The 112613-nt window shown below is 69.0% G+C and carries 111 protein-coding genes (1 of these 111 running past the window's edge); 44 read left to right on the top strand and 67 right to left on the bottom strand.

Annotated features, from left to right (window positions below; translation table 11 throughout):
* The 3 genes from BLU81_RS15035 to BLU81_RS15045 form a co-directional block, all read right to left on the bottom strand.
* Positions 1–111, bottom strand: the start of a protein-coding gene (locus tag BLU81_RS15035; protein WP_092545240.1) for an RNA polymerase sigma factor. Its footprint begins 468 nt before the window's first position; 111 of the gene's 579 nt are visible here — the first part of the coding sequence; the start codon lies at positions 109–111; its stop codon lies beyond the left edge, outside the window.
* 95 nt (positions 112–206) lie between these two features.
* On the bottom strand, positions 207–1172 hold the full coding sequence (locus BLU81_RS15040; protein WP_092545241.1) for an acetylxylan esterase: 966 nt from the start codon (positions 1170–1172) through the stop codon (positions 207–209).
* A gap of 37 nt (positions 1173–1209) precedes the next feature.
* Positions 1210–2217: a LacI family DNA-binding transcriptional regulator gene (locus BLU81_RS15045; protein WP_231954548.1), complete on the bottom strand. Its 1008-nt coding sequence runs from the start codon at positions 2215–2217 to the stop codon at positions 1210–1212.
* A 191-nt stretch (positions 2218–2408) separates the two neighbouring features.
* Between BLU81_RS15045 and BLU81_RS15050 the strand changes: the two genes are divergently transcribed.
* From BLU81_RS15050 to BLU81_RS15090, 9 genes are read left to right on the top strand one after another with little or no spacing between them, the layout of a single operon-like run.
* On the top strand, positions 2409–3299 hold the full coding sequence (locus BLU81_RS15050; RefSeq protein ID WP_092545243.1) for an ABC transporter permease: 891 nt from the start codon (positions 2409–2411) through the stop codon (positions 3297–3299).
* Positions 3296–4165 (top strand): carbohydrate ABC transporter permease, encoded by an 870-nt coding sequence (locus BLU81_RS15055; protein ID WP_231954549.1) that lies wholly within the window; start codon positions 3296–3298, stop codon positions 4163–4165. The genes BLU81_RS15050 and BLU81_RS15055 overlap by 4 nt, the downstream gene beginning before the upstream one ends.
* A gap of 12 nt (positions 4166–4177) precedes the next feature.
* A complete protein-coding gene (locus BLU81_RS15060; protein ID WP_092545245.1) occupies positions 4178–5824 on the top strand; it encodes an ABC transporter substrate-binding protein in 1647 nt (548 codons plus the stop codon).
* A complete protein-coding gene (locus BLU81_RS15065) occupies positions 5821–7266 on the top strand; it encodes a GH39 family glycosyl hydrolase (protein WP_092545246.1) in 1446 nt (481 codons plus the stop codon). The genes BLU81_RS15060 and BLU81_RS15065 overlap by 4 nt, the downstream gene beginning before the upstream one ends.
* Entirely contained in the window at positions 7227–7907 is a 681-nt protein-coding gene (locus tag BLU81_RS15070; protein ID WP_231954550.1) for a hypothetical protein, read from the top strand. The genes BLU81_RS15065 and BLU81_RS15070 overlap by 40 nt, the downstream gene beginning before the upstream one ends.
* Complete coding sequence (locus BLU81_RS15075; protein ID WP_092545248.1) at positions 7904–9889, top strand: beta-galactosidase; 1986 nt, start codon at positions 7904–7906, stop codon at positions 9887–9889. Before BLU81_RS15070 ends, BLU81_RS15075 begins: the two co-directional genes overlap by 4 nt.
* The gene (locus BLU81_RS15080; protein ID WP_092545249.1) at positions 9886–11808 is read left to right on the top strand and encodes an alpha-glucuronidase; all 1923 of its coding nucleotides are present in this window, start codon (positions 9886–9888) and stop codon (positions 11806–11808) included. Before BLU81_RS15075 ends, BLU81_RS15080 begins: the two co-directional genes overlap by 4 nt.
* Positions 11809–11868: 60 nt before the next feature.
* Complete coding sequence (locus tag BLU81_RS15085) at positions 11869–13443, top strand: sensor histidine kinase (RefSeq protein ID WP_231954778.1); 1575 nt, start codon at positions 11869–11871, stop codon at positions 13441–13443.
* A 9-nt stretch (positions 13444–13452) separates the two neighbouring features.
* On the top strand, positions 13453–14115 hold the full coding sequence (locus tag BLU81_RS15090; RefSeq protein ID WP_231954552.1) for a response regulator: 663 nt from the start codon (positions 13453–13455) through the stop codon (positions 14113–14115).
* A 25-nt stretch (positions 14116–14140) separates the two neighbouring features.
* Here the strand turns inward: BLU81_RS15090 and BLU81_RS15095 are convergent, their stop codons facing one another.
* The gene (locus tag BLU81_RS15095) at positions 14141–14743 is read right to left on the bottom strand and encodes a GPP34 family phosphoprotein (RefSeq protein ID WP_092545251.1); all 603 of its coding nucleotides are present in this window, start codon (positions 14741–14743) and stop codon (positions 14141–14143) included.
* Positions 14740–15162, bottom strand: coding sequence for an RDD family protein (locus BLU81_RS15100; RefSeq protein ID WP_157751584.1), 423 nt, complete (start codon positions 15160–15162; stop codon positions 14740–14742). Before BLU81_RS15100 ends, BLU81_RS15095 begins: the two co-directional genes overlap by 4 nt.
* Before the next feature lie 225 nt (positions 15163–15387).
* Here BLU81_RS15100 and BLU81_RS15105 point away from each other — a divergent pair, with 225 nt between their 5' ends.
* Positions 15388–15912 carry a GNAT family N-acetyltransferase gene (locus tag BLU81_RS15105; RefSeq protein ID WP_092545253.1) on the top strand — a complete coding sequence of 175 codons (525 nt, stop codon included), beginning with the start codon at positions 15388–15390 and terminating at the stop codon, positions 15910–15912.
* On the opposite strand, the gene BLU81_RS48275 is transcribed toward BLU81_RS15105, so the two are convergent.
* Positions 15882–16352: a GNAT family N-acetyltransferase gene (locus BLU81_RS48275; RefSeq protein WP_157751585.1), complete on the bottom strand. Its 471-nt coding sequence runs from the start codon at positions 16350–16352 to the stop codon at positions 15882–15884. The two genes, BLU81_RS15105 and BLU81_RS48275, sit on opposite strands and share 31 nt — an antisense overlap.
* A 54-nt stretch (positions 16353–16406) precedes the next feature.
* Here BLU81_RS48275 and BLU81_RS15115 point away from each other — a divergent pair, with 54 nt between their 5' ends.
* The gene (locus tag BLU81_RS15115; protein WP_157751586.1) at positions 16407–17288 is read left to right on the top strand and encodes a hypothetical protein; all 882 of its coding nucleotides are present in this window, start codon (positions 16407–16409) and stop codon (positions 17286–17288) included.
* Here BLU81_RS15115 and BLU81_RS15120 read toward each other — a convergent pair.
* From BLU81_RS15120 to BLU81_RS15130, 3 genes are read right to left on the bottom strand one after another with little or no spacing between them, the layout of a single operon-like run.
* Positions 17275–18249, bottom strand: coding sequence for an NAD(P)-dependent alcohol dehydrogenase (locus tag BLU81_RS15120; protein ID WP_092545256.1), 975 nt, complete (start codon positions 18247–18249; stop codon positions 17275–17277). The genes BLU81_RS15115 and BLU81_RS15120 overlap by 14 nt on opposite strands.
* Positions 18246–18479, bottom strand: a complete 234-nt coding sequence (locus tag BLU81_RS15125) for a helix-turn-helix transcriptional regulator (protein ID WP_092545257.1) — start codon at positions 18477–18479, stop codon at positions 18246–18248. Before BLU81_RS15125 ends, BLU81_RS15120 begins: the two co-directional genes overlap by 4 nt.
* Positions 18473–18868, bottom strand: a complete 396-nt coding sequence (locus BLU81_RS15130; RefSeq protein WP_092545258.1) for a hypothetical protein — start codon at positions 18866–18868, stop codon at positions 18473–18475. The genes BLU81_RS15125 and BLU81_RS15130 overlap by 7 nt, the downstream gene beginning before the upstream one ends.
* A gap of 205 nt (positions 18869–19073) precedes the next feature.
* Between BLU81_RS15130 and BLU81_RS15135 the strand changes: the two genes are divergently transcribed.
* A complete protein-coding gene (locus BLU81_RS15135; protein ID WP_092545259.1) occupies positions 19074–19310 on the top strand; it encodes a hypothetical protein in 237 nt (78 codons plus the stop codon).
* A gap of 9 nt (positions 19311–19319) precedes the next feature.
* Here BLU81_RS15135 and BLU81_RS48280 read toward each other — a convergent pair whose 3' ends face one another.
* From BLU81_RS48280 to BLU81_RS48285, 4 genes are all read right to left on the bottom strand, one after another.
* Positions 19320–19490, bottom strand: coding sequence for a hypothetical protein (locus BLU81_RS48280; protein WP_157751587.1), 171 nt, complete (start codon positions 19488–19490; stop codon positions 19320–19322).
* A gap of 110 nt (positions 19491–19600) precedes the next feature.
* Positions 19601–21343 (bottom strand): glycoside hydrolase family 35 protein, encoded by a 1743-nt coding sequence (locus BLU81_RS15140; protein WP_231954553.1) that lies wholly within the window; start codon positions 21341–21343, stop codon positions 19601–19603.
* Between the two features lie 25 nt (positions 21344–21368).
* Complete coding sequence (locus BLU81_RS15145; RefSeq protein WP_092545260.1) at positions 21369–22568, bottom strand: sensor histidine kinase; 1200 nt, start codon at positions 22566–22568, stop codon at positions 21369–21371.
* The gene (locus tag BLU81_RS48285; protein ID WP_157751588.1) at positions 22565–22933 is read right to left on the bottom strand and encodes a response regulator; all 369 of its coding nucleotides are present in this window, start codon (positions 22931–22933) and stop codon (positions 22565–22567) included. Before BLU81_RS48285 ends, BLU81_RS15145 begins: the two co-directional genes overlap by 4 nt.
* Before the next feature lie 285 nt (positions 22934–23218).
* Here BLU81_RS48285 and BLU81_RS48290 point away from each other — a divergent pair, with 285 nt between their 5' ends.
* Positions 23219–24055, top strand: coding sequence for an SGNH/GDSL hydrolase family protein (locus BLU81_RS48290; RefSeq protein WP_157751589.1), 837 nt, complete (start codon positions 23219–23221; stop codon positions 24053–24055).
* Positions 24056–24119: 64 nt separating this feature from the next.
* On the top strand, positions 24120–24893 hold the full coding sequence (locus BLU81_RS15155) for a PHP-associated domain-containing protein (RefSeq protein WP_172890556.1): 774 nt from the start codon (positions 24120–24122) through the stop codon (positions 24891–24893).
* Here the strand turns inward: BLU81_RS15155 and BLU81_RS15160 are convergent.
* On the bottom strand, positions 24890–25516 hold the full coding sequence (locus tag BLU81_RS15160) for a TetR/AcrR family transcriptional regulator (RefSeq protein ID WP_092545263.1): 627 nt from the start codon (positions 25514–25516) through the stop codon (positions 24890–24892). The genes BLU81_RS15155 and BLU81_RS15160 overlap by 4 nt on opposite strands.
* A 77-nt stretch (positions 25517–25593) precedes the next feature.
* Here BLU81_RS15160 and BLU81_RS15165 point away from each other — a divergent pair, with 77 nt between their 5' ends.
* The gene (locus BLU81_RS15165) at positions 25594–26361 is read left to right on the top strand and encodes an SDR family oxidoreductase (protein ID WP_092545264.1); all 768 of its coding nucleotides are present in this window, start codon (positions 25594–25596) and stop codon (positions 26359–26361) included.
* Positions 26362–26366: 5 nt separating this feature from the next.
* On the opposite strand, the gene BLU81_RS15170 is transcribed toward BLU81_RS15165, so the two are convergent.
* The gene (locus BLU81_RS15170; RefSeq protein WP_157751590.1) at positions 26367–27101 is read right to left on the bottom strand and encodes a hypothetical protein; all 735 of its coding nucleotides are present in this window, start codon (positions 27099–27101) and stop codon (positions 26367–26369) included.
* A gap of 43 nt (positions 27102–27144) precedes the next feature.
* Positions 27145–27513, bottom strand: a complete 369-nt coding sequence (locus BLU81_RS15175; RefSeq protein WP_092545266.1) for a hypothetical protein — start codon at positions 27511–27513, stop codon at positions 27145–27147.
* 152 nt (positions 27514–27665) lie between these two features.
* On the opposite strand from BLU81_RS15175, the gene BLU81_RS15180 reads away from it, so the two are divergent.
* Entirely contained in the window at positions 27666–28817 is a 1152-nt protein-coding gene (locus BLU81_RS15180) for a GDSL-type esterase/lipase family protein (protein WP_157751591.1), read from the top strand.
* Between the two features lie 802 nt (positions 28818–29619).
* Here BLU81_RS15180 and BLU81_RS15185 read toward each other — a convergent pair.
* The 5 genes from BLU81_RS15185 to BLU81_RS15205 all read right to left on the bottom strand — a co-directional run bounded on the left by BLU81_RS15185 (position 29620) and on the right by BLU81_RS15205 (position 34002).
* The gene (locus BLU81_RS15185; RefSeq protein ID WP_092545268.1) at positions 29620–30441 is read right to left on the bottom strand and encodes an SDR family oxidoreductase; all 822 of its coding nucleotides are present in this window, start codon (positions 30439–30441) and stop codon (positions 29620–29622) included.
* Positions 30438–31769, bottom strand: coding sequence for an NAD(P)/FAD-dependent oxidoreductase (locus BLU81_RS15190; protein ID WP_092545269.1), 1332 nt, complete (start codon positions 31767–31769; stop codon positions 30438–30440). Before BLU81_RS15190 ends, BLU81_RS15185 begins: the two co-directional genes overlap by 4 nt.
* 59 nt (positions 31770–31828) lie before the next feature.
* Positions 31829–32026, bottom strand: a complete 198-nt coding sequence (locus BLU81_RS15195; protein WP_092557110.1) for a ferredoxin — start codon at positions 32024–32026, stop codon at positions 31829–31831.
* 11 nt (positions 32027–32037) lie between these two features.
* The gene (locus tag BLU81_RS15200; RefSeq protein ID WP_231954554.1) at positions 32038–33237 is read right to left on the bottom strand and encodes a cytochrome P450; all 1200 of its coding nucleotides are present in this window, start codon (positions 33235–33237) and stop codon (positions 32038–32040) included.
* Positions 33238–33315: 78 nt separating this feature from the next.
* Positions 33316–34002: a response regulator transcription factor gene (locus tag BLU81_RS15205; RefSeq protein ID WP_092545271.1), complete on the bottom strand. Its 687-nt coding sequence runs from the start codon at positions 34000–34002 to the stop codon at positions 33316–33318.
* Positions 34003–34038: 36 nt separating this feature from the next.
* Here BLU81_RS15205 and BLU81_RS15210 point away from each other — a divergent pair, with 36 nt between their 5' ends.
* Genes BLU81_RS15210 through BLU81_RS15220 form a run of 3 tightly spaced genes read left to right on the top strand, consistent with a single transcriptional unit; the run spans position 34039 to position 36823 of the window.
* Positions 34039–34710, top strand: coding sequence for a DNA alkylation repair protein (locus BLU81_RS15210; protein WP_231954556.1), 672 nt, complete (start codon positions 34039–34041; stop codon positions 34708–34710).
* Positions 34711–34755: 45 nt separating this feature from the next.
* Positions 34756–35982 carry an MFS transporter gene (locus BLU81_RS15215; protein ID WP_092545272.1) on the top strand — a complete coding sequence of 409 codons (1227 nt, stop codon included), beginning with the start codon at positions 34756–34758 and terminating at the stop codon, positions 35980–35982.
* 34 nt (positions 35983–36016) lie between these two features.
* Positions 36017–36823, top strand: a complete 807-nt coding sequence (locus BLU81_RS15220) for a hypothetical protein (RefSeq protein ID WP_092545273.1) — start codon at positions 36017–36019, stop codon at positions 36821–36823.
* 101 nt (positions 36824–36924) lie between these two features.
* Here the strand turns inward: BLU81_RS15220 and BLU81_RS48295 are convergent, their stop codons facing one another.
* From BLU81_RS48295 to BLU81_RS15240, 4 genes are all read right to left on the bottom strand, one after another.
* Positions 36925–40425: a DUF4132 domain-containing protein gene (locus BLU81_RS48295; protein ID WP_197686230.1), complete on the bottom strand. Its 3501-nt coding sequence runs from the start codon at positions 40423–40425 to the stop codon at positions 36925–36927.
* 121 nt (positions 40426–40546) lie between these two features.
* A complete protein-coding gene (locus BLU81_RS15230; protein WP_092545274.1) occupies positions 40547–40837 on the bottom strand; it encodes a hypothetical protein in 291 nt (96 codons plus the stop codon).
* A gap of 37 nt (positions 40838–40874) precedes the next feature.
* A complete protein-coding gene (locus BLU81_RS15235; protein ID WP_092545275.1) occupies positions 40875–41198 on the bottom strand; it encodes a hypothetical protein in 324 nt (107 codons plus the stop codon).
* On the bottom strand, positions 41195–41470 hold the full coding sequence (locus tag BLU81_RS15240; RefSeq protein WP_092545276.1) for a hypothetical protein: 276 nt from the start codon (positions 41468–41470) through the stop codon (positions 41195–41197). The genes BLU81_RS15235 and BLU81_RS15240 overlap by 4 nt, the downstream gene beginning before the upstream one ends.
* Positions 41471–41546: 76 nt before the next feature.
* Between BLU81_RS15240 and BLU81_RS15245 the strand changes: the two genes are divergently transcribed.
* Positions 41547–42200 (top strand): DUF402 domain-containing protein, encoded by a 654-nt coding sequence (locus BLU81_RS15245; RefSeq protein ID WP_092545277.1) that lies wholly within the window; start codon positions 41547–41549, stop codon positions 42198–42200.
* A gap of 33 nt (positions 42201–42233) precedes the next feature.
* On the opposite strand, the gene BLU81_RS15250 is transcribed toward BLU81_RS15245, so the two are convergent.
* Both BLU81_RS15250 and BLU81_RS15255 read right to left on the bottom strand, forming a co-directional pair.
* Entirely contained in the window at positions 42234–43343 is a 1110-nt protein-coding gene (locus tag BLU81_RS15250; protein WP_092545278.1) for a sensor histidine kinase, read from the bottom strand.
* Between the two features lie 95 nt (positions 43344–43438).
* Positions 43439–43900, bottom strand: coding sequence for an NUDIX hydrolase (locus tag BLU81_RS15255; protein WP_092545279.1), 462 nt, complete (start codon positions 43898–43900; stop codon positions 43439–43441).
* A gap of 31 nt (positions 43901–43931) precedes the next feature.
* Here BLU81_RS15255 and BLU81_RS15260 point away from each other — a divergent pair, with 31 nt between their 5' ends.
* Complete coding sequence (locus tag BLU81_RS15260; protein WP_157751592.1) at positions 43932–44552, top strand: NAD(P)-binding protein; 621 nt, start codon at positions 43932–43934, stop codon at positions 44550–44552.
* On the opposite strand, the gene BLU81_RS15265 is transcribed toward BLU81_RS15260, so the two are convergent.
* The 6 genes from BLU81_RS15265 to BLU81_RS15290 all read right to left on the bottom strand — a co-directional run bounded on the left by BLU81_RS15265 (position 44459) and on the right by BLU81_RS15290 (position 52766).
* Positions 44459–45271, bottom strand: a complete 813-nt coding sequence (locus BLU81_RS15265; RefSeq protein WP_092545281.1) for a carbohydrate ABC transporter permease — start codon at positions 45269–45271, stop codon at positions 44459–44461. The two genes, BLU81_RS15260 and BLU81_RS15265, sit on opposite strands and share 94 nt — an antisense overlap.
* On the bottom strand, positions 45268–46116 hold the full coding sequence (locus tag BLU81_RS15270) for a carbohydrate ABC transporter permease (RefSeq protein WP_197686231.1): 849 nt from the start codon (positions 46114–46116) through the stop codon (positions 45268–45270). The genes BLU81_RS15265 and BLU81_RS15270 overlap by 4 nt, the downstream gene beginning before the upstream one ends.
* Positions 46113–47417, bottom strand: a complete 1305-nt coding sequence (locus BLU81_RS15275) for an ABC transporter substrate-binding protein (RefSeq protein ID WP_092545282.1) — start codon at positions 47415–47417, stop codon at positions 46113–46115. The genes BLU81_RS15270 and BLU81_RS15275 overlap by 4 nt, the downstream gene beginning before the upstream one ends.
* An 11-nt stretch (positions 47418–47428) precedes the next feature.
* Positions 47429–49447: a glycoside hydrolase family 36 protein gene (locus BLU81_RS15280; RefSeq protein WP_092545283.1), complete on the bottom strand. Its 2019-nt coding sequence runs from the start codon at positions 49445–49447 to the stop codon at positions 47429–47431.
* Positions 49448–49487: 40 nt separating this feature from the next.
* Complete coding sequence (locus BLU81_RS15285) at positions 49488–51632, bottom strand: carbohydrate-binding protein (protein WP_092545284.1); 2145 nt, start codon at positions 51630–51632, stop codon at positions 49488–49490.
* 123 nt (positions 51633–51755) lie between these two features.
* Positions 51756–52766, bottom strand: coding sequence for a LacI family DNA-binding transcriptional regulator (locus tag BLU81_RS15290; RefSeq protein WP_231954558.1), 1011 nt, complete (start codon positions 52764–52766; stop codon positions 51756–51758).
* A gap of 136 nt (positions 52767–52902) precedes the next feature.
* Here BLU81_RS15290 and BLU81_RS15295 point away from each other — a divergent pair, with 136 nt between their 5' ends.
* Positions 52903–53490 (top strand): hypothetical protein, encoded by a 588-nt coding sequence (locus BLU81_RS15295; RefSeq protein ID WP_092545286.1) that lies wholly within the window; start codon positions 52903–52905, stop codon positions 53488–53490.
* 25 nt (positions 53491–53515) lie between these two features.
* Here the strand turns inward: BLU81_RS15295 and BLU81_RS15300 are convergent, their stop codons facing one another.
* The 5 genes from BLU81_RS15300 to BLU81_RS15320 all read right to left on the bottom strand — a co-directional run bounded on the left by BLU81_RS15300 (position 53516) and on the right by BLU81_RS15320 (position 56756).
* Positions 53516–53746 (bottom strand): hypothetical protein, encoded by a 231-nt coding sequence (locus BLU81_RS15300; protein WP_231954560.1) that lies wholly within the window; start codon positions 53744–53746, stop codon positions 53516–53518.
* A 38-nt stretch (positions 53747–53784) separates the two neighbouring features.
* Positions 53785–54048 carry a DUF3040 domain-containing protein gene (locus tag BLU81_RS15305; protein WP_092545287.1) on the bottom strand — a complete coding sequence of 88 codons (264 nt, stop codon included), beginning with the start codon at positions 54046–54048 and terminating at the stop codon, positions 53785–53787.
* Between the two features lie 109 nt (positions 54049–54157).
* Positions 54158–54727 (bottom strand): GerMN domain-containing protein, encoded by a 570-nt coding sequence (locus BLU81_RS15310; RefSeq protein WP_092545288.1) that lies wholly within the window; start codon positions 54725–54727, stop codon positions 54158–54160.
* The gene (locus BLU81_RS15315; RefSeq protein WP_092545289.1) at positions 54724–56070 is read right to left on the bottom strand and encodes a sensor histidine kinase; all 1347 of its coding nucleotides are present in this window, start codon (positions 56068–56070) and stop codon (positions 54724–54726) included. The genes BLU81_RS15310 and BLU81_RS15315 overlap by 4 nt, the downstream gene beginning before the upstream one ends.
* Positions 56067–56756 carry a response regulator transcription factor gene (locus BLU81_RS15320; protein ID WP_092545290.1) on the bottom strand — a complete coding sequence of 230 codons (690 nt, stop codon included), beginning with the start codon at positions 56754–56756 and terminating at the stop codon, positions 56067–56069. The genes BLU81_RS15315 and BLU81_RS15320 overlap by 4 nt, the downstream gene beginning before the upstream one ends.
* Before the next feature lie 153 nt (positions 56757–56909).
* Here BLU81_RS15320 and BLU81_RS50660 point away from each other — a divergent pair, with 153 nt between their 5' ends.
* The 3 genes from BLU81_RS50660 to BLU81_RS15330 are packed head-to-tail and all read left to right on the top strand — an operon-like array spanning position 56910 to position 58281.
* Positions 56910–57215 (top strand): GlsB/YeaQ/YmgE family stress response membrane protein, encoded by a 306-nt coding sequence (locus BLU81_RS50660; protein ID WP_172890557.1) that lies wholly within the window; start codon positions 56910–56912, stop codon positions 57213–57215.
* Positions 57212–57856: an STAS domain-containing protein gene (locus BLU81_RS15325; protein ID WP_231954561.1), complete on the top strand. Its 645-nt coding sequence runs from the start codon at positions 57212–57214 to the stop codon at positions 57854–57856. Before BLU81_RS50660 ends, BLU81_RS15325 begins: the two co-directional genes overlap by 4 nt.
* A 23-nt stretch (positions 57857–57879) precedes the next feature.
* Entirely contained in the window at positions 57880–58281 is a 402-nt protein-coding gene (locus tag BLU81_RS15330) for an SPW repeat domain-containing protein (protein WP_157751593.1), read from the top strand.
* 55 nt (positions 58282–58336) lie between these two features.
* Here the strand turns inward: BLU81_RS15330 and BLU81_RS15335 are convergent, their stop codons facing one another.
* Positions 58337–58717 carry an STAS domain-containing protein gene (locus BLU81_RS15335; protein WP_092545293.1) on the bottom strand — a complete coding sequence of 127 codons (381 nt, stop codon included), beginning with the start codon at positions 58715–58717 and terminating at the stop codon, positions 58337–58339.
* Positions 58718–59156: 439 nt separating this feature from the next.
* Between BLU81_RS15335 and BLU81_RS15340 the strand changes: the two genes are divergently transcribed.
* Positions 59157–59945, top strand: coding sequence for a DivIVA domain-containing protein (locus tag BLU81_RS15340; protein ID WP_231954562.1), 789 nt, complete (start codon positions 59157–59159; stop codon positions 59943–59945).
* Here BLU81_RS15340 and bfr read toward each other — a convergent pair.
* Both bfr and BLU81_RS15350 read right to left on the bottom strand, forming a co-directional pair.
* Positions 59920–60402, bottom strand: coding sequence for a bacterioferritin (bfr, locus tag BLU81_RS15345; protein WP_092545295.1), 483 nt, complete (start codon positions 60400–60402; stop codon positions 59920–59922). The genes BLU81_RS15340 and bfr overlap by 26 nt on opposite strands.
* Before the next feature lie 55 nt (positions 60403–60457).
* Positions 60458–60646, bottom strand: a complete 189-nt coding sequence (locus BLU81_RS15350) for a (2Fe-2S)-binding protein (protein ID WP_092545296.1) — start codon at positions 60644–60646, stop codon at positions 60458–60460.
* A gap of 230 nt (positions 60647–60876) precedes the next feature.
* Here BLU81_RS15350 and BLU81_RS15355 point away from each other — a divergent pair, with 230 nt between their 5' ends.
* Both BLU81_RS15355 and BLU81_RS15360 read left to right on the top strand, forming a co-directional pair.
* Positions 60877–61059 (top strand): hypothetical protein, encoded by a 183-nt coding sequence (locus tag BLU81_RS15355; protein WP_092545297.1) that lies wholly within the window; start codon positions 60877–60879, stop codon positions 61057–61059.
* A gap of 93 nt (positions 61060–61152) precedes the next feature.
* Complete coding sequence (locus BLU81_RS15360; RefSeq protein WP_092545298.1) at positions 61153–62040, top strand: hypothetical protein; 888 nt, start codon at positions 61153–61155, stop codon at positions 62038–62040.
* A gap of 33 nt (positions 62041–62073) precedes the next feature.
* Here BLU81_RS15360 and BLU81_RS15365 read toward each other — a convergent pair whose 3' ends face one another.
* Positions 62074–62967 carry an alpha/beta fold hydrolase gene (locus BLU81_RS15365; protein ID WP_172890558.1) on the bottom strand — a complete coding sequence of 298 codons (894 nt, stop codon included), beginning with the start codon at positions 62965–62967 and terminating at the stop codon, positions 62074–62076.
* 38 nt (positions 62968–63005) lie between these two features.
* On the opposite strand from BLU81_RS15365, the gene BLU81_RS15370 reads away from it, so the two are divergent.
* On the top strand, positions 63006–63593 hold the full coding sequence (locus tag BLU81_RS15370) for a TetR/AcrR family transcriptional regulator (RefSeq protein WP_231954563.1): 588 nt from the start codon (positions 63006–63008) through the stop codon (positions 63591–63593).
* A 48-nt stretch (positions 63594–63641) separates the two neighbouring features.
* Positions 63642–68219 (top strand): HEAT repeat domain-containing protein, encoded by a 4578-nt coding sequence (locus tag BLU81_RS15375; protein ID WP_092545299.1) that lies wholly within the window; start codon positions 63642–63644, stop codon positions 68217–68219.
* A gap of 6 nt (positions 68220–68225) precedes the next feature.
* On the opposite strand, the gene BLU81_RS15380 is transcribed toward BLU81_RS15375, so the two are convergent.
* Both BLU81_RS15380 and BLU81_RS15385 read right to left on the bottom strand, forming a co-directional pair.
* The gene (locus BLU81_RS15380; RefSeq protein ID WP_197686232.1) at positions 68226–69644 is read right to left on the bottom strand and encodes an ATPase domain-containing protein; all 1419 of its coding nucleotides are present in this window, start codon (positions 69642–69644) and stop codon (positions 68226–68228) included.
* 10 nt (positions 69645–69654) lie between these two features.
* Positions 69655–71634, bottom strand: coding sequence for a SpoIIE family protein phosphatase (locus tag BLU81_RS15385; RefSeq protein WP_092545300.1), 1980 nt, complete (start codon positions 71632–71634; stop codon positions 69655–69657).
* A gap of 215 nt (positions 71635–71849) precedes the next feature.
* On the opposite strand from BLU81_RS15385, the gene BLU81_RS15390 reads away from it, so the two are divergent.
* Genes BLU81_RS15390 through BLU81_RS15405 form a run of 4 tightly spaced genes read left to right on the top strand, consistent with a single transcriptional unit; the run spans position 71850 to position 77520 of the window.
* Complete coding sequence (locus BLU81_RS15390) at positions 71850–73121, top strand: ABC transporter substrate-binding protein (RefSeq protein WP_157751594.1); 1272 nt, start codon at positions 71850–71852, stop codon at positions 73119–73121.
* A complete protein-coding gene (locus BLU81_RS15395) occupies positions 73118–73969 on the top strand; it encodes a carbohydrate ABC transporter permease (protein WP_092545302.1) in 852 nt (283 codons plus the stop codon). Before BLU81_RS15390 ends, BLU81_RS15395 begins: the two co-directional genes overlap by 4 nt.
* Positions 73966–74802, top strand: a complete 837-nt coding sequence (locus tag BLU81_RS15400; protein ID WP_172890559.1) for a carbohydrate ABC transporter permease — start codon at positions 73966–73968, stop codon at positions 74800–74802. The genes BLU81_RS15395 and BLU81_RS15400 overlap by 4 nt, the downstream gene beginning before the upstream one ends.
* Positions 74803–74808: 6 nt before the next feature.
* Complete coding sequence (locus tag BLU81_RS15405) at positions 74809–77520, top strand: exo-rhamnogalacturonan lyase family protein (protein ID WP_092545304.1); 2712 nt, start codon at positions 74809–74811, stop codon at positions 77518–77520.
* On the opposite strand, the gene BLU81_RS15410 is transcribed toward BLU81_RS15405, so the two are convergent.
* Positions 77510–78814, bottom strand: coding sequence for an aspartate aminotransferase family protein (locus BLU81_RS15410; protein ID WP_092545305.1), 1305 nt, complete (start codon positions 78812–78814; stop codon positions 77510–77512). The genes BLU81_RS15405 and BLU81_RS15410 overlap by 11 nt on opposite strands.
* Positions 78815–78897: 83 nt before the next feature.
* On the opposite strand from BLU81_RS15410, the gene BLU81_RS15415 reads away from it, so the two are divergent.
* A complete protein-coding gene (locus BLU81_RS15415) occupies positions 78898–79782 on the top strand; it encodes a LysR family transcriptional regulator (RefSeq protein WP_092545306.1) in 885 nt (294 codons plus the stop codon).
* On the opposite strand, the gene BLU81_RS15420 is transcribed toward BLU81_RS15415, so the two are convergent.
* From BLU81_RS15420 to BLU81_RS15430, 3 genes are read right to left on the bottom strand one after another with little or no spacing between them, the layout of a single operon-like run.
* Complete coding sequence (locus BLU81_RS15420) at positions 79763–80635, bottom strand: alpha/beta fold hydrolase (protein ID WP_092545307.1); 873 nt, start codon at positions 80633–80635, stop codon at positions 79763–79765. The two genes, BLU81_RS15415 and BLU81_RS15420, sit on opposite strands and share 20 nt — an antisense overlap.
* Positions 80636–80667: 32 nt before the next feature.
* Positions 80668–81666 (bottom strand): isopenicillin N synthase family dioxygenase, encoded by a 999-nt coding sequence (locus BLU81_RS15425; protein WP_197686233.1) that lies wholly within the window; start codon positions 81664–81666, stop codon positions 80668–80670.
* A gap of 4 nt (positions 81667–81670) precedes the next feature.
* The gene (locus BLU81_RS15430) at positions 81671–82084 is read right to left on the bottom strand and encodes a winged helix-turn-helix transcriptional regulator (protein ID WP_092545309.1); all 414 of its coding nucleotides are present in this window, start codon (positions 82082–82084) and stop codon (positions 81671–81673) included.
* Positions 82085–82188: 104 nt separating this feature from the next.
* Between BLU81_RS15430 and BLU81_RS15435 the strand changes: the two genes are divergently transcribed.
* Together BLU81_RS15435 and BLU81_RS15440 are read left to right on the top strand one after the other, a co-directional pair.
* A complete protein-coding gene (locus BLU81_RS15435) occupies positions 82189–83046 on the top strand; it encodes an alpha/beta hydrolase (RefSeq protein ID WP_092545310.1) in 858 nt (285 codons plus the stop codon).
* A gap of 47 nt (positions 83047–83093) precedes the next feature.
* Positions 83094–84794, top strand: a complete 1701-nt coding sequence (locus tag BLU81_RS15440) for a DEAD/DEAH box helicase (RefSeq protein ID WP_092545311.1) — start codon at positions 83094–83096, stop codon at positions 84792–84794.
* A 176-nt stretch (positions 84795–84970) separates the two neighbouring features.
* Here BLU81_RS15440 and BLU81_RS15445 read toward each other — a convergent pair whose 3' ends face one another.
* Positions 84971–85720 carry an SDR family NAD(P)-dependent oxidoreductase gene (locus BLU81_RS15445; RefSeq protein WP_157751595.1) on the bottom strand — a complete coding sequence of 250 codons (750 nt, stop codon included), beginning with the start codon at positions 85718–85720 and terminating at the stop codon, positions 84971–84973.
* 138 nt (positions 85721–85858) lie between these two features.
* On the opposite strand from BLU81_RS15445, the gene BLU81_RS15450 reads away from it, so the two are divergent.
* The 3 genes from BLU81_RS15450 (at position 85859) to BLU81_RS15460 (ending at position 88448) form a co-directional block, all read left to right on the top strand.
* On the top strand, positions 85859–86716 hold the full coding sequence (locus tag BLU81_RS15450; protein WP_092545313.1) for a helix-turn-helix transcriptional regulator: 858 nt from the start codon (positions 85859–85861) through the stop codon (positions 86714–86716).
* A 71-nt stretch (positions 86717–86787) separates the two neighbouring features.
* Positions 86788–87357 (top strand): RNA polymerase sigma factor, encoded by a 570-nt coding sequence (locus BLU81_RS15455; RefSeq protein WP_092545314.1) that lies wholly within the window; start codon positions 86788–86790, stop codon positions 87355–87357.
* A complete protein-coding gene (locus BLU81_RS15460) occupies positions 87354–88448 on the top strand; it encodes a hypothetical protein (RefSeq protein ID WP_092545315.1) in 1095 nt (364 codons plus the stop codon). Before BLU81_RS15455 ends, BLU81_RS15460 begins: the two co-directional genes overlap by 4 nt.
* Before the next feature lie 185 nt (positions 88449–88633).
* Here BLU81_RS15460 and BLU81_RS15465 read toward each other — a convergent pair whose 3' ends face one another.
* The 12 genes from BLU81_RS15465 to BLU81_RS15520 form a co-directional block, all read right to left on the bottom strand.
* Positions 88634–89272, bottom strand: a complete 639-nt coding sequence (locus tag BLU81_RS15465) for a GPP34 family phosphoprotein (RefSeq protein ID WP_092545316.1) — start codon at positions 89270–89272, stop codon at positions 88634–88636.
* Positions 89273–89474: 202 nt separating this feature from the next.
* Positions 89475–91901, bottom strand: coding sequence for an MMPL family transporter (locus BLU81_RS15470; protein ID WP_092545317.1), 2427 nt, complete (start codon positions 91899–91901; stop codon positions 89475–89477).
* Positions 91902–91925: 24 nt separating this feature from the next.
* Positions 91926–92531, bottom strand: coding sequence for a TetR family transcriptional regulator (locus tag BLU81_RS15475; RefSeq protein WP_092545318.1), 606 nt, complete (start codon positions 92529–92531; stop codon positions 91926–91928).
* A gap of 48 nt (positions 92532–92579) precedes the next feature.
* A complete protein-coding gene (locus BLU81_RS15480) occupies positions 92580–93737 on the bottom strand; it encodes a trans-sulfuration enzyme family protein (RefSeq protein ID WP_092545319.1) in 1158 nt (385 codons plus the stop codon).
* A gap of 71 nt (positions 93738–93808) precedes the next feature.
* A complete protein-coding gene (locus BLU81_RS15485; RefSeq protein WP_092545320.1) occupies positions 93809–94489 on the bottom strand; it encodes an SDR family oxidoreductase in 681 nt (226 codons plus the stop codon).
* On the bottom strand, positions 94489–95313 hold the full coding sequence (iolB, locus tag BLU81_RS15490) for a 5-deoxy-glucuronate isomerase (RefSeq protein ID WP_092545321.1): 825 nt from the start codon (positions 95311–95313) through the stop codon (positions 94489–94491). Before iolB ends, BLU81_RS15485 begins: the two co-directional genes overlap by 1 nt.
* 12 nt (positions 95314–95325) lie before the next feature.
* Positions 95326–96465 (bottom strand): glycoside hydrolase family 88 protein, encoded by a 1140-nt coding sequence (locus tag BLU81_RS15495; protein ID WP_092545322.1) that lies wholly within the window; start codon positions 96463–96465, stop codon positions 95326–95328.
* On the bottom strand, positions 96462–97085 hold the full coding sequence (locus BLU81_RS15500; RefSeq protein WP_092545323.1) for a hypothetical protein: 624 nt from the start codon (positions 97083–97085) through the stop codon (positions 96462–96464). Before BLU81_RS15500 ends, BLU81_RS15495 begins: the two co-directional genes overlap by 4 nt.
* Positions 97082–97903 (bottom strand): carbohydrate ABC transporter permease, encoded by an 822-nt coding sequence (locus tag BLU81_RS15505; protein ID WP_092545324.1) that lies wholly within the window; start codon positions 97901–97903, stop codon positions 97082–97084. Before BLU81_RS15505 ends, BLU81_RS15500 begins: the two co-directional genes overlap by 4 nt.
* Positions 97900–98808 (bottom strand): carbohydrate ABC transporter permease, encoded by a 909-nt coding sequence (locus tag BLU81_RS15510; protein WP_092545325.1) that lies wholly within the window; start codon positions 98806–98808, stop codon positions 97900–97902. The genes BLU81_RS15505 and BLU81_RS15510 overlap by 4 nt, the downstream gene beginning before the upstream one ends.
* A 56-nt stretch (positions 98809–98864) precedes the next feature.
* Positions 98865–100148 (bottom strand): ABC transporter substrate-binding protein, encoded by a 1284-nt coding sequence (locus tag BLU81_RS15515; protein ID WP_092545326.1) that lies wholly within the window; start codon positions 100146–100148, stop codon positions 98865–98867.
* Entirely contained in the window at positions 100145–102004 is a 1860-nt protein-coding gene (locus tag BLU81_RS15520; protein WP_373873245.1) for a DUF2264 domain-containing protein, read from the bottom strand. The genes BLU81_RS15515 and BLU81_RS15520 overlap by 4 nt, the downstream gene beginning before the upstream one ends.
* Before the next feature lie 227 nt (positions 102005–102231).
* On the opposite strand from BLU81_RS15520, the gene BLU81_RS15525 reads away from it, so the two are divergent.
* Complete coding sequence (locus tag BLU81_RS15525; RefSeq protein WP_092545328.1) at positions 102232–103950, top strand: heparinase II/III domain-containing protein; 1719 nt, start codon at positions 102232–102234, stop codon at positions 103948–103950.
* Complete coding sequence (locus tag BLU81_RS15530; RefSeq protein ID WP_092545329.1) at positions 103947–105026, top strand: substrate-binding domain-containing protein; 1080 nt, start codon at positions 103947–103949, stop codon at positions 105024–105026. Before BLU81_RS15525 ends, BLU81_RS15530 begins: the two co-directional genes overlap by 4 nt.
* On the opposite strand, the gene BLU81_RS15535 is transcribed toward BLU81_RS15530, so the two are convergent.
* From BLU81_RS15535 to BLU81_RS15550, 4 genes are read right to left on the bottom strand one after another with little or no spacing between them, the layout of a single operon-like run.
* The gene (locus BLU81_RS15535; RefSeq protein ID WP_092545330.1) at positions 104980–105645 is read right to left on the bottom strand and encodes a flavin reductase family protein; all 666 of its coding nucleotides are present in this window, start codon (positions 105643–105645) and stop codon (positions 104980–104982) included. The two genes, BLU81_RS15530 and BLU81_RS15535, sit on opposite strands and share 47 nt — an antisense overlap.
* A gap of 60 nt (positions 105646–105705) precedes the next feature.
* Positions 105706–107142: a nitroreductase family protein gene (locus BLU81_RS15540; RefSeq protein WP_231954565.1), complete on the bottom strand. Its 1437-nt coding sequence runs from the start codon at positions 107140–107142 to the stop codon at positions 105706–105708.
* A gap of 31 nt (positions 107143–107173) precedes the next feature.
* Positions 107174–107878 (bottom strand): phosphotransferase, encoded by a 705-nt coding sequence (locus tag BLU81_RS15545; protein WP_092545331.1) that lies wholly within the window; start codon positions 107876–107878, stop codon positions 107174–107176.
* A gap of 23 nt (positions 107879–107901) precedes the next feature.
* Positions 107902–108678 carry a hypothetical protein gene (locus tag BLU81_RS15550; protein ID WP_092545332.1) on the bottom strand — a complete coding sequence of 259 codons (777 nt, stop codon included), beginning with the start codon at positions 108676–108678 and terminating at the stop codon, positions 107902–107904.
* Between the two features lie 60 nt (positions 108679–108738).
* Here BLU81_RS15550 and BLU81_RS15555 point away from each other — a divergent pair, with 60 nt between their 5' ends.
* Positions 108739–109233, top strand: a complete 495-nt coding sequence (locus BLU81_RS15555; protein WP_092545333.1) for a MarR family winged helix-turn-helix transcriptional regulator — start codon at positions 108739–108741, stop codon at positions 109231–109233.
* Here BLU81_RS15555 and BLU81_RS15560 read toward each other — a convergent pair.
* Both BLU81_RS15560 and BLU81_RS15565 read right to left on the bottom strand, forming a co-directional pair.
* Positions 109224–109796 carry a hypothetical protein gene (locus BLU81_RS15560; RefSeq protein ID WP_157751596.1) on the bottom strand — a complete coding sequence of 191 codons (573 nt, stop codon included), beginning with the start codon at positions 109794–109796 and terminating at the stop codon, positions 109224–109226. The two genes, BLU81_RS15555 and BLU81_RS15560, sit on opposite strands and share 10 nt — an antisense overlap.
* A 281-nt stretch (positions 109797–110077) precedes the next feature.
* Positions 110078–111490 carry an RICIN domain-containing protein gene (locus BLU81_RS15565; protein WP_092545335.1) on the bottom strand — a complete coding sequence of 471 codons (1413 nt, stop codon included), beginning with the start codon at positions 111488–111490 and terminating at the stop codon, positions 110078–110080.
* Positions 111491–111604: 114 nt separating this feature from the next.
* Between BLU81_RS15565 and BLU81_RS15570 the strand changes: the two genes are divergently transcribed.
* Positions 111605–112597 carry a substrate-binding domain-containing protein gene (locus tag BLU81_RS15570; protein WP_172890560.1) on the top strand — a complete coding sequence of 331 codons (993 nt, stop codon included), beginning with the start codon at positions 111605–111607 and terminating at the stop codon, positions 112595–112597.
* Positions 112598–112613 lie beyond the last annotated feature (16 nt).

Here is a 112613-nt window from a genome sequence, read left to right on the forward strand (position 1 = left end):
CAGCCGTTGGGCGAGGTAGAGCACCGCGGCACCGTGCCGGTCGTACGCCGTGCGCAATGCCTTCTCGTCCCCGGCCCGTAACCGCTCGGCGAGTTCGTCGTCAGAACTCATCGACCCTCCTTCCTTCTCAGGGCATCTCGGTATTCGTCGCGGGACCCCGCCGTGGATGCACCACGCAGGTCACGATCACCGATCATCCGGGGTGTTCAGCCGAGCCGCTCCGCGAGCCACCGGAGCTGGGCGCGGCTGTGGAAGGCGTCGCCGTGTTCGTGACCGTTGAACGGGTAGACCTCCAGCGAACGCGACGGGCGGGCCAGGCGTGACACGCCATAGTGGTTGTAAGCGGCGAATCCGGTGCTCGGCGGGCAGACCGTGTCCCGTAAGCCGATGCCGAAGTGGGCGGGTGCGGTGGCGCGGCGGGCGAAGTGAACGCCGTCGAAGTAGCTGAGGGTGGTCCAGACGGCCGGGCCCTGGTCCCGGTGAACGGACAGATAGTCGGTGATCTCCCCGTACGGCGCGTTGTCGGTCAGGTCGACGGCCCGCCGGATGTGACACAGGAACGGCGCCGACACCAGGACCGCCGTCAGATCCGGGACCAGGCCGGCGACAGCCAGGGCCAGCCCGCCGCCCTGGCTGTTGCCGGCCACCGCGACGCGTGCCGGGTCGGCGCCGGGCAGGGTCCGGGACGCGGCGACGGCACGGACGGCGTCGGTGATGAGCCGACGGTAGTAGTAGTCGTACGGCGAAAGGATACCCCGGGTGATCCCGGCGCCCGCCGGATCCGGGGTGTCGCCGCCGCAGCCGTAGCGATCGCCCTGTCCCCGGTTGTCCATCAGCAGGTGAGCGTACCCGGCCGAGACCCAGGTCAGGCGTTCGTGCGGCAGTCCGCGGCCGCGTCCGTAACCGGCGAACTCGACGACGGCGGGCAGTGGCTCGTCGATCTCGGCGGGACGCGAGTACCAGGCCCGGATCGGCTGGCCGCCGAAACCGGCGAACGTGACGTCCCAGCAATCGATCCACCGCAGATCGTTCTCCACGGGCTGGACGTCCAGGAGCGCGGGCGCGGGCGGCGCGGCGAGGGTCGACTTCCAGAAGGTGTCGAAGTCGTCCGGTTCACCGACCACCGGCACGTAGCGTTCCAGCTGGTCGAGCGGCAGATCGAAAGCGGCCATGGCGGGACCTCACAGAGCAGGCGATCGGTGCGGGCGATCAGTGCGGTGGAGCGGTGCTCTCGCGGACGATCAGTTCGGTGACCAGGTCGACACGGGTCATCGGGACGGGCACGCCGCGTGCCAGGTCGAGCAGCATCCGGACGGCGGTGCCGGCCATCTCTCGCACGTGCTGGTCGACGGTGGTGAGCGGGGTCGCCGACCAGGCGGTCATCTCCACGTTGTCGTAGCCGACGACGGACAGGTCGGCGGGCACCTGCAACCCGAGCTTGCGGGCGGCCCGGATGACACCCATGGCCTGCATGTCGGAACCGGCGAACACCGCGGTCGGCCGGTCGGCCACGCCGAGCAGGTCGAGTCCGTGCTGGTAGCCGGTCTCGCCGGTGAAGTGCCCGTACCGCACGAGCGCCGGGTCGGCGGGGAGGCCGTGCTCGTCGTGGGCGGAACGGTAACCGGCGACGCGGGCCCGGCTGCACAGCACGTCGGCCGGGCCGGAGACGACGGCGATCCGGCGGTGGCCGAGGTCGAGCAGGTGGCGGGTGGCGAGCAGACCGCCGTTGAAGTTGTTGGAACCGACGGTCGGTACCGAGGCTGCGGTGGCGCTGTCGGTGTCCAGGACCACGAACGGGATCCGCTGCCGGTGCAGTTGCCGCTGCTGGGACTCGGTGGGGTGGCAGAGCACCAGGAGCACACCGAGCGGGTTGCGGGCCAGCACGTCGTCGGCCCAGTGCCGGGGTGGCCGGTGGCTGCCGTCGAGCTGGGAGATCAGCAGTTCGACGCGGGCGGCGGTGGTGACCGCTTCGACACCGCGGATGACCTCCATCGCCCAGGCGGAGTCGAACTCGTGGAACACCAGGTCGATGTGGCCGGTGACGGCGGGTGGGCGGCGGCTGCGCCGGCGGTATCCGTGTGCCTGCAGGCTCGCCTCGACGCGGGCCCGGGTCTGGGCGGCGACGTCGGAGCGGCCGTTGAGGACCTTGGACACGGTCGTCACCGAGACGCCGACCTCACCCGCGATGACGGCGATGGTCGTGCGGGGTTCAGTCATCGAAACATCACGCACCACCATCGGTAGTTGCGAGCCGAATTTCGCTGCACCATACCGGCCATCCATCGACGTAGTCCACTGCTGATCACCATCAGAACAGCGCGTTGATGTGCCTTGACACATCCTCGTAACAGACTTACGTTCGCCGCCAGACATACCGATCGTTCGATGAAACTTTCGGATGAGGTGGCATGAAACATCTGCGCCGGGATTGGCAGCTGTACTCGCTCGCCGTACTCCCGCTGTTGTTCCTGGTGATCTTCCGGTATCTCCCGATGCTCGGGAACGTCATCGCTTTCCGGCGGTACGAACCCGGCGGTGCCCTGTTCGGGGAGTACTGGGTGGGCCTTCGGTATTTCCGGATGTTCCTCGGCGACCCGACGTTCTGGCAGGTCTTCACCAACACGATCGTGATGGGCGGTCTGACGCTGCTGTTCTGTTTCCCGCTGCCGATCGTGCTCGCGCTGCTGCTCAACGAGGTGCGCACGCGCTGGCTGAAAGGTTTCGTGCAGACGATCTCTTACCTGCCGCACTTCCTGTCGATCGTGGTGATCGCCGGCCTGATCCTGCAGACGGTCTCGATCGACGGCGTGATCAACCAGGGCTTGCGGGCGTTCGGGCAGGATCCGGTCGGCTTCATCCAGGATCCGGCCTGGTTCCGGACGCTCTACGTGTCGTCGGAGGTGTGGCAGACCGCCGGCTGGGGCACCATCCTCTACCTCGCGGCGCTCACCACCGTCGACGCCGACCTGTACGACCAGGCCAAGGTCGACGGCGCGAACCGCTGGCGGCAGACCTGGCACGTGACGCTGCCCGGCATCCGCCCCACGATGATCACGCTGCTGATCCTCAACATCGGGACGTTCCTGGCCGTCGGTTTCGAGAAGATCCTGCTGCTCTACAACCCGCTGACGTACGAGACCGCGGACGTCGTCTCGACCTATCTCTACCGGGTCGGCATCGTCTCCGGCAGCTTCAGTTACGCCGCCGCGATCGGCCTGTTCGAGTCGCTGATCGGGCTGGCGCTGGTGCTCGGCGCGAACACCCTGTCCCGTCGCGTGGCCGGAACCAGCCTGTGGTGACGGTGACCCGGGGATACCGGGTCTTCCAAGCCGTGAACGCGGTCGTGCTGGCCACCGTGGTGCTGGTGACGCTGTTTCCGTTCGTGAACATCGTGGCCCGTTCGTTCAGCGGCGAGCAGGAGATCAGATCCGGTCAGGTGACGTTCTGGCCGAAAGGCTTCAACCTGACCACGTACGAACGGGTCATGTCCGACGCCCTGTTCTGGACCAACTACCGCAACACCGTGGTCTACACGGTCGTCGCCACGGTCATCGCCCTGTTCCTGACCACCTGTTACGCCTACGTCCTCTCGAAGAGGAATCTTCGGCTGAGGGGCCTTCTCGTCGGCATCGCGGTCTTCACCATGTTCTTCAACGGCGGCCTGATCCCCAACTATGTGCTGATCAGCGCCCTCGGCCTGCGCAACACGCTGTGGGCGATCGTGCTGCCGAACGCGATAAGCGTCTTCAACCTGCTCGTGATGAAGGCGTTCTTCGAAAGCCTGCCGACCGAGTTGGAGGAGGCGGCTGCGGTCGACGGCTGCGGCACCTACGGCACCCTGCTGCGGATCGTGCTGCCGCTGTCGAAGGCGGTGCTGGCCACGATGCTGCTGTTCTACGCGGTGGCGTTCTGGAACTCGTGGTTCGCCGGCTTCCTCTACATGGACCGGCAGGAACTGTTCCCGGTCACGGTCTACCTGCGCAACCTCATCGCCGGTGCCACCTCCGGCACCGACAACACCGCGTCCAGCGAGGCGGCACTACAGATCGCGGCCAGTATCCAGGCGGTCACGATCGTCCTCACCATGCTGCCGATCATGCTCGTCTACCCGTTCATCCAGCGGTTCTTCGTCTCCGGCGTCATGCTCGGCGCCGTCAAAGGTTAGGAGCGCTCCCCCATGGTTCAGCTCACCAGACGTCACCTGTTGACCGCCGCGGGTGCCGCCGCCGTGGCCGCCGGGCTCAGCGCCTGCGACTCCGCTTCGTCGTCGTCCTCGGACGTCGACGACAAGCGGGCCGGGGCGATGGACGGGTTCAAGGCCGGTGACCAGTTCAAGGCCACCGAACCCCTGACGTTCCCGATCATGATGCTCAGCAACCAGGGATACCCGTACAAGGCGGACTGGCCCTTCTTCAAGGAACTGACCGCGCGGACCAACGTGACCCTGGAGTCGACGGCGGTGCCGGGCAGTGACTACAACCAGAAACGCAGCGTGATGGTGAGCGCCGGGGACGCGCCGTTCATCATCCCGAAGACCTACCATCCGGACGAGGAGGCGTTCATCGCCGGAGGCGCCATCCTGGCGGTCAGTGATTACGCCGCGTTGATGCCGCACTTCACCGAGAAGGTCGCGCGCTGGAATCTGCAGCCCAACCTGGACCAGTTCAAGGCCGAGGACGGCAAGTATTACCTGCTGCCCGGCCTGCACGAGAACGCCTGGCAGGACTATTCGCTGGCGGTTCGCACCGACGTGATGACAAGACTCGGCCTGACCGCGCCCCGGACTTTCGACGACCTGACGGCCGTGCTGCGCGAGATGAAGAAGGCGCACCCGGACGTCTACCCGATCTCCGACCGCTGGAGCACTCCCCCGCAGCCGGGCGCGAACAACCTTCTCAACCTGATCGCCACTGCCCACGACGCGCACGCCGGCTGGGGCTGGACCCCGACCCACTGGGATCCGGCCGCCGCGAGATTCACCTACTCCGGATCGACAGATCAGTACCGGCAGACCTTGGAGTACGTCTACCAGCTGGTCAAGGAGGGTCTGCTCGACCCGGAGAGCTTCACGCAGACCGATGACATCGCCCGGCAGAAGTTCGCCAACGGCAAATCGTTCGTGATCAGTGCCAACGCGCAGACCCTGGTGAACGAGGCTCGCAAGGACATCGTCAAGATCCCCGGCGCCGCGGTGGCCAAGATGATCCTGCCGATCGGCCCGGCCGGTGCCACTCTGCCCGGCACCTCACGGCTGGAGAACGGCATCATGATCTCCAAGAAGGCGCTGGAATCGAAGAACTTCGTGGCCATGATGCAGTTCATCGACTGGCTCTGGTACTCCGACGCGGGCCTGATGTTCAGCAAGTGGGGCATCGAGGGCCAGACCTATTCCGGCAAGGTCGACGACGGCTCCTTCAAACTCGACCCGGGCATCAAATGGGGCGGCATCAACCCCGGCGCGGCGAAGGATCTGCAAGTCGACTACGGATTCTCCAACGGCGTCTTCGCGTACGGCGGCAGCACCGCCATGCTCAACTCGCAGTTCTCCGACGAGGAGAAGACCTTCCAGGCCGAGATGAACAAACGGCAGGTCCGGCCGGTGTCGCCGCCCGCACCGCTGAGCATCGAGGAGCGCGAACAGGTCACCCTCTGGGACTCGGCCCTCAAGGACCACGTCTTCCAGAACACCCTCAAGTTCGCGCTCGGGCAGCGGCCGCTCAGCGAATGGGACGCCTACGTCAAGGAACTGGAGGGTAAGAACTCCACCAAGTACCTGGACATCGTGAACAAGGCGTACGAGCGCTACAAGAAGGCGCACGGATGAGTGCCTGGCGCGCGTGTGTCGGGACCGGGCGGATGGAACTCGCGCTGCGCCGGGACTATCAGGAATCCCTGGCCCTGGTGCAGCGGGAGATCGGGTTCCGGCACATTCGCGGACACGGAATCTTCGCCGACGGCATGGGCATTCACCGGCCACCGAGGACCTCGTTCACCTACCTCGACCAGGTTGTCGACGCCTACCTGGAACTGGGGATCCGGCCCTTTCTCGAACTGGGATTCATGCCGTCCGAGCTGGCCTCCGGTGATCAGACGGTGTTCTGGTGGCGCGGCAACGTCACTCCCCCGCGTTCTTACCAGGAATGGGCCGAGCTCGTACGAGCGACCATCACGCACCTGATCGACCGTTACGGGCTCGACGAGGTGCGTGGCTGGCCGATCGAAGTGTGGAACGAACCGAACCTGCCGCAGTTCTGGCAGAACGCGGACGCCGGCGCCTATCACCGGCTCTATCAGGTGACGGCGTCGACCATCAAGGAAGTGGACGCGGAACTGCAGGTCGGGGGCCCGGCGATCTCCCCGGGATCGGACGAGTGGCTGGAGACGTTCGCCGAATTCGTGATCAGCCGGGGTGTGCCGATCGATTTCGTGAGCCGGCACGCCTACAGTTCCGGACCGGCCCAGCACGTGCCGTTCGGCACCTATCAGACCCTCGATCCGGCGTCGCGGCTGCTCGACCAGTTCGGCCTGCCCCGTAAGCAACTCGCCGGGACTCCGCTGGCCGGGCTGCCGGTGCACATCACCGAATTCAACTCGTCCTACCGGCCCGACAACCCGATTCACGACACGGCGTTCCACGCTGCCTATCTGGCGCCGGTCGTCGCGTTCGGCGGCGATTTCGCGGACTCCTTCGCCTACTGGACGTTCTGCGACATGTTCGAGGAGGAGGGCGTGCCGACGGCGCTCTTCCACGGCGGGTTCGGCCTGCTCACCCACCGGCAGATCAAAAAGCCGACCTTTCATCTGTACGCGTTTCTCGCTCGCATGGGAGACCGGCCCCTCTCCCGCGCCGATGATCACCTGGCCACCACCGATTCGACCGGCCGCGTAACCGTGCTCGCGTGGGCCCCGGTCGATCACGTCGACATGCGGCGATCTCCGCAACGGCACACGATCCGCCTGTCGCTGCCGGTCAGCGGCCCGGAAGTGTTCCTGCTGCGATCGTCCGTGGACGACGAACGGGGCAACGCGTGGACCGCGTGGCGGGAGATGGGACAACCCGTGTCGCCGCTCCCCCGGCAGCTCGACATGCTGCGGGAATGTGCCGAACCGGCGCGAAGCCACGCCCGCCTGCCGGTGATGAACGGGCAGGTCACCCTCGACGTGCCGCTCGCCCGGCACGAGGTGACGTTGCTGGAGATCACGCCGGTGGTCTCCGAGGTGCCGCCGTGGTGGGACGAGTCGCGTCTGCTCGGGGCCACGTCGTGAACTCGCCGGCCGCCGCGTTCGGGACGGGGCTGCTGTCGCAGGTGACGGCGCTCGTCTACCACCTGCTCGTCGTCGAGCTGTTGTTGCTGGTCACGGCCGGTCCCGGGCTGGCCGTGACGTGGCTGCTCGATCGGGACGTGTCCAATCTGCCGCTGGCCGTGCTGTGTCTGCTGCCGGTCGGGCCGGCGTTGTCAGCCGCCCTCTACACGTTGCATCACCGTCAGCTTGACCTTACTGAGCTACGGCTAGCCGTAGCTTTTTGGCGTGGCTACCGGCTCAACGTGGGGCAAAACCTCCAGATCTGGGGCCTGTGGCTGACAGTGGCCGCGTTCAACCTGATCTCGCTGAGCGTCATCGGCGCGGTGGTACTGCTCGGGGTCACACTGTGGATGCTCAACGCGCTGGTGATCACGGCACTGTTCGCGTTTCGTACCCGCGACGTGTTGCGCCTCTCGTCGTACCTGCTGATCCGGGCACCCTCGGTGACCATCGCCAACCTCTGCCTGCTCGTCGTCGGTCTGGGCGTGGTCTGGGCCTTCTCCGAAGTCGTGCTCGTGCTGTTCGGCTCGGTACTGGTGCTCGCACTCCTGGGTAACACCCGGCGCCTCGTCGCCCTGGTCCGGACGGAGTTCACCCGATGAAGATCCCCTACGGCGGCGACTACAACCCGGAACAGTGGCCCGCCGAGGTGTGGGACGAGGACTACCGGCTGTTCGACGCCGCTCACGTGGACACCCTGACGGTCGGCGTCTTCACCTGGGGGCTGACTCAACCCTCGCACGACGAGTACGACTTCTCGGTTCTGGATCGGATCATCGCGAAGGCCGAGCACGGTGGCCGACGGATCTGCCTGGCCACCGGCACCGGAGCGCACCCCGCCTGGCTCGCCGCCGAGCATCCGGAAGTGACCCGCGTCGACTTCGAGGGGCGGCGGCACCGGTTCGGGCAGCGCCACAACTCCTGCCCCAGCTCCCCGGTGTACCGGCGGCTCTCCACCGAGGTCGCCCGCCGGATCGCGCAACGGTACGCCGGGAATCCGGCGATCATCGCGTGGCACGTCGGCAACGAGTACGGCGGCGCCTGCTACTGCCCGCTCTGCGCCGACGGTTTCCGGGACTGGCTGCGCGAACGCTACTCGTCCCTGGAGAGGCTGAACGAAGCCTGGTACACCAGGTTCTGGTCGCATACCTTCACCGACTGGGCGCAGGTCGAACCGCCGTCGGCGCTGACCGAGCACTGGCGCGGGCCCGACCACACCGCCTTCCAGAGCATCACCCTGGACTATCTGCGGTTCATGTCGGACGCGATGCTCGCCAACTTCCGCGACGAGAAAGCGGCCATCCGATCCGCTGATCCGTCGACTCCGGTGACCACCAACTTCATGGGGCTGTACCGGCCGATCGACTATCACCGCTGGGCTGAGCACCTGGACTTCGCCTCGTGGGACAACTATCCCCCGGATGATCAGTCCCCGGCCCGGATGGCGCTGGCCCACGATCTGATGCGCGGGCTCAAGGACGGCGCCCCGTTCTGGCTGATGGAACAGACACCGAGCGTCACCGCCTGCCGCGATGTCAACCCACTGAAACGGCCCGGGGTGATGCGGCTGTGGAGTTGGCAGGCGGTCGCGCACGGGGCCGACGCGGTGCTGTTCTTCCAGATGCGCGCCGGTCGGGGCGCCAGCGAGAAGTATCACGGGGCGGTGATCGGGCACTCCGGACGCTCCGATACGCGAGTGTTCCGGGAGGTGGCCGCGCTCGGCGCCGAACTTGAAGCGTTGGGGCCGGTCACGCTGGGTGCGCGGACCCCGGCGAAAGTGGCGCTGCTGTTCGACTGGGACAGTTGGTGGGCGCTGGAGATCTCCGATGGACCGTCCCGGTTGGTGCGCTATCTGGACGTCGTCACCACGTACCACAAGGCGCTCTGGACCCTCGGGGTCGACCTTGACGTGGCGCCGGTGACCGCGCCGCTGACCGATTATGACGTGGTGGTCGCGCCCGCCCTCCACATGATCAAGGGTGATCTGGCGGACCGGTTGTCGGCGGTGGCCGCGCGGGGCGGCTCGGTCGTCACGACTTTCCTGTCCGGCCGGGTCGACGAGAACGACAACGCCTTCCTGACTGATGTGCCCGGTCCGCTGGCGCCCCTGATGGGTGTCCGTGTTGACGAATGGGACGCCCGCGACAATCTGTACGTCAATCCAGTCAGCATCAACTCGTCAACGTATCCCGCTCAACTCGTCTTCGAACTGGTCATTCCGCAGGGCGCCGAGGTGATCGGCACGTACACCGGCGACTTCTACGCCGGAACCGCCGCGATCACCCGGAACACCTACGGCAAAGGCCATGCCTGGTACGTCGGGACCGCGCTCGACCAGGCCGGGGTGACTTCGGTGATCCGCTCGGTCCTGGCGCCGCACGACCTGCTGGGCTCATTCGCGGCCCTGCCCGACGTGGAGACGGCGACGCGGGTGGCCCCGGACGGCTCCCGATTCCTGTTCCTCCTCAACCATGGACCGTCAACAGTTGACCTACCTGCGATCAACGGCGTCAACGTGTTGACCCGAGCCGCACCGGCCACCGCTCTCGACCCGAACGACGTCCTGATCGTCGAGCTGTCATGACCATCCATCCCGCCTGGTTGCCGCCCTCGACTTTCCACTTCCTGACCGGCAAGCGGTTCCTGATCGATTCCGATCACCCGCTCGCCGGCACGGTCCGCGAAGAACTCCTCCGGGCCGGCTGCGGGCCGGCCGCACCCGGCACATCCGCCGACCTGACCTTCACCGTCGTTCCTTCCACCACACTCTCGTCACCTTCCATCGGTGTCGGCGATGGGGACGGATTTACTCTGACGGGGAGTGGGGTGGAGGCGGATGGGCCGCGCGGGCTGATCTATGGGTTGTTCGAGCTGGCCAGGGGTGGCTTGCCCGGGCGATATGAACCGGCCTTCACGCGGCGCATGATCGACCACTGGGACAACGTCGATGTGCATCCGGTGATGGGGCAGGTCGAGCGTGGCTACTCCGGTGGGTCGATCTTCTGGAAGGACGGCGTCTTTCTCGGTTCGTCGCCCGACGGACTGAAACGGATCCGGACCTATGCGCGGCTACTCGCCGCCGCCGGCATCAACGCCGTCACCGTCAACAACGTCAATGTGCACAGGACCGAGGCCCGGCTCTTGACCGACCGGCGCGGTGAAGTAGCCGTCATCGCCGATCAATTCCGCCGTTATGGCATCGTCACTCATCTGTCGGTCAACTTCGCCGCACCGGTGATTCTCGGGGACCTGCCGACCGCTGACCCGCTGGACCCGCGAGTCCAGCAGTGGTGGGCGGCCACCTCCGCCCAGCTCGTCTCCGACATTGCCGACTTCGGGGGCTACCTGGTCAAGGCCGACTCCGAAGGGCAACCTGGTCCGTTCACCTACGGCCGCTCGCACGCCGAAGGCGCCAACATGCTCGCCGCAGCCCTGACCTCCCGCCTCGTCCCTTCACTCGGCGCGTTGCGGACGCCGGGGCCGGTCGTGCACTGGCGGGCGTTCGTCTACGACCACCGGCAGGACTGGCGCGACCGCACCACCGACCGGGCCCGCGCCGCCTACGACCACTTCGCCCCACTCGACGGCCTCTTCGCCGACAACGTGATCGTGCAGGTCAAACACGGGCCGATCGACTTCCAACCCCGGGAACCGCTCTCCCCGGTACTGACCGCGATGCCGAGAACACGCCTCGCCGTCGAGTTGCAGGCCACCCAGGAGTACACCGGCCAGCAGAGACACGTCTGCTATCTGGCCCCGATGTGGAGCGAGGTGCTGGCCCAGGTCGACGGCGAGATGGCGACGGTGGCCAACACCGGCGACGACATCTACTGGACCGGGCATCCCCTCGCCCAGGCCAACCTGTATGCCGCCGGACGCCTGGCCTGGAACCCCGATCCGATCGCGGTACTGGACGAATGGATCGACTTGACGTTCCCCCGCGCCCCGTCACGATTGCGGTCCATCCTGCACGAGTTGATGGACACATCACTATTGACGTACGAGCAGTACACAGCACCGCTGGGCGTAGGTTTCATGGTCCGTCCCGGCCATCACTACGGCCCCGACGTCGACGGCTACGAGTACACCCCGTGGGGCACCTACCACTTCGCCGACCGCGACGGCGTAGGAGTCGACCGCACGTCAGCCACCGGCACCGCGTTCGCCGCCCAATATCCACACACGTGGTACGAATCTCCGGCGACCTGCCCCGACGAGCTGCTGCTGTTCTTTCACCACGTGCCGTACACCCACGTCCTGCACAGCGGCACCACAGTGATCCAGCACATCTACGACACCCACTTCGAGGGCGCCACCCGGGTCGAGTCCATGCGTGACCTGTGGCGTTCCGCAGCCGCCCTGGTCGACCCCGACCTGCACGCCCGGGTCGCTGCCCGCTTGGACGAACAGGTCCGCAGCGCCACCGAATGGCGAGACCAGATCAACGCGTACTTCCACCGCAAGTCCGGCATCCCCGACGCCCACGGCCGGCGCATCCATTGACGCCCGGGAGAGCCGGGTGATTCGAACGGCGGCACCGGCGCCTGGCAATCTGGGGGCGTGATGATTCGAGCCGTCCATGACCGCTGGTGGGCGGCGGTCCGGGGCGCCGGACCGGCCCGCCTCACGTACGAGATCAGTCTCGCACTGCTGGTCGGCGTGATCTCCACCCTGCCGGCCCTGTCCGTCGAGACGGCGACCACCGCGCTCACCGTCGTGGTGGCCGCCGGCACGCTGGTCCTGGTGCCGCTGCGGTTGGTGTACCCGGCGGGCGCGTTCGCCGCCGGGACTCTCATCAGCGTGGTGACCGGCGGGCAGAACCCGGTCGTCATGGTGGTGATGGGCATCGCCGCCGGATACCGGATGACCCGGCTCGGGCGAACCGTGGCAGCCTTCGCCTTCGGAGTGCCGTGCCTCGGCGCGACCCTGCTGTACACGGGCGCGTTCGACCTCGGGTCGCTGGCGATCCTGGTCGGCGACTATCTGATCTTCGCGGTGCTGCCGGCCGTGGTGGCCTGGATCGTCGGCCGTCGCCGGAGGCTGGTGACCGCGATGCACACGCGTAACGTGCAGCTCTACGACGAGCAGGCCGCGGTGGCCCGTCAAGCCCGCGAGCGGGAACGTACCCGGATCGCCCGCGACCTGCACGACTCGCTGGGACACCAGCTGACCCTGATCTCGCTCTACACCGGCACTCTCGCCGCCGCCGACGAGACGCAACGGGAGAAGACGATCGGGCTTCTGCGTACGACGTCCGCCGCGGCCATGGGCGAGTTGCGGCAGATCCTCGGCATCCTGCACGAGGAGAACAGCGAGCAGAACGACGAGGACCAGGGCGTCGCCCAGCCGTTGAGCAGCCTGGACGACCTGATCGTCCGGGCCCGGTCGGCGGGCACCGAGGTCACGCTGAACCGCGACGGCGAGCCCCGGACGCTGGCGCCGATGGTCGAACACGCCGCCTACCGGGTGATCAAGGAGGGTGTCACCAACGCCCTGCGCCACGCTCGGGGCGGGGCGATCCGGGTGGCCCTGCGGTACGAACCGGATGCGGTGATCGCCGAAGTCGTCAACGATCCCGGGCTGCCGCACGACGGGCCCACCACCGGTCAGGGGCTGATCGGGCTCGGCGAACGGATCCGCCTGGCCGGCGGCGCGCTGTATCACGGCCGTACCCCGGACGGCCGCTTCCGGATCGCCGCGATGCTGCCCTACGAGGGACAGGCCTCGCCCGCTCCGGCCCCGCCTCCCGGGGACTTCACCCAGCAGATGTACCAGACCGAGCGGAGGTCCCGGGCCGGGTTCATCGCCTTGGGCGTCGGCATCGCCGGGGTGGTCGGACTGTGTGCGGGCACGGTGATCCTCGGCGAGACGGTGATCACCGTCGATCGGGAGACCTACGACGCGGCCACGATCGGCCAGGGCGAGAAGGCCGTGCGGAACTGTCTGCCGGACCCGGAGGCGGCGACCGCGGACGCCACCGGCGGCGGTGCGATCCCGGCCGGCACCACCTGTGTCGACTACATGGGGTCGCTGATCGAGAAGTTGAACGACGAACACCCCGGCGATCTGCACTACCGGTTCTGTTTCGCCGGTGGGGTGCTGACGGCCAAGCAGTTCTTCTACGAGCCCGATGCCTAGAGTGGTGCGGTGACCGAACCGATCCGGGTGCTCATCGCCGACGACGACGGGCTCGTGCGTGCCGGGCTGGGCCTCATCCTGGCGCCACTGCCTGATGTGGAGGTCGTCGCCGAGGCGGTGAACGGCCGGGAAGCCGTCGATCTGACCGTCCGGCACCGGCCGCGGGTGGCGTTGCTCGACATCCAGATGCCGGTGATGGACGGGCTGGCCGCGCTGCGGGAGATCCGCCGGACCGCCCCGGCCACCGCGGTGATCATCCTGACGACCTTCGGCGAGGCCCGGTACGTGTCGGAGGCCCTCGCCGTGGGAGCAGCCGGTTTCCTGCTCAAGGATTCGGCGGCCGACGATCTCGCTCGGGCGATCCGGGCTACCGCCGCGGGTGAGGCGTTCCTGACCCCGTCGATCACCCGGCAGGTCCTCGACCGGCTGCCAGCAGCCACGTCACCCGGGGTGACCGCCGCCGCCGCACGGCTCGCCACCCTCAGCGACCGGGAACGCGAGGTGCTTCTGCTGCTCGCCCAGGGCCTGTCGAACGCCGCCATCAGCGAGCAGTTGTGGATCACCGAGGCGACCGTGAAGACGTACGTCAGCCGGCTCTTCGCCAAGCTGGAGTGCGACAACCGGGTGCAGGCCGCACGGCTGGTGCACCAGTCCGGCCTGTCCCAGAACTGACCAGGTTCGATCCACCAGCCAGAATCTAAACAGCACCGGGGCTGCCGTTGATCCGGAACGCGGCGGCCGGAAGCGGGAAGGCCTGGCGCACCGCCAGCGCGAGAGGGTCGGCCGCCGACTGACGGCCGAGCCACAGCCGGGTGGCGAGCGCGGCCGGGCCCAGCACGTACCCGCCCAGTTCCGTCGCCCACAGCAGTGCACCCAAGTCAGAGGCCACACCGCTGTGTACGTCGTGCCGGATCGCGCTGCGGGCATCGTCGCGGAGACCGGCGGCTTCCACCGCGACGACGTGCCCGCCGGGATCGAGCCGGCAGCGACCGTGTGCGGCGAGCCCGGCCAGCACCGATTGCCGGACGTCACCGCCGCAGGCCGGCAGAAGCTCATGGGGCCGGCGCGGCGGCCCGGTGGTCAACTGGTGGAGAAGCCGGTCGAGCAGAGGGTCGCCGCTGGGGGCCGTACGGCAGACCGCCACGTGGCCGTCGTCGGCCACTTCCAGGGTGCCGAGGTGGCGCAGCTCCATCAGGGCGGCGGCGGCCAGCCCGGCCTCGAGGACGAAGTTCGGTATCCGCGACCGGCCGGACGAGTGATGCGCGAGCAGGAAGAGTGTCTCCCTCAGCGTCGTGATCATGCCCGGCTCTCCGCCCGCTCCGGCAGGTCGCTGACCACGACGGTACGGCAGACCATGTCGGCGATCGTCTGGCGCTTGGCGGCGACCAGCGGTAGTAGGTAGCCGAGGTAGCAGACCGCGACGTCGAGGGAGTGGGCCACGTCGCGAAGGGCGGCCCGGCCCACTCCGACGGGCCGGCCGGTGCGGTCGCCCACCAGCCGGACACCGAACAATTTGCGGCCCCAGCTCTGACCCGTCCGGCCGGCCAGGTACCAGCGGTTGTAGGCGAACAGCACCATCGAGAGGACTCCCGCGGCCACCGCGATCAGGCGCGGGGCGCCCGGCGTGTCGATGAATTCGCCAGCCACCAACAGGGGGACGGCGACGATCCCGTCCACGGTGTTGGTGCCGGCCCGGATGGCCCAGGGTGTGTAATTCATCGAGGTCTCCCGCAGTTCGTGACGCCACTCCACAGCAGAGTGTCGAATCGGCGTCCGGCCGACTGCGTCAAGATTCGCAAGACCCGCCCGGCCTGCGCGTCGGCAGGAAGTGGTGTCCTCGCGGGCCGCCGTGTCATCCGACCGGATGACACGGCCACTGGGTAGGGTCGACACCCGAGCGATCACGAGCCGGGGGATTCAGATGCGACACCGTCGAGCCGCCCGGTGATCCTCCGGGAGGCGACCGTCGACGATGCCGGCGTGCTCGCCGACGTTCACGTGACCGCCTGGCGGCAGGCCTACCAGGGGCAGATCCCTCAGCACTATCTGGACCAGATGGACCCGGGCCGGCGCCGGGACCGCTGGCGGCAGATCCTGCACGATCCCGGAGCGGCGGTCACGCTGGTGGCCGATTCCGGCAGCCCGGGTGTCATCGGTTTCATCCGCGTCTCGTCGAGCCGTGACTCCGATGCCGATCCGCGGCAGGTGGGTGAGGTCCAGGGCTTGTACCTGCTGTCCGCTTTCTGGGGCCTCGGCGCCGGGCGCCTGCTGATGGAGGCAGGGCTTCGCCGGCTGGCGGAGGCCGGCTATCGCGAGAGCACATTGTGGGTCCTGGCGACCAATGAACGTGCCCGGCGCTTCTACGAAGCCGGCGGCTGGATCCCCGACGGCACGACGAAGACAGACGACTCCCGCGGCTTCCCACTCTTCGAGATCCGCTACCGCCGGGCCCTGCGAACCGCAAGCTGATCCACTACGAAGCGGGCGTTCGGCGCGCCGCCGAGCCGCCGGAATCCCAGACGCGTCAGAATCCGGATCGACCGGTGGTTGGTCTCGGAAGCCTCGGCCCGGATCTCCCGAAGGTTCAGCACCGTGAAGCCGTACTCAAGCGCCGCCCCGGCAGCCTGCAGGCCGAGCCCGCGACCCCACCGGTCGCGCCCGCCGATCAGAAATCCCAGCTCCCGGTGGTTCTGGTCCTCCCCGTGAAGGTCCACGTATCCGGCCAGTTCACCGTCGACTAGGACCCCGAGGCGAATGAGACCCGGCGGAGGCGACTGAATGATCTTCCGGTGGTGACGTTCGTACTCGCCGATGGACCGTGGCGTCCACTCCGCCGCGCGGACGAACTCGGGATCCGCCGCCCACCGCCCGATGACCGCGGCGTCGGCCGGCACGAGGGGACGCAGCACAACGGAGATGATATCCGAGTCCGGACCCCATAACCGGACGGTACCCTCGCCGTCGTGATCGATGAAGATGATCGGAATCCGACCAACGCGTTGATAGAGCAGATGCTCGCCCAGGCAGCTGAAGTGCAGATCATCGAGACAGACGGATACGACCTCGACAGCCAGCCGGACGCTCCCCGAATCGCGATCTCCGGGGAGGAGATCAAGGAGCTCGGGCGGATGCTGGCCATCGTGGACGGCGGGACCGGTGACCACTGCAGGTGTCCGGGGTTTCCGACGATCCTGCTGCGGGACGCGACCGGGCGGCAGATCACTCACTGGTCGCTGCACCACCAGACGATGCTCCGGAGTGTCGGGAACTCCGACGCGGAGCTGCGTGACGGAGCGGCGCTGACCGACTGGCTGGCCGACCGGGGGTTGGTCCGATCACGCGAGATCCAACTCCTGCTGGCCAGGTATGCGGCCGAGGAAGAGCTGCGCCGTGCGTCATGGGTCGAGGTCGCGCCGCCGGATCTCACCGCAGTCACGGAGGCGGTGTCGCGCCGGGAGGACGGCGCCGAGGAGCATCTGGTGGACCTCGTGTATCGACGGTTCGCCGACCCGGTGGAGCGGATTCGGGTTCTGGCCGGGTGGGCCGGCTTCCCAGCACGCTACGAGACCAGCACTGGCGGAACGCCTTGGTACGAACAGGCACCCCAGCGCATGTTACTGACGGAGCCTACCGAGGCGATCTTCCGAGCGCTGGCGTCGGCACCGCTGACAGCGAGTCAGCTCGACGGCGCCGCGGAGCTGTTCACCGCCCTGGAATGGGAGGCCGACATTCCGGATTCACTGAAGTCGGCCTTGATAGCGCACGTGACGGCGACCGGAACCGGGCCGATGAAATTCCGGATGCGGCACGGCTATGGGAAAGACGCCGGTGTCACGGGACGGTGATGGCTATCTTTCCGGGGGAACGGCTGGTGGTGTGGTCGCGGAGGGCTTCGGCGGCTTCGGCCAGGGGGTATGTGGCTCCTACGGTGGGGGTCAGGGTGCCTGACTCGATGTGGCGGGTCAGTTCTTCGAGTTCGGGTACGCGTACGAAAGAGGTCACGCCCTTCAGCTTCTGTGACAGGAACGGGGCTATCAGCGGGGCGGCCATCTGGCGGTGGAAACCGCCCATCACGCGGCCTTTCGTGTGGCCGCCGCCGACCAGGGCGATGGTTGCCCGGGGCTTCGCGGCTCGGCGCAACAATGACAGGGGGCGGCTGCCGGCCAGGTCCAGGATCACGTCGTACACGGCGCCGTCCTTGTCTATCTCTTCGGCCGTGTAGTCGATCACCGCGTCGGCGCCGAGCGAGCGGACCAGGTCCGCCTTCGACGTGCTGCAGACGCCGGTCACGGTCGCGCCGCGGGCTTTGGCCAGCTGGACCGCGAACGAGCCGACTCCGCCGCCCGCTCCGGTGATCAGCACGTGGTGGCCGGGCCGCACACCGGCGGTGCGGATGCTGGTCAGCGCGGTCACGCCGGACACGGGAGTAGCCGCGGCCTGGGCGAACGAGATGCCGGACGGCTTGATGGCGAGCTGAGTCTCGCGAGCGGTGGCGAACTCGGCGAACGAGCCGGACCGGCAGGTGCCGTAGACCTCGTCTCCGGCGCGGAAGCGGGTGATCCGGGCGCCGACCGCGGAGATCACACCGGCCACGTCCAGTCCTAGGATCGGAATTCGAGGGCGGCGGATACCGGAAGCGAGTCGAACCGCCCACGGACGGCCGGTCATGAAGATCCACACGCCGGGGTCGACGGCTGCGGCCCGGACTTCGATGAGCACCTCGTCGTCGGCCACCGCCGGTGGGTCCACGATGCTCGATTCGAGGACGTCAGCTTCTCCGTACGTACGCCTGGTCATGGCTTTCATTTGTCCTCCTCGGCGAGAGCGGGGTATTGAAAGACGTCGTCAAGAGGGACGCCGAACACGCGGGCGATGCGGAACGCTGTCTCCAGTGACGGTGAGTAGCGGCTCTGCTCGATGGCGATCAGGGTCTGCCGGGTGACGCCGATCCGGTCGGCGAGGTCGGCCTGGGTCATCTCGCCGTGGGTGAACCGGAGGGTGCGGATGCTGTTGACGACCTTCGTGGGCTTCACCATTCGGGCATGCTCCGGCGGTAGACGACGACCTTGGTGACGCCGCCGAGGATCGCGGAAAGCACAAAGCCCAGGTAGATGGCGTTGGCGATCCAGAACCGGTCCCAGCCGGCCATCGCCATCAGCATCGCCGCGACCGCCCCGATCACCACGAACGACTGCCCGACGTGGTCGCCGAGCCGGCCGATCTCCCGGTCGCGGTCGTCGTTGAGCCGGGACCCCCGCGAGTTGATCACCGCTTCCGCCACGATCGACATGACGATCGCCCCGCCGACGGTCCACAGGAGCGCGCCCCGATAGGGCAGACCGCTGAGCACCATGATCAGGTACGCGGCGTAGCCGATCACGGCCACCACGAGCCGGACCCAGGCCCGTCTCTCCCAATGCGTCACGAGAACCCCCGATGTACAAAATCTTTGACACCACCAAGGTAGCGAATACTTGACTTGATGTACAGAAACTTTTACACCCAAAAATCAGATCCATCGATCATGCTTTGAAAGCCGGATCATGACGGGATCCGCGTTGACAGACATCTGCCCTGGCCGCGACGCTGATCACCTCGATGCAGCCGAAGACTTTCAGCGGGAGGCATGGATGGGCGGATTCATCCTCGGCGCGGTCATCACTCTGTTCGTGGGCATGCGACTGGCTCGCCTGATCGACGGCAACAAGAGCGCGCGCGAGGCCCATCAGAAGGCCAAGGCCACCGACGTGTCCGGCGCACGGAAGAAGGCGAGCAGCGCGTCGTTCGCTCTCGCCCGCTTCGTCGTGCTCCTGACCCTGGCGGTCGCGGTCGTCCTGTTCGGTGTGATGAGCTCCGACTCCCGGTGAGCCCGGGCCTCACCGGCGTTCAAGGGCGTGTTTCACCAGGTGGCCGTCCTGACGCTGATCACCGCCGACGCGGTGTCGATCGGCGCGAGCGCACTGAGTGATCTCCACGGTCGTCTGCCGTTCCAGCGCCGCCCAGCCCTCATACCCCACAGCCATCCGCCCGTCCTGCAACCTGAACACCACTTCACCTCAACCCCGGCCGGGATCGCTCGGCAGAGGTGACAAGCAATGAGCGGTGGATCGGGCCAGGGTCGCCGGACCGCCCGTCCGGTGCGGTCCGGCGGCATGGCTCAGTCGGCGACGACGCCCAGGTCCGGGGCGGGGAGCAGGTCGACGGTGGCGGAGGCGGCAGCCTGCAGTTCCAGCACCACGATCTCGTTGACACCGGCCTTCAGGACCGGGGCCGGGACGTACAAGGTCCGCTGTGGTCCTCGGGCTGCGAAGCGTCCCAGCGGGAAGCCGTTGATCCAGGCCGCGCCGCGCTCCCAGCCCGGCAGTGACAGGTAGGAGTCGGCGACGGTGTCGAGGGTGAACTCGCCGTGGCGCAGCGTCGGGCCGATCGGCAGGCGGGTGGCCGGCGGGGCGAACGGCAGGCCGGAGACGTCGTCGAGCGGCACGGCGGTCTGGGTCCAGCCGGTCAGTTCCACGCCGTCGGCCAGTACCGGGCCGAGCAGGCCTTTCGGGTCGAACATGCCGGGGCCGTAGTTGACCCGGCCGGCGTTCTCCACGACCAGGGTCAGCGCCGCGCCGGGCCGGGGCACGACAACCGGCAGGGAGTGTTCGTGTCTCGACCGTTCCAGCAGGCCGGCCGGGACACCGTCGAGGAGGATCTGAGCACGATCGGCGTACGAGGTGAGCGTCAGCACCGTGGGCCCGGCTTCCGGGATCACGGCCTCGTACACCACGAAACCGGACGCCTGACCGAGTGCCTCCATCGTCAGCGGCGTGCCGGACGAGACCGCGGGGTCTCCCACGTCGAGCAGGCTGACCGCGGTGTCGAGCACGATGCCGGGGTGCCCGACCGTGGCGGCGGGGCTGGGCAGCGGCTCGTCGGGGACCGGCGCGAACCGGGCGATGGCCGAGCGCATCAGCCGGTACTTGAGGGTGATGTCGCCGTTCTCGGCCAGTGGGGCGTCGTAGTCGTACGACGTGATGGTCGGCTCGTAGGCGTATTTGAGGTTGGCCCCGCTGGTGAACCCGAAGTTCGTGCCCCCGTGGAACATGTAGAGGCTGACCGATCCCCCGGCGGCGAGCAGCGTCGCGAGGTCGTCGGCGGCGTTCTGGGCGTCGCGGGTGTGGTGCGGGCCGCCCCAGTGGTCGAACCAGCCGTTCCAGAACTCGGCGCACATCAGCGGCCCGGTCGGCTGGACCCGGCGCAGGGCGGCCAGCGCGGTGTCGACCTTGCCGCCGAACGTGCCGGTCCGCAGGATCCCGTCGAGGCCGCCACGCTTGAGCATCTCGTCGTCGGCCTGGTCGCAGGTGAACAGCAGTTCGGTGATGCCGCGGCGGCGGTACCCGTCGACGATGTGCTGCAGGTACTGCTGGTCGTCACCGAACGCGCCGTACTCGTTCTCCACCTGCACGGCGATGATCGGGCCGCCGTTGTGTGCCAGGAACGGCTCGATGACCGGGATCAACTGGTCGAACCAGGCGTCGACGGCGGACAGGTATGCCGGGTCGCTGGTGCGCAGCCGCACCGACGGGTCGGAGGTGAGCCAGGCGGGCAGGCCGCCGCCGTCCCATTCGGCGCAGATGTAAGGGCCGGGGCGGAACAGCACCTTCAGCCCGGCCTCGGCGATGAGCGTCAGGTAACGGGGCAGGTCGAGGATGCCGTCGAGGTGGAACTGTCCGGGTTGTGGCTGGTGGGCGTTCCACGGCACGTACACGTCGATGGTGTTGAGGCCCAGCAGCCGCGCCTTGTCGATGCGGTCGGCCCACTGCTCGGGGTGGATCCGGAAGTAATGCATGGCGCCGGCCACGATCCGGAATGGTTGACCCCGCCAGCGGAAGTCGTCGCCTGCTGTCTCGAGCACGTGCAGCCCTTTCACCGCCGGATGTTTACGTAAACATACCGGCTGCCGCAACGAATTTGTCGGCTTCGGCACCGGTTCCGGAACCCGGCAGCGTGAACGTGAACCGGGAGCCACCACCGGGATTGTCGGCGGCGGCGATCACACCACCGTGGCGTTCCACGATCCGCTTGCAGATCGCCAGGCCCAGACCGGTCCCGGTGTAACCCGCGTCGCGGTGGGCGCGGTGGAAGTTGCCGAAGATGGCGGCGTGCTGACCGGCCGGGATACCGATGCCGTTGTCGGCGACGGTGACCTCGACCGAGCCGTCCCGCAGCGCGCCGGTGACGGTCAGCCGCGGCACCACGCCCGGTGCGGTGTACTTGACCGCGTTGCCGATCAGATTGTCCAGCAGTTGACGGGTCAGCACCCGGTCGGCGCGCACGTCACCGAGTGGGCCGACGGTGAACTCGGGCACCGGCGTGCCGGCGGCCACCGCGGCGTCGGTGCGCGCGGCGGCGATGTCGCCGACCAGCTCGGTGAGGTTCACCGGCACCGGGGCGATGTCGCCGTCCCGGCTGGTGGTGTAGGCGAGCAGGTCGTTGATCAGCCCCCGCATCCGGCCGGCGGCGCGAGTGACCCGGCCGAGGCCGTCCCGGGCCAGGTCGATCCGGGGTTCCGGGTCGTCGAGGATGTCGGCGGCGGTGTCGGTCCAGCCTTCCACGGTGGTGAGCGGGTTGAGCAGGTCATGGGCGACGACCCCGGCGAAGGCGGACAGTTCGTCGCGCTGGCGGCGCTCGGCGGTGACGTCGTGGAAGACGATGACCGCGGCGTCGCGCCCGCCGATCGACCGGGACACCGCGGTGGCGGTCACGCTGATCACCCGGCCCTCCGGGATGCCGGGGTTACGGACGAGCATGTCCATCCGCTCGACCGCCTGACCGGCCATCACCCGGGCGTACGGCTGATCCTCGTCCGGCAGCGGGGTCCCGTCGAGGTGGAACAGCCCGTAGTGGGAGCTGTCGGTGATCTGGTCGCCGGGGCTGGTCTGGCCGCCGAGCAACTGGGCCGCGGCCGGGTTGCGCAGCACCACCCGGCCGCTGGAGTCGACGACCGCCAGGCCCTCGGCCATCGCGTCGACGATGGCGCGCATCAGGGTGTCGTCCCGGTCGGCGGCGACACGCCGGGCCCGGTAGGCCGCGACGGCGTACCCGAACGAGAAGCCGGCCAGCAACATACCGACGGTCATTGCCCGGCTCCCGGCGCGAGCCGGCGGACGGCGTGCCCGAGAACGGTGACGGTGAACGGCTTGGCGAGGTGATCGGCTCCGGTCTCGCGGATCCGGTTCATGTCGGCGGGTGTCCACAGGGCGGTCACGAACATCGCGGCCAGCCCCGGATCCCGGCGGCGCAGTTCAGTCAGCAGCGTGATGCCGTCCATGCCCGGCATCGCCACGTCGAGCAGTGCCACGTCCGGCATGCCGTGCTGCTCGACCGCGGCCAGGGCCCCCGCGCCACTACCACTGGCCAGTACGTCATGGCCGTCCCGGCGCAGCCAGCGCACGATCAGGTCACGGACGTCCGGTTCGTCGTCGACCACCAGTACACGTATCACGCCGCACATGTCGGCGGCCGGACCGCGAACTTGAGGCTGCCGTCAGCGCCGCGCCCGTCGTCACCCGTCCGAGTGGCCGGGCGGATCTCACCGGCTCCTCGGCTTCGTCGTGACCCGCCCGGCGTACGGCCGAATGTCGCTGGTCTGACGGCCGGGACCACCGGCGGCCTCGATCTCCGCGCCTCCGGTACCGCGCTTGTCGCCGGGTCCAGCTTGGGCGCTTTAGGTGCTATAGCGGGGTATCGTGCTGCCTGTCCATTTTTGCGCCTCCCCCCGGAGACTCACATGTCGTATCCTGCCGCGATCTTCCGCCGCGTGGTGGCGGTCTGCGCCACCGTGGCGATGACCGCCACCGGCTGGGCCGCACCGGCCACCGCCGTCGCCGTGTCGATCGCCCCCGCACCCCTGCAGTACGTTGCTCTCGGCGACTCGTACGCCGCCGGTTTCGGCTCCACAGCCACCCGCGACGACTGCGGCCGGACCGCCGCCGCCTACCCGGCCCTGCTGGCCCGCGAGGCGCACGGCACCCTGGCCTTCCGCAACGCGGCCTGCACCGGCGCGACCACCGCCGACGTCATCCGCCAGGCCACCGCGCTGACCGCGAAGACCGGCCTCGTCACCATCACCGCCGGTGCCAACGACCTGCGGTTCCGTCAGGTCCTCGCGGCCTGTCTCGACACCGCCGCCGCCGTCGCCTGCCGCCGCGGCAACGTCGCCGTCGACCGCAAGATCGCCAAGGTCCTCCCCCACGACCTCAGCCGGATGATCCGCGCCGTCACCACCGCCGCCCCCGACGCCCGCGTGGTAGTCACCGGCTACCCGCTGCCGTTCGCGAAGACCCGCACCTGCCCGTCCGTGCCGGTCAGCGCCCGCCTGCGGATCCGCGCCAACCAGGTGGTCACCCGCCTGAACAGCGCCATCGCCGCCGCCGCGGCTCGCCACCGGGTCCGCTTCGTCGACATCGACCAGGAGTTCGCCGGACATGCCCTGTGCAGCCCCCGCCCGTGGCTCGTCGGCATCGCGGGCCTGCGCGACAACACCGCGCTGCACCCGACCGCGACCGGCCACGCCCGCGGTTACCTGCCGGTGGTCGCCGGTTCCGGCCTCGCCGACCGCGCCTGACCGTTGCCCGTCGCTGTGCCCCCGGCCCCGCCGTTCGGTGCCGGGGCAGCGTATTTTCGGGCCGATGAGATCCTTCCGCGGCGACTGTCACGTGCACTCCCTGAAGTCCCACGGCGGCGAGATGACACCCGCCGAGGTGGTCGCGGAGGCGCGCGCCGCCGGGCTCGACTTCCTGGCCGTCACCGAACACGATGCCCCCGCCGACCTGGCCGACTGGACCGGCATGCTGGTCATTCCCGGTCAGGAAGTGCTCACTCCGGACGGGCACTGGCTGTCTCTCGGCTCTGCGCCCGATGACCTGCGCGTGGTGGCGCATCCGTTCGCCCCGTACCCCACCGGCACTTTCCGCCGCTCCTTCGACGGTTTCCACGCGATCGAGGTGTGGAACGGCCGATGGAGTTCCGACCTGCCGTGGAACGCCGACAACGAGGCCGCCCTCGCCGCCTGGGACCACGAACTGCGCCAGGGCCGCCGGATTCCGGCGATCGGCAACAGCGACACGCATCTGCCCGGCCAGATCGGCACCCCACAGCTGGTGATCCAGGCCCCCGACCTGACCGCTTCCGCAGTCCTGACCGCCATCCGCACCGGCGCCTGCTGGATCGCCGGCTCCGCCGACACAGACCTGACCTTCACCCCCTCGTCGGTACGGGTGACCGGGGTCCCGTCCGGCGCGGTGACCGTCCACACCGACCGTGGCCAGGTCCTTCGCGAGGTGCTGCCGGAGTCGGGTGACGGCGTGCTGGAGTGGTCCGCCGGCCCTTGGCCGTATGTCCGGGTGGAGGTCCGCCACCCCGGCGGACACATGGCAGCTCTCACCAATCCGCTGTTCCGCTAGCCGTCCGCCGCCTCACCGGGGGGCCACGCACGCATCGCGGCGTCGGCGACGGCGAGCAGCTCGGTGGTGTTCATCCCGTCGCGCGCCTGTTGCGACATGCCTTGCAGGACGGCGCCGGTGAGTGCCGCCAGGCCTGCGCTGTCCGTACCGGCGGGGAGCGTTCCGGCTGACACGTCGGCTTCGATGCGGTCCCGCAGCGCGGTCGTGTTCGCGGCACGTTGCTCACGCAGCAGGGTGACGATGTCGGCCGAGCCGGTCGTGCAGTTGACCGCCGCGCTGATGACCAGGCAGCCGGCGGGCCGGCCGGGGCTGGTGTATTCGACGGCCGCGGCGCGCAGGGCACGCGCGACGCCTGCACGCGCGGAGGGCTCCGCGTCCAGCGCCGCGGCGAAAAACGCGCCGTGCGTCCGCTGATAACGGTCGACGACCTCGCGGAACAGGGTCTTCTTGTCACCGAAGGCGGCATAGAGACTCGGCGGCGTGATGCCGATGGCGGCGGTGAGCTCGGCAACGGAAACCGGTTCGAACCCGCGTTGCCAGAACTCCCGCATCGCGACCGCCAGGGCCCAGTCCCGATCGAAGGCACGAGGGCGCCCTCGGCGGCGAGGGCTGTCGTCGTTCATTGACACATTCTATAGCGATCGCTAACCTTCTGCCGCATTGCTTCTGTAGTGATCGTTATAGAAAGAGGACCCAGGTCATGACGCAACTCGACGGGAAGATCGCCCTTGTCACCGGCGGAAGCCGCGGTATCGGGCGGGAGATCGCCACTCGGCTGGCAGCGGACGGCGCTCTGGTCGCCGTCCACTACGGCACGAACAAAGCTGCCGCCGAAGAGACCGTCACCCGCATCGCCCAGTCCGGCGGGCAGGCGTTCACCGTCGGCGCCGAACTCGGCATTCCCGGCGACGCGCGGGCGTTGTGGGCTGCCTTCGACGCCGGCTTGCACCGCATCGGCATCGAGCCCGGTCTGGACATCCTGGTGAACAACGCCGGTGTCACCGGCTCCAGCGATCTCGCCGGTACGACCGAGGCCGAGTTCGACAGGATCTTCGCAGTGAACGTCAAGGCCCCGTTCTTCATCCTTCAGCAGGGCATCGAGCGGCTCCGCGACAACGGCCGGGTCATCAACATCTCCTCGGGTGTCACCCGGATCGCATCTCCGGCGCTGGTGACCTACTCGCTGACCAAGGGGGCCATCAACACTCTCAGCCACACACTCGCCAAACAGTTGGGTGAGCGCGGCATCACGGTCAACGCGGTGGCCCCGGGAATCGTCGATGTCGACAGCAACGCCGGATGGCTGCGCGACGACCCGGAACAGCTGGCCGTCTGGGGATCCTTCTCCCCGGTCAACCGGGTCGGTCAGCCGTCCGACATCGCCGGCGCGGTAGCCTTCCTCGCCTCCGACGACTCCCGTTGGATCACCGGCCAGTACCTCGACGCCACCGGCGGCGCGCACCTCTGAACCGGTCAGCGGGTGAACTCGATGGCGTCCAGGTCGCCATGGAACTGGTCGGTGTCCACGTCGGAGCGATTCGGGTTGATCCGTTTGCCGCCGATCAGGACCGTGCCCTTCGGCAGGATGTCGCCGAGCCGGGCGGTGCTCTGCACCGGCGCCGCCACCTGGCCTTCGGTGCGCGGGTCACGGATCCGGAGTTGGAACAGCGACGGCGACAGGCGTGCGCACGTCACCCGGTACCACCGCCCGACCGTCAGCGGGCGCCCGGCGTCGAGCTTCACCACCGTGGTCCCGTCCGACCACCGGCACGACGGCCGCCCCGAGTCCACCTGCAGTTTCCACTGGCTGTGGCCGTCTCCGGCGGACCCGAACTGGAACACGTTCATACCCGCGTCCAACGGTGCCGGCTCGGTCAGGCGGATGTCCGCACCGAACGTGAACTTCCCGCGCCCGCCGAGACTTTCCGAACCGGCCGGCCGAATGATCGCTTGCGGACACGGCGCGCTGGTGCAGTGGCCTCCCGGAAACCGCAGGATCCGATTGCCGCCCGGGTCGAGCACCGAGGTGACGGCACCACCTCCGCCGGTGCGGACCTCCCCGTGCAGCCCTCTGCCACTGCTGTCGGTGACCTGTTCGGGCCCGGCGAGATAGCCGAGGTAGCGAACCTCCACCGTCTTGCCGGGTGGCACGATGCCGAACGGCAGGGCGAAAACGACGACGACGGCGGCGGTACGGAGAAACCTCACGCCGACGAGCACAGCCGACCGCCCGGCCCACTGGCAAAAGCGGCTACCTCGAACGGACGACAGCCAACCCGAACGGGACCGGACCGAACACTTCGACCACCGGCCGTACGGCGAGAATGAACTGGTCCGCCCATCGCGCCGTGGCCAGCGCCCCGAGGTCGACGATGTGCCGCGGCTCCCGGGCCCGCTCCTTGGCCCCGGTCTCGTCTCCGAACAGAAAGACCGACGGCAGATCCAACCCCGTTCCGGTACGCACCACCAGCCCCGCATGCATCGTGCTGAGCGCTTTCACGACCCGGCTCGACGGCAGCACTCGCTGAACGTTTTCGGCCAAACTGCTTCCGGGGTACAGGGATTCGGCGGCGAAACTCCGCTCGTCCACCAGCACCGCGTTGGCTGGGCGAACGATCACATGGCCGCATCGATTGCGGCGAACAGGGCGTCCAGGGCGTCCAGGCCCGGAGCCAGCATCGGCTTCGACGGTAAGGGCGCATCTTCGGCGGCTGTGGACGTGGCGTGCCAGCATGACGGCTAGGTGGCCGCATTCTCAGGTTCGGGGGAGCCGTGACTGATCGCCGTACCCTCATCCGGGCCGGAGGCCTGCTCGCCGGAGGCCTCGCCGTCGGTGCGGTCGTCGCCGAGTCCGCCCGGGCCGACTCCAACGGCGCTGACCTGCCGTTACTCACCTGGCATGCGGCTCTGGCCGGTCGGCGCTGGTCGCCCGCGGTGGTCGCGGTCCTCGGTTCCTCCACCAGCGAAGGGGTGGGGGTCAGCGCTTACGGGCGCGGTTATCCACACCTGCTCGCCGACAATCTGCGGACCGCACATCCGGTGGCCGGGGCGGTCGGCGGGGACAATTACGTCGCGGCTTGGGGCACGACCGGGATCAACGGCTGGCCGGTCCAGTCCACCGGCGAACGGGTCAAGTCGGCCGGCTGGGGCCTGAAATCGCTGACCCAGTCCGCCGGGCAGAACGCCACCTACACGTTCCAGGGAACCGGAGTCGAAGTCTGGTTCTCGGCACAACCCGGCGGCGGTAGTTTCTCGGTCACCATCGACGGTCTGGTCCACGCCGCATCGATCGGCGCCGAAGCCGCCTCCCTCGACCGGAACGCGCGCTGGATCTCACCGGCACTCCCCCGAGGTTCCCACACGATCGTCGTCACCTGCCTGGCCGGCCCGGTCAGCCTGCACGGTTTCGCCACCTCCGACGGCGACGAGAACCGTGGCATCCGCCTCTACAACGGCGGCCACGGCGGCCGGACCAGCGGCGACTTCGCCGACGGCGTGTCGTCGTGGGCGCCCCGGTTGCGCAGCATCCAGCCTCACCTGGTGATCCTGCAGCTGGGCGTCAACGACTGGCGCATCAACGTCCCCGCCGCCACGATGAAGACCAACTTCAAGACCATCATTGCGGCGGTACGAAGGACCACCGACACCTCACCGTCGTTCGTCATCTACGGCTCCCCACGGGTCAACGCCGGCAGTCCCCGCCAGGACTTCGCCCTGTTCACTCAGGCCTGGCAGGAACTCGCCGCCGAAGACACCGGCGGCCCCGGAGGCGCAAGCGCCGTCGCGTACTTCGATCTGGCCGCCCGCCAGCTCTCCCCCACCACCGACAACACCCTGCACCTCTACAACAACGACCGTCTACACGTGACCGACCGGGGAGCCGCCTTCACCGCCGACGCCTTGGCCACGTTCCTGTCCCCCTGACCCCCGGCCCCACCCTCTGATCAGCTTGTAAGGCCTTTCCCGGGTTTTGTGACATCCCAGCGTGCCATTCGGTGTGACCTTCTCCGCATGATCGACATTACCGACCTCATGGGCGTTCCGGACGGCGGCGAGAGATACTTTCCTCATGCGAGGACAGATACATTTATTCAGCCGATCCGACATCTCCAAAATGCGCGACCGGACCGCCTCACGCAACCATTCGGCAGGCCGCGAAGAGTTTCGCCGCGATCACGCCAGACGGCGCGCTTGGGGCTTGAAACGCCGCCATGCCGAACGCCTGAAATACCTACAGGAGAAACGCGACCGCCAGAAGGCCAGCACACCAGAACAGGCCCCCAATCCCCAAACCCCGACGGCCCGATCCCCAACCTCCCAGCCCCAGGTCCCGGCTTTCCGGGCTTCCGAGCCGCGTCGATCAAGGCCGGCCACGCGCCCGCCGAAAGCGCGCACCCTTCCCTCCACCGCTCAACGGCCGCCACGAACTTCCCAAAGCAGACCACCAACCACCTGATCGAATCCATGCACCGCCGACCCGGCACCACGATAAGCCGGGTCGGCATACCGGTTTCAACCAACCCCCGCCACCGGAAGGTCCGGTCACACCTTATGCGAGGTGGATATTCTCAGTAGCTTGTTCGACCTTACCTCCGGGATTTTCCTGATCGACTACTGTTTCCCGGAGGAATTTCCGCTCGCGGGCATTTCCGTTCCACAGTGCCGCCGTTCTCCAGCGTTGCCGTTCGCTGACATTTCCCTTTCGCGAACTGTTGGCAGGGTGCTGCTATTGGGGGCGGTGGCGGCGGAGCCAGGCTGCCTGGCCGCCGTCGATCAGGAGATCGGTGCCGGTTATGTAGAGGGAACCCGGGCCGGTCAGGAACGCTACGGCCTCGGCTACCTCACCCGGGGTTCCGGTTCGGCCGGCACCGCATGCGTCGAGCATGGCCATCATGTGGTCGCCTGACGAGGATTCCTGTTCGGCCTGGGCCATCGGGGTGGCGACGACTCCGGGGCTGATCGTGTTGATCCGGGCGCCTCGGCGGTTGTAGGTCAGGGCTGCCGCCTGCACCCGGACCTGGTTGGCACGCTTGGCCAGGATGTAGGCGGAGACCGAGTTGCCATCGAAACCGGTGACCACTTCGAGAGACAGGAGTTCTTCAGCGGGAGTCAGCGCCAGTGCTTGCTCGACGTCGGGGCTGAGCTGGGCATAGTGCCCGGCCATGCTGGCTACGCAGACCACCGATGTCGCACGGGTGACGACGGGTTCGAAGGCGGCGATCAGGTAGGCGGTACCGGCCAGGTCCACCTCCATGATCTTCTGCACGGTCGATGTCGCGGCTGAGACTCCGGCGGTGTGCACGACCGCGGACAGGCGGCCCTCAGCGGAGGCGAGGGCGGCCAGTTCGTTCACCGACTTCTGGTCGGCGATGTCGGTGACCTGGCCACGGGCGTCATATCCCTCGGCGCGCAGAGCGCTGACGGCACGATCGAGGTGATCGGGGAAGGCGTCGGCGAGGATCACCGTGCGCCCGCTGCCGATCCGGCGGGCGACGGCCGCACCCATACCACCGGCACCGGTGACGACCACGACATCGGTAGGGCTCATGAGGACTCCTTGACGAGAGTGTCGACCGGGGACACCGGCGGCCCGGAAGAGGCCGTCGGGCTGCCGGACACGGGGACGGAGGTGGAGGCTCCCGGGGAAACGGACATTGGGACGGCGTCGGTCCACGTGGCAGCGGAGGCGATGTGCTGGCGCCACGGGCGTAGGGCCTTGGGTGGCATGCCGACCGCCAGGGCGCCGACCAGACGGTCGTTCTTGCGGTAGACGGCCAGGAAACGCCGGTCGGCGAGGGAACCGTCGACGATCTCGACCTGGTCGTGGTCGCGGAGGTAGCCGTAGGCGTGGATCTTCATGTCGTACTGGTCGGACCAGAAGTACGGCACCGGCGTGAACGGCTTGCCCGCGCCGGGATGGAGCAGGTTGCGGGCAGCGGCCATGCCCTGTTCGGCGGCGTTGGTCCGGTGTTCGATCCGCATGGTGACGCCGAACAACGGGTTGTACCAGCGAGCCACGTCCCCAGCCGCGTACACAGCGAGGTCCACGACCCCGCCGGCAGGCGAGGCGGCGGCAGGCGAGGCGGGATCTGTGAGGGCGGCGGGGATGGCGGCGCAGTACTGGTCGCAGAGGATGCCGTCGGTCAGGGTTAGGCCGCTTCCTTGCAGCCATTCGGTGTTGGGGTGGGAGCCGATCGCTACCAGGACCTCGTCGGCTTCGATCGTCGTGCCGTCGGACAGGGTCACGCCCTGGGCGGTGACGGCCGCTACCGAGACGCCCGTTCGCAGGTCGACGCCGTGTTCGCGGTGGGCTTCGGACAGGATACGGCCGATCGGCTCGCTGACGGCGTGCGCCAACGGGACGGGAGCCGGTTCGAGCAGGGTCACCTCGCAGCCGAGGCTTCGGGCCACGGCGGTCGCCTCCGCGCCCAGGAAACCAGCGCCGACCACGACCAGGCGGCAGCCGGGGATGAGGCGTTCGCGCAGGCGCAGGGCGTCGTCGACGGTTCGCAGTACGTGAGCGGGGTGGCCGGGGAGCTTTCGGGGGCGTACCCCGGTGGCGATTATCAGCGCGTCGTAACCCAGCGCCGGCCCGGCGGCGGTCCGCACCACCCGGTTCTGGGTGTCGAGGGCGGTGGCTCTGGTGGACAGGTGCAGGTCCAGGTCGAGGCCGGCGAACTGTTCCGGGGTGCGCAGGAGCAAGCGGTCGGCGTCCCAGTCCGAGGAGAGGATCTGTTTGGAGAGCGGCGGACGGTCGTACGGCGGGGAGGTCTCCTCGCCGATCATCGTGATGACACCGGGGAAGCCTTCCCGGCGCAGGGTTTCGGCGGCGACGATCCCGGCCGCCGACGCCCCGACGATGACGATCCGCTCCAACGGCGCGGCGCTGGAAGAGGAACAGCGGGGCGGCGATGGGTCGCCGGGGGTGGGGCGGGTCACTGGTCGGTCAGGCGGATCGCTGCCGCGGGGCAGACCGCTGCGGCCTCACGTACCGCCTCGTGCTGGTCCTCGGGTGGGGTGGCGTCGAGCAGGATGGCCACGCCGTCCTCGTCGCGCTGGTCGAAGACGTCGGGGGCGACCATCGCGCACTGGCCGGCCGCCACGCATTTGGGCTCGTCGAACTCTACTTTCATCGTCTTCTCCTTCACCAGGTGACGGGCAGTGACTTGAGGCCGTAGGCGACGCCTTCCATGGCGAACTCGACCTCTTCGAACGGCACCGCGAGCGCGAGTGTGGGGATCCGGCGGTAGAGGGTGGAGTAGACGACCTGCAGCTCGACGCGGGCCAGCGACTGGCCGAGGCACTGGTGGGCGCCGTAACCGAAGGCGTGGTGGGAGCGGGCCGGGCGGGTCAGGTCGAGCTGGTCGGGTTCGGGGAACGCGGCGGGGTCGTAGTTGGCGCCGGCGAGTTCGAAGATGACGCCGTCACCGGCTTTGATGGTGGTGCCGTGCAGTTCGATGTCCTCGACCGCGATGCGGCGGATGCCGGAGTGCACGATCGTCAGGTAACGCAGCAGTTCCTCGGCGGCGTTGGCGACGAACTTCGGGTCGTCGCTGTTGTCGCGCAGCAGTTCCAGGGCGGCGGGGTTACGGAGCAGGGCGAGCGTGCCGAGGGAGATCATGCTGGCGCTGGTCTCGTGGCCGGCGATGAGGATGGCGCTGCCCATGACGACCGCTTCGGCGAAGGTCATCTCGCCGGCTTTGACACGAACGCCCATTTCGGAGAGCACGTCGTCAGCCGGGTCCTCGATCTTGCGGGCGAGGAGAGCGCCGAGGTATTCGCCGAGACCCTGACCGGCTTGCTCGCCGTCGTCGGGGTCGGTGTCGTGGCTGATCGCGCGGCGGCTGGCGGCCTGGAAGAACTCGTGGTCCTCGTAGGGGACGCCGAGGATCTCGGTGATCACCAGGGTCGGCACCGGCAGTCCGATGGCCTGCACCAGGTCGGCGGGGTTGGGTCCGGCGAGCATCTGGTCGACCAGACCGTCGATGACGCGCTGGATCTGCGGGCGCAGCGCTTCGACCCGTTTGACCATGAAGGGCGCATTGACCGTACGGCGCAGGCGGGTGTGTTCCGGCGGATCGGTGTTGACGATCAGTTCCGGGATGTGCGGCGCCATCGCGGCCCGCGACTTGGTCATGTGCGGGTAGCCGGGCTTCTTCTCGTCGATGCTCAGTCGCGGGTCGTTGAGCAGGTCACGCTGGTCGGCGTGCCGGGTGAGGAGCCAGGGTGTGCTGCCGTCCCAGATCCGCACCTTGCTGACGGGTTCCGCCTCGCGGATCGCGGCTGCCGGAGCGAACGGGCAGGTGGCCTGGCGTGTCATCGGATAATAGGGAGTGTCAGACATGCCCGCTATGCAACCAACGTGTACTGACGTGAGCCGGACACGAACCTGACAGAACCCTGACGTGACTCAGGTCACACGCTAGAGCGAGCCGAGTCGATACCCGAAACCGCGTTTGGTGTGGATCAACGGCGGCCCGGCGAGATCCACTTTCTGCCGCAGCCGGGAGATTAGCCGCTCGATCGCGTTGTCCCCGCGTGACTCGCCCCACACGCTGCGGGACAGCTGCTCCTTGGACAGCACCCGGCCGGCGTTGACCAGCAGGTGACGCAGCATCCGGTACTCCGCGGGAGTCACGTCGAGCTGCCGCTCCCCGCGCCACGCCTGATAGACCACCTCGTCCAGGGTCAGGTCGCGATACCGCAGCTCCGGCTGCCGTAACTGCACTCGCACCCGGGCCAGCAACTCGGGGATCCGGCAGGGTTTCGTCACGTAGTCCTCGACCTCGGTGCCCAGCTCCGGCACCAGCGTGTCCAGGGCCTCGCACGTGGTCATGCAGATGATCGGTGGCCGCTCGGCGAGCACCGGCCGGTGCCGGGCCAGGTCGTAGAGATCGGGGATCTCCATGTCCACCACGATCAGGTCGTAGTGCCGGGCCAGCAGTTCCGTCATCGCGTCAGTGCCGGTGGCGACCGGGGTGACCTGGTAACCGGCCGCCGACAACCGCACGGCCACCGACTCCCGCAGGTCGACGTCCGGGACGCTCAACAGCACACTCTGTTTGACCACATCGACAAGCATGCCGCTGATCGCCCGGCGCCGCGTCATCCACCCGCGGTATGTGGAAAGAGGCAGAATGGGCCCGTGACTGACACTGCGGTGGCCGACGTGATGACGGAGCTGGCGGCGCTCGCGGACCCGAAGGCACTCGTGATCAACCAGCGGAACGGCGACGATCACGCGGTCAATCTCGGGGCGCTGCGGGCACTCGCGAAGCGGCTCAGAATCCAGCCGGAGCTGGCGGTTCGGCTCTGGGCGACGGGGGATTCGGCGGCCCGGCTGGTGGCGCTGCTGATCTGCCGACCCAAGGGGTTCACCAGGGCGGACCTGGATCGCATGCTCCGGGAATCGCGCATACCCAAGGTGCAGGACTGGCTGGTCAACTACGTGGTGAAGAAGAGCCCGCACGCCGAGGACCTGCGGGTGGCCTGGCTCGCCGACGCCGATCCGGTGGTGGCGAGCGCCGGGTGGGCACTGACCGTCGAGCGGGTGGCGAAAAGACCGGACGGGCTAGACCTGGACCGGCTGCTCGACACGATCGAGACGGAGATGAAAGCTGCTCCGGACCGGCTCCAGTGGGCGATGAACCACTGCCTGGCCCAGATCGGGATCTCGCACGACGGCCACCGCGTGCGGGCGCTGGACATCGGCGAACGGCTGGCGGTGCTCAAGGACTACCCGACGCCACCGGGCTGTACTTCCCCGTACGCGCCGATCTGGATCTCGGAAATGGTCCGCCGTCAGGCGGCAGGCTAGAAATTCGGTTGCTTGGGAGGTCCACGGATCCAAAAAATCAACGCCATGAGCGGTACGCCGACCAACGCCCGCAACGTCGCGGCCCTCGGAGCGCTGATGCTGGCGGCGTTCTGCTATCTGACCGTGGAGGTCCTGCCGGTCGGGCTGCTGCCGGTCATCGCTGAGGACCTCGGGGTGTCGCTGTCGGCCGTCGGGATGCTGGTCACCGGCTACGGCCTGACCGTGGCGATCTTCTCGCTGCCGCTGACCCGGCTGCTCCGCGGTGTCCCGCGCCGGCACCTGATCACCGGGCTGCTGATCGTGTTCGTGGTGTCCACCGCGGTCACGGTCACCGGCGGCGGCTATCCGGTGTTGCTCGGCGGCCGGGTGGTGACCGCGCTGTCCCAGTCGGTGTTCTGGGCGGTCGCCGCGCCCGCCGCCACCGCCCTGTTCGCGCCCCGGCTGCGGGGACGGGCCGTCGCCGCGGTGTTCGGTGGATCGTCGCTCGCCCCGGTGCTGGGCGTGCCGGCCGCCACCTGGCTCGGCCAGCAGGCCGGCTGGCGGGTCGCGTTCCTGGCCGTCGCCGGGCTCGCCCTGGTCGCGACGGCCGGAGTGGCGCTGCTGCTGCCGACCAGTTCGCCCGGCGCGGGTCACGCCGCGGTCGGTTCGGCACCCGACCCGCGATCGTTCCGGCTGCTGCTCGTCGTCGTCGCGATCACGATCACCGGCGTGTTCACCGCCTACACCTATCTGACGCCCTACCTGACCGAGGTGGCCGGATTCGCCGCCGGGTCCGTCAGCTTCATTCTGATGGCGTACGGGGTGGCCGGGCTCGGTGGTGTGGCAGTAGCGGGCTACCTGTCCGATCGGGCGCCTCGCACGTCCGTACTCCTGCCGGTGGGTCTTCTCGCCGTCATCTCGCTGGGTCTCTGGCTCGCCGCCCACCAGCAGGCCGCGGTGATCGTGCTGGTGTCGCTCTGGGGTTTCGCCCTGCCGCAGGTGCCGTCCGCGTTCCAGAGTCGCGTCCTGGTGATCGCGCCCGGAGCCACCGACATGGCGTCGGCCATGCTGTCGTCCGCGTTCAACCTGGGTATCGCCGGTGGCGCGGCCCTCGGCGGGGCACTGCTCCCCCACGGTGGGGTACGCGGTGACTACCTGATCGGCGGGCTGCTGGTGGCGGTCGCGTTCGCGGTGCTGGCGATCTTCTCCAGACCCGTTCGGGGCACCGCTTTGGCACCCGTGACAGCGGTGGAGAAAGATGTTCCGGGTGAATCCCGTAGGCCGTGGCCGTAGAAAGCAATCGTCTCGCCGATCCGGTGGACAGCAGGTGCTGCGCACCGTGGCACCCGCCCCCGAACCGTGCGACTGCCCCGGCTGCTCCGGCGCCGAACTGGACCCGGCCGCACTGATCGACGACCTGATCGACGGCGGCGCCACCCTGCTCGGCATCGAGGACCCCCTCGAGGCCGAACTGTTCGCGGCCAACCTGCTCGCCCTCGGTAACCAGGCCGGTGAAGGCTTCGCCGAAGCGCTGGCCGGCGGCATCATCCCCGCGCTGGAGGAGATCGGCTCCCCGGAGGCGCTCGCTGTGCTGCACGCGGTCGCCGCGCTGGAGGAGGGCACGGCCGCCGCCGACGCCGCCGCGCGACTGACCGGGTCCGGGGTCCCGTCCCCCGGCTGGGCCGCCGAACTGCGCCAGCCGGTGGAGGCCGAGGTGTTCCTACGGTTCGCCGACACCGGCGAAAATCTGTCGGTACTGGTCGCCACGTTCTCCCGGGCCGGCCGCTCGCACGGCTTCTCGGTCAACGTCGTGCACGGTGACTGCCATTCGGCCACCGAGATCCTGCTCTTCCCCGGCACCGTCCTGGACCAGGTCATCGACATGATCCAGAACAACGAGGGCGCCCGCGACCTGGTGATCACCCGCTCGTCACCGGACCCGGAGTCGTTCCGCTGGGAGACCGAACGCGCCCTGAACGCCCGCGCCGACCACGACCAGGACACCGACGAACCCGCCGAAGCCGACCCGGCCGACGAGGAATCCCCCGACTACCACCTGTCGGCCGAGCTGCTACGCGCCCGCCTGCGCCTGCTCCCGGCCCCGTCCCGCCCACCGGCCCGACACGGCGACTGACCCCCGCTGTGGTGGTGGCTCCTCCGTCGAGCCACCACCACGGCGAGGTTCGGGAAGCCGCCACCGCGACGAGGCCGCAGAGCCACCACCGCCCGTGCGGATCAGGCGGTGACCTCGGTCAGGTCCCGGATGATCTCGGAGACGGCCACCGGGTCGAGGGAGTTCAGCGTGAGTTCGCCCTTGTCTCGCCACCAGCTGCCGGCACCGTCGTACAGCACCACCGACTCCAGTTTCTGGTCGGGGAAGTAGGTGACCTCCCCGACGGAGACACCGGGCTCGATGTGGATCGCGACGACCCGGCCCGGAGCGATCGTCTTCTCGATCACCGACTGGACCCCGCCGTCCTGTGGGGATTCGCGTCGCCAGCCGCGCCGTTCCAGTGCGAGCAGCTTGGTCGTCGGCACCTGGACACCTTCGAACCGCCGCAATCTGGCGCCGTCCGCCTCCGCCGGGGTCAGCGTAAAGGTGGCCCGTCCGAGCTGCGGAAACGGCTGCAGGATCTCGTAGTCGGCGAACACCTCGGCCCACCCGGCAGCCGCCACCGGATCCAGCTGGAGCGAATGCGCGATCCCGACGATCTCGTCGTCGCCGAGGGTGGCCGGTTCGTCGTCGACGGTAGCCAGGGTGCGGTCCTCGGCAATCCGCAGCGAACCCGTGACCGTGCCACCGACGCCACCACCGCCGTCGTCGAAGCGGGCCCACACCAGTCGGCGGACGATGTGCCAGAGCAGCGGATGACCGGCGAACAGTGCCCGGAACTCGGCGCCGGTCCAGCGACGGCCGGTGACCATCGCCTGTTCCAGACGGCGGACCTGCTCGGACGCGACCGTGCGTACGTCCTTCTTCAGTGCGGCGAACCGCTGGTAGGAGGCGGTAGCCAACTCCGTGTCGTCGCGGACACCCGGCTTGGGCAGCGTTTTGAGACGTTTCCCGGACTCGTCGGTGACGTACGGCCGCAACTGCTCGTCGAACCCGACCACGAACCGACGCGGGCCGTAGTCGAGCCGCAGGCTGCCGTCGGCGTCCAGCCCGAAGTCGGGGACCAGCCGGTCGGCGAGTTGCTCACTGGTGAGCCCGAGACCGTCGGCGACCTCGTCCATCTTGGCGACGGCCGCCGTCTTGAGGCCCTTGAACCTGGCCCGCTGCGAAATCCGGTGCAGGTGCATGAGGGCGACATCGGTGCCGATCGCGGCGAGCACGGTCACCCCGCTGACCGCCTTGGCATGGCCACCCTCACCGGGCCAGGCCAGGATCAGCGGGGCGAGACGGCGGACCGTATCGTCGTCACCGATCAGCCCCAGCGCGTCGAGAGCCCAGTTCTCCTTGGCGACGGCTCCCGCCGACTGCCACTGCTGAAACAGTGCCCACCCGAACTCGGCGAGGTCAGCCGGTTCGACAGCGTCACGGACGATCTCCACACCGGCGTACGGATCACCGGGCTTACTGATCATCAGAATGGTCACCAGATTGCCGGCGGCGTCGGCCGGCAGCACCCCGGAACCGTCCCGCAACCGCACCGGTGGCAGCAGCGCGGGAGCCGCCCAGGCCGGAATCACCGGCATCCGTGCCGGCAACATCGCCAGCGGATCAGTCGCCAGCAGCACCTCAACCCCGGCGGCGACTCCAGCCCGAAGCCCCGCAACGTCATCGGCCGGGAGACCCGCGACGTCTGCAGCTCCAAGATCCACACCGGCGTCGGCCCGGGGATCTGCGCCGACTCCGGCTCCGAGACCCGCGACGCCCGGAAGGCCGAAAGCCGAAACGGCGGCCCGAATGTGCTCGGTATGGCCGTTGGCGTGCAGAGTGAGCAGCGCCCGCTCGGCCTGCCGGCGCTCGGTGCCCGCCTTCCCCAGCGCGGCCGGGATCAGCGCCCGAGCCGCCTCCGCCGGATGCCGCAGCAGCCACGCGAGGGCGATCCGGCGCGCCGCCTTGAGCCGGGCCAGCCAGTCCGCCATCTGCACGGCCACCTCGGGCGAGGAGAACGGCATCAGCAACGGCCCGTACTCCACCGGATTGACCCGGGCAGCGGTCAACAGCACCGGCGTCGCGTCGGCGCCGAACCGCACACCCGTCAGCCGCAGCCCGGCGGTGGCATCCCACAGGTAGCGCGGATTCCACCGGGTGAGGACCGGGCGAACGATCTCCTCCGGCGCCTGGGTGAACAACGCCGTCGCATGGGCCGACGGGGCCCGGTCGTCGACGATTCGCTCCGCGAGTTTCGCCCAGTCGGCCCCGCTGTAGGGGCCGGTGGCCGCCGGAGTCCGGGCCCACTGCTCCCGCTCATCCGGCAGCCAGCTCACCGACGGCTCGTCCGCGCAGGTCAGCCCGGTGATCACCGGGGGTTTGCCGGTCTTGGCGCGACGCTGCCACGGCGGTTCGGCGAGAACACCCGGCAGCGCCGACACCGGCGCCGCCACCACCGTGGCGGCAGCACTCACGATGGCCTCGATCCGGGCGGCAGCCGCCGGACTCAGTCCGGGCCGGACCTGCTCGACCAGGTCGAGGTGGCCCAGCACATGGGTGTGCAGCAGCTCGGCGACAGCCCGTTCGCCGCCGTGCTCGGCCAGGATCCGCATCGCACGGGACGGGAAACGGGTGGCCGCGTCCAGCAGCGCCGGTCTCACGTTGCGGACGGTGATCCGCTCGACCAGACCGCGCATCACCTCATCACCGGGCAGCGTGGCCAGCACCGACAGCAACCAGCGCTCGACAGCCACCCCGAGGAGGCTGACGTCCCGGTCGTACCACCGGAACATCGCCGGTGCGGCCGCCGCACCCAGCCCGTCGACCAGCGAATACACCGCACCGTGCCGGCGCAGCAGACTCCAGTGGTTGGTCAGCCCGGCCAGCGCCTCGGCCTGTTCGCCCGTGCCCGCGGCGTAGATCAGCATGCCGGCCCGGACCGCGTCGGCACCGGCGACCGCCGCCGCCACGTCGGGCTCCACCCAGTCGGCTCGCGGCACCAGTACCGAACAGGCCACCCGGGTCTCCGGCAGCCCGGACCGGAACGGCTCCAGCGCGGCCTGCACCTGCTCGAACTCCTCCTCGGGCGCCGCGGCCAGCGCGGCCCGGACCCGCAGCAGGATCCGGAACGGGGCGTCGGACCGTCCGGGTGGACTCGACTCACCGGGCTTCAGGTGGCGCACCCCGCGCGTGGCGCTGGCCCAGTACCGATGGTGTGGTGGGGCGGTGTCGTCGAGGACCACCAGCGACATCAGCTCCACCGCGGCCACCGCGGCGAACGCCAGGTCACGCTCACTGATCCACAGGTCGGCGAACCTCACCATGTCCTCGGAGTGAGCCATCTGGCCACTGGCCAGCAGCATGGCGATCGCGGCCGCCCCGAGCGGCGGCGCGTCCCGGCTGTCGTGCCGCCAGGCCAGCGCGGCGACCCGAACCGCTTCCTCGGTGGTGCCGGCGTCCAGCATCCCGGTCACCTCGCCGGGGTCCGTGCCGGCCAGAAGCCGCTGGACCAGCGCGCGGGCCTCCGGATCGGGGACGAACGGCTTGACCCCCACACTGCCCCGCCGTGGCGTCCGCTGTTTCAGCCAGACCGGCGGGACCACCAACGTGGCCTCGTCGACAACCTCGAACCGCTGCATTTCCAGCCCTCACCCACGCATGCCGACATCACCCCCGGCGACCGTCGTCGATCGCCGAGGTGCCACGCACGCTATCGCCCGGGTACGACAAAACCTGAGGACCGCCGACGACGGTACGAGGTCAGAGCGCCACCGGATAGATCTCGGTCCGGGCGACGGCCGCGTCTCTCCGCGCCGTCATCGCCGTCCGGCGTTCGTCGGCCAGGAACCCGTCGTAACCGGCCTGGCCGCCGAATTCGATCAGCTGGATCTCGGCCGGTGCGGCGTCGGCGGCGCCGGGAAGCGTGCGGGCGCGTTGCAGCAGCCGCCCGTCATGGTCGGCGAGCAAGGTCAACACCGCGTTCTCGTACGCCTCCAGAGCCTGCTCCTGGCCCGGCCGCGCCCACAACAGCACACATAGTCGAATCGTCACGCCGCCATGCGTACCGGCAAGTGGGTCTTGTCGTTGGTCAAGCGGCGTGACCGGTCTGGGCCGCATGCGCTATCGCCCGGCGCAGCACCGACACCGACACGGTCAGATCGCCGGCCATCTCGGTGAGGCCCAGTTCGATCCATTCCCGGACCAGCTGCGAGTACGGCACTCCGGCCTGGTCGGCGGCGGCCCTGATCCGCTGGGCCAGCATCGGCGGCACCCGGATGCCGAGCGGCACCATCGGCTCGGCATCCGGCACCGGCGGGGCCTGCACCGGAACCGACTCGTGGTAGGTGACGTCCCCGGCCGCGAACGCCGCCGCCGCCGCCGAGATCTGATCGTCGTTGTATTGAACGCTCATGATTCGTCCGCCTCCCAGGTCTTGAACCGCACCAGTTCCTCCGGGGTCATCTCACGGGCGCCGATGATCTGCTGCCGATGCCCGCCGAGCAGCCGAACGGCCACCACGAGCGGCCGGCCGTCCCCGGTGCGCCCACTGATCGTCAGGAAGTGCACACCGGCGCTCTCCGCGGCCAACGGCAGTCGCCGCTGCGCCGAGAGCACCTGGGTGACCTCCTGCGATTCGATGTCGCGCAGCCGGGCCAGCGCCTCCGTCAGCCATTCATACCCCACTTCGCCAGCGTAAGACGTTCGTCAGACGCCGTCCAACCCCGTACCGGCAAATCCGGCGAACCGATAGCCTGACCGCATGCCGGAAACGTTCGTGCGGGGTGAGGTCGTCTACCTGCGACATTGGCAGCGGGACCGGCTGGGGATGGTGGTTCCGCAGCGAGTGGTCGAGGACCGCGGTGACGCGGTGGTGCTGTGGGTGGCGGCCGGCACCCGGGGCTGGCATTTCAACATGCCGGACGGGCGGGGCATCACCGCGACGCCGCTCCCGGAGTGGTCGTCGTCGGAGCGGGTGCCCGCGCCGCACACGATCGGTCACGGGGCGCTGACCTGGGTGCCGCGCGGGCGCGACTACTCGATTCGCTGGTTCTTCACCCCGGAGGGACATTTCTACCGGTGGTACGGCAATCTCGAAGCGCCGTCGGTGACCTGGCGGGACGGCGACCTGGCCGGGGTCGACACCACCGACTGGGATCTCGACGTGGTGATCGATCCGGACCGCACGTGGCGGTGGAAGGACGAGGAGGAGTTCGCCGACCGGCTGGCGATGCCGGACTCCTACTGGGTCGACGACGAGGACCGGGTGCGCCGGGCCGGCAAGGAGATCGTGGCGCTGGTCGAGGCGGGCGCGTTCCCGTTCGACGGCACCTGGTGCGACTTCACCCCGGACCCGTCCTGGCCGGCGACACCGGGCGACCTACCACCCGGCTGGGACCGGGGGCGGCCCGCCTGACCCCCGCCGGGGTTCGGCACGGTTCCGGCGGTCTCAGGTTCCGGCGGGCGGGATGGGGTCGGCCACCGGAAAGGTGACGACCATCGCGACTCCGGGGTCGCGGGCCTCGGCGGAGGCCTGCCCGCCGTGGGCGGCGGCGAACTGGCGGACGATCCAGAGCCCGAGCCCGACCCCCTGCGCGCCCTCGGCGGCGAACTGGCTGAACAGGCGCGGGCGCAGGGTCTCCGGGATGCCGGGACCGTGGTCGCGGACTTCGAGCCGGTCGAACGCCCCGTCCCGGACCACACTGACGATCACCGGTGCTTTCCCGTACCGCAGGGCGTTGGTGATCAGGTTCAACAGGATCTGTTCGAAACGCTGTTTGTCGACGTAGAGGGTGATGTCCTCACCGACGTCGGCACGCACGTCGACGTCGTCGCGAACGTACGATAAAGCGTCTTCGACCAGGGCATGTGCCGGATGGTGGGCGCGGTCGAGTTTGAGTTCGCCGGAACTGTCGATGCGGTGCACGTCGAGCAGGCCGTCGGCGAGGCGGGCGATGCGGGCGGTCTGGCGCAGGCCGGCGTCCAGCATGCGGGCGCTCTGGCCGGTGGCGGTCTCGCGCAGTTCTTCGAGCACCACGCGTACGGTGCTCAGCGGTGCCCGTACGTCATGGGCCAAGGTGTTGATCATCGCGGTCCGCCACTGCTCGATCCGGGCCAGCCGGAGCCGGTCGTCGCGCAGGTGGCGAGCCTGGGCCTCGATCAGGAACGCGACGGCGAGCGCGGCCGGCAGCAGGATGAACGCGCTGCCGAGGATGATCGGCGGCTGGTCGGTGATGATCAGCGGTACCAGGTAGGCGACCGTGGCCGGCAACGCGTAGGCGCCGAGGATCCAGCGCGGGAAGTGCAGGGCGGACCAGGCGTACAGCAGCACCAGGAACGGCCCGGTCCCGGTCGCGACCCCACCGAACGACCAGGTGGAGAGCCCGAGCACGGCGAACGCGCCGAGTCCCGCCACGGCCGGCGAGTGCGGGTGCAGCCGCTCCCACGGCACGAGCAGCGTGACCAGGGCCAGCGCGGCGTCACAGAGGGCGACGACGAGCAACCGGCCGGAACCTCCCGGGTCGTTGAGAATGCCGAGCAGCGCCAGTAGCCCCGCCACGGCGAGGAGGACACCAGCTTGCCGGGCCGCAGCTCGCGGCCCGGTTCCCAGCAGTCGAAGCGGGCCGTTTTGCACAGTTTTCTGAGCATATAGCGTCAGTGTTTGAGCAGGCCCCCGACCCGAACCGCATCGACGTGCCCGGTCACCGGAAGCTCCCGGGCCAGCGCCAGACCGATATCGACCAGCGACGACCGGGGCCGGCCGGGAACCTCCGCGACCGGGATCCAGGCCGGTTCGGTGGTGTCCCCGTTCAGCTCGCCCCGCAACGCGCCGCCGACGATCCGAACCTGGTAGAAGACTCCGACGTTCTGATGGTCGCCGACCCCGGGCCCCAGCCGTTCCGCCTCCGGGACGACCCGCGAATCGACGCCGAGAAGCCGCTCCACCACCGCTTCGTAACCGGTCTCCTCGGAGACCTCCCGGGTCACCGCGTCGAACGGATCCTCCCCCGGCTCGACACCACCACCGGGCAGGGTCCAGTGCCCGCCTTTGAACCGGGTGATCAGCACCCGCTCGTCCTGGATACACACCGCGTACGCGGCCAGTCGCCGACTCACCCCGCGACCCTATCTGCTCTACATTGCATTGATGACCGCCGGTGAGATAGCGGTGATCGGGTCCGGGATCGGTGGACTGGCAGCGGCGATAGCCCTTCGGGCCAAGGGCCTTTCCGTTCGTGTGTACGAGCAGGCCGGCTCCCTGTCCGAGATCGGCGCCGGGGTGTCGCTCGGTGCCAACGGCATGCGGGTCCTCGACGCTCTGGGGCTGGGCGGGCCGGTCCGTGCGGTCTCCAGCAACCTGGCCCGCATCTGTTTCCACCACTGGCGGACCGGTGCCGTCGATTACCAGCATCCGATGGGCGACTGGTACGAGCAGCGGTTCGGCGGCCCGTTCCTCGGCATCCACCGGGCCGACTTCCACCGGGTGCTGCGGTCCGCCTTCGACAGCCTGGTGCACCTGAACCACCGCTGCACCGGCATCCGGGAGACCACCGACGGCGTGCAGATGCTGTTCGCTGACGGCTCCAGCACCCGGAGATGGTCGCGTGGATTCACGGCTCCGACGCCGTCAGCGACCGGTGAGGAGCCGGTCGGGCCAGCTCGTCACGACCGCCGTCACTTCACGGCGCCGCTGGTGATGCCGGAGATGATTCGGCGCTGGGCTATCGCGAACGTGACGATCAGCGGGAGGCTCATCAGGAGTACGTAGGCGAAGATCAAGTGCCAGTTGTTCAGGTACAAGCCGGCGCTCGCCACCTGGAACAGGTTCAGCGGCAGGGTGTCGACGCGGCCGCCGATGACGAAGAAGGCGTAGAACACGTCGTTCCACACGTACAAGCAAATGAGGATCGTCGCTGTTGCCAGCACCGGGCGGAGCAGTGGCAGGACCACGCGACGGAAGACCGCGACCGGGCCGGCGCCGTCGATCTGGGCGGCCTCCTCCAGCGACGGCGGGATGGTGCGGACGAAACCGGTGACGAAGAAGATCACCGTGGACAGGTAGATGCCGACGTAGACGCCGATCATGCCGGTCACGGTTCCGGCCAGGCCCAGCTGGCGCAGCAGCAGGACGACGGTGACGACGGCCGGGGGCAGGATGATGCCGCTGATGCCGAGGGCGTAGAGGACCGCGGTCAGCCGGGATGTGCGCCGGGCCAGCACCCACGCCGCCATCGAACCCAGGATCAGCACGACCGCCACGGTCGGCACCACGATCAGCAGGCTGCCGAACAACGCCGCCGGAATGTCCGCGTCGACCCACACCTGACGCAGGTTCTCCCACAGGTGCCAGGTGGACGGCGGTGACAGGTCGGGGTCGACGGCCTCGCCCTGGGACTTTCCGGCGGTGGCGACCACCAGCCACAGCGGCACCCCGATGACGGCCGCGACCAGAAAAAGCGCGACGAAAGGTTGCAAGCGGCGGGTCACAGCACCTCCTCCCTCTTGCGGAGCACGTAGATGACCGGGAACGCCATCAGCGCCACCAGCAGGAACAGCATCAGGCTCATGGTGGTGGCCTGCGCGAACAGTCCCTGGCCGAAGGTCCGGTAGATGAAGATGTTCAGGATCTCGGTGGTCCGGGCGGGGCCACCGCCGGTGGTGGCCTGCACGATGTCGAAACCGTTCATCGAACCGAGCAGCGCGGTCGCGACGTTGAACGTGACGGCCGGTGCCAGCAGCGGCACCCGGATCCTCCAGAAAGCCGTCCAGCGGGACGCCCCGTCGATGCTCGCGGCCTCGGTCACGTCGAGCGAGATCGTCTTCAGGCCGGCCAGGTAGATCAGCATGGACAGCCCCATCCACTTCCAGGCGTGGATCAGCGCGACCACCACGATCGTCCAGGTGGTGTCGGCCAGCAGCGTGGTGCCTTTGAACAGCGCCTGGAAGATGTAGCCGACGGCGAGCGCCGACATCAGCACCGGGATCAGGAAGAACGTGCGGGCGATCCGGTTGACGACCGTGTCGCGTTCCAGCAGCACGGCCAGCAGGAAACCGAACAGGTTCTGAAAGACAGCGACGAGAACCGCGTAAACGAGGGTGATCCGCAATGCCCGGAACAGGGTGCCGTCCGAGGTCAGCTGGCTGAAGTTCTCGAAACCGACCGGGTTGATCGCGGCTTTGAAACCGGACCAGTCAGTGAACGCATAGATGAAGTTGAAGACGGTCGGCAGGAAGAAGAAGACGAGCAGCAGCCCGTACGCCGGAGCCAGGAACCAGAGGGGGTGGGTGCGCCGGTTGATGGTCCCCGGCGCACCCGTAACCAGAGTCGTCACTTCAAGTAACCGGCGGCCTTCGCGAGCTGTTCGAACTGATCCTGGGTGGCCTTGGCTACCTGTTCCGGAGTCATCGTTCCGGCGATCATGTCGGCCAGGTTGATGTAGAGGTCGGGGTTGGCGACGGCCAGGGCCTGCATGGATCCGACCGCGGTCGGCAGAGAGGCATGGACGTCCAGGAGCGCCTGGGGTACGCCGGCAGGGCTGGCGACCGCGGGCTGCAGCGAGATGGTGTTGCGGTCGGTGACGAAGCCCTGGTAACCCGGGCCCATCCAGTAGGCGAGCAGCTGACGGGCGGCCGCCTCGCGCTTGGTGTCGCCGGTCTTGAACGCGACGAGGGCGTTGGACTGGTCGGGGATGAACGTGCCGACGTTGCCGGACGGCGAGATCGGGAAGAAGCCGATCTTCGTGTTCAGTGTGGCGGTGTCGGACTTGGCCTGGAGCTGTCCGAAGAACGAGTTAACCTGCACCGCCATTGCCGCTTTACCGTCCAGCAGAGCCGTACCCTGATCCTCGAATTTCGCGGTCTTGATGTCGCTGTTGAACAGCCCCTCCTTGATCAGCGAGTCGTAGGTCGCGATGGTCTTGACCACGTCCGGGTCGGTGAACTTCGCCTGACCGGAATTGATCCGGTCCCACAGCCCGGCCTTGGCGGCGTCGGCGAGTTGCACCTGCACCCACCATTGGGTGGCCCAGCGGTCGGCGCCCATCTCGTAGAACGGCGTGACCCCCTTGGTCTTCAGCGTCCGCGCGACGGTGACCATCTCGTCGAAGTTCTTCGGCGTCGCGGTGATGCCCTGGGCAGCGAAGACCTCCTTGTTGTAGTACACCCCCTCGACGGCCGGGCTGGTGATCAGCGCCGCGTACCGGGTGTCGTCGAGCAGCCCGGTGATGTCCTTCAGCGCCGGATCCAGCGAGGACAACCACGGCGCGCCGGTCAGCGGCTGCAGGTTGGACTTGGCGTTGATCGCGGTCAGCATCGAGGCGGTGGGCTGCCAGAACGCCAGGTCCGGCTTATCACCGGTGGCGACCTTGGTCTGCACACTCTGCTCGTACGGGTCGGGCACCGTGACGATCTCGACAGTCGCGCCGGTGGCCTGCTGGAATCCGGCGACGACCGCTTTCGGGACGGTGTTGCTGTTCTGCGCGGCCCAGATGGTGAGCTTGACGCCGTCCAGTTCGGCGACCGGATCGGCCCAGGTCACGGCACCCGTACCGGTGCCGCTGTCGGAGGCGGAGGGGTCGGAACAGGCGGTGAGGCCCAGGGTGAGGGCCGCGCCCAGTGCTATCCAGCGTTTCATGGCGATCCTTATCAGGAGGTGCGGATCCGGAGGATCCGCGCGGCGTGCGGTGCGGAGGAGGCGGTGGTGGTCACGGTCAGCGAGCCGGTTTCGCCATTGATCTGGTACGCCCATTCAGGCAGCTGCCGCGGATACAGCACGTCGATGTCGGCTGTTGACACGTCCAGGTCCAGTTCGACCGAGTCGGGGGCCCCCGCGCGCCGCCAGATCCCCAGGTAGAGGGTGTCCCCGGTGCGGAGTCCGAGCGCGAGCCAGGTGTCGTCCCAGCCGGGCAGCCCGAGCGGCCACACCGGCACCGCGGTCGCCAGGTCGCCCCGAATCGAACGGAAGACCTCGACCCCGTCACGCACGGAACCGAACTGTCCGGGCGACATCGTGTCCAGCCGCCCGGAGAGATACAGGCGCCCGAGCAGGCCCGTGCACATCGTGAAGGCGATCTCCTCGTCGCTCATCTCCGGCTGCGGATAGGCCCAGCTGGCGGCCTGTTCCGGCAGGATCGCAAGGGGTGCCGAGACGGCGATCGGCGGGTACTTCGTGAAGTCCTGCTGGTCGCTTGTCGACTGGAGCTGCATCCGGCTGAGCAAGGCGTAGTCGGCGCGCATCCCGCCGGAGGCACAGTTCTCCAGGATCAGCCCCGGGTGCCGCTCGAACAGCCGGTCGAGCCAGTCCAGGTGAGCCCGGTTGTGGTCGAGCAGTCCGGCGCCGGGGCTGGCCACGGCCAGGTCGGTACCCGTACCCGGATCGATGTTGTAGTCGAGTTTGAAATAGCCGACACCGAACTGTTCGACGAGGCGGTCCACCACCTCGTCGAGGTGTGCCACGGCCGCCGGATGGCGCAGGTCGAGGTGGTAGCGACCGTGTTCGATCAGCCGCACGCCGCCCCGCTGCAGGAACGCCTCGGCGGGCAGTTTGCCGGCCATCGGGCTGCGGACGCCGATCACCTCGGGCTCCAGCCACAGGCCCGGAACCATGCCGAGTGATCGAATCTGGTCGACGACCTCGCCCAGCCCGCCGGGGAACCGGGTGGTGGACGGCTGCCACTCGCCCACGCTGTCCCACCAGTTGGTGTCGTTGTCGTACCAGCCGGCGTCGATGCAGAACACCTCGGCTCCGGCCGCCGCCGCCGCGTCGATCAGCGGCAGCAGTTTCGCCGTGGTCGGGTCGCCCATCAGCGTGTTCATGTAGTCGTTGAAGATCACCGGCAACGCCGCCGCATCCGGATGAGGCCGCCGTAGAGCCCGCCGCTGCGCGGTGAGCGCGGCGGCCGCACCGTCCAGCCCCGACCCGAAACCGATCGAGGCGGGCACCGTGGTGAAGGACTCCCCCGGCAGCAGCGACCGCTGCCACTGGTGATCGATGTCGGTCGGCCCGAGCAGGGACAGGTAGGCGCCGTCGAGGCGCTCGCCGGTCTCCCACCGCCACGGCCCGTTGTTCTCCACCTGCCAGGCCACGGCATCGCCGGTCACCCGGTCGACGAGGACACCGGTCGGCTGGTGTGCGCCGGTCGACCAGGTTCCGTTACTGGTCACGGCGTATCGGCCGCGGCCGTCCTGGCCGTGGGCGCGCAGGTTCAGGTCCGGCACGACGTCCCGCAACCTCCGGCGTGTCCATCGGCCCTCACCCAGCCACTCGCTGTCGCCGGAGATCAGGTCCAGGTCGTCGACCCGGCCCAGGCCGATCGCGAGGATGGTGACCCCGAGCAGCAGGATCTGCTCGGGGCCGTCATTGGTGATCGTGGTGGTGGCCTGGAGACCGGTCGACCGGTCCGCCGAACGAAGCTCGACGTCGGCGGTCAGTCCGCTCACGTCGTCACGCAGGCGAACGTGCAACACCTCAAAACAGTCCTCAGCTACGGCTAGCCGTAGCTGACGGCCGATTGTCGTCTCGGAGAACCGGGCGGAGACGTGCCCCCGCCCGGACCCGGCGGTCAGCACTTCTACCAGCGGTTGTGCCGCCCCCGCGCCGAGACGCAGGCTGACCGGTCCGTCGACGGGTGTTTCGAGGACGAACGGTCCCCAGGCCAAGCTCACACTGACTCCTTGCTGAGCGAGATCGACGCGGTAGGCGGGATCAGCCGAGGACGGCGGCGATCTGGATGCGGTCGATGTTCGGCGCGTAGCCCGATGAGGGGTTGCCGAACGTGATCGTGTTGGCGCCGGCCGCCAGGTCCACGTCGACGGTCGTGGTGTAGTAGGTGGTCCAGGCGAGCGTGTTGCGGAAGTAGTGCTTCTTCACCGCCCCGCCGTTGACGCTGATCTCGGCGTACCGGTCCACGATGTTGTTGTTGTACTGGTGTTCGCCGACGACCTCGGCGTTCGCGTACCTGACGACCAGCCGGTACCGGCCGGCCGCGGGCGCGTTCACCCCGTTGAAGCGCAGCGTGTTGGCCGCTCCAGCGCCGATCCACCCGACGTAGTTGCCACCGGATGCGGCGCTGTCGGCGGTCACGACCGCGGTGCCGCCGCGGGTGTTGGCCGAGCTCTCGCTCTCGTACGCGGTGACCGTCCCGGTGGTGGCGGTGAGGTCCAGGTAGTCGAGGTTGACGGCGTCCCGGTCGTCGGTGGCGTAGGCGTTGTACTCGATCCGGTTGACGCCGGCCGGCAGGTACACCTTGGTGGTGACGGTGTTCCAGGTGTTCCAGTCGGCGGTGCCGGGCAGGGCCACGTCGGTCAGGTTGGAGCCGTTGACCCGCAGCCGGATCGACCGGTTGGCCGGTGCCCCGGTGTAGGGGCCGGCGCTGTATCGCAGGCTCAGGTTGTAGTAGCCGTCGGCGGGCGCCGTGACGACGAACTTCGTGGAGGCGGTGGTGCTGCCGCCGTACCCCTCGGTGAAGTAGGTCCCGGAGTAGCCGGTGCCGGTGCCGTAAGTGATCTTCGCGGTGCCGCCGAGTACCGCGTATTCGGCCTCGTGACGGCTGCTCAGAGCCGTGGACCGGTCGGTGTTCGGGGTCAGGACCACGTGGTATGCCGACGTGCCCTTGAGCCCGGTCAGCGGAATCGTCACCTGACCGCTGCTGGCGGTGAAGTCACCTTCGGTCACCACGTACGGTCCGGTGGACGGGTTGAGACCGGAGCCGTCGACACCCCAGACGGTCGCGTGCACGGTCGTACCGAGGTAGCTGGGAATGCCTTTGACCTGGACGTTGGTGTCGTACGTACCGGAGGCCGGGTTGTTGCCGCCGAGGATGATCCGGGCCTGTTTCTTGGTGGCGTCGACCGCCGCGAGCCCTTGCAGCGAGCCGCCGGACGACGGTGGGGTGACGGCGACAGTGTTGCCGGTCAGGTCGCCGTACCACTTGTAGAGCCACCACGCGCCGGTCGCCTGGTTGTTGCGGGTGACCAGGTCGTTGAGCCCGCCGGCGGTGGTCCAGTAGGCGAGGCAGCCGTCGACCTTGCTGTTCTCGAACTTGGCCACGAACTGCACCAGGTTGCCGGGCACGCCCAGGTCACCGGAGGAGCGGCCGTACTCGTTGATGCTGATCGGCCGGGCGCTGATGCCGAGGCTCGTCTCGATCGCCCGGTAGTCGTCGTAGTGCTGCTGCCAGCTGCTGTAGAAGTCGTCGCCGAGTTCGTGCCAGGCCATCACGTCCGGCAGGACGCCGTTGTCGCGGGCGTACGTCAGGAAGGTCCGCAGGTCGGCCGACCGGTAGGCGGCGAAGCCGGGCCCGGCGATCCGGGCGCTCGGGTCGATCGAGCGGATCCGCTGGTAGACGGTCTTCCAGTCGGCGAGCAGACCACTCAGGTTGCCCGCGTACCAGATCTGATCGGGTTCGTTGAAAGGCACATAGACATAGGAGCTGCGGTACGGGTCGGCAACGACCTTCCGGGCCTGAATGTCGACCTTGGTCAGGTAGTCGGCGATACCGAGGTTCTCGTACGGCCACTGCTGGTAGACGTCCTGCATGTAGATCTGGATGTCGCGTCCGCCGGCGCGTTTGAACATCGGCGCGATCCGTAGCGCGTCACCGTTCGGGTGCTGCAGCCCGTCCGGCGCTTTCTGCGCGGTGACCTGGGGTTTGAGCGCTGCGAGCATGGTCTCGTTGGGGATGCCCTCGTCGCCGAGGCCGTACAGGAAGCCGGTGGCGCCGTAGCGCAGCGCTCCGGTGCTGGTGGCCAGGTCGAACGAGATCTGGGAGGGTGCGGCACTGGCCGGCGGCGCGGTCAGCAGGGAGGCGGTCGTGGTGGCTACCACCGCGATGGCGAGCTTTCGTCTCATGGCGCTCCTCGTTTCGAGGGAGGGGGATTTTGACGCCTGTCCATGTGACCGGTCACACGCGTTGAGGACAGGACCAGTGTGACCGGTCACACCGGTGAACGGAAAGGGTGTGTTACGTTTTTGTTACTTCGCCGCACCGGCAGCCGGTGCGGCCGTCGATTCCCGCACCACCAGATGCGGCACCTGCGGACGGGTCACCGGCACCCCGGCCAGCTCGGCCACACACGCCCGGCCCAGCCCCAGGAAATCCATCCGCACCGTGGTCAGAGCCGGCGTCCAGAAAGCCGCGGACGGCACATCGTCGAAGCCCACGATGCTCACCTCGCCCGGCACGTCACGGCCCGCCTCGTACAGCGCCCGCCGCACCGCCAGAGCCGTGTCGTCGTTGCCACAGAGGATCGCCGTGACCAGCGGATCCCTGGTCAACTCGGCAGTCGCGGCGAAGGCCGAACCCACGTCCCAGCCCGCTGCCACTATCGCCGGAACCTCCCGGCCCGCCGCGGACAGCGCCTCCCGCCAGCCACTCTGCCGGGCACTCGCCCGCGCCTCCGACGGGATCGCCACGTGATGCACGGTTCGGTGCCCCAGATCGAGCAGATGCCGGGTCGCCTCGGCCGCCGCCGCCCGCTCGTCCAGGAACAGCATCGACCGGTCACTGCCCGGCAACCCGCCCGCCTCGGTCGCGGCCACCACCGGCACCTTCGACGGCAGCGCCCGCAACACCGCCGCACCCGCCGGGTCGAACGCCACCACCACCACACTTCCGGCGCTCGGGTCGCTGAGGTGGTCCACGGCCTGCCGCACGTCGGCGGGATTCTCCGACTCCACCACCCGCACACCCACCGCCAGGCCCAACTGCCGGCCGGCCTCCTCGACACCCTGGAGGACTCCCGCGTACCCGTACAGGGTCGTGTTCGACGTGACCACGGTGACCGCGTTAGCCCGCCCCGAACCGAGGGTCTGCGCCGCCCGGTTAGGGCTGTACCGCAACAGCTTCATCGCGTCGAGCACCTGCTGGCGGGTCTCCGGCCGCACTCGCGGTGAGTTGTTCAGCACCCGCGACACGGTCTGATAGGAGACTCCGGCCGCCGCCGCGACATCCCGGATCTGCGGCCGGCCCTCACTGTTGTCCACTCGACTACCTATAGCAGGGCCGCAGGATCACCGGCGCCGGGTACCGGCTTCGTGCCACGCGCGCCTTCAGCTTGCCCGGCAGTGCCGAGATCCTTCATAGACTGCCGCGAAATCCGGCCCCACCTGGGAGGACGCTGTGCCGGCTCCAAAAGTCCGATGGTTCGTCACCGTACTGATCGCCATGGTGATCCTGGGGGTGGCGGCCGGGCTGTCTCTGTCCCGGGCCCGCGATTCCGCCACCGGTGCCCAACGCGGGGCCGATGGCGTGTCCCCGCGTGAGGTCTCCGAAGTCCCGCTTCCGGGGCCCGGCGCTTCGATTCCCGCGTCCATGGCGGCCGAGCCGGCATCCGGTAAACCGGTCTCCTCCGCCCGGCAGCCGAAGACCACGAGAACAGCGAGCGTACGAGGTCCGGTCATCGTCACGTATCACGTGACGCAGAAGCCGACCTGCCCGTCCGGAACCGATCAGGCGCGACTCGACGGGCAGCCGGTCGTCCTCGGGTGGACGGTCACGGGAGCGAAGCAGACCACCCTGTCCGTCGACGGGCCCGGCGTCTACGCCACCTACGCCGCCGAGGACACCGCCACGATCAACTTCCCGTGTGGCGGGGACCCGGGCGGCGAGCAGACCCACACCTACACGCTTGCGGTCGCCGGCCCCGAGGGCACCGAGTCGAAGACCCTGACGGTGACGGCCCGCGTCAACCCGTCGGCGACCACCTGAAGCTGAAAACGGCCGCAGGGCAGCGTCACGCCGGTTCGGGGACCGGCGGTGCCTCGTCCGGGACGGGCTCGGCGGGCACCGGCTCGACCGGGATCGGCTCCACCGGAGGCGGCGGCAGCGGGTCCGGGCTGTCCGGCGACAGTTCGCCCGGATCGTCCGGAATCGGCGCGCCGGGATCCAGCGGCGGGTAGCGGTCCGGGTCGACGGGGGTATCCATCGTCGTCATGAAGACCGGGGTCATGGAGATCGGAGTCATGACGATCGCACTACCCCACCCCGGATGGCCACAAACGGTCAAGCCCGGTCGCGGCGTCGCGTGAACCACACCCCCAAGCCGACCGTGACCAGCACGGCAGCGCAGGTCACCGCCACTCCGGCAGCGCCCCAGACCACCATCAGGACCGACAGGCCGGCCCACACCAGCGCGCCGATCACCGCCAGAATGATGATCTGCACCCGGCGCGTGATCATCCGGACCGGCCGGGCGATGCCTGGATCCTCAGCCGCAAGGCGGCCGATGATCTCCTCGAACTCCCGGCGTGTGTCTCTGGTGGACAACTTCCCTCACCACCTATCGGTGCGCGAACCCCGTCCTACGAGGTATACCCCGAACGTGGGGCACTCCCCCATGACACTCTCGTCACATCCGGCCGGTCCGAGGACATCCTCAGAGCGGCCCTATCAACGAACGATAGTCGGCCGCGCGCAACGGGCTGCCCGACAACGTGCCGTCACCACGCGGAACCTGCAGCGAACGGCCCTCCCGCTGGAAGGTGACCCCGGCGATGTCGGCGCGGGACGTGAGCGTGCAGACGATCTGGCCGTAGGCGAGCACCTCGTCGCTGCGGCCGGCGCCCTCATCCGTCTCGGTAACCTCCACGGCGGCGGTGGTGCTGCCCGGCGGCAGAGTCACCGTCAGCGTGGTGGTGGCCAGCGCGGTGGTCAGGCCCTGCTGCTGTTCGGGCAGGTTCGGGCCGGCCGCCAGCAGGTCGAGCTGCCGCTGCGGGGTGGGGACCGCGTCGGCCCGCCGGACCGTCTGGACCAGGCGGCTGTCCCGGATCAGGCAGAGCACCTGGGCCACCTCGCCGACCGGGTCGGTGGAGGCCGCCGCCGAAGACGTGACGTTGAGGGGCCGGCGCGGCAGGGTGATCGGATGCGGTTCGTCCTGAACCGGCACACCGCACCCGGACAACACGAACAGAGCAGGAAGAACGACTGCGATCCGCCGTACGATCATGAGGTCTCGAATCCGGGGAGGGTGAAACGGAACCGCGCGCCGCCACCCGGGCGCTCGGAGACGCTGGCGTCGCCACCGTGTGCGGCGGCGTGCCCGGCCACGATCGCCAGACCGAGTCCGGTGCCGTCGGTGCCGCCGCGGAAGTTGGCCGCCGGACCGCGCACGAACCGGTCGAAGATGGTGACCCGGTTCTTCTCGGCCACACCCGGCCCCTCGTCGTCGACTTCCAGGTAACCGGCGCCGACCCGGACGGTGACCGGCCCGCCGCCGTAGCGGTTCGCGTTGTCGATCAGGTTGCCCAGTGCCTGTTCCACCCGCCGCCGGTCGACGTGCCACCACTGCGGCGCGTCGGCGGTCACCTCGACCAGGTCGGCGGGCAGGTTCCGGGAACGGCAGACCCGCTGGGCCAGTTCCGGCACGTCCACCTGTTCGCGGTGGGCCGGGCGGTCGCTGCGGGCCAGTTCGAGCAGGTCGTTGACGAGGGCCTGGAATCGGGCGATCTCGGCGGTTACCAGGCTGATCGCGGCGGCCGAACGGTCATCCAGGGTGTCGCGGCGCTTGTGCAGCACGCTGGCGGCGGCTTCCAGGGTCTGCAACGGCGAGCGCAGTTCGTGGCTGACGTCGGCGGCGAACCGGCGGTCGCGTTCCAGGCGTCTGCTGAGCTGGTCGGCCATGTCGTTGAAGGCGGCCGACAGCGGGGCCAGGTCGGGTTCGGTGTCCGGGTCGAGGCGGGTGGTCAGGTCGCCGCCGGCTATCCCCCGGGCCGCTTCGGCGACGGCGGTCAGCGGATGCAGGGCGTGCCGGGTGACGTACCAGCCGACCGCTGCCCCGGCGGCCGCGACCATGATGGCGACGGCGGTCAGGACCAGCGCCAGGGTCTGCAGGGTGCGCTGCAGCTCGCCCATCGAGAAGATCTCGTAGAAGACCGCGCCGCCGACCAGTGGGATACCCACGATCAAGGCCGGGCCGCCGTCGCGGCGGATGCGTTGTGCGCCCGGCTCACCGCCGGCTGTCATCTCCTGCAGACCTTGGGGTACGGCGATGTCGGCGGCCGGGTCGGCACTGCGTGAGTGCCACTGTCCGTCGAGATAGACCAGCACGTACCGGTCGGAGCCGGTGTCCAGCGCGCGCAGCACCTCGAGGATGTTGGGGTCGGCGCCGGTGATGCCCGCGTTCACCACGGCGGCGTCGTAGTAGGTGGCCCGGACCGCGGCTCGTTCCCGCTCACCGAACAGGGTGTTGCGGGTCGACTCGTACGACACCAGGCTCACGCACGCGGACAGGATCAGCGCGCCCAGGGCGAACGCCGCGCTGACCCGGGCCCGCAGGCCGATCGGTTTCACGGCTGGAGTTTGTAGCCCAGTCCGCGGACCGTCACCAGGTGCCGCGGATTGCCGGTCTCGTCCTCGATCTTCTGGCGCAGCCGGCCCACGTGCACGTCCACCACCCGTTCGTCACCGAACTCGTGCCCCCACACCCGCTGCAGCAACTGCTGCCGGGACAGCACCAGGCCCGGGTGGTCGGCGAGTTCGCAGACCAGCCGGAACTCGGTGCGGGTGACGGCCACCGGTGCGCCGCGCAGCCGAACCTCCCCGGCCTCCGGGCGGACCTCCAGTTCGCCGAAGGTCAGCACCGACGTGGTCGGGGGCGCCGGTGGGGTGGCGACCGCCCGGGCCCGGCGCCGCAGGGCGCGCAGGCGGGCCGCCAGCTCCTTCACCGCGATCGGTTTGACCACGTAGTCGTCGGCGCCCGCTTCGAGGGCCGCCACGATGTCGTGGGTGTCGTCGCGGGCGCTGACCACCACGATCGGCACGTCGTCGTCGCGGCGCATCTGCCGGATGCACTCGTAGCCGTCCATGCCGGGCAGCATCAGGTCGATGAGAACCGTGTCCGCCCGGAGAGTGCGCTGCGCCGCCAGCCCCTCCTCGGCGGTGGCGACGGCATGGGCGGTGTACCCCTCGTCCTCCAGGGCCATGGCCAGGGACAGGCGGATCCGGTCGTCGTCCTCGATCAGCAGTACGGCACTCATGACCCCATGATTGTCCCGTCAGCGGGGTGCGGATCGGGCGGAACCGGCCGTAGAGCCGTTTGTCACGCGATTGTCATGGGTGCGGGAACGGTTCGCAGAGCACGGCGGGCAGTCTGACGTTGTCATCGTCCTGCCGTCGGAAGGGGGTCCGCCATGACGGGGTTGAGTCTGATCACAGCCGTGGCCATCGGTGCGGTCATCGGCATCGTCGGCCGGGTCCTGACCCGGCGGGGCCGCAACGTGCCGCTATGGCTGCCGGTGGCCGCCGGGGTCGCCGCCGCGGTGCTGGCCACCGTGATCGCCCGGATGGCGAACTCGGACCGGCCCGGCCCGACGCTACTGGAGATCGTGTTGCAGGTGCTGTTCGCGGCCGCCGGGGTCGCCGTGGTCGCGGTGACCGCGGACCGCCCGTCGTCGCGGTCCTCGGCCCGGCGCTTCACCCGCGAGGACGCCCGGTGACCGCGATCATCGGCGATGCCGAGGGCCTGGTCACGGTGATCTGTGACGGCTGCGGTGAGACCCGGCAGACCACCGACGTGCTCCGGGACGAGGACGTGGTGTGGCCGTCGATCACGACGCTCGGCTGGACCGGGTCGCCGTTCGCGACCGGCACTCACCGGTGCCCGCAGTGCGCGCAGTCCACCGCGTCGCCCGTTCCGGCGCCGGCGCCCGCGGTGGGTGAGACCGCCGACGTCTGCGACGTGCACGACGTGGGTGCCGATACCCGGGTGGTCGTCCTGCGCACCGACCTGGACCTGCACCGGGTCGACCAGGTGCGGCCGGCGCTGATGGAAGCGGCCGAGTCCGGCCGGGACGTGATCGTCGACATGAGTGATGCCGGGGTGATCGACTCGGCCGGGCTGGGCCTGCTGGTACGTGCCTACCGGTGCACCCGACGCCGGGGGGCCGGGCTGTCGTTGGTGGCGCCGTCCCGCTTCGTCATGACGGTTCTGCACACCATGCACCTGGACGGCATGTTCCCGGTCTTTCCGGACGAGGAGACCGCGCTGGCCTTCGCGGCCGGAGAGACGGCGCCGGCCTTCGCGGATCCCAGCGAATCGGTCCGAAGCGGGGCGATTCCGATGCAACAATCTCCGTAGGTCTTACGGGGAGGACGGCTTCGATGAATCTTCATGTCCATACGGCGGCGCGCGGGACACGCCGGCTCGTCGACGAGATGGCACACACGCCCGGCGAGGTGCTCGTGCTCGTCGGGCTGTGGCTGACCAGTGCGCCGCTGCTGCTCGACCACGCCAAGGCCGGTATGGCGTACCCCGGTCTCGACGACGTCGCGGTCGGGCTCTCGGTGGTGGTGCTCGCCTTCGTCCGGGTGCTGTCGCCCCGGCACCACACCGACATACTCGCCCTGATCAGCGTCCTTCTCGGCGGATGGCTGCTGGCGGCGCCGTTCGTGCGCGGCTATCACGAGCTGGCGCCCGCGGCCACCGTCAACGACATCGTCGTCGGGGTGCTGGTCATCGGTTTCGCCGTGGCGAGTTGGCACGGTCACGACCGGCACGCCTGACCACCTTCTGGTACGGACGACGCCCGGCTGTCACCAGCCGGGCGTCCATCGTTCCTCAGACGCGAGTGCCGTCGCGGAGCCGCCGCAGCGCCGTGGCGCAGTCCTCGGCCATCAGGAACATCGCGTCGGCCTGCAGCAGGGCCAGCGAGTCCACCAGGTCCGCCGACGGCTGGGCGAAGCAGACGTCGCTGTGCCGCAGGTGGGCCCGGTCCTGACTCTGCAGCAGCAGCGCCAGCCCGTCCCGGTCGATGCCGGTGACCCCGGCCAGGTCGACGACCACTCCGGGGTGGTGGTCCACCGCCCAGGAGAGGACGTCCCGCAAGCCGGGCACCATCCGTCGGCCGATGTCGCCCCGAACCGCCACGACAGCGAAACCGTCGTGCTCGCTGACCCGGATCGCACTCGATCCCAGCAGCCCCGTCACCGTTCCGGTCACTGGCACTCACCTCTTCCCGCCTAGGAATCCGACGGTCGCCCACCGGTTAGACGGATGCCGCACGAGGACATGACAGTTCGTTGACGGTTTCCCGGTCCGGCTTTTGTCATGGCGGCGTCATGCGACCGCGGGATAACCGCCACGCCACCCGCCGATACTTCCCGGTAGGACCATGAGGAGGTCTTGACACCATCAGGGTGGGGTCGTACCGGTTCGGGCTACCCCACCCAGATGCGTTGCCTCCCCCGCGCTCGCGCCACACCTCCCGAAGATCACGCCGGGAATAGCGGAACATTCGGCAAGGCGATTACGGTCTGGGTGCTTTTCGGATACTCGGTGTTGACATTGAATGTGCGGTCGCGTTCACTTCGTGACGACGTGCTTCCTGCGTGTGTGCGGCGGCGCGGGATGGGTTTCTGACGGTTCTCGGAGGCATGCGTTGGCCGCGATATCACGTCAGGAAAGGTCGGACTCACCGGCGTCGCTCTCCCCCTCCGATGTCACCGGCGTCGAGTTCCCGCAGCCGTCGCCGGGTTCTCGTGGTTATCACGAGGCCGAGGTAGACACGTTCCTGAACGATGTGGCCGACGAGATGCGCCGGCTGAGCGCCGAGAACGAGGCGCTCGCGCAGCGGCTGCAACGCGACGATCTGATCGGGCATCTACAGCGGCTGGAACGCGACCGGGACCGGGCCGAGGACCACGCCCGGGCGGTGCTGGCCGAGTTGGAGCAGGCGCGGGCCGAGCGGGAGCAGGCCGGGTCACGGCCGAGTGGGCTGGAGTTCGCGTGGAACACCGGGCGGCCCGGTGAGCTGGAGATCGCCTGGACCGCGGGCCGGGCCGGTTACCCGGGTCAGGGCCTGCCCGAGGACGACGCGCTCGCACCGAACCCGCACATCTTCGAGCTGGCCCGCCGTAACGCCGAACAGCATCTCGCGGAAGCTCACCGGGAGGCGGCGACGGTCCTGCGCAAGGCCGCGACCGAGGCCGCCCGGGTGATCAGTGACGCCGAACTGGGTGCTTCGACGATCGTCGCCGACGCCCGGCACGCCCACGCGGAACGGATCGCCGGCCTCGGCGCGACACGCGCCGAGGCCCTCGATCTGATCGACGAGCTGAAGGAGAAGGCCCGCCGCTGGCGTGCGGCGATCTCCGAGGACGTGGATCTGCGCCTGCGCGGCATGGACGGCGGGGCCCCGGCGGTCAGCCGGCCTCGGGATGCTCCGTGACGTTCTGCAGGTAGAGCGCCTCGCCCAGCTTCTCGATGAGAGCGAGCTGGGTTTCCAGGTAGTCGACGTGGTGCTCTTCGTCGGACAGGATGTCCTCGAAGATCCGTGCGGACGTGACGTCACCGATCGAGCGCATGTATTCCAGGCCACGGCGCAGCCGGTCGACGGCTTCCACCTCGACCTTCATGTCGCATTCGAACTGTTCCTTGACCGTCTCGCCGATTCGTAGCGAGAACAGCTTCTGATAATTCGGGAGTCCGTCGAGGAACAGGATGCGGTCGGTCAGGACCTCCGCATGCCGCATCTCATCGATGGATTCGTGCTTGGTGTGTTTCGCCAGCACGGTGTAGCCCCAGTTCTCCTGCATCTTGGCGTGCAGGAAGTACTGGTTGATCGCGGTCAGTTCCGCGGTGAGCTGTTCATTGAGAAACTCGATGACACGGGCGTCGCCTTGCATGCCAATTACCCCCAGTTATGGCTCTAACTGGGGTTATCGTAACCGCCCGGTGACGCTAAGCGACCAGCGGTAGGCACGTGTCGGCGGTCTCCTCCTCGATCAGGTCACAGATACGGTCCAGACAACTGCCACAACCGGTCCCGGCGCCACAGGCGTCCCCGACGGACTCCTCGGTGTGCGCGCCGGCCCGGATGACGACACGGACCTCACGCTCGCGGACGTGGTGACAGATGCAGACGAACATCGAGCGCGGATCCTTCGGTAGCTTAGCCTTGCCTTCGTTAGGCTGCCCTAAAAACCACCGATTCCGCAAGGGGTCACCAGGGCCGATCTTGCTGATCGGCTGTGATCGAACTGTGCGCCCACTACGATCCTCATGTGTAACACCGGCGCGCGGGTCCATAACGTTGACAGCGGTCTTTCAGCTTTCCTAATCTCCTGGAGAACCATTCCGGCTTGAATTCGGGGAGTGCCATGTCGACGGAATCCAGCCAGCGTCTGACCATTTTCGGGGTCAGTTTCGCCATGCCCGGATGGATGCTGTCTTCGCAGGTCAGCCACGCCGACCGGGCGGCCGTGGAGCCTGACTTCGACAGCGACGGACTCGACGAGGAATTCGAGGAAGACGTTCTGTACGATCATTTCCCGCGCCCGTGAATTCCGGTGAAAACGCTGTGCGCCGGCTGAGAATGTGCTATCCGGGAACACCGCCCCCGTCACCGGCAGCGGCGACCCGTCGTTTGACCGGCCATGAACCGGGTCAAGAAGGTGACGGGGCTGCTGGCCGTGGTGCTGCTGGCCGCCACGCAGGTCTCGTGCGGCGCGCAGACCGAGGCCGCCCCCGATCTGGTGGCCACCGCGGCCCGACTCGACAAACTGGCGATCGACATCACCGGCGACATCGAGGAGATCAAAGCCGCCGAACTGCTCAACTACCACCGGGTCGAGGGTGGGATCGCGGCTTGCATGCAGGAGACTGGCCGGGCGTACAAACCAGTGCCGTATGTCAGTTTTTATGATGTCTTCACGGACGCCGATCTCGGTTACGGGGACAGCCGGGCCACCGTAGTCGACTCGCTGACCAGCCACGGCCGCCGGATCGTGCTCAACGAACTCGCCATCGCCCGCCTCACCCGGGCCGGCGCCCTGAACCGGACCGTGGCCGACGCCGACATGCCGGCACTCCAGACCTGCGCGGCCCGGTTCCAGTCCCGCGACTATCACGACTTCGACCCGCCGGTCGGCGTCATGGAACTCGCCGACCTGGCGGACCTGGTGGAACCGGTGCAACGCGACCCGGCCGTGGTCAGCGCGATGGCCGGCTATCCGACCTGCATGAAACAGCAGTACGGATTCACCGTCACCGATCGTGACGAGTTCCTGTCCTCGCCGCGGATCAACCGGGACCACGCGCCCCGGCCCGGCGAACGAGCCGGCCTCAAATGGCGCAAGGGCCTGAACGCGATCGACAAGGCGTTCAAAGCCGACACCGATTGTCGCCGGCCCGCCTACGAGACGGCCATGACTCTGCTCGCCGACCGCATCGGCCCCTGGCGCGACCGCAACCGCGACAAACTGTTCGCCATCCGCGCCGGCTGGCGCAAAGCCGTCGCCGACGCCAAGCGGCTGTCCTCCTGATCAGTTCCGACGATGTCACCGGCGCCACCCCGGTCAGCCGGCCAGGAAGTCCTCCAGGACCTCGGTGAACCGCGCCGGCTGTTCCTCGGCCGCGTAATGGCCGCAGTCGTCGATGACCACGCCGGTGACGTCGTCGGCCGCCAGTCGCATCGTCTCGGCGACCATCGCGCCGCTGTAGAGCGCGCCGCCGATGGCGAGCACCGGCAGCGTCAGCCTCGTCTTCCGACGCTGCTCGTTCTGCGCGATCGTCTCGTCCAGCGCCCGGTAGTACTCGAAACTCGCCCCCAGTCCACGCGGATCCGCGACGATCGCATCGACGTAGACATCGACGGCGTACGCGGGGATGGTGTCCGGGGTGGCGGCCTTCTTGGCGAACTGGTAACCGAAGAAGAGCCGCTCTCGCCCCCGGACCAGTTCCTCGTTGAGGTCGGTGAGCCGGTTGAAGCCGAAGTGCCAGAGTCGCTGACTGGCCGCGGCCGGGCTGAAGAACGACGGGACCGGCGTGACACCGGGGATGACGGCGTCGACGACGGCGAGCCGGCCCACCCGCTCGGGGTGATCGGCAGCGAGGGCGTAGGCGGTCCACATGCCGATGTCGTGACCGACCACGTCGAACCGGTCGTGCCCGAGCGCGGCCATCAGCGCGACCATGTCGGCGGCAAGCGTCCCGGCGTCGTAGCCGCCCTCGGGCTTGCCGGAGAGCCCCGAACCGCGCGAGTCGACGGCGACGACGGTGTGCCTGCGGGCGAGTGCGGGCATCACTTCCCGCCAGGCGTACCAGGTCTGCGGCCACCCGCCGACCAGCAGCAACGGCGGGCCGTCCCCGCCGGTGACCGCGTGCAGCCGCAGCCCGTCCAGCTCCACGATCCGGCTGGTGAAGACGCCGGTGAACCCATCGGGCAATCGCAGCGAACTCAAGGTCGTCATGCCGCCGACCTTACCCATGTTGGAACGATCAGTACAAGATGAGTAAGCTGACGAACATGGCGGGCCGCAAACAATTCGACGTCGACGAGGCGCTGCGACGTGCGATGCACGTCTTCTGGCGCTGGGGTTACTCGGAAGCCTCCATCGACCGCCTGACCGAGGGCACCGGCCTGGGCCGGGGTTCGCTCTACGGCACCTTCGGCGACAAGAACACCCTTTTCCGAAAGAGCCTCCAGCGGTACGCGCAGACCTACCACCCGTTGTACGACCAGGCACTGTCCGGCCCCCATTCGAACCCGAGCGCCGTGGTGGCCGCCTACCTGCAGGTCACCCTGAACCGCATCGCCGACCCGGCGGTTCCGGACGGCTGCCTGCTCACCGTGTCGGCGACACAGCTCCCAGCCCTCGATACGGAAAGCCAGGCGCTGGTCCACGCCATGATCGACGGTCTGCGGGCGATGCTGGAGCAGGCGTTGCGGGCGGCGGGCACCGGCGAGCAGGAGGCGGCCGAGCTGGCGTTGTGCACGCTGGCGACCAACAAGTCCCTGGCGGTGCTGAGCCGCGCCGGCTTCTCGAGCGACGACCTGGCAACCGTCGCCGCGGCCACCGCCCGCCGGAGCGGATGAGAAGGGGTCATACCTTCGGACTACGCACGGTCATAAGCATCGGGTGGCATGACACCAGTGAGCGGTCCGGTCCGCGAAGCGATTCAGCGGGGCGACCTCGATTGGCTCACCTCCCACCTGGGCGTCGAGGACTACCCACCGGCCGTTCTGAAACTGCTGCTCCGGCATGAGGATCCCCGGCTGCGGCACTGGGGCCTGAACCGTCTCGACGCGCGGCCCCTCGCCTCGCTCGCGGATCTACTCCCGCAGACCTTGGACGGGCCACCAGAGACGTCGCTGTTGCTGGCCCGGCTCCATCAGCGCCTCTGGTCGCACGTCTCACCACGACGCCGTCCGCAGTGGCGCACCGCCGATTTGCCGCCCCGCGTGCAGATCGCCTGGCTGCGGGCCGAAATCGTCAACCACCCGGAAACCGTTCACCGCGAAACGGTCGGCGAACTGCTCCATCAGGCGGCGGCCGGAATCACCACCGCCGACACGAACCGCCCCGGCGCCCTGATCAGGGAACTGATCACCAGCGGCAACCCGATCCTGCACGACACGGCGTTGCGCCTGACCCGCGAGGCACTGCACGACGCGCTGCTGGCACCGGCCCGGGCCCGCGAACACCTGCTCCAGCTGCTGGACAGCCCGAACCCCGACGTGGCAGTCAGCGCATTGCGCGAACTCACCGAGCCGTGGTCCACGGCCACCCCACTCCCCCGGCAACGCCTGCACAGATTCCTCACCGCAGGGCCTCGTGCACATGCCCACCGACCCGAATCCGCCGGACCCAACGGGCCGGCCGGAATTGAAGCCGTGATCTCGGCCGCGGCTCGGCATGGGCATGGTGACCTGTTGTGGGAGATCGTCGCGGACGAGGTGACGCCGCCGCGAGCCCGGCAGGAAGCGATGCGGGCGCTGGGTGACCTGGCCGGGCGGGAGGACATTCCCCGGATCACCGGTTTCGCCAGCACCGATCCGCTGCTGTTCGGCGGTTCGGCCGTCGCCGGGCTACGGGCGATGCACCGGCGCGGACTCTTCCCCAGCGGCGACGACGCGGCGGCCATCGTGGACCTCGCACTCGCCGACCATCGCATCTCCGCGGACGAGACCGCCGCGATCCTGTTCACCTGTCGGCACGAGGCGTTCCACGCGTTGGTGGCCGAGGACGCCGATGGTGTCGGGTGGCCTCGGCGGCTGGCGTTGCTGGTCGGGCTGGCTCGGCAAGGAAGCGGCGACCTGGCGATCGGCGACGTCATCACTCGGCTGCTACCTGCGGCTTCTCGGCCGGAACCGTTCCTGGCCGCGATTCGGGCGCTGCGCCACCAGGGCGCCGAAGAGGCGGTCCTCGGCGCGCTGCCCCGGGCTCCCGAGGCGGCGCTGGATGCTCTCGAGGCCATCGGCGGTCAACGAACCGTTGACGTGCTGGCCGAAGGGCTCGGCCTCGACGATCCCGCAGCCGGGGAGATGGTGGCGCATCTGCGTTCGGTTCGGCATCGAGCGCTGGAACTGGTGTGGCATCTCGCTGATGATCCTGAGCGGCGGCGGCTGATTCTGGGGCGGCTCGATCCGCATGATCTTCCCGGGCGGATCGTGGCCGATCTCGGGGCCGCTGATCCTCGGGAACTGGCTCTGTTGAGTGCGGGTATCGACGCGGAGAAGCCGGTTCAGTCGCTGCTGACCCTGGCCCGCAACGGCGACGCCGGCACGCTGCCGGTCGTCGCCGACGTTCTGCTGCGGATCGTGGCTGACCTCGCGAACGGCGAACCCGCTGGCGGGGACGCCTGGGCCGGGGGTGAGCCGGTGGTGCCGCGTGAAGTCGTGGACGCTCTTCGTGCGCTCGGTGTCCGGCTGCACGACCGGGGGAAGTTGCGGCCGTTCGTTCTGCGGGAGGCGGGTACCGCTGTCGAAGCCGGTCATGCGCTCGTCGCGACCATCGCGCTGGACCTGATCGACCGGGAGGATCTGACCGCGAAGGAGCTGGCCGTCCTGCTGGGCCTGTTGCGGGAGGTTCCGTACCCGGGCACCCACGCCCGGGTGCACCGGTTGCTGCGGCACCGGGACCGGCACGTACGCAAGCATGTGATCGCTCTGCTCGCCGCCGAGTCCACCGGCGGGGACGCCGAAGCCCTGTCGGCGAGTCTGATCCGGTCGACTACCGCCCGCGATGCGCAGACCGTTCGGCAGGCGCTGCTCGCGCTCGGTGAGATCGGGGCTCCCTGGGCGGCACCGGCGATCGCCGCGGGCCTCGACCACCCCGCCATGAACGTCAAGAAAACCGCTGCCGAAGTCCTGATCCGGGCCGGGGCACCGGCGGCGGTGCCGAAGATGCTGTTCTGGCTCGGTCACCATGACAATCCGGGACTACGCGCTTCGCTTGTTCAGGCACTCCGGACGATCCTCGGTGATGCCTTCCCGGCCACTGTCCTGGCGGCAGCCGAGCAGGCCGACCACGACCGGCGCCGCGATCTGCTGCTCGGTGGACTAGACCGGTTGCTGTCGGCGCGCGCGGTCGACGCCTTGGCGCAACAGGGCTCACCGGTCGCGAACTCGCTGCTCACTCTGGTTGCCACGCAGCGAATCCACCTCGGCTCCGGAACTGTCGCAGACCTGTCGGCGCAGTTCACGGCCCACAACATCACCGCACCGGCCGACCACACCGCGGCCAGCCGGACCAGCGACGACCTCACCGTGCTGGAACTGGGCGGGTGGGACACCGAGACCGCCTGCCGCATTCTGAACCGGCAGCCCGAACAGCTGAACGCCCAGCAGCTCGCCCGGTTGCGGCCGATGCTCGCCGACTGGCTCCGCCTGGCCGCTGCAGAGCCGTCGGCCTACCGGTTCGTCCTGCGGTTCTGTCCCGAGCCCTGGTCGGCTGACGAGATCACGACGTTCGCCCGAGCGACCGGCACCTTGATAGCCGGGCTGTGCGAGGCGAACCTTCTCCCGATCCTCGAAGCTGTCGCCCCGACGCTCAACGCCGTTCAGACACTCGACATCGCGGCCCGGATTCGGGCGCTCCCGACCACCGCCGCCGGGTACCGGTCTCCGCTCCCGCTGCTCCGCCGGTGCGGCGCGGTTCTGACCCGCGCCGACGTCGAACGTGCTCTCGCGGCGGCTCGCCTGGGCCCCGATCCGTGGCTGGCCGAATCAGCCGTCCTCCGCGACGCTTTCACCCCTTTCACCACGACTTCAGCCGCTCCGAAACCCACCGCAGGCGCAACCAGAGGCGTAGACAAGGGCGCAAGCAGAGACGCACGCGAGACAGGGGCGGAGGCCTGGCGGCTCGGATTGGAGACCGCCTCTCGTGCTCCGGAGACGTTCGCTGCATTCCGGGCCCGCGACGGCCATGCGGTTCCGGCCCGTGTTCGGCTCTCCACGCTGGCCGAGGTGTTCCCGGCAGCGGACCCGATGGTCCGCGAGGAGATCCTGGACTGGATGGAAATCCTCCAGCCCATCGACGCACCGGCCTGGAACCTCACCGAGAGCGCCGAGCGGCCGACAAGCCTCCCCCGGACACCACAGGACGGCGATCTCGATCAGCCCCGCTCAGCCGCGCAATGTGATCGCCTGCTCGCCGACTTGGGCGCACCGGACACGATCCGGCGCAATGTCGCGGCTGAAGCACTGCGGGACTGGCCCGAACCGGAGATCAGGCAGGCAGTGCTCAGTGCCGTTGTCCGGGGACAGGCCGACGTGTGGATCACCAAGGATCTGGCCCGGGAACTGACCTTCCTCGACGAATCCGAACTGCGGGCCGGCTCTCCCGCCAGGATCGCCGGGATGGCGAAGACACTCGACGCCGCCGACCTGCACCGGCTGCTTCCGTTACTGCTGGAGTGGTGGGAGCACGATGACAGCGCATCTGCCGAGCAGGCGCTGCGGCGTCTGCCCGCCGACACTCTCGCCGAGTCCCTGCGGAGCCGCCTCGACGCCGGTTCGTGGGGCTTCCTCGATCTGCTCGTCAACCGGCCGCTGGTGCGCACCGTGGCGCTGACCGAGACCTGCCGGCGGCTGCGTGCTGATGGGCGCGGCGATCTGGCCGACTCACTGGTACTCACGGACGGTTCACTCCGTCGTACCCAAGCGGCTGGTGGTGAAAGCACCGCCCTCGCCGCGCTCCGAGAACGACCGGAACCCACCGCGAACCCGGCCGGACCGTCCCGCGACGCACTGTTCGCGCTGATCCGAACCGGTCACGGCGACCAGGTCCGACGGGCGCTCACCCAGCTCGCCGAGGCTCACGAGGACCGGCACCACAAGCCGGATCCCGAACTGGAAGACCTGTTCGCGGAGCTGCTGCGCCATCCGGAGTCACGGGTGCGAGCGCACGCTCACCGTCTGGGCCGCCGGCTGCTGGACCGGGCCGTCTACCTGCGGCACACCACGGTTCTGCTCGACGACGCAGAACCCGATGTGGTCCGGGCCGCGATCAGCACGCTCGGTCACGCGGGCTACGAGCCCTCGATCCCCGCGATTGTCGGCCTGCTGACCCACGCGCACGTCGCGGTCCGGCGGGCCGCCACCAACACTCTGATCAGGTTCGGTCCGGCGACGATCTCGGCTCTCCGGTACGCGTCCGGCCGGGCCCGCCCGGACAAGCGGCAGCACTACACGGCGGTGCTCGACCGGATCACCGGATGACGAGTGTCAGCGCAGGTCCTGTTCCGCGCCGAAGGCATCACCGAGGGTGATTCCGGTGTCGGTGATCGAATATTCGCGGACGGACAGGTCATGGCGGCTGGCGCGGGCCTTGAGGATGGTGATCGCCTTCTTGATCCGCGAGTCGCCGCGCAGGTACTGCAGGAGCACCACGTTGTCGGACAGGTGGGTGACGCCGTTGTCGGACAGCCGGGCCGGGCCGAACAGGTCGGGCACCTCGAGGGTCATCAGCACGGTGACGCCGAGGCGGGAGCACCGCTGAACGAACGAGTAGAACATCTCCTGGAAGCGGCGGGTGTCGGGGGCGGCGTTCTGCAGGTCGCCGAGGCTGTCGATGACCAGGCGACGGATGCCGTCGCGCTGGACCCGGTCGAGGATCTCGTACATCCATTCGTCGACGTAGAGATCGACCGGCACGTGGTGCACGACGTCCACCTCGCCGGGCCGCAGGGTCCAGCCGAAGCCGGCGGCGGTGCGGGCGAGCTGGACCGGGTTCTCCTGCATGGCGGCGAACAGGCCGCGTTCGCCGCGTTCGGTGCCGGCCCGCAGGAAGTGCAGGGCGGCGATGGTCTTGCCGACGCCGGGCGGCCCGGCGACCAGGGCTGATCCGCCAGGGTGGTAGCCGCCGCCGACGAGGTCGTCGAGGTTCGGGATGCCGGTGGACACCCGGTGGCCGTCGAGCTGGTACGGGGTCTCGGCGCCACCGTCGGCGAGGCGGGGGAACAGGTCGAGGCCGCGGTTCGACAACCGGTAGGCGTGCTGTCCGGACAGGAAGCCGCTGCCGCGCAGTTTCAGGACGGTCAGCACGCGCATGCGGCGTTCGGCCATCACGTTGGTGCCGAGCCGGATGATGGCGTCGGCGACCGCGAACTCGGCGCTCTCCCCGATCTCGGCGTCGGTGTATTCGCCGAGCCACAGGCTGGTGACCGGCTGCGCGGCGAGGCGGCTGCTCAGGTCGTTGAGGAAGCGCCGGAACTCGCCCTCGTCGGTGGCGTAACTGCGCAGCGCCTTGAAACTGTCGATCACCAGCACACCGGGGGTGTGCGCGGCGAGCAGGCCAGTGACGGTCTTGAGGAATCCGGGCAGGCCGTCGGCGGACAGGACGGCACCGGCATCGGCGTAGAACACCGCGCTGTTGACCAGGTCGATGTCGAAGAAGGTCAGTTCCTGGCCGTAGCGGATGACCTTGTCGAGCGGTTCGGAGACGGTGGTGAGGTAGACGGCCGGGGAATGCTCGGTGGCGTTGGCGAAGACGTACTGCTGGGCCAGTAGGGTCTTGCCGCTGCCGGGTAGACCGGCCAGGACGGTGACCGAGTTCGCGGGCAGGCCGCCGCCGAACACCTCGTCGATCCGGGGATGGCCGCTGCCGACGCGGGCAACCGGATAGGTCTCGACTACTTCGGTCACTGGGGGCTCCTCATGACGGACTCGGGGTGGCAGCCGGGGTGGGCGTGAGGATGTCCCGGACGGTGCTGATCAGGCCGGCCGCGTTGAGCGGCTTGATGAGGAAGGCTTCGGCACCGGCGGCGAAGGCCTTGTCGACGGCGCGCAGGCTGGAGTAGGTCAGTACCGGGAGGCCGGTCGCGACCAGGTCACGGCACCAGTCCGTCACCGATCCGCCGGGCATCAGCAGGTCCACCAGGACACAGGCCACCGGTTTACCGGCCAGGACGGTGCGGGCCTGGTCGGCGGTTCGGGCCGTGTCGACCTCGAATCCGGCGGCACGCAGGTTCCGGTCGATGACGGTCAGCAGATAGGTGTCCTGATCGACGACCAGGATCGTGCCGGAGCCGGCGGGCTCCGTGAAAGCGGGCGGGTCCGAGCTGGTCAGGTGTTCGGTCAGGGTGGCGTGGGCGGCCACTTCGTCGTGGCCACGGCGCATCTCGCCGGCCACCAGCCGGGCCGCGTCGAGTTGCTGTCCGGACCAGACCGCGGCGCCGGCCCTGGTCCGGGACGGGACGATCAGCCCGTACCGCTCCGACCAGGCGGTGAGGTCGCCGGCCGGAATGCCGGTCAGGCGGCTGACCGCGACCGTGCTGAAGACCGGGACCCGGCGGTCGGCCACGGCCAGGGGTGGCTGGCGGCGTTGTTGAAGGACCGGGCGGGTCACCGCGACCATCGGCGGCCGGCGGAGCACGAGCACGGCCATGTCGTCCTCGGTGTTGGTCCCGGCGAAGTCGGCCACCGCCGCCAGGATCCGGTCGGCGATCTCCTCGGCGGACGAACCGGCGGCGGCGGTCAGCACCCGATGGAGCCGCTCCTCACCGAAGAACTCACCGCCACGGCGGGCCTCGATCACCCCGTCGGTGTAGAGGACGAGCGCGTCGCCGGCCGCGAATCCCGTCTCGACCTGGGCGAACCGAACGTTCCGGAATCCGCCGAGCAGCCCGCCAGCCGGCTGGATGCGCTGCACCGGGCCGGAGTTCGGGACCAGGATCGGCGGGCAGTGGCCGCCGCGCACGATCGTCATCCGGCCCGCCGCGATGTCGAGGCGCACCATCGCGATCGTCAGGAACCGGTCGTGGTCGGGGTTCTCGTGCAGCAGCCCGTTCAGGCGTTGCAGGCTCTCCGGCAGTTCCAGTCCAGGCCCGATCGCCCGGAGTGTGTGCCGGGCCAGTCCGGTGACACCGGCGGCTTCGACACCACGGCCCATCACGTCACCGATCACCGCCAGCCACTGGCCCCCGGTGGCCGGGAACACGTCGTAGAAGTCGCCGCCGACTTCCAGCGCGGCGTCGGCGGCCACGTACCGGGCGGCGATCTCCAGTCCGGCGACCGGGGGCATCCGGCCCGGCAGGAGGCTCTGCTGCAGCGCGGCGGCGATCCGGCCGCGTTCCGCGAACACCTCCGCCCACTGCCAGGCCAGCGCCACCCGGTGGGCGAACTCGGTCGCCAGCAGCACATCGGCGGCGCCATAGGTGACGCCGGTGTCGGCCACCCAGGTGAGCAAGCCCCGCACCGCCCCGCCGGAGCGGATCGGCGCCACGATGCACCACGGCCGGGTCAACCCGTCCGCGAGAACGTCACCGGGTTCGAGGCGTGCACAGATCGTCTCGCCCTCGGCGAGCGCTCGTTCCGCCACCGGACCGGACGCGAGTAGTTCCTCCAGCCGGGCCTGCCGGGCCGGGTCCCGATGGGCCAGCCCGACGGTCGCCAGCTTGCCGTCGTACTGCTGCATGACGGCGACCGCCGCCACGTCGGGCACACAGAACCGGGTCAGCCGGGCGGACAGGCCGGCCACGTCCGGCAGCGATGAGACCAGCCCGGACGCGCCCGCCAGGAACCGGGATCGGCGTAGTTCGTCGCTGAGGTCCGGTTGCGGTGACCGGTACCGGGCGGTGCGGAACGCGGCCAGCCGGGTCACGAGCCGAACCAGACTGTTGAGGGCCTCGGCCATGCCAGGTCCCTTCGAGGGGCAGGCGGCCGCAGCATCCGAACAGGGGCGGTCCGCCGATGATGCTAGTCGCCTCCCCGCCCGCGGCGGGGGGCGAGGCTCCTGCCGTTGCTTCACAGCGTTGACGTGCTGATGACCGGCATGTAAAGCTGCCGTAGCCAAATCGAGGGGCGTCGATTGATGGCCAGCCGATGAAACGTTACACGGGGAGGTTTCTCATGACGGTCAGCAGGCGCACCCTCCTGCGTACCGGCCTCGCGGTCGCCGGAGCCGGGCTCGGCACGGCCGCGTGCGGCGACGGTTCAAACGACGGCCGGACCACGATCCGGTTCGCCTGGTGGGGCAGCGAGGAGCGAGCGAAACTCACCCAGCAGGTGGTCGACCTCTTCCAGAGCAGACACACCGACATCACGATCAAGACGACGTACGCGGCGTACGACCCGTACTTCCAGAAGCTCGCCACCGAGATGAGCGGCGGCAACGCCCCGGACGTGCTCCAGATGGGCGACCGCTACCTGCGCGAGTACGCGGAACGCAACACGCTCCTCGACCTCACCTCCCACCTGGCCGGCCAGATCCAGACCGCCGACCTGGAGAAGAAGCTCATCCCGGCCGGCAACGTCGACGCCAAGACCTACGGGCTGCCGATGGGCCAGACCACACACGTGCTGCAGTACGACACGAAGCGCTGGCAGCAGGCCGGAGCCGAGTTACCGGCCGCCGGCTGGACCTGGGAGCAGCTGCGCGACGCCGCGGCCACGGTGACCGCGAAGTTCGGGCCGAAGGTCAGCGGGCTGAGCGACCCGTTCGGCATCGAGGACTGGTTCGGTGACTGGCTGCGCCAGCAGGGCCGCGACCTCTACACCGCCGACGGCAAGCTGGGTTACACCGAGGCCGAGGTCGTCGCCTGGTGGAAGCTGGGGGTGCAGTTCCGTGCGGCGCGGGCGATCACCCCGCCGGAGATCACCGCGAACACCACGCTGACGCCGTTCCCGCGCAAGGAGTCGAGCGCCGAGTTCTGCCCGGACAGCACGGTCGGCATGACCTCGTGGGAGAACTACGGCGGCGAGTTCGCCCTGACCGAGTTCCCCACCGCGGGATCCGGCATCGGCCAGGTCACCCAGCCGCCGATGATGCTCAGTGTCGCCCAGCGGACGAAGAACAAGGACGCCGCGCTGCAATTCGTCGACTTCTTCCTGAACGATCCGGAGGCCGGCGCGATCCTCGGGATGAGCCGTGGCCTGCCGGCGAACCTGAAGATCCGCGAGACGCTGGCGTCGACGCTGACCGACGAATGGAAGATGGTCGCCGACTACGAGGCGAAGGTGGCACCGCTGCTGCTGCCCGCCCCCGCTCCCCCGCCGAAAGGCGCCGGCGTGGTGAAAACGCAGTTCCAGCGCATCTACGACGACGTCATGCACGGAAAGGCCACCCCGGAGGCTGCGGCGCCGCGTCTGATGAGCGAGATTCAGCAGGCACTCGGGGCATGACCCGCCGGCTGCGGTACGGAGAACGGCCCTCGATCGCCTTCCTGTTCCTCTCCCCCTGGGTGGCCGGGGCGCTTCTGCTGACCCTCGGCCCGATGCTGTGGCTGCTGTATCTGTCGTTCACCGACTACGACCTGTTCACCGCGCCGCAATGGGTCGGGCTCGACAATTACGTGCGCATGCTGACGGTCGACCCGCACTTCTGGAACGCGGTGTGGGCGACCGCCAAATTCGTGCTGATCTCGGTGCCGGTGCAACTGATCGCGGCTCTCGGGGTGGCCCTGCTGATCCACCGCAAGAGCAGGGCCCGAGGCTTCTACCGGTCGGCGTTCTACGCGCCGTCGCTGCTGGGCGCGAGCGTGAGTGTCGCGCTGGTGTGGCGGGTCGTCTTCCACGACTGGATCGGGCATCCGGACCGGGCGCTGCTCGCGCTGGTGTTACTCGCGGTCTGGCAGTTCGGCGCCCCGATGGTGATCTTCCTGGCCGGTCTGCAGCAGATCCCACAGGAGTATTACGACGCGTCCGCGGTGGACGGTGCCGGGCCGTGGCGGTCGTTTCTGGCGATCACCGTTCCGATGCTGTCGCCGGTCATCTTCTTCAACCTGGTGCTCGACACGATCCGCGCCTTCCAGGTCTTCACCGGCGCTTACGTAGTCAGCAACGGTACCGGCGGACCCAGCGACTCCACCCTCTTCTACACCCTTTATCTGTACGAGAAAGGCTTCGTCGAGTTCAAGATGGGTTACGCGTCGGCGATGTCCTGGTTCCTGCTCGTGATCATCGCGGTGATCACGGCGCTGCTGTTCCGGACCGCCCGGACGTGGGTCTTCTACTCCGGGGACGAGTCGTGACCGGGCGACTGCGCACGGCCAGCCGGCACCTGGCCGTGCTCCTGCTGCTGGTGCCGTTGCTCTACCCGATCGTCTGGCTCGCGTTCGCGTCGTTCAAACCGCCGGCCGAGATCGTGCAGAGCCTGGCCCTGCTGCCGCGCGACTACATTCTCGACAACTACCGGGCCCTCGGTGAGGACATCGCCGGGGTGCGGGCCTGGCAGTTCTTCGTCAATTCCACGGTGGTCGCGGCAGGATGCGCGATCGGGAACATCCTGAGCTGTTCGCTGGCCGCCTACGCGTTCGCGCGGCTGCGGTTCCGGATGCGCGGGCCGCTGTTCGCCTTCACTCTCGCGACCATCATGCTGCCGGTGCACATCATCACCATCCCGCAGTACTCGCTGTTCCAGAAACTCGGGATGATCGACACGTTCTGGCCGCTGATCCTGCCGAAACTCCTGGCCACCGACGCGTTCTTCATCTTCCTGATGGTGCAGTTCATGCGGACCATTCCCCGCGAACTCGACGAGGCCGCGCGACTGGACGGCTGCGGGTCGGTGCGGATCTTCCGGTCGGTGATTCTGCCGCTGGTCCGGCCGGCGCTCGTCACCACCGGCATCTTCACCTTCATCTGGACCTGGAACGACTTCTTCACCCAGCTCATCTATCTCTCCTCGCCGGAACGCCTGACGCTTCCCCTGGCGCTGCGGCTGTTCATCGACACCACCGACCACAACTCGTTCGGGCCGATGCTGGCGCTCTCCGCCCTGGCGATCGTGCCGATCCTGCTGTTCTTCGCCGCGTTCCAGCGGCTGCTGGTCGAAGGTTTCGCCACCTCCGGACTCAAAGGCTGAATCCCCATGCTCGAGATCTCCCGCCGCAATCTCATTCGCGGAGTCGCGGCCACTCCCCTGCTGGCCACCGTTCCCGGTTCACCCGCCGCGGCTACTCCACTGAAGACCGCTTCCGCGCCCACGGCACCCGAATCCGTGACACTCGGATGGCTGGAGGGAAAGCCCGGCGCCAATGTCGGCAGCACCTGGGGAGTGCCGTGGCCGAAAGGCGCGGTCCCGGCCGACTCACCGTTCGCGCTGACGGCCGCCGACGGGACCGCGGTTCCGGTGCAGAGCTGGCCGATCGGATACTGGCCGGACGGTTCGCTGAAGTGGAGCGCGCACGCTCTTGCGGCCGACGCGCCGCTTTCCGACTCCTATGTGCTGTCCCGTTCCACCGGGGCGGCTCCTTCAGCCGCGGTCACGGTCTCCGAGAGTCCCGGCTCCGTCACCGTGCACACCGGCATGATCAGTGTCGTCGTCGGCCGCCGCGGTTCCGCAGTGGTCCGGTCGATCGCCCGCGGCGGCACCGAGATCGCCCGCAACCTGGAACTGGTCAGCCTGCGCCAGACCACAGCCGGCGACGATGATGAGCGCCGCACCTCCCGCGAGCGCCTGACCAGCTCGATCACGTCGGTGAAGATCGAACAGCGAGGACCGGTCCGAGCGGTCGTACGGATCGCCGGCACCCACAAGCGGCGCGGGCGGTCGTGGTTGCCGTTCATCGTGCGGCTCTACTTCTACGCCGGTGCCGAGCACGTGCGGATGGTGCACACGTTCCTGTTCGACTCCGAAGGACAGCGGGAGTTCATCGCCGGTCTGGGCGTGCGGGTCGGGGTCCCGATGCGCGACGAACTCCACGACCGGCACGTGCGGTTGTCCGGTGACGGGGACGGATTGCTGCGGGAGGCGGTCCGGGGCATCACCGGACTGCGCCGGGACCCGGGAGCGGCGATCCGGACGGCACAGGTCGCGGGCACCCGGCTGCCCGATCCGGCGACCTGGGATCAGCGGGTCACCACCCGGCTGCCACTGATCCCGGCGTGGGGCGACTACACCCTGGCGCAGTTGTCGTCGGAGGGTTACACGATCCGGAAACGCACCAAGGCCGGGCACGGGTGGATCGATGTGGACTCGGGGCAGCGGTCGTCCGGATTCGGTTATCTGGGTGGTGTCTCCGGTGGGCTCGGCTTCGGGATGCGGGATTTCTGGCAGAAGAATCCGGTGCAACTCGACATTCGCGGGGCCGACACCGCCGAGGCGTCCGCGACGATCTGGCTGTGGTCGCCGGAGGCCGGGCCGATGGACACCCGCTTTTATCACGACGGGCTCGGCCAGGACACCTATCCGGAACAGATCGAAGGCCTCAACATCACCTACGAGGACTACGAGCCGGGCTTCGGTACGCCGTACGGAATCGCCCGTACCACCGAGCTCTCGTTCTTCGCTCTCGCCGCAACCCCCTCGGCACCGGATCTCGCCGCCCTGGCCCGCACCGTCACGACGCCGCCGCAGATCGTCGCGCCGCCCGCCCACCTCGCCGCCACCCGCGCTTTCGGCGGATTGTTCAGCCCGGTCGACCGGTCCACTCCGGGCCGGGCGAAAGTGGAGGACCGGCTCGATTTCCTGTTCACCTATTACCGGAGTCAGGTCGAGTCCCGGCACTGGTACGGGTTCTGGAACTACGGCGACGTGATGCACACCCCGGACGTCGACCGGCACGTGTGGCGCTACGACGTCGGCGGATACGCCTGGGACAACTCGGAACTGTCCCCGGATCTGTGGCTGTGGTTCGCCTATCTGCGGTCCGGGCGGGCCGACATCTTCCGTCTCGCTGAAGCGATGACCCGGCACACCGGCGAAGTCGACGTCTACCATCTGGGACAATGGGCCGGGCTGGGGACGCGGCACGGGGTGCAGCACTGGGCCGACAGCGCCAAACAACAGCGCATCAGTACGGCCGTCTACCGGCGGATCTTCTACTTCCTGACCGCGGACGAGCGGGTCGGGGAACTGATGCACGAACTGGTGGACTCGGACCGTACGTTCCTGGCTCTCGATCCGCTCCGGAAGATCCGCACCGAGCCGTACACCCCGGACCCGCACGCTCTTTCCATCGGTCTCGGCACCGATTGGAGCGGGCTGGCCGCGGCCTGGCTCACCGAATGGGAACGGCGCGGGCCGAAAGCGGCGGCCGCCGAACGGAAACTGCTCGCCACGATGCGCACGATCGGCCGGATGCCCAACGGATTCGTCACCGGCAGCGGCCTGTACGACATCGACACCAGCGAGTTCGCGGTGGCCGCGAAGACTGTCAGCGTGTCCCATCTCAGCGCCATGTTCGGGCAGGTGGAGATCTGCGCCGAACTCATCGATCTGGTGGATCTGCCGGAGTTCGAGGCGGCCTGGCTGCAGTACTGCCGGCTGTTCAACGCGACCCGTGAACAACAGGCCGCCGAATGCGGGACCCATTTCGGCAACCTGATCCTGAAGCAGGGGCATTCACGGCTCACCGCCTACGCGTACACCCGAATCGGTGACGCCACCCTCGCCGCCCGCGCCTGGCAGGAGTTCGTCGCCACCGACGGATACACCGACGCTTCGCCGTGGGTGACCACCCGAATGCAAGGACCGGAGGTTCTGAATCCGGTCGACGACGCCGCGTGGGTGGACACCAATACGACAGCCCTGTACGGACTCGCCGCGATCCAGAACCTGGCGCTCCTGCCTAACGTTTGAGTTCCTCGCTGATCGCCTGATCCAGGATCTCCAGTCCGAGGTCCAGTTCGGCGGTTGTCGACGTCAGTGCCGGGGCGATCCGGAAGACGCCACCCATCGCCGGGAGCTGGACCACGTTCATGTGCAGGCCCAGCTCCAGGCAGCGGCGGGTGATCGCGGTGCCCAGCTCGTCGGCCGGCTGCCTGGTCTCGCGATCGAGGACCAGCTCCAGACCGACGAGCAGCCCGCGGCCTCGTACGTCGCCGATGGTCTCGTGTTTCTGCGCAAGATCGAGCAGACCCTTGCGGAGGTACGTGCCCAGCTCTGCCGCCCGAGTGTCCAGCTTTTCCGACTCCAGCACGTCCAGGACGGTGTTGCCGACCGCGGCGACCAGCGGATCCGAGACGTGCGTGGTGAAGAAGAGGAAACCGCGGTCGTGGGCGGCCTGCTCGATCTCCGCACTTGTCACCACCGCCGCCAGGGGCAGACCGGCGCCGAGGGTCTTGGAGAGCGTGATGATGTCCGGGACGACGCCGTCACGCTGGAACGCGTACCACTCGCCGGTCCGGCACAACCCGGTCTGCGCCTCGTCCAGGATCAGCAGGCCACCCCGGGCATGCACCCGGTCCCGCAGCTCCGCCAGGTAACCCGGCGGCAGATCGATGACGCCTCCGGAACTGAGGATCGGCTCGACGATGCAAGCGGCCAGTGCGCCCACCGACTGGGCATCGAAAAGATCGAACGCGAAATCGAGCTGACGCCGCCAGTCCAGTTCGCCGTCGGCGGTGGTGAAGTCGGGTCGGTAGGCGTTCGGTGTGGGGATGGCGAAGTTGCCGGGCGCGGCCGGGCCGTACCCCTTACGCCCCGAGCTGTAGGTGGCGCCCACTGCCGCCTGCGTCATGCCGTGCCAGGACCGCGCGAACGAGATGATCTCGTGCCCGCCGGTGACCAGCTTCGCCATCCGGATCGCGGCCTCGTTCGACTCGGCGCCGGTGGTGAGCAGCAGCACCTTCTCCAGCGGATCCGGCAGGGTGCCGGCCAGACGGCGGGCCAGGTCGACGACCGGGCGGCTGAGCATGCCGCTGAACAGGTGATCCAAGGTGGCGACCTGGCGCTGGACCGTGTCGACGACGGCCGGATGCGAATGACCGAGGATCGCGCTCATCTGCCCCGACGTGAAGTCCAGCAGACGGCGGCCGTCGGCGGTGTAGACGAAACTGCCCTCGGCACGCTCGATGATCTCCGGCACGAAACGGCCGGCACCGGAGTAGCGGACCAGGTGACGCTCGGCGTCGGACCAGAAGGAATCAGCCATGACCCGACGCTAAACGCGAGCCGCTGATCAGGTCCATCTCACATTGTCGCCGTGGCTGTTAAGGACAGCCGTACAGTCGGTGCGTGCTGAACCCGTGGCGGCTGCGGCTGCTCGCCGACCTGGCGACCTACGGCACCGTGCGGGCCGTCGCACAGCACGCGACGATGAGCCCGTCGGCGGTGTCGCAGCAGCTCGCCACCCTGGAACGGGAGACTCGGACGGCGCTGCTGGAACGTACCGGCCGCAAGGTCCGTCTGACCGCTGCCGGGATGCTGCTGGCCGGGCGCGCGCGGGAGATCCTGGCCGCGATGGACACGGCCGAAGCCGAACTGCGCGGCCTCGCCGAAGAACCCGTCGGTACGGTGACGCTCGCCGCGTTCCAGAGCGCCGTGCACGCCCTCGCCGAACCCGCGATCGCCGGATTGGCCGCCCGGCATCCCGACCTGACCGTGGTGCTCCTCGAACTGGAACCACACGAGAGCATGCCCGCGCTACGCCGCGGCGACGTGGACGTGATCATCACGACGGCCGACTTCGCGGGCACCGAACTGGACCCGGCCATCGACGTGGTGCCGATCGCGGCGGACGAGATCGTGCTGGTGCTGCCGTCGTCACATGAGCTGACCGCGTACGACGCCGTCGCTCTGTCGACCTGCACGGACCAGAAGTGGACCTTCGACGTGGCGGGTTCCTACATGTCGGCCCTGGCCACCCGCCTGTGCCGGGAATCCGGCTTCGAACCGTCGGTGATCTGCCGCTTCAGCAACTACATGCTCGCGCTGCGGCACGTGGAGAAGGGCGGCTCGATCACCCTGCTGCCCAGCCTCGCCGTCGACCCCCGCTACCAGGTCACCACCCGCCCCCTCGACCCACCGCTGGGCCGCCGCATCACCGCCGCGGTCCGTCGCTCCCCCGGCCCCGCCCTTCGCCCCGAGGTGACCGCCGTCCTCACCGCACTGCGGTCCTGAGAAAGTCCCCGATCGCGTCGGCGACCTCCACCGGCCGTTCCTCGGCCTGATGGTGGCCGCTGTCGACGACCCGATGCCGCAGCGGCCGCACCAGCCAGGGTGCCCAGATCTTCGCCGGATCACCGTGCAGGTCCAGATCGTCGTGTTCCGATTCGAGCAGCAGCATCGGGCACTCCACCTGCCGCCCGGCAGCACGATCGGCCTCCTCGTGCTCCCGGTCGACCCGGAGACCGGCCCGGTAGTCCTCACACATGCCGTGCACGACCGCTGGGTTCCGCAAGGCCGCCCACAAGTCGGCATGATTGCCCGCACCGATCACTTCCGGTCCCGGCGTTTCGTACCAGGCATCCGGGTCGGCGTTGATCACCCGCTCGGCCGGCTTGTCGGTCTGCCCCAGGAACCACCAGTGCCACCAGGCGCGGGCGAACGTGACGTCGGTGCGTTCCAGATGCTCCACGACCGGCAACCCGTCCATGATCACCAGATGGGTGACGGCTTCCGGATGATCCATGGCGGTACGGAAGGCGACCAGGGAACCCCGATCGTGCCCGACCACGGCGAACCGGTCGTGACCCAGGTGCGCCATCAGCCGTACGACGTCGCCGGCCATCTCCCGCTTCGACGACTGCGTGTGCCCCGGCCGATCCGTCGGCAACGTCGAACCACCGTATCCCCGCAGGTCAGGCAGGACCACGGTGTGCTCGCGGGCCAGCCTCGGCGCCACCGCGTGCCAGGTCGTATGGGTACGCGGATGCCCGTGCAGCAACACCACCGGCGGTCCCGCACCACCGTGCCGGAACCGCACACTCACATCCCCGACCGTCACCCGGTCCAGCCGGAAGTCATCGAACACCGTCGCCGGATACCCCGGTTCCGCTCCTTGAATCACTGAGCGGCCAGGACTCGGGCCGCCTCCCGGATCGCGCTGGTGTTCTTGTGGCCGGAACGGGAACCGCTGAGCTTGGCGGCGATGTGGTCGGCGACGGTGATCGGGTCGTACAGCGGCTCCTCGCCCTCGGGGACGAACTGCGGCAGCGTCTCGATCAGGGCGTCGCCGTTCCCGTCGTGGAAGAAAGCGGCGGACCGGCGGCGCTCGATGGTGCCGTCGACGACCGGCGGTTTCACCCGGTGCAACGTCGACATCCACACGTCGTTGGTGAGGCGGGCCGAGATGTCACCGAGGTTGACGAGCAGGGCGCCGTCGGCGGGCCGCACGTCGTGCCAGCCGTTGTCGGTGCCGAGAACCTGCAGGCCGGCGACCTGATCGGCCCAGAGAACCGTGACGATGCCGAAGTCGGTGTGCTCGCCCATGCCGGTCAGGTCGGCACCCAGTTCGATCTCGCCGGGCTCCAGCGCGTAGTTGTTCATCCGCAACACGTCGATCGAATGGCCGGCGATCCGGTCGAAGAACCCGGGATCGACACCGAGGGCCGCGGCGAAGATGCCGGTCAGCGTCTCCGCCACCCGCCGGGCCTCCCGGAAATGCGCCTCCACCTGCGGACGGAACGCCAGCGGCGACTCCGGCCAGGTGTTCTCGCCGACCCCGATGTTGTACGCCTCGAAGAAGTCGTTCATCCGGGTGACCGGGTCGACGCCCAGGCTGTAGCTCAGCGACTCGCTCTTCGGCGGGCTGTAACCGCGGTTCTCCGCGGCCGGCCGAATGTACCGCTTCTTGTCTTCCAGGGTCTGCCCGAAGAAACCGTCGATCGCGTCGGCGAGCCCGTCGGTCACCTCGGCCGGAACCCCGTGCCCGACGATCTGCACGAACCCGACGCTCCGGCAGGCCCGGTCCAGCTCACCGACGGTCCGGGTCTTCGCCTCGTCCGGGCCGCCGGTGACCCAGGCGCTGATATCCACGGTGGGGACCACGAAGTCGGAAGCCATGACCTCAGTCTGCGCCGTCATTGTTTCGTCGGTCTGCGCCGACGTTGTTTCGCTGGCCTGCGCCGTCGATGCCTTGCTGGCCTGCGCCGACGTTGCCTTGCTCGGTCGCCCATGCGCAGATCGCGGCCAGCGGCTCCTGCAAGGTCTTGCCGAGGGCGGTCAGCGCGTACTCGACGTGCTGTGGCGGGGTCTCCTTCAGGACTCTTCGCTCGACGAATCCGTCGCTCTCCATGTCGCGCAGCGTCTCGGTCAGCATCTTCTGAGTGATCCCGGACACCCGGCGCCGCAGCTCAGCGTGCCGTTGCGGGCCGGCCAGCAACGCGTAGATCACCAGCACCCGCCACTTCGACGCCAGTCGCTCGATGGCCTGCCGGGTCGTACAGCTCTCCTCGATCACGTCCGGAATGACCAGCGCCATGCCCACCCCCGGTCAAGGGCACCAAAAAGTGCCTTGTGGTACGGCCGGACACCGGCCGCCTATGGTCCATCCAACGATAGACGTCGACAGACACGGGGCCGAAAATGATCACTTTCACCGCCGACGGCATCACGTTGGCCGGCAATCTTTCCCTGGCCGGGCCGGATGCGCCCGCGGTCGTTCTGACCGGGCCGTTCACCGGCGTCAAGGAACAGGTCACAGGGACGTACGCGAAACTTCTGCACGAACGGGGCGTGACCACGCTCGCCATCGACCACCGCGGTTTCGGCGAGAGCGGCGGGCGCCGGGCCCACGAGGACAGCCAGGGCAAACTGTCCGACCTGCGGGCTGCTGTGACAGTGCTCACCGAATACACCGACCGGATCGGGGTCGTCGGGATCTGTCTCGGCGGCGGTTACGCGGTGCGCGCCGGTGCCACCGATCCCCGGCTGCGGGCGGTCGTGGGGATCGCGGGCGCCTACAACAGCCCCGCCCGGTTCAGTGCCGGTGACCCGGCTGGTTACCGCGATTCGCTCGCCTCGTTCATCGACCGCTACGACGAGGAACTGCCCGCGGTCGCCCCGGACGGCGCTCCGGCGGCGATGGGAGGCGACGAGCCGTACGCCTATTACGGCACCGCCCGGTCGGCCGCCGAGCGCTGGGAGAACCGGGTGACCTGGGGTTCTCTGCATTCGCTGATGACACTCGACGCTTTGGGCGCGGCACCGTTGCTCGGCGACACCCCGCTGCTCGTGGTGCACGGCCGGGTCGACGATTACTGCTCCCCCGAACTGGCCCGAGCCGCCCACGACGCCGCCCCGGGCCCGAAGGAACTGCGGTGGCTCGATGCCGCCCAGCACATCGATCTCTACGACGTGGAGCCGTACGTCACACAGGCTGCCGACGCCGCCGCTGAGTTCCTGCATCGGCGTCTCGTAGCAGCTCCGGCCATGGTGCCCTGAGGCGACCGGCAGCGGCCGCCCGGACCGGGTGGTCATATCCTTGACTCATGGATGAAGATCTGGTGGGCGCCGATGCGGGATTCTCCGCCCTCGGTCTGCGTCCCGAACTGTTGCAGGCCCTGAGCGATCTGGGCTACGAAGAGCCGACCCCGATCCAGCGTGAGGCGATCCCTCGGCTGCTCGCCGGGGGCGACCTGGTCGGGCAGGCGGCGACCGGCACCGGCAAGACCGCGGCATTCGCTCTGCCGCTGCTGCACGCTCTCAGCGGCGGCAGCTCCAACGACCCCGGCGCCCTGGTGCTGGTGCCGACCCGTGAGCTGGCCGAACAGGTGTCCCAAGCGGTGCACCGCTACGGCCGCGCACTGAACGTGCGGGTGCTCCCGGTTTACGGCGGTCAGCCGATCAGCCGCCAGCTGCGGGTCCTCGAGCGCGGTGTCGACGTCGTCGTCGGCACCCCCGGCCGGGTCCTGGACCACATCGAGCGCGGCACGCTCCGCCTCGACATGATCAGCACCGTCGTGCTCGACGAGGCCGACGAGATGCTGGACATGGGTTTCGCCGAGGACATCGAGGCGATCCTTTCGGAAACCCCCACCGAGCGGCAGACCGTGCTGTTCTCGGCGACGATGCCGCCCCGCATCGACGCCATCGCCCGCAAGCATCTGCGCAATCCGGAGCGGATCCGGATGGGCCGCGACAACGCGGCCGCGGACCAGCTGCCCAAGGTGCGGCAGAGCGCCTACCTGGTGCCGCGCGGTCACCGGATGACGGCTCTGGCCCGGGTCCTGGACGTGGAGGCACCGACCGCGGCGATCGTCTTCTGCCGCACCCGTGAAGAGGTCGACCAGGTGACCGAAGGCCTCAACGGCCGCGGTTACCGGTCCGAGGCGCTGCACGGCGGCCTCGGCCAGGAACAGCGCGACCGGGTGATGGGGCGGCTGCGGGCCGGCCACACCGAGCTGCTGGTGGCCACCGACGTGGCGGCCCGTGGGCTGGACGTCGACCTGCTCACCCACGTGATCAACTACAACCTGCCGACGGCGCCGGAAGCCTACGTGCACCGGATCGGCCGGGTCGGCCGCGCCGGGCGCGAGGGCGCAGCGATCACGCTGATCGAGCCGCGTGACGTGCGCCTGATGCAGGCCGTCGAGCGGCTCACCGGCCAGCGTGTCAAGCCGGAGCAGCTGCCGACCGTGGCCGACCTGCGGGCCAAGCGCCTGGACCTGCTGCGCGAGACGATGAGGGCCGCCGCGGAGGGCGACGACCTGGAGCGGTTCCGCCCGTTGCTGGCCGGGCTCACCGACAGTCTCGACCTGGAGCAGGTCGCCCTGGCCGGGCTGAAACTGCTGCACGAGAACACCCGCGGCGACATCGACGAGACCGAGATCCCCCTCGTCGAGTCCGCCCGTGACAAGCGCCGCGAGCCCCGCGACCAGTCCCAGTGGGAGTCCCGTGGTCAGGGGCAGCGTGGCGGCCGCGGCCAGCAGGGCCGCGCGGGTCGCGGTGGCGTGGCCAGGGTCTTCGTCGGGCTCGGCCGCCGGGCCGGTCTGCGCCCGCAGGACCTGGTCGGCGCGATCGCCGGCGAGGCCGGACTGCAGGGCCGAGACGTCGGAGCCATCGAGATCACCGACCGCTTCTCCCTGGTCGAGGTCCCCGAGGCAGCCGCCGACCGAGTGATCAAGGCGCTGCAGAACTCCGCGATCCGCGGCCGCCGCCCCGCCGTCCGCCGGGAACGTTCCGGCTCCTGACCGAGGCCCATGGCCCACTGGCCGCGGCCCCAAGGCCTATGCCCCGAGGTCCACGCCCAAGGCCCCACGCCCCGAGGCTGCACCGCCTCAAGGCACTGCGTCTCCGCAGCTTCGTTCGATGGCTCGGCGGCTGCCGAGCAGACCCCCGCGGCCACTCTTCACGGCCCGGGCCTCGCTCAACAGCCGCCGTCAACGGCGATCACCTGGCCGGTGATGCCGGTGTTCGCCGCGGAGGCGAGGAAGACCACTGGGGCCGCGATCTCCTCGGCGGTCAGGAGCCGGCCGAGCGGGATCTGCTCGAGGTAACTCTCCGGAACCGAGTCGACGATGTGCCCGTTGGTGGCGGTCCTGGTCAGGCCCGGCGAGACCACGTTGGTGAGGATGTCACCGGAACCACCCAGCGAGAACGCGGCCGACCGGTTGAAGCCGTGCAGAGCGGATTTTGCGGCACCGTAGAACTCGCCGCCGGCCATGCCCTGCGTCGCGATCGATGACGACACGTGCACCAGACGGCCCCAGCCGCGCTCCCGCATGTGCGGAACGACCAGCCGGCTGAGGGTCAGCACGCCCTCGATGTTGTCGCGTACGACCCGCTGCCAGAGATCTTCGGGCGTGTCATCGAAGCTGCCGCCCGGCTGTGCGGAACCCCAGCGGACAGCGTTGTTGACCAGCACGTCGATGCGGCCTGACCAGGCGATTACCGCCTCGATCAGATCGCGGGCGGTGCTGGGATCACCGAGGTCGAACCGGGCGACCAGGGTGCGCCCACCCAGATCAGCCGCCAGCTTCTCGGCTTTCTCCGCGGCCCCGTGGTAGGTCAGCACCACATCCGCCCCTTCGGCGGCGAAACGCCGGGCGATCGGGTCGCCCAGCCCGCCGGTCGCGCCGGTGACGATCACGGTCCGTCCCGCGAGTCCCATGTCCATCAGTTCGTTCCTCCCCATCGGATACGTCCACCGTGCCGCATCTCGCGGGGCGGAGGGAGGCCCTGCTGAGGCTGGCTCCGCTGGGGCTGGCCCTATCAGGGCCAGCTTCCGGGGACGGCGAATGGATAGGTTCGAGGCATGCCGACGACACCTGCGGACAACGAACTCGGGCGATACCTGCGCACCCGGCGTGAGTCCACCCCGCCAGCCGTGGTGGGTCTGCCGGCCGGACCCCGGCGGCGGACTCCGGGGCTGCGACGGGCCGAGCTCGCCACCCTGGCCGGGATGAGCGTCGAATATCTGACCAGGCTGGAGCAGGGTCGTGACCGGCGACCATCGCCCGAGGTGCTGAACGCGCTGGCCACCGCGCTCCGGTTCACCCTCGCCGACCGCGAGCACCTGCGCTTTCTCGGCAAGGCACTGGCCGGAGTGATGTGCCCGTCCGGGCACGCCCCGGCGACGGAGGTCCGGCCGACGGTGCGGGCGCTGCTGGACCGGCTCGAACCGGGGCCAGCGATGGTGCTCAACCGGCTCGGTGACGTGCTGGCGGCCACCAAGGGTTACCAGGATCTGATGCGGCCACTCGGCTTGCTGGACGACCGCCGGGTCAACGTGATCCGGTGGCATTTCGTCGACGATCGGGCCCGGGCCGCCTGTCCTGACTGGGCGGCGCTCGCCGACGAGCACGTGGCGTGGCTCAAGACCGAGGTGCGGCGCGGCGACCGGCACGCCATCGAGCTGGCCGGCGATCTGACGGTGCTGGCCGGCGGTGAGTTCGCCGGCCGGATGGCGGCACCGTCCGGGCCGGCCGCACGGGCCGGGGTGGAGCGGATGGCGCATCCCGAGGCGGGGCGGCTGGCTCTGGCGTTCGAGATCCTCGAACTGCCGGACGCCGACGAACAGCGCCTCGTCGTGTACCTTCCGGCGGACGCGGCCACGACGGCGGTGCTGGATCGGCTGGCTGTCCGGCGACCAGGTGTCCTCCGAGCCGTTTGACGGGCGTACGGCGTCGAAAGCTTTTCGGGGTTGCCGGTAACGAGGGGCACGGGACCGGACATGGACGTGTCGTGAGTTCTGGCGACGAGCATGAGCAGCGCTTCCGGCGTGTCTATGCCGAAAATTTCCAAGCGCTTCTGGCGTACGCGTTACGGCGGGTCGAGCAGCCGGCGGATGCCGCGGACGTGGTGTCCGAGACTTTTCTCGTGGCGTGGCGGCGCAGTCGTGACCTGCCGCCGGAGGAGGAGATACGGCTGTGGCTGTACGGGGTGGCCCGGCGTGTCCTGGCGAACCATCACCGCGGTGGGACACGCCGGGAACGGCTCGGCGATCGGCTGCGGCAGCGGTTGACGGCGGTCCTCTCCCGGGATCCGGGCAGTGACGTGCCGCAGCGGCTGGTGGTCCGGGCGGCGCTGGCCCGGCTCGACGAGACGGACCGGGAGCTGATGATGCTGACGATCTGGGAGGGCCTGCAACCACGGGAGGCGGCGGAGGTGCTGGCGCTGAACCCGGGAGCGGTCCGCACCCGTCTGTCGCGGGCGCGAGCGAGACTGCGCGAACTGGTCGGTGACGATCTGGGGCCGCCCGGACATGAACTCGACGTCCTGACCGGAACCGCCGCCCCGAAGGAGGGCCGATGACCGAGGAACACCTCGACCGCCTGGTACGAGACGCCGACCCCTACCGGACCGATCTGGCCGCCCGACTCGGTGGAGCGGAGCAGACGCTCCTGGAGGAGATCATGTCCACCCCGAAACTCGAATCGGTGCCCGTTTCCCCGGTGTCGGAGAACCCCGCGCCGGTACGCCGGGCGTTCGGCCGCCGTCTCGGCGGCGCGGTCGCCGCGGCTGCCGTCGTCACCGGTGTCATCGGCGCCGCGACCCTGCTGCGCGACCAAGGCGGTGCGGACCAGCGTGGTGCGGACCTGGCCGGGCCGGTGGGTCTGCCCAGTGCGGACGCCGCCGGCTACGAACTGGATCTGAAGGCCGCGGAGAAGCTGCCGCGGCTGCTGATCGACGATCCTGCCTGGAAGATCGCAGCCGTCAGCGGTTTCGCAGCCGAGAGAGGCACGATCCGGTTCACCGACGGCTCCCGGGAGGCCGAGGTGGGCTGGTACCCGGCGAAGACCTACGACAGCTACCACCAGGACCGGCTCCGGATCGGTACGCCGGTGCCGGCCACCGTGGCCGGCACGAAGGCGAACGTCTTCGCGTACAGCTCCGACGACTTCGTGGCGCAGCTCGTGCCGAACGGTAGCGCCTTCGTCGAGCTGCGGGCCAACGGTCTGCCCCGGGCCGAGTTCGAGCAGGTCCTCACCCGTGTGGTGCAGGTCGAACCGGACCGGTTCCTGGCCGCGATGCCGGCTGAGGTGATCACGTCGAGCCGGGTCCGCGCCGCAGCGGCCGAGATCCTCAGCGATGTGCCGATTCCCCCGGGCTTCGACATCGACAAGATCGATGCCGCGGGGGCGAATGATCCTTACCAGTTCGGCGCGGTCGTCACCGGCCAGGTCACCTGCACCTGGATCGCCGAGTGGATCCGCGCCGACAGCGCGGGCGACGACGACTCGGCGAAGGTGGCTGCCGCCGCCCTGCGCAGCAGCCACCAGTGGAAGATTCTCAAGAACATGAAGGACAAGGGCGGCTGGTCCGAGGTGCTCTGGGAGATCGCTGACAAGGTCGCCGACGGCACCGTGCCGGAGCAGTACAAGTCCGGAATCGGCTGCCCGTGACAAAACCCCGGGTCGGGGCGCGATTCGCACCCCGGCCCGGGCGCTACTGACAGCCGCCCGCCCGACCGGGCACTACTGACTGGTGCCGCCCGACCGGGCGCTCCTGGCCGCTGCCCGACCGGCCGGGCGCTACTGACTGGGGCCGCCGGCCGGATGCTGTTGGCCGCTGGCGGCCTGGGCGGCTGTTACCGACCGACGGCGGAGTGGACGGCCACGTCTCGGGTCTGGGCGATCAGGTGGTGCAGCGGCTCGGGGAGGTTTCGGCGAAACTGGTCGGACAGGCGCGCCCGGTCGCGGGGATTGCAGGTGGCCAGTACGAACTCGTCGAGTCCGGTGGCGAGGATCATTCCGGCCAGCATCAGGTCGGCGACGTCGAGCGGCTGGTTGTAGGACAGGGCGGTCCGGATTCGGGCGGCCGGTTCGCCGGGGCCGCGCGGGTCGGTGAACACCAGCGACGACGTGGAACCGAGCAGCCGGCGTCTCGTCTCCCGGCGCAGCGCCCCGCCGGTGGTCAGTCGCTGTTCGATCAGGTCGGTGACCAGGCCGGTGGCCGGCAGGTAGACGATCCACTGGTGAAGCCCGTGCGGGCCGGGCATCGCCACCAGCCGCTCCAGGAGCCGGCTGGTGGCCAGGTCCGCGGTGGGCTGCTCGTCGATCACCTGCAGGGTGTCGCCGGACATCCGGACACGGCGCCAGAACAGCAGTTCGCCGAGCAGTGCGGCACCGAGACCGATGGCCAGCACGGCCGGGGCGAGCAGGGCCCGGCCACCGATGCCGTCGTGCGCTGCCAGATAGAGGTCGTCGGCGGGCGGGCGCTTGGTCATCCGTTCGGCCTCGGCGATCGGCGGTGAGTGGGCGGTGAGGTGGTGACTGGGCGGTGAAGTGGCGCAACCGTAGCCGCGTCGGGTTGCCGGAGGGTTACGCGCCGCCGAAAGGCCGGGACGAGAAGAAACCTCGCTGCCGGTCGGGATGGGACCGGCAGCGAGGTTCGTCAGAGGTGGATCAGTGCAGGGCGGTCAGGGCCGATCAGCGCAAGGCCGGCTCCGCTGGTTCGGAGTGGGGCTGGCGGTGTTGGGGGACGGGGTGGGCACGTTCCAGGGCGGCGCCCTCGACGTCCACGTTGGGCAGGATGCGGTCCAGCCAGCGGGGGATCCACCAGGCCGCGTCGCCGAGCAGGTGCATGACGGCCGGGATCAGCAGCATGCGGACCAGGAAGGCGTCGACCAGGACACCGAAGGCCAGGCCGAAGCCGAGCGAGCGGATCATCGCCGTGTTGGAGAAGATGAAACCGCCGAAGACCGAGATCATGATGATCGCGGCCGCGGTGACGACCGTGCGGCCGGCGTGCACGCCCTGCTGGACGGCGAGGCGGGCGGGGGCACCGTGGGCGTAGGCCTCGCGCATGCCGGAGACCAGGAACAACTGGTAGTCCATGGCCAGGCCGAACAGGATGCCGATCAGAATGGTCGGCAGGAAGCTCAGCACCGGGCCGGGGTCGTGGATGCCGAAGAGCGCGCCGAGCCAGCCCCACTGGAAGATCGCCGTGATGCCGCCGAACGTGGCGAACAGCGACAGGATGAAGCCGAGGGTGGCGGTAACCGGCACCAGGATGGACCGGAAGACCAGGATCATGATGATCAGCGAGATGCCGATGACCAGGCCCAGGTAACCGGGCAGCGCGTTGTCCAGCTTGTCGGAGATGTCGATGTTGCCGCTGGCCGAGCCGGCCACGCCGAGGGTGACGTCACCGGTGATCGGCGAGAGGCCCCGCAGGTCGTGGACCAGCTGCTCGGTGGCGGCGGTGGTCGGGCCCTCGGTGGGAATGATCTGGAAACCGAGCGTCCTGTTGTCGGCGGAGGCACCGATCGGGGCGACCGCCGCGACGTGGTTCTGGGCCAGCAGCAGGTTGCCGATGCGGACCTGTTCGGCCTGCAGGTCGTCGCCGGTGAGGGCGGCCGGCAGGTCGGCGACGACGACGAGGGAACCGTTGACGCCGGGGCCGAACTTCTCGCCGATCATCGTGAACGCCTGGTACTGGGTGGAGTCCTGGGCTTCGGACGAGCCGTCGGGCAGGCCGAGCCGCATCGACGCGGCCGGGATCGCCACCGTGATCAGCGCCGCGAGCAGCGCGAGAACGGTGATCACGGCACGGCCGGTGCTCATCGGCTTGACCGTGGCGGGCTTCTCGGCGTGGGCCTTGCGGTTGAGGACCCGGGTGCCGATCAGCGCCAGCAGAGCCGGGGTGAGGGTCACCGCGATGAGGACGGCCACCGCCACACAGATCGCGGCCACCGTACCCATCAGGCCGAGGAACGGGATGCCGGTCACGTTGAGGGCGAGCAGGGCGACCAGCACGGTGGACCCGGCGAACACGACCGCGTTGCCGGAGGTGCCGTTGGCCAGCCCGATCGACTCCTCGAACTCGACGCCGTCGAGCAGTTGCCGCCGGTGCCGGTTGAGGATGAACAGGCTGTAGTCGATGCCGACCGCGAGGCCCAGCATGACGCCGAGCACCGGGGTGATCGACAGCATCTCGACGACGCCGGAGAGCGCGAGTGACGCGGTGACGCCGATGCCGACCCCGGTCAGGGCACTGAGCAGGGGCAGCACGGCACCGATCAGGGTCCGCAGCATGACCAGCAGGGTGATCGCGGCGATGACCAGGCCGGCCACCTCGCCGACGCCGAGGATCTCCGGCACGTTCTGAGTGATCTCGTTGGAGAACTCGACCTTGACCCCGGCCGGCACACCCGCGCTGACGTGGGCGATCAGGGCGGCCTTGGTCTCCGGGGTGACGTCGAGCTGCGGCACCTCGAACTGCACCTGGGCCACGGCGGTGGAACCGTCTGCGGACACCGTGCGGATCGCCGACGACATGGCGAGCAGCTGCTGGCCGCGGACCAGCTTGGCGGCGTTGGTCTCCAGCTCGGCGGTCTTCTCGATGAGGAGCTTCTGGTTGGCGTCCACTTCGGCCTTGGTGGCCGCGTCGAGGTCGGCCCAGAACGCCTTGGCCTGGTTGATCTGGTTCTGGCCGTCGGCGATCTGGGCGCGGCCGTCGGCGATCTGCTTCAGACCGTCGGTGACCTGTGCGTTCCGGTCGGCGATCTGCTTCTGGATCGCGAACGGATCGGTGGTGGAGCCGACACCGTCGAGGTTCGCGGTCGACTTGAGCAGGTTGGTGATGCTGGTCTGCTGGGTGTCGGTCAGCGGGGTCTGGTCGACGGTGTGGAAGACGAGTTTGCCGTTGCCACCGGCCGCGACCGGGAGCCGCTCGCCGAGCCGGTCACTGACCTTCTGGGTCTCGGTGCCGGGGATGTCGACGACCGGGGACAGTTCGCCGCGGGCGACGAAGTAGCCGGAGACGGCCAGGCCCAGGATCACGAGCCAGGTCGCCAGGACTGCCTTGGCCCGCCGGGCACAGAACCGGCCCAGGCGGTAAAGAAGCTCGGCCAATGTGTCGTTCCTTTTGTGAGAGGTCTAGTACCCGGTACGGACTGTGGAGATCATGCGGTCGAGGGAGTGGTTCCAGAGTTCGCGGGAACGGTCGTCGGTGGCGGCGTCGGTCGCGGCGATCCAGTGTTTGGCGACCACGACGACCCCGTTCATCAGGGAGCTGACCAGGACCGCCGCGTCGAGCGGGTCCACCTCGGGATAGCGGACGGCCAGGTCGCGGGCCACCTCGTCGGCGGTCCGGGAGAACGTGGCGAGGAAGATCTGGTTGGGCCGCGGGTCGTCGGGGGTGAACCCGCCGAGGGCATGCCAGATGAAACCGATGATGCTCGGTACGTCGGTGGCCCGCAGCGCCTCGGCGATGTCGTCGAACATCGACGGCCGGCCGCCCGCGGTGAAGGTGTCCCGGAACCCGCGGATGGCCTGGCCGAGCATCTCGGTGCAGACGGTCGTGACCACGTCGTCGACCGAGACGAAGTGGTTGAAGATGGTGCGCCGGGAGACGTCGGCCCGGTCGGCGAGCTGGTCGACGCTGAACCGGACGCCCTCACCGATCAGGGCCGCCGCCGCGTCGAGGATCGCCTGCCGGTGGCGTGCCTTGAGCGCGGATCTCCGGTCCAGAGGGATCGTCACAGTTCCTACACTAAGTGCATCGTTGCACTAGGTGCACGGCGGGTCCCTCTACAGGGCACGTGCCAGATCGGCGATCAGATCATCAGCGTGTTCGATGCCGACCGCGATCCGGATCGTGCCGGGACCGATCGACGCCGCTGCCAACTGCTGCTCGTCGAGCTGACGGTGGGTGGAACCGGCCGGGTGCAGGATCAGCGTCTGGGTGCCACCGAGGGAAGCGGCGAGCTTGATCACCCGTACCGAACGCTGGAAATGCAGTCCCGCGTCGAACCCGCCGGCGAGGTCGAAACAAAAAGGCGCCGGGAACCCGGTGATGTAGGTCTCGGCGACCGCATGGCTGGGGTGGTCCGGCGACCCGGTCCACAGCACCCGCTCGACCGCCGGATGGCCGGCGAGGAAGCCCGCGACGCGGGCGACGTTGGCGGCGTGCCGTTCCACCCGCAGCGGCAGGGTCTGGATGCCGCGCAGCGTGAGCCAGGCGGCGAACGGGTCGGCGACCGAACCGAACTCGACCGCGTGCTCCCACACCCGCCGGTGCAGAGCGTCGTCGGCGAAGACCGCGACACCGCCGGTCACGTCGCTGTGCCCGCCGAGGAACTTGGTGACCGAGTGGACGACCACGTCGGCGCCGTGTTCGATCGGCCGGCAGAACAGCGGCGTGACGAACGTGTTGTCGACGATCGTCAGCACCCCGGCGGCCTTCGCGATCGGGGCGAGCACCGGCAGGTCGCTGGAGTGGCCGGTCGGGTTGGCGATGGTCTCCAGGTAGAGGACCCGGGTGCGCGCAGTGATCGCCTGCCGCACCTCGTCCGGGTCGTGGCCGGTCACGAAGGTGACCCCGATGTCGTAGCGGTCGGCCAGGTCACGCAGTTTGGCGTGGGTGCCGCCGTACAGGGTGTGCTGAGCGATCACGTGGTCCCCGGCGCGCAGCAGACCGTGCAGGAGCAGGGAGATCGCGCCCATCCCGGAGGCGGTGGCGATGGCCGCCGTCCCACCCTCCAGACCGGTGACGGCCTCCTCCAGCGCGCGCACGGTCGGATTGGTGAACCGGGAGTACGCGTACCCCCGGTCTGGATGGTTCAGCCCCTCGGCCAGGAGCGCCGGATCGTCGAAGGCGAACGACGACGTCTGGTAGAGCGGGGCGGCGAGCGGTGTGCTGTCCGGGACGGGTACCCGGACGTGGACGGCGCGAGTCTCAGGACGCATGACCCGATCTTGACGCACCGGGCCGCGCCACGGCCCCCCGATGGCGGTCGGCGGGCCGTGGCACGACGTCTTCAGCGGGCCAGCCAGCCCCCGTCGACCGGGATGACCGTGCCGTGCACGTAGCGGGCGGCGTCCGAGGCGAGGAAGACGACCGCGCCTTTCAGGTCGTCGGGCTCGCCCCAGCGGCCGGCCGGGATCCGGTCCAGGATGGCCGCGCTGCGGACCGGGTCGTCACGCAGGGCGGCAGTGTTGTCGGTGGCCATGTAACCGGGAGCGATCGCGTTGACGTTGACCCCCCGCCCGGCCCATTCGTTGGCCAGCGCCTTGGTCAAGCCCAGGATGGCGTGTTTGCTGGCGGTGTAGGCGGGCACCCGGACCCCACCCTGGAACGACAGCATCGACGCGATGTTGATGATCTTCCCGGAACCCTGGGCCAGCATCCGCCGCCCGGCCGCCTGACTGAGCCGGAACGCGGCGTCGACGTTGACGGTAAACACGTCATCCCAGTCGTCATCGGTCACGTCGACGGCGTCGGTGCGGCGGATGATCCCGGCGTTGTTGACCAGGATGTCCAACCGGTCCAGTCCGTCCACATAACCGCGCAGGTCAGCGGTGGCCAGGTCCAGTTCCTTACTGCCGACCGCGATCACCGAGGCGCCCGCTTCGGCCAGGGCGTCCGCGCAGGCCTGGCCGAGACCACGGTTGCCGCCGGTCACCAGGGCCACCCGGCCGTCCAGACGGAAGCTGACCATCAGAGTCCCAGGTTGCGCAGCGTGGGCACGGTCTGGCCGACCCACTTCAGGTCGGTGTCCTCGTGGGCGCCCTGGGTACGCTGGGTTCCGGCGAGGAACCACAGGTAGTACGTGGTGTAGCCGGGCGCGCTGACCACCGTGTGGTAACCCTCGGGCATCATGTGCATGCCGTGGTCCCGGACGGTGAAGTTCTCCTCGTAACCCTCGTCGGTGTAGAGGCGGCAGATCCCGAAGCCACCCTGCGGGGCCACCCGGAAGTAGTACATCTCCTCGTGCGCCGCCTCGGCCGGCAGATCGTCCGTCTTGTGCCGATGCGGCGGGTAGGTGCTCCAGTTACCGGAGGGCGTGAACGTCTCCCCCACGATCAACCGCCGAGCCGGCAGGTCAGGCTGAGCGATCTCGGTCAGGATCTGGTGGAAGTTACGGCCGAAGTTGGCCGCTCCCCACCGCCCTTCGGCGACCTGGTCGGGCGCGATCACGTAGGGCTCGGCATCGAGGTCGCTGGGTGCGCTCGGCAGGGCGATCTCGACATCCGACACCGCCGTGACCGTGACGTCGTGATTGAAGGGAATATAGACGGAGTGGGGCTTCCCCGAGAACACGTCGGCCCGCCCACCGACCGCGTCGAATTCGACCCCGCCGACGGTGAAATCAGCGGTCCCGCCCAGAATCACCGCGAGGATCTCCCGGTCGCCTGAACTTCCCGACCACGACTCCCCCGCCGCGAGCTTCAACAGCTGGAAATCGAGTAGCGAGCACGGGTTGAACGGCAGCGAGTTCAGTCCCTCGGCCGCCGGGATGTTGGTGTGAAACTTGTACTCCATGGATGAAGCTCCTTACCAGGGGTGTTTCCAGCCGGGCCGGGTGACGCGGGCGAGGGCCTCCATGTAGAAGTAGTCCCCCCACAGGTTTCCCTCGTCCACCCCGACGTTCTTGGGTTTGTCGTACACACCGTGCAACAGCAGCGCGTTGGAATCGGGACGCGACACCGTCGAATAGCCCTCGATCAGCGAGTGCAGAATGCGTAGCGCGGCATCTCGATACCGGGTTCCGAGCGCGGGCGCCACCAGAGGTGCGAGTTCCAGCAGCCCGTTGACCGCGATGGCCGCCGCCGAACTGTCCCGTTCCTCATCAACCCCGGAAGCAGCGAAGATCAGGTCCCAATGCGCCACCCCGTCGGCGGGCAGATGCGCGAGGAAATAGTCGGCACACCGGATCGCGGCGGCCAGCAGTGTCGGATCCCCGGTGTACTGGTGATTGAGCGTGAACCCGTAAATTCCCCAAGCCTGCCCCCGCGCCCAGCACGACTCGTCCCCACTGCCCTGCTCGGTCTCGCCCCGCAGCGGTTCGCCGGTGGCCGGATCCCAGTAGAACGTGTGATAGGTCGTGTCGTCCGGCCGCAGCAGATGTTCCCGCAACTGCGCGGCGTGCCGCCGGGCCGCCGCCGCGTACTTCGGATCGCCGCTGGTCCGGCTGGCCCAGAACAGCAACGGTGTGTTCATCAAGCTGTCCACGATGGTGCGGCCCTGCTGGCGTGGATCGGCCAGATCGCCCCAGGCCTGAATGATTCCGGCGGACGGCAGCACCCGCCGGAGCAGGTGGTCGGCGGCGGACAGGGCGGCCCGTTCGGCCTCCGGATCACGGGTCCGGCGCCAGGCGGTCACACACGACAGCGTATAGAGGAAACCGAGGTCGTGCGTGTCCAGATCGATGCCGTGGTCGACGCGGTCCACGAATGAGCGTACGTGGGCGAGCGCCGCTTTCCGGTGTTGCTCCTCGCCACTCAGATCGTGCGCGACCCACAGCATGCCCGGCCAGAAACTGGTGGTCCAGCCGGTGTTCGCGGGACGGGGGGAATAGCGGTCGTCGGTGGTGGTGTCGGCCGGATAGCGTTCCCCGAAGGCCTCGATGTTGGCGTCGATGGTGCGCAGTGCGGCGGTCACCGCGGCTCCGGTCTGGTCGGCGATCGCCGTCATAGCGTCCTTTCGATCAGCGGGTTGAGCGTGAACTTGCTGTTCGCCCAGACGATGTAGATCAGTGGGCTGGCCGCGATGCCGAGTGCCAGGGCCGGTTTCGCCGCCAGCAGGGCCTCGAACAGAGCCAGCACGAACAGTGAGAACAGGCTCAGATACCAGCGCCGTACGCCCAGGAAGAGGCTTACCCGAACGGCGTCGCGCAGCCGGATCCCGGGTTTCTCAGCGAGCGCCACCAGCACGAGAATCGTAGTGACCGCGATCAGTGTCATCGCCACCACGATCACCGGCAGCAGCACCGCGCCGATCGGCCGATCCCAGGCCCACGCCGCGTCGACGCCGAGCACGAGCAGAGCGACGGTTGCCATGGCGCCGGTGGTCAGAGCGGGCCGTGCCGAGGCGCGCCAGGCTTTCCAGAAGGCGCCGACTTCAAGAAGAGAGAGCACGGTGAACGCCGCCACCAGAGCCGGCCCGGCCAGCGGCGCGAACAGCACGAGCAGCGGCCATGTCCGGGACGGGTCGGTGGTCAGCACGATCAGCACCAGCGGCGCGCAGGCGATCGCGAGCAGCAGGTTGGTCATCAGGGCGGTGTACACGCCCTGGAAGATCCGCCAGTGCCTCATCCCTTGAGCCCGGTCGTCGCGACACCTTCGACGAAGTAGCGCTGCCCGAACAGGAAGATCACCACGACCGGCAGGACGGACAGCACCGAGCCGGTCATGATCAGCGCGTACTCGGCGTTGTACTGGCTGATGAACGACTTGAGTCCGAGCTGGATCGTCCACAGGTCGGGGCTGCGCAGGTAGAGCAGTGGCCCGAGGTAGTCGTTCCAGGTGTTCACCAGCGTGATCAAAGCGAGGCTGGCCAGGGCGGGCACCGACAGCGGCAGCATGATCCGGCGGTAGATGCCGTATTCGCTCATTCCGTCGATGCGGGCCGCGTCCAGCAGTTCGTCCGGGATGCTCTCGTAGAACTGTTTCATCATGAACACGCCGATCGCACCGAACGCCTGCAGTGCCACGATCGACCAGATCGTGTCGGTGAGCTGGAACTTCGTCATCAGCACGAACTGCGGGACCATGTACGACGCCCACGGCACGGCCAGGGTGCCGATGTAGGCGAGGAACAACACGTCCCGCCCCGGAAACTGGATCTTCGAAAACCCGTACGCCGCGAAGCTGCCGGTGAGAAGTTGCAGGAAGGTGACGAGCGCGGACAGGAATACGGTGTTGCCGAGCCAGGTGGTCATCTCGGACCTGGTCCAGATGTCGGCGTAGTTGCTCCACACCGGATCGCTGGTGATCCATCTGACCGGGATGCTGAAGACGTCGTTGTTGGTCTTCAGCGACGACATCACCATCCAGTAGAACGGCAGGAGCACCACGATTCCGGCTGCGGCGAGTGCCAGATAGGCGAGGACCCGCACGATTCGGGTGGTCATCGGCTCCCCCGTTTGTTGACGATGAACTGAATGACCGTGACCACGAAACAGAGCGCGAAGAGCACGATGGAGACCGCTGACGCGTAACCGAACTGGTTCTCCTCGAAGCCCTTCTGGAAGATGTACTGCGACAGCACCAGGGTGGACTGGCCGGGCCCGCCGTCGGTCATCACCAGGATGATGTCGAAGACCTTGAAGCTGTTGATGGTGAGCAGCACGGTGACGAAGAACGTGGTGGGCCGCAGTCCCGGCAGGGTGACCGCCCGGAACCGGTCCCACGCGCTCGCGCCGTCGACCATCGCGGCCTCGTGTAACTGTTTCGGGATGGTCTGCAGCCCGGCGAGGAACAGCAGCATGTAGTAGCCCATGTCGCGCCAGGTGCTGACCAGGATGACGGCCGGCATCGACCAGTCCGCCGAGGTGGTCCAGCCGGGCGGGTTCGCCACCCCGATGAACCGCAGCACCTCGTTGACCGGCCCGAATCCCGGGCTGAGCAGCATGTTCCAGATCTGCGCGATGGCCACGATGGAGGTGATGTACGGGAAGAACGCGACCGTCCGGAAGAACGCCACCCCGCGCAGTCTGCGGTTGAGCAGCAGCGCCAGTCCGAGCGACACGGCCAGGGTGAGCGGGATGTGGAAGGCGGCGTAGTAGACGGTGTTGCCCAGCGCCGTCCAGAAGCTGCTGTCCCCGGCGAGCTGGCGGAAGTTGTCCAGCCCGGTCCAGGTCGCTCCACCGAAGACGTTCCACTCGGTGAACGCGTAGTAGAACAGCAGCCCCACCGGAACCAGCGTGAGCAGCGTGAATCCGGCGAAGTTGGGCAGCAGGAACGACCAGCCCAGCGCGGTGTTGCGCGCGACGACCCGGCCGCGCCGGCGGCGGGCCCCGGCGACTGTTGTGGTCATTGACGAGCTCCAGAGTTAGGTCCGCGGGCCCTGGTCCAGGGCCCGCGGAGAGGCACTTACTTCAGGACCTCGTTCTTGGCCCGGTCCTGGGCCTCGGTGATGGCCGCGTCGATCGGCTTGCTGCCGGACAGGACCGCGGTGTGCAGGTCGTTGAGGATGTTCTGCAGCGGGGCGGTGTACTGCGAGACCGGGTTCTCCGGCTTGGTGTCGTGCGCGGTGAAGGTGAACTTCGACAGCTCGTCGGTGGGCACACCCTTGAGCGCGAAGATGGTGTCGACGGCGGACGCCGTGTCGGCCGGGGTGACCCCGATGCCGGCCAGGGCCTTGGCGGCTTCCGGGCTCGCGGCGTACGCCAGGAAGTCCTTGGCCGCCTGGATCTTCCGCTCGCTGATCTTCGGGTTGATACCGAGACCGGTCGGGTCGCCGAAGGTCACCGGGGTGGCCGACGTGCCGGTGGTGGCCTTGGTCTGCTGCGGCATCGGCGCGAGACCCCAGTCGAAGGTGTCAGCATCGCCCTTGGCCTGCTGGCTGAGCAGAGTCGCGATGTACCAGCTCCCCATGATCATCATGCCGGTCGACTGCTTACCGAACTGGGCCTGGTAGGTGAGGCTGTTGGTGGTGGCGTCACCCAGGCCGACCTGTGCACCCGCGGCCTGCAGGTCGAGTGCGGTCTCGTAGTAGGGCTTCAGGAATCCGAAGTTCCCGCTGTCCAGGCTGGCACCGGCGGTCTGGGCCAGCGCCGGGCCCTGCGAGGTGGACTGCCAGGTGTGCTGGTAGGTGCCGAGCGCCTTGTCGCTCTTCGCCTTCAGCTTGGTGGTCAGTTCCTTGGCGGTGGCGGCGTACTCGGCCCAGGTCCAGGAACCGTCCGGGTGCTTCACACCGGCCTTGTCGAACAGCGCCTTGTTGTAATAGAGCACCCACGAGTCGGCCCGGTACGGGATCGCCCAGGTCTTGCCGTCGACCTGGTAACCGCTCAGCCCACCCAGATCGGAGCTCAGCTTGGCGGCCACGTCGGACACGTCGAGCAGTTGCTTGCCGTTCTGGTAGGTGTAGAAGTTCTTCAGGTTCTTCTGCACGTAGATGTCCGGGGCTTTGCCGGCGGCCAGGTCCGCGATCATCTGGGTGTCGTAGTTCTTGGCGTCGTACTCCTTGACCTCGACGGCGATGTCCGGGTGTGCGGCCTTGAACCCGTCGGCGAGTTTCTGGAACTCCGGCGTGGTCGCGAGACTCCACGCGGCCAGACTCAACGAGATCGGCCCGGAATCCTCCGAGTCGCCGTCACTGCTGCAGCCGGACAAGACCAATAGGAGCGCCGTGACAGCGGCGAGGGAGCGCTTCATTCGTACTCCTCCATAGCGATGCGGGTATGTGTTTCAACGGCGTCCGGCCAGACGATCCGGACCTGCCCGTGGTGCATCTCGACGCGACACGGTGCCTCGTCACGCCGGGTGGACGACTCGACGAGCACGGCGACCCAGTCCCCGGTGGCCGAGAACTCGGCCCACGGCACGCGGATCAGATCGCCGACCGGCGAGGCGTCCTCGAACTCGGTGCTGCCGCTGGCCCCGTCACCGAGGAGCGGCACCACCCTGCTGCGTGGCGTGCCGAGGCCCGGATCGGACCCCGGCTCGGCACGCGAGAACGGGAGCGGCCAGCCGCCGATGCGGAGCGCCACCGCATCCGGGGCGGTCTCTGCCACCCGGACGAGGCGGATCTCCCACGGGCCGCGGACCAGTGAGAACGTGGTGATGCGACCGGCCCGGCGGAGTTTTCCGGGGAGGCCTTCGCCGTGGTTGCGGGCCGGCGGATCAGGGTCCAGCCAGTGCGCCTCGGCGACCGAACCCCCCACCCCGACAGACCCGTCGAGGTGTACGGCGAGAGTGCGCATACCGGTCCGGTGCGATCGGCGCCCGGCCGTGTCGACGAGGACCACCGACTGGTCGAGCGGGTCGGTCCAGCCGCTGTCGTCGAGCACCGGCGAGGTGGCCGTCGAGTACCCGAGCCGGGCGTAGAGCGGCGAATCCCCGCCGGGAACACCCTCGAAGCCGTGATCGGTCCCGTGGTTGATCACCCGCACGACCCCGTCGGCCTTCGTTCCGGAGATCAGCCAACCCGGCGCGCGAACCGCCCGCAGCACGTCACCGGTCTCCACCGGCAGCAGCTCGGGGTCAGCCGCCCACACCGGATGATCCTCGGGAAGAGCGATACCGAGCAAACCCTTGCTGGCCCAGTACGGCGAACCAGGTCCCGAGTAGGACTGGGCCAACCGCGGCCACTCATGGTGCCAGCCGAGTGTGAGCAGGTCCTGCTCGAAGTGCCCGACGATGCTGCCCGCCGCGTGTTTCAACTGCCCGAGCGAATGCGACGGTACGCCGGCCAGCACGCCCGCCCAGAACGGCGCGGCGGCGGCGAACCGGTAGATCAGGCTGCGGCCCTGGATCAGGGGTGATCCGTTCGCGCCGACCAGGGCGAGAGCGTCGGTGAGGAAACGATCGAGGTCCTTTTTGGAAGTCGCGCTCAGTGAAGGTGCACCGGACATCCGCGACCACAGCACCGGGTACAGGTGCAGCGCCCAGCCGGTGTAGTGGTCGTAGGCCCGGGACGCGCCGTCGGCCAGCCAGCCGTCCGCGCGGCGGAACGTCTCGTGGGTGGCGAGATCCGCTTCCATCTCGGCGTCGGAGTAGGGCCCGCCGACCGACTTCAGGAACGTCTGCACGACCAGGCGGAACCAGACCCAGTTGATCCGCGGGTACGTGTCGTCGCCGACCGCCGGGGACAGGTAGTCGACGACTTGTTCCTGCACCACGCTGTCGAGGCGGTCCCACAGCCACGGCCGGGTCATGTCCAGGATCAGCGCGATCGAGGCGGCTTCCACTTTGGCCTGGGCGTGCTCGGTCAGGCGTACCCACCGCTCGGAGGAACCCGGATCTACGCCCGCCACTAGCCCGGCCGCATAGCGTTCGAGCAGCTCGTCCTGGCCTTGGCCACGCTCACCGGCGATCCGGAAGCCGGCCGTCAGGAACGTCCGGGCGAAACCTTCCAGTCCGTCGACCGCACGGCCGTAACCACCCTCGGCACCCGGCAGCAGGATCTGCGCACGGTTCGGTGACGAGTGACGGACGGTGGCGGCGAGCAGGCGGTCGGCGTATCCGGTCCAGTCGGATCGGCTGGCGAGGGCAGGGTTCAACGCGGGCACATCACGCTCCGAAGGCGATCGGACGGGTACCGTGATCGGTTTCCGGGAAGTAAAACGCTCACAATCGACCATGTCAATAAGTTGTTCACTCACAGAGCGCCAAAAGTAGTCAAACAACGCCTTGAACTGGCTCTTTACCGGCTCCATTCCACTGCGGACCGGGGCTTTTCTTGTTTCAGCACCGTTAAAGTGATCTGATACGATCGCGTTCGATCACAGGGGGAGACATGCGCGTGGCACCCGCCGGCGACCGCCGGACCTGGGACAGTGTCGACCAGCCGACCGTCCGGGCCCTCGAGGAGCGCGCCCGCGCCGCCCTCGGCACCCCCTGGCCCACTCCCCTGGCCCACGACTTCGCCCGGGTGTTCCGCGACGGCGACCGGGACACGTACGAGCAGGCGATCTGGGTCCGGCACGAACGGCTGGCCCGCGCGGTGGCCCTGGCCGCCGCCACCCTCGATCCGATGTGGCTGGACGAGGTCGCCGACGGAGTGATCCTGTTCTGCGAGCAGAGCACCTGGTGCTGGCCCGCTCACGACGACACCCTCGAACGGCACGGCTCGGTGCTGCCGACCGTCACCGACCCCTACGTCGACCTCGGCGCCGGGGAGGTCGCCGCCGACCTGGCCTGGACCGACCACGTGCTGGGCGCTCTGCTGGACGAGCGATACCCCGGACTGCGGGACCGGATTCGGTACGAGGTGAAACGTCGCGTGTTCGACCCGTTCACCGCACGCCGCGACTGGCAGTGGCTGGGGCTCGACGGCGACGTCAACAACTGGAACCCGTGGATCCACAGCAACATCCTGGTCGCCGCTCTTCTGCTCGCGCCCGAGTCCTCCTCGCTGGTCGACCTGGTCGTGGAAGGGCTCGCGCACTACGAGGCGGCGATTCCGGCGGACGGGGCGATCGACGAGGGCTACCACTACTGGTGGTACGGGGCCTGCCGTTACCTGGAAGCCCTGGAACTGCTCGGGAGACCGCTCGACGCGTCGCTGGTCGCGTTCCCGCATCGGGTGCACCTGGGCGGCCCGTGGTACCTGAACCATGCCGACGGCCCGGCGAAACCCTCGTACCAGCAGCCCTGGCACGCCCTTCATCGTCTGGCGCGACTGGTCGGCTCGGCGGAGGCCGAGGCACACGCCGCCGCCCAGCGCCGGCCAGGCGAACCGGTCGCGCACGAGACCCAGGGGCTCGGCTATCTGCTGCACGCGCTGACCGACGCCGACTGGATCGCGGCGGTGCCCGGCTCGTCACCGCTGCCCCGCGAGGTGTGGTTCCCGTCCACACAGGTGCTGCTCGCCCGGCAGCACGCCGGTTCCGCCGCCGGGCTGACGCTCGCGGTCAAAGGTGGCCACAACGACGAGAACCACAACCACAACGACATCGGCAGTTTCATCATCGCCCGTGACGGGGTGCCGATCCTGGTCGATCCGGGGCGGCCCACGTACACCGCGCAGACGTTCGGCCCGCAGCGCTACGACATCTGGACCATGCAGTCCGCCTGGCACAACACGCCGACGATCCGGGGCACGCAACAGGCGCCCGGCCGCGCCTTCGCGGCGAGGGACGTCACCGTCGGCGACGGCACCGTCAGCATGGACATCGCCGGGGCCTATCCGCGTGACGACATCCGCTCATGGGTCCGCACGGCACGGCTGGACCGCTCGACCGGTACCGTCACCATCCGTGACACCTGGGAACTCGCCCCCTCCCCCGGCCCCGGCTCCGCGCCGACCGTGATCCACTTGATCGTCGCCGGGGACCCCGAGCCGGGCTTCCTGCCGGACGGGCTGCCGTACTCGATCGTGGTGAAGGAACTCGACGACCCGATGCTGTCCGGCGTGTGGGGTTCCCGCCTGACCCGCCTGGACATCGACGTCACCTCACTGGGCCCCGTCGGCACCTATGAACTGTCCGTTTCGTTCGCTGAGGAGAATCGGTGAGTACACCCGACAAGCGGGGACCTCTGCAGGTGGCCCGCCGGGCACGTCTGCTGGAACAGTTGCAGCGAGACGGCGTGCTGCGGGTCTCCGACCTCACCGACGCGCTCGGCGCCTCCACCGTGACGATCCGCCGCGACATCGCCCAGCTCGCATCCGAAGGCCTGGTCCGGCGAGTGCACGGCGGCGTGGCCCTGCCGTCGTCCGCCGCAGCCGCCGACGAACCTTTCAGCGGCAGCCTCGGCATGCTCGTCCCGTCGCTCGACTACTACTACCCGCACGTGGCCCGCGGCGCCGAAGAGGCCGCCCGCGACCTGGACATGAGGATCGTGCTGCGCGGCTCGTCCTACCAGACCGAAGACGACCGCCCACAGATCGACCGCCTCGTCGACCAGGGCGTCGACGCGCTGATCGTGGCACCCCGGATGGACGCGCCGACCGCCCGGCACACCATCGAATGGCTGGCCGGCCTCGGCCTTCCGGTCGTCCTGCTGGAACGCACCGCCACCGCCGGCCCGCACCACGCCCCCCTCGAATCGGTCGTCTCCGACCACGCGCAGGGCGCCGGTATGGCCGTCCGGCACATGGCCGGACTCGGCCACCGCAAAGTCGGCGTGGTCCTGGCGGCTTTGAGCCCGACCAGCCCGCACATCCACCGAGGCTGGCAGGAGACCGCGGTCGAACTGGGCCTGGACATCACCGACACCGTCGACGAGCGGGTGCCCGACGCCCGCTCCCCCGAATCCGAGGCCGCCCTGGACCACGCCCTGGACCGGGCACTGGCGACCGGCACCACAGCCCTGCTGGTGCATGCGGACGCCGAAGCGATAGCGCTGGTCCAGCGCTGCGAGGAACGCCACCTGTCCATCCCCGGCGACCTGTCGGTGATCGCCTACGACGACGAGGTGGCCGGCCTGTTCAGCCCCGCCCTGACGGCGGTCCGCCCACCCCGCCGCTCGATCGGCCGGGCCGCGGTCCGCTTGGCCGCCGACCGCCTGGCCGATCCGGGCCGCCCCACTCACCGCATGCTGATCAGCCCCTCCTTGCGCCTCCGCGACTCGGTCGCGGCCCCACACTGAGGCTCTCCAGCGCGGGCATCCGCCACCCCTCGGCCAGCCGTGACGGGTGCACGTTGGAGCCGCCGCCGAAGAACTCGCAGAACTTCATGATCAGCGGGTCCCAGCGCAGCGGGTCGACGTAGGCGGTGCCCGGCACCAGCAGGGCATCGTCCACATGGGTGCGGACGACCTCGATCTCGTACGCGGTGGCACCGGCCCCCGCCAGCCGGTGCGTGCCGACCACCCGGCCCTCGATCTGGATCGGGCACTCGGCCACCCGCGGCGGCCCGACCAGGTCGGAACGCTGCCCGGTCAGGCCGCCGAGCGCGAACTTGTCCGCGACGTGGCGGTAACCCTGCGCCGCCTTGGCCTCCGGCACGTCCGGCCGCCCGGTCGTCATCGCGATCCGGTCGACCGCCCCGGCCAGCGACGACGGCGCCAGGTTGAGCACACACTCCCGCTCGCGCAGCAGGTTGGCCCCGGTACGACTGCGGTCGCCCATGCCGGCCATCGCGGTCTGCCCGATCCACCAGGCCGACGACATCGGCGCCAGGTTGGCGGTCCGGTCCTCGTTGAGCGTGCTGACCAGCACGACGGGCGTGCCGAAGTAGAGGACCTTGAGCCCCGGAACGATATGCATCGCCCCATGCTGGTCCCCCGGCCGGACAAGCGCTGGCGCGTTTCGGACGTCGCGCTTCGCTCAGCTCCGGTGCCGCATGGGCCGTACATCGGCCGGTGCCCCCGGCGACCCACCCGGTGTGGCCCGGTAGTCCGGCACCCCCACGCACGTGAGGATCAACGCGTCCAGCGGTGCTCCGACCAGGGCCGGGATCTCGCTGTCGAGGAAGGTCATGCCGGTCGCGCTCGCCCCCATCGCGTACGCGATCAGGTGCAACCGCCCCTCGACCAGCCCGGCGGCCAGTTGCGCGGCCCGGTACTCGCGGTCGTCCAAGCTCGCCACGTCAGCCGCGGTGATCACCACGAAGGCCGCGTCCCGGCTCAGCCCTTGCTCCAGGCTCACCCGGTAGAGCTCGTCACGCTGGTTGCCGGCGTGAATCGGGGTATCGAGATCGGGCCACCGGTACACGCCCGGCGACACACCGTCGACGGCGTGCACGGCTACGAACTGCGGCAGGTCGATGCCACGGACCGCCAGCCGCAGGCCGGTGGTGAGCACGTTCTCCGGCACCGTACGGGCCGGGTCCATCCGCCGTTGCGAGCCGCGGGCGAGCACCACCGCCTCGACCGGCCCGGCCCCCGTCTCCGGCACGCCGACCGGGTCGCCGTCCGCCCACGGTTCCCCCAGCACGGTCCGGTCACCGGCCCGCTGCGCCGCCGTCACCAGCGGGAACTCCACCGGATCCCGGTCGACGTCGCCGGTGGCCGCCGGGCCGGACGACGTCGACGCGGGCCGACGCAGGCCGAGCCCGACCACGGCGACCGGCCATTCGTGTACACCGTCCGCGCCGACCAGTTCGGTGACCGCCCGATCCGGGAAGGTGGTGTAGAGCCGCGCCGGGATGCCCGCGGAACGGGCCAGAGCCAGGGTCTGAGCCAGCATCGTGCCCGCGTCCCAGTAGACATGTCGGAAGCCACGCTCGCGATACCGCCAGCCGGTTCGCCACGGGACGCCGGTGACCACGAGCGCCGCGTCGCCACCGCTCGGCGCGGGCGCGACCCGCACCAGGGCGTGCCCGGCCGGGTCGTACCAGTGCACGCCGGCGGGAAGCCCGTCGAGACCGTCCGGGAGGAGCACGTACAGCTCCAGCGGGAAGCGCCCGCCCGCTGAACCCGCCGCCCGGAACAGATGGGTGATCCCGTTGCTGCGCCGGGAGGTACGCACGACGCCCGCGGACAGGTGCAGCAGCCGGGCGAGATGCGGCAGGTCGAGGTCACGGGCCGCGACCTGCGCCGTGCCGGCCAGCACGTCGACGGCCGGTGGCTCGGTCGGCGGCAGGTCCCGGGGCAGCGCGAAACGAGGCAGGTCGTCGGCATACCGCTTGTAGAACAACGGGAACCGGTCGAAGTCGTCGGGTTTCAGGTCCAGGACAAGACGCGGATCGGAGATGACGTCGTCCCACTCCCGTCCCGGCTCGTAGGAGTTCAGCCTGTGCAGAATCTGGGTCGCGGTCTCCACCGATCCGACTCTAGATGTGCCGGCCGCCTACTCAGCGCAAGGCGGCTTCCAAGGGCTGCCGATGCCGCTGGGTCCACGTATACGCGTCCCGTACCGCATCGATCACGCCCGACGACCGCAACCGCGACATCGCCGGGTCGCCGGAGTCCGCACCCGCCTCGATGCCTCGCCAGCAGCGATCCTGCCACCAGAGGATCGCCGGGACCAGGCCGGCCCGGATCGACCGAAGGCCGTAACCGTCGATGATCTCCCGGATCAGCCGGGCCGCCTCCGGAACGTCCGGACCGGCCGGTCCCAGGCCCGCGAACTGCCAGCACGCGTGGGCCACGTCGTGCACCCGCTTGCCGGGTGCGGCGAGGTCCCAGTCCAGGAACGCCACCGCCCGATCATCGCGGTAGACGGTGTTCTTCGGGGACAGGTCGTTGTGGCAGACGACCTCGTGCGGGCCGGCCAGGGTGGTGCCGGCGGTCAGGCCGTGGAACTCGCGGATCAGGCGGCCCACCGACACCAGGTTCGCGGTGCGGGAACCGGTCAGCGGAACCGACCCGGGCAGGAATTCGAGCATGTCCCGGCCCTGGTCGTCGACGCCCAGGTAGCGGGGTGATCCGCTCCACGACTCCAGGTGCCGCAACACCGCGTGCACGAACGGCGGATCAGGCGGCGGCGTCTTGCGGACCGTGCCGCCGACCCGGACCGCGTCGCCGATGAAACCACCCGGCAATGGCTGTTCCAGCATCAGACCACTCTGGCACCCGCGGCTCAGGCGGCTCGGGCGCCCGCCAGGAAACTGTCGGCCTGCTGGGTCAGGCGGGGCAGTCCGAGGGCGCGGGCCCAGCGGGCGATCTCGCCGGCCAGGCGGTCGGCGCCGGAGTCATCGCCCAGGTCGCGGGCCAGGACCGCCAGGAGCATCTGCTGGGCCAGGGTTCCGCAGACCAGGCCGGACCGGGCGCCGAGTGTGGTGGCCAGCTCCCAGCGCTGCCCGGCCGAGGTCAGGTCGCCACGGTTGCGGTCGTGGTCACCGAGGTGCCGGAGGGCTTCCCGGGCCAGCAGATCGTCCCCTCCACCGGTGGCGGCCCGCAGCGCCAGCTCGTAGTGCCGTGGGGACACGTCACGTTGTGCGAAGTGGTTGTCGGCGATCAGACCGAGGTACATGTGGGCCCAGCCCTGACGTACCAGCGAAGTGGTCTCTGTCGCCAGACGACCGCACCGGGCCCGCATCTCGGTGAGCACCTGCGGGTCCTTGCCGTCGGGACCGAACCGGTAACCGTCGGGGCCGCGCAGCGCGGTCATGTAGTCGTGTTTGAGCCGGAGGAACGCGAGATCCCAGGTGGGGCCGCAGATCCGGTCGGCGGTCTCCAGCCGGGCGAGGCCCAGGGCGCTGCCGGTGTGCCAGTCGCATTCCGCCGCCACCTCAGCCGCGGCCGCCGCGGTCCGGGCGTCCGCCGGAAAAGCGTCCAGCAGGCGGAGGGCCTGGTCCCAGCGGGCGGCGTAGGACAGGGCGAGCGCGGAGGAGACGATCTCATCGACGTATGTCATGGCGCCGACGCTAGTTATGCGAAAAACTATCCACAAGAAAACTAGTTTGAGGAGGGGCGGATGGCAAAGGATAAAGCGGACATCCTGGTGGAGGCCTGGGCGGCCGAACTGGACTGGCTCGACCCGGTCCAGGAAGCGATCATCGTGCGGCTGTCGGTGCTCGGAAGGCATCTCGCCCAGGCTCGCAAGACCGCTCTGGCCGCCGGCGATCTGGCGTACTGGCAGTTCAAGGTCCTGTTGATCCTGCGCCGTGGCGGCCCGCCCTACCAGGCCAGCCCGTCCGAACTCGCCGACAGCCTCGGGCTGACCCGGGGCGCCCTGTCGGCGCGGCTGCGGCCGATCGAGGAGGCCGGGCTCATCACCCGCACCGGGGCCGACGACCGCGACCGCAGGCGGGTGCGGGTGACCCTCACCGAGGCCGGGCATCGAGCGTTCGAGCAGCACATCGGCACCGAGTACCGGGCCGAGACCGCGTTACTGGCCGCCCTCGACGCCAGTGAACGCCAGGCCCTGGCCGACCTGCTCCGCAAAGTCGTCCTCGCCGCTCAGGAGTGATCCACCGACTGCAGAAAAACGCAGGTCAGAGCCGCCTGAGCGGGTTTGGTGTCGGTGAGCGCCCGAAACTCCGGATCCGCGTCGACCGGCATCACACAGGCCCGCGCCTCGTCGATCCGCTGCATCGCCGCGGTGATGTCCCGTTCCCGGTCCGGGCAGCGGTGCGTGATGTCGATATAGACCTTGTTGAGCGTACCGTCGTCGGTGTTGGCCGCCACCCAGTCGTCGAACTGGTCGGCCTCCCAGCCGCAGGCCAGCCCCGCGATCTCCTCGACCTTGGCGAAGTTGAGATCCGACAGCTTGTGCCCGACCTCCTGCTCGACGGCCTTGCGATAGCTGACCGCGTCATAGGCGAACGGCGCGGCCACCGCCGCCGCCGGCACCTCCACCGGCTGCTCCGGCCCGTGCGGAAACAAGACCCACCCCACCACGAACCCACCGGCGGTCAGCAGCCCCAGCGCTCCCGCGGCCAGCCGCTCGCGCGGATCACCGGGCCGCGCGTGCCGCCCCCGGCCCCGCGCGTGCACCCCAGCCGCGTGCCGCCCCCGATACCGCCCCGCCATGCCCGTTTCTCCCGCCGTGTGATGGGCGTCCCCACTACACGTCGGCCGATCCGGTCCCTCTTAAAGCAACAAGCCCCTTTTCTGGTACGCCCGCCCAAGGCCCCGTGCCCACCCCACAAGCCAGGCGGCCCGCCCGGACCGCCCCGCGCCCGCCGGGCGTGAGCGTCCCCGCACCGTCACGCCATTACCGCCACACAGCCAACGGGCTCTGGCTTCGGCCTAGCCGGCCGGGGTTTCGTGCTGTCCCAGCGGCCCCGGGGTGGGGCCGCTGGGCGGCGAGGCTACGACACGGTGCGGGTCCACTGCTGGTTGGTGCCGGTGCCGCAGGTGTACTGGGTGATGTCGGCGCCGTCGGCGGTGTTCGACGAGACCACGTCCAGGCACTTGCCGCTGTGCCGGGCCTTCAGCTGGTAGTAGCTGCCGGTCGCCACCCACTGCCACTGCTGGTTGGTGCCGGTGCCGCACGTGTACTGGACGATGTTGGCGTTGTCGGCGGTGGACGCCGAGGCCACGTCGAGGCATTTGCCGCTGTGCTGGGCGACGATCTGGAAATAGCCGCCGCCGGCGTCGCGGAACTCGAACTTCTGGTTGCCGCCGCCGTTCCACGTGTACTGCTTGATCTCGGCACTGTTGGCCTGCGAACTGCTGACCACGTCCATCACCTTGCCGCTGTTGCGGTTGGTGATCCGGTAATAGGTGGCCGGGTTGCCGGTGATCGTGCCGGCCGCCGCGTCGATCGTGATCGTCGGGTACCACGACAGCGACATCGATGTGGACGACGGGAAGGCGATCGGCAGCCACACGTACCGGGAGTCGTTGACCGGCCCGGACCAGGCCCCGGCCCAGCGGTCACCCAGGTAGAGGTAGCTGGTGCCGGAGGTGCCCTGGACCGGGAGCACGTAGGCCGGCTGCGAGCCGTAGGAGGTGGAGTCGCCCACGTTGGTCCAGCCGGACCAGGGGCCGCTGATGCTGGTGGCGGTGGCGTACTTGGACTGGTTGGGGTTCCAGCCGGAGGTGCCCGAGGTGAGCAGGAAGTAGACGCCGTTGCGCTGGAACATCGCGGGCGCTTCCCGGGTGGCGTTGTCCCAGAAGTTGCCGACGACGGTGGAGACGTTCAGGAAGTCGGCGGTGAGGCGATAGATCATCAGGTCGCGGTTCTCATCGGCGGCGGAGATCATGTACGCCGTACCACCGTCGTTGTAGAGGGTGATGTCCCGGGACATGTAAGTGCCGAAGGGCCGGAAGCTGCCGTGGTACGTGTAAGTACCGTCCACGGTGTCCGACGACGCCACCGCGGCGCGCGCTTCGCCGTAGTCGGTCGCGTTCTCCTTGTGCATCCACATCACGTACTTGCCGGTGGACGCGTTGTAGACGACCTTCGGGCGTTCAATCTTGGCGCTGCCCAGTTCGGACGCCGACGACGAGGTCAGTACGTCGTTGCGGAACTCCCAGTTTCGCAGGTCGGTCGAGCGGTAGACGGAGACGGCGCGGAACGTGTCGTCGGCGTTGCGGTTCTCCCCGAACCAGTACCAGTACGACCCGACTTTGAGCACGCCGCCGCCGTGGGCGTGCAGCCCGGCCCCGGACGTGTCGGTGAACTGCACCCCGTTGGTGATGGTGACCGGTGCCGCCTGTGCGGGCGCGGGAAACGCCAGCAACAGAAGGAACACCGCGACGGCGGAGAGAAGTCTCATCCACGAGCCCCGATCGATGCGTAAGGATGTGTATTAACGTCTTCGTAAACGGTCGGAAACGGTGAGGCCATGGTGCGATCGCGGTCGGTCGGAAACGCAACCAATCGAACAGCGATGTTCCAGGTCCAGCGGCACGAGCTCCTGCTCGCCGAACTGCGCCGCTGCGGCGCGGTCCGGGTCAGCGACCTCGCCCGCGACCTGGGCGTGAGCGAACTGACGATCCGCCGGGACATCGCCGCCCTGGCCGCCCGCAACCTGGTCCATCGGGTCCACGGCGGAGCGACCCTGCCGACCCCGTCCCGCCCACTGCCGGCCAAGCGCACCGCGTTCACCATCGGCATGGTCGTGCCGTCACTCGACTTCTACTGGCCGCCGATCGTGTCCGGGGCCCGGGCCGCCGGCGCCGCCCTCGGGGTGAACGTGCAGCTCCGCGGCTCCAGTTACGACCCGGAGGAGGACCGCCGCCAGATCGGCCGGCTGGTCGACGCCGGTCAGGTCCAGGGCCTGCTGCTGGCACCCAGCCTGGACGGCGACGACGCCGACCGGATGATCGACTGGATCACCCGGCTGCCGGTGCCGACGATCCTGGTGGAACGCCAGCCACGCCGCTGGACGAGCACCCCACGACAGATCGAATGGGTGCGCAGCGATCACGAGCTGGGCATGGAGATCGCCGTGCACCACCTGTACGAACAGGGCCACCGGCGGATCGGCCTACGACTGTCCGACGGGAGCCCGACGTCGGCGTACCTGCTGCGGGGCTGGCACCGGGCCTGCACCGACCTGGACCTCCCCGCCGATGCCGGAACCGGCCTGACCGCCCTGATCGTGCACAGCGACCCGGAAGCCATCGCGGTGGCCCAGTCCTGCGCGGACCGAGGCGTCCGCATCCCCGACGACCTGGCGATCGTCTCCTACGACGACGAGGTGGCCCACTTGGCGGCCCTGACCGCGATCCGCCCCCCGAAGAACCACGTGGGCCGCCTGGCGGTGGAGATGATGGTCTCCCGTTTGCTGGACGGTGACCGCCGCCCCACCCAGGGCGTCCTGGTGGCCCCGGAACTGGTGGTCCGCCAGTCGTCACTGTCCCACCGCGTCCGAGTGTGACCGCGCTGCGGGACCG

It is taken from the genome of Actinoplanes derwentensis, from assembly GCF_900104725.1.
GTDB lineage: Bacteria > Actinomycetota > Actinomycetes > Mycobacteriales > Micromonosporaceae > Actinoplanes > Actinoplanes derwentensis.

Bases quoted from the DNA above. Each gene is read 5' to 3' on its own strand.
- BLU81_RS15040 (WP_092545241.1), bottom strand. From the start codon at position 1,172: ATGGCCGCTTTCGATCTGCCGCTCGACCAGCTGGAACGCTACGTGCCG.
- BLU81_RS15045 (WP_231954548.1), bottom strand. From the start codon at position 2,217: ATGACTGAACCCCGCACGACCATCGCCGTCATCGCGGGTGAGGTCGGC.
- BLU81_RS15050 (WP_092545243.1), top strand. From the start codon at position 2,409: ATGAAACATCTGCGCCGGGATTGGCAGCTGTACTCGCTCGCCGTACTC.
- BLU81_RS15060 (WP_092545245.1), top strand. From the start codon at position 4,178: ATGGTTCAGCTCACCAGACGTCACCTGTTGACCGCCGCGGGTGCCGCC.
- BLU81_RS15065 (WP_092545246.1), top strand. From the start codon at position 5,821: ATGAGTGCCTGGCGCGCGTGTGTCGGGACCGGGCGGATGGAACTCGCG.
- BLU81_RS15075 (WP_092545248.1), top strand. From the start codon at position 7,904: ATGAAGATCCCCTACGGCGGCGACTACAACCCGGAACAGTGGCCCGCC.
- BLU81_RS15080 (WP_092545249.1), top strand. From the start codon at position 9,886: ATGACCATCCATCCCGCCTGGTTGCCGCCCTCGACTTTCCACTTCCTG.
- BLU81_RS15085 (WP_231954778.1), top strand. From the start codon at position 11,869: ATGATTCGAGCCGTCCATGACCGCTGGTGGGCGGCGGTCCGGGGCGCC.
- BLU81_RS15095 (WP_092545251.1), bottom strand. From the start codon at position 14,743: ATGATCACGACGCTGAGGGAGACACTCTTCCTGCTCGCGCATCACTCG.
- BLU81_RS15100 (WP_157751584.1), bottom strand. From the start codon at position 15,162: ATGAATTACACACCCTGGGCCATCCGGGCCGGCACCAACACCGTGGAC.
- BLU81_RS15120 (WP_092545256.1), bottom strand. From the start codon at position 18,249: ATGAAAGCCATGACCAGGCGTACGTACGGAGAAGCTGACGTCCTCGAA.
- BLU81_RS15125 (WP_092545257.1), bottom strand. From the start codon at position 18,479: ATGGTGAAGCCCACGAAGGTCGTCAACAGCATCCGCACCCTCCGGTTC.
- BLU81_RS15135 (WP_092545259.1), top strand. From the start codon at position 19,074: ATGGGCGGATTCATCCTCGGCGCGGTCATCACTCTGTTCGTGGGCATG.
- BLU81_RS15145 (WP_092545260.1), bottom strand. From the start codon at position 22,568: ATGACCGTCGGTATGTTGCTGGCCGGCTTCTCGTTCGGGTACGCCGTC.
- BLU81_RS48290 (WP_157751589.1), top strand. From the start codon at position 23,219: ATGTCGTATCCTGCCGCGATCTTCCGCCGCGTGGTGGCGGTCTGCGCC.
- BLU81_RS15155 (WP_172890556.1), top strand. From the start codon at position 24,120: ATGAGATCCTTCCGCGGCGACTGTCACGTGCACTCCCTGAAGTCCCAC.
- BLU81_RS15160 (WP_092545263.1), bottom strand. From the start codon at position 25,516: ATGAACGACGACAGCCCTCGCCGCCGAGGGCGCCCTCGTGCCTTCGAT.
- BLU81_RS15165 (WP_092545264.1), top strand. From the start codon at position 25,594: ATGACGCAACTCGACGGGAAGATCGCCCTTGTCACCGGCGGAAGCCGC.
- BLU81_RS15185 (WP_092545268.1), bottom strand. From the start codon at position 30,441: ATGAGCCCTACCGATGTCGTGGTCGTCACCGGTGCCGGTGGTATGGGT.
- BLU81_RS15195 (WP_092557110.1), bottom strand. From the start codon at position 32,026: ATGAAAGTAGAGTTCGACGAGCCCAAATGCGTGGCGGCCGGCCAGTGC.
- BLU81_RS15200 (WP_231954554.1), bottom strand. From the start codon at position 33,237: ATGTCTGACACTCCCTATTATCCGATGACACGCCAGGCCACCTGCCCG.
- BLU81_RS15205 (WP_092545271.1), bottom strand. From the start codon at position 34,002: ATGACGCGGCGCCGGGCGATCAGCGGCATGCTTGTCGATGTGGTCAAA.
- BLU81_RS15215 (WP_092545272.1), top strand. From the start codon at position 34,756: ATGAGCGGTACGCCGACCAACGCCCGCAACGTCGCGGCCCTCGGAGCG.
- BLU81_RS48295 (WP_197686230.1), bottom strand. From the start codon at position 40,425: ATGCAGCGGTTCGAGGTTGTCGACGAGGCCACGTTGGTGGTCCCGCCG.
- BLU81_RS15235 (WP_092545275.1), bottom strand. From the start codon at position 41,198: ATGAGCGTTCAATACAACGACGATCAGATCTCGGCGGCGGCGGCGGCG.
- BLU81_RS15245 (WP_092545277.1), top strand. From the start codon at position 41,547: ATGCCGGAAACGTTCGTGCGGGGTGAGGTCGTCTACCTGCGACATTGG.
- BLU81_RS15260 (WP_157751592.1), top strand. From the start codon at position 43,932: ATGACCGCCGGTGAGATAGCGGTGATCGGGTCCGGGATCGGTGGACTG.
- BLU81_RS15275 (WP_092545282.1), bottom strand. From the start codon at position 47,417: ATGAAACGCTGGATAGCACTGGGCGCGGCCCTCACCCTGGGCCTCACC.
- BLU81_RS15285 (WP_092545284.1), bottom strand. From the start codon at position 51,632: ATGAGACGAAAGCTCGCCATCGCGGTGGTAGCCACCACGACCGCCTCC.
- BLU81_RS15300 (WP_231954560.1), bottom strand. From the start codon at position 53,746: ATGACTCCGATCTCCATGACCCCGGTCTTCATGACGACGATGGATACC.
- BLU81_RS15310 (WP_092545288.1), bottom strand. From the start codon at position 54,727: ATGATCGTACGGCGGATCGCAGTCGTTCTTCCTGCTCTGTTCGTGTTG.
- BLU81_RS15320 (WP_092545290.1), bottom strand. From the start codon at position 56,756: ATGAGTGCCGTACTGCTGATCGAGGACGACGACCGGATCCGCCTGTCC.
- BLU81_RS50660 (WP_172890557.1), top strand. From the start codon at position 56,910: ATGACGGGGTTGAGTCTGATCACAGCCGTGGCCATCGGTGCGGTCATC.
- BLU81_RS15330 (WP_157751593.1), top strand. From the start codon at position 57,880: ATGAATCTTCATGTCCATACGGCGGCGCGCGGGACACGCCGGCTCGTC.
- bfr (WP_092545295.1), bottom strand. From the start codon at position 60,402: ATGCAAGGCGACGCCCGTGTCATCGAGTTTCTCAATGAACAGCTCACC.
- BLU81_RS15350 (WP_092545296.1), bottom strand. From the start codon at position 60,646: ATGTTCGTCTGCATCTGTCACCACGTCCGCGAGCGTGAGGTCCGTGTC.
- BLU81_RS15355 (WP_092545297.1), top strand. From the start codon at position 60,877: ATGTCGACGGAATCCAGCCAGCGTCTGACCATTTTCGGGGTCAGTTTC.
- BLU81_RS15360 (WP_092545298.1), top strand. From the start codon at position 61,153: ATGAACCGGGTCAAGAAGGTGACGGGGCTGCTGGCCGTGGTGCTGCTG.
- BLU81_RS15365 (WP_172890558.1), bottom strand. From the start codon at position 62,967: ATGACGACCTTGAGTTCGCTGCGATTGCCCGATGGGTTCACCGGCGTC.
- BLU81_RS15370 (WP_231954563.1), top strand. From the start codon at position 63,006: ATGAGTAAGCTGACGAACATGGCGGGCCGCAAACAATTCGACGTCGAC.
- BLU81_RS15375 (WP_092545299.1), top strand. From the start codon at position 63,642: ATGACACCAGTGAGCGGTCCGGTCCGCGAAGCGATTCAGCGGGGCGAC.
- BLU81_RS15385 (WP_092545300.1), bottom strand. From the start codon at position 71,634: ATGGCCGAGGCCCTCAACAGTCTGGTTCGGCTCGTGACCCGGCTGGCC.
- BLU81_RS15390 (WP_157751594.1), top strand. From the start codon at position 71,850: ATGACGGTCAGCAGGCGCACCCTCCTGCGTACCGGCCTCGCGGTCGCC.
- BLU81_RS15395 (WP_092545302.1), top strand. From the start codon at position 73,118: ATGACCCGCCGGCTGCGGTACGGAGAACGGCCCTCGATCGCCTTCCTG.
- BLU81_RS15405 (WP_092545304.1), top strand. From the start codon at position 74,809: ATGCTCGAGATCTCCCGCCGCAATCTCATTCGCGGAGTCGCGGCCACT.
- BLU81_RS15410 (WP_092545305.1), bottom strand. From the start codon at position 78,814: ATGGCTGATTCCTTCTGGTCCGACGCCGAGCGTCACCTGGTCCGCTAC.
- BLU81_RS15425 (WP_197686233.1), bottom strand. From the start codon at position 81,666: ATGGCTTCCGACTTCGTGGTCCCCACCGTGGATATCAGCGCCTGGGTC.
- BLU81_RS15430 (WP_092545309.1), bottom strand. From the start codon at position 82,084: ATGGCGCTGGTCATTCCGGACGTGATCGAGGAGAGCTGTACGACCCGG.
- BLU81_RS15435 (WP_092545310.1), top strand. From the start codon at position 82,189: ATGATCACTTTCACCGCCGACGGCATCACGTTGGCCGGCAATCTTTCC.
- BLU81_RS15440 (WP_092545311.1), top strand. From the start codon at position 83,094: ATGGATGAAGATCTGGTGGGCGCCGATGCGGGATTCTCCGCCCTCGGT.
- BLU81_RS15445 (WP_157751595.1), bottom strand. From the start codon at position 85,720: ATGGACATGGGACTCGCGGGACGGACCGTGATCGTCACCGGCGCGACC.
- BLU81_RS15450 (WP_092545313.1), top strand. From the start codon at position 85,859: ATGCCGACGACACCTGCGGACAACGAACTCGGGCGATACCTGCGCACC.
- BLU81_RS15460 (WP_092545315.1), top strand. From the start codon at position 87,354: ATGACCGAGGAACACCTCGACCGCCTGGTACGAGACGCCGACCCCTAC.
- BLU81_RS15465 (WP_092545316.1), bottom strand. From the start codon at position 89,272: ATGACCAAGCGCCCGCCCGCCGACGACCTCTATCTGGCAGCGCACGAC.
- BLU81_RS15480 (WP_092545319.1), bottom strand. From the start codon at position 93,737: ATGCGTCCTGAGACTCGCGCCGTCCACGTCCGGGTACCCGTCCCGGAC.
- BLU81_RS15485 (WP_092545320.1), bottom strand. From the start codon at position 94,489: ATGGTCAGCTTCCGTCTGGACGGCCGGGTGGCCCTGGTGACCGGCGGC.
- iolB (WP_092545321.1), bottom strand. From the start codon at position 95,313: ATGGAGTACAAGTTTCACACCAACATCCCGGCGGCCGAGGGACTGAAC.
- BLU81_RS15495 (WP_092545322.1), bottom strand. From the start codon at position 96,465: ATGACGGCGATCGCCGACCAGACCGGAGCCGCGGTGACCGCCGCACTG.
- BLU81_RS15500 (WP_092545323.1), bottom strand. From the start codon at position 97,085: ATGAGGCACTGGCGGATCTTCCAGGGCGTGTACACCGCCCTGATGACC.
- BLU81_RS15505 (WP_092545324.1), bottom strand. From the start codon at position 97,903: ATGACCACCCGAATCGTGCGGGTCCTCGCCTATCTGGCACTCGCCGCA.
- BLU81_RS15510 (WP_092545325.1), bottom strand. From the start codon at position 98,808: ATGACCACAACAGTCGCCGGGGCCCGCCGCCGGCGCGGCCGGGTCGTC.
- BLU81_RS15515 (WP_092545326.1), bottom strand. From the start codon at position 100,148: ATGAAGCGCTCCCTCGCCGCTGTCACGGCGCTCCTATTGGTCTTGTCC.
- BLU81_RS15525 (WP_092545328.1), top strand. From the start codon at position 102,232: ATGCGCGTGGCACCCGCCGGCGACCGCCGGACCTGGGACAGTGTCGAC.
- BLU81_RS15535 (WP_092545330.1), bottom strand. From the start codon at position 105,645: ATGCATATCGTTCCGGGGCTCAAGGTCCTCTACTTCGGCACGCCCGTC.
- BLU81_RS15545 (WP_092545331.1), bottom strand. From the start codon at position 107,878: ATGCTGGAACAGCCATTGCCGGGTGGTTTCATCGGCGACGCGGTCCGG.
- BLU81_RS15550 (WP_092545332.1), bottom strand. From the start codon at position 108,678: ATGACATACGTCGATGAGATCGTCTCCTCCGCGCTCGCCCTGTCCTAC.
- BLU81_RS15555 (WP_092545333.1), top strand. From the start codon at position 108,739: ATGGCAAAGGATAAAGCGGACATCCTGGTGGAGGCCTGGGCGGCCGAA.
- BLU81_RS15560 (WP_157751596.1), bottom strand. From the start codon at position 109,796: ATGGCGGGGCGGTATCGGGGGCGGCACGCGGCTGGGGTGCACGCGCGG.
- BLU81_RS15565 (WP_092545335.1), bottom strand. From the start codon at position 111,490: ATGAGACTTCTCTCCGCCGTCGCGGTGTTCCTTCTGTTGCTGGCGTTT.
- BLU81_RS15570 (WP_172890560.1), top strand. From the start codon at position 111,605: ATGTTCCAGGTCCAGCGGCACGAGCTCCTGCTCGCCGAACTGCGCCGC.